Annotated in this window: 96 protein-coding genes and 2 pseudogenes; 48 read left to right on the top strand and 50 right to left on the bottom strand. The window is 68.3% G+C overall.

Features of this window, described 5'->3' with window-relative positions; all coding sequences use genetic code 11:
* Nucleotides 1–185: 185 nt before the first annotated feature.
* The 5 genes from H0X95_RS24860 to H0X95_RS24880 all read left to right on the top strand — a co-directional run bounded on the left by H0X95_RS24860 (nt 186) and on the right by H0X95_RS24880 (nt 5,889).
* Nucleotides 186–2,030, top strand: coding sequence for an EAL domain-containing protein (locus tag H0X95_RS24860; protein ID WP_059721721.1), 1,845 nt, complete (start codon nt 186–188; stop codon nt 2,028–2,030).
* Between the two features lie 326 nt (nt 2,031–2,356).
* A complete protein-coding gene (locus tag H0X95_RS24865) occupies nt 2,357–3,376 on the top strand; it encodes a LacI family DNA-binding transcriptional regulator (protein ID WP_006482178.1) in 1,020 nt (339 codons plus the stop codon).
* Entirely contained in the window at nt 3,373–4,653 is a 1,281-nt protein-coding gene (locus tag H0X95_RS24870; RefSeq protein ID WP_034201266.1) for an AGE family epimerase/isomerase, read from the top strand. Before H0X95_RS24865 ends, H0X95_RS24870 begins: the two co-directional genes overlap by 4 nt.
* Entirely contained in the window at nt 4,650–5,558 is a 909-nt protein-coding gene (locus H0X95_RS24875; protein WP_006495474.1) for a carbohydrate kinase family protein, read from the top strand. Before H0X95_RS24870 ends, H0X95_RS24875 begins: the two co-directional genes overlap by 4 nt.
* 109 nt (nt 5,559–5,667) lie before the next feature.
* Entirely contained in the window at nt 5,668–5,889 is a 222-nt protein-coding gene (locus H0X95_RS24880) for a hypothetical protein (RefSeq protein ID WP_006484657.1), read from the top strand.
* A 54-nt stretch (nt 5,890–5,943) separates the two neighbouring features.
* On the opposite strand, the gene H0X95_RS24885 is transcribed toward H0X95_RS24880, so the two are convergent.
* A complete protein-coding gene (locus tag H0X95_RS24885) occupies nt 5,944–6,138 on the bottom strand; it encodes a DUF2905 domain-containing protein (protein WP_006484654.1) in 195 nt (64 codons plus the stop codon).
* A 13-nt stretch (nt 6,139–6,151) separates the two neighbouring features.
* Nucleotides 6,152–7,342, bottom strand: coding sequence for a class I SAM-dependent methyltransferase (locus H0X95_RS24890; RefSeq protein WP_059721722.1), 1,191 nt, complete (start codon nt 7,340–7,342; stop codon nt 6,152–6,154).
* A 13-nt stretch (nt 7,343–7,355) separates the two neighbouring features.
* On the opposite strand from H0X95_RS24890, the gene H0X95_RS24895 reads away from it, so the two are divergent.
* The 9 genes from H0X95_RS24895 (at nt 7,356) to H0X95_RS24935 (ending at nt 14,531) form a co-directional block, all read left to right on the top strand.
* Nucleotides 7,356–8,099 carry an SDR family oxidoreductase gene (locus tag H0X95_RS24895; protein ID WP_034201264.1) on the top strand — a complete coding sequence of 248 codons (744 nt, stop codon included), beginning with the start codon at nt 7,356–7,358 and terminating at the stop codon, nt 8,097–8,099.
* Nucleotides 8,100–8,174: 75 nt separating this feature from the next.
* On the top strand, nt 8,175–8,579 hold the full coding sequence (locus H0X95_RS24900) for a dihydroneopterin aldolase (RefSeq protein WP_006488695.1): 405 nt from the start codon (nt 8,175–8,177) through the stop codon (nt 8,577–8,579).
* Nucleotides 8,576–9,556, top strand: coding sequence for a tRNA 2-thiocytidine(32) synthetase TtcA (ttcA, locus tag H0X95_RS24905; RefSeq protein WP_034178390.1), 981 nt, complete (start codon nt 8,576–8,578; stop codon nt 9,554–9,556). Before H0X95_RS24900 ends, ttcA begins: the two co-directional genes overlap by 4 nt.
* 135 nt (nt 9,557–9,691) lie before the next feature.
* Nucleotides 9,692–11,053, top strand: a complete 1,362-nt coding sequence (gene glmU / locus H0X95_RS24910) for a bifunctional UDP-N-acetylglucosamine diphosphorylase/glucosamine-1-phosphate N-acetyltransferase GlmU (protein WP_059721723.1) — start codon at nt 9,692–9,694, stop codon at nt 11,051–11,053.
* A 53-nt stretch (nt 11,054–11,106) separates the two neighbouring features.
* Nucleotides 11,107–12,924: a glutamine--fructose-6-phosphate transaminase (isomerizing) gene (glmS, locus tag H0X95_RS24915; protein WP_059721724.1), complete on the top strand. Its 1,818-nt coding sequence runs from the start codon at nt 11,107–11,109 to the stop codon at nt 12,922–12,924.
* A 130-nt stretch (nt 12,925–13,054) separates the two neighbouring features.
* Nucleotides 13,055–13,414, top strand: a complete 360-nt coding sequence (locus H0X95_RS24920) for a type II toxin-antitoxin system RelE/ParE family toxin (RefSeq protein ID WP_059721725.1) — start codon at nt 13,055–13,057, stop codon at nt 13,412–13,414.
* Nucleotides 13,407–13,727 (top strand): helix-turn-helix domain-containing protein, encoded by a 321-nt coding sequence (locus tag H0X95_RS24925; protein ID WP_006477596.1) that lies wholly within the window; start codon nt 13,407–13,409, stop codon nt 13,725–13,727. The genes H0X95_RS24920 and H0X95_RS24925 overlap by 8 nt, the downstream gene beginning before the upstream one ends.
* A 70-nt stretch (nt 13,728–13,797) precedes the next feature.
* Nucleotides 13,798–14,313, top strand: a complete 516-nt coding sequence (locus H0X95_RS24930; RefSeq protein ID WP_059721726.1) for a hypothetical protein — start codon at nt 13,798–13,800, stop codon at nt 14,311–14,313.
* The gene (locus tag H0X95_RS24935; protein WP_006477594.1) at nt 14,313–14,531 is read left to right on the top strand and encodes a hypothetical protein; all 219 of its coding nucleotides are present in this window, start codon (nt 14,313–14,315) and stop codon (nt 14,529–14,531) included. The genes H0X95_RS24930 and H0X95_RS24935 overlap by 1 nt, the downstream gene beginning before the upstream one ends.
* A gap of 125 nt (nt 14,532–14,656) precedes the next feature.
* Here the strand turns inward: H0X95_RS24935 and H0X95_RS24940 are convergent, their stop codons facing one another.
* Nucleotides 14,657–15,493: an FTR1 family iron permease gene (locus H0X95_RS24940; protein WP_006488051.1), complete on the bottom strand. Its 837-nt coding sequence runs from the start codon at nt 15,491–15,493 to the stop codon at nt 14,657–14,659.
* 12 nt (nt 15,494–15,505) lie between these two features.
* Nucleotides 15,506–15,838 (bottom strand): cupredoxin domain-containing protein, encoded by a 333-nt coding sequence (locus H0X95_RS24945; protein WP_006488047.1) that lies wholly within the window; start codon nt 15,836–15,838, stop codon nt 15,506–15,508.
* A 330-nt stretch (nt 15,839–16,168) separates the two neighbouring features.
* On the opposite strand from H0X95_RS24945, the gene H0X95_RS24950 reads away from it, so the two are divergent.
* Nucleotides 16,169–16,369, top strand: a complete 201-nt coding sequence (locus H0X95_RS24950; RefSeq protein WP_006477591.1) for a heavy-metal-associated domain-containing protein — start codon at nt 16,169–16,171, stop codon at nt 16,367–16,369.
* Nucleotides 16,370–16,429: 60 nt separating this feature from the next.
* Here H0X95_RS24950 and H0X95_RS24955 read toward each other — a convergent pair whose 3' ends face one another.
* Together H0X95_RS24955 and H0X95_RS24960 are read right to left on the bottom strand one after the other, a co-directional pair.
* Entirely contained in the window at nt 16,430–17,920 is a 1,491-nt protein-coding gene (locus tag H0X95_RS24955; protein WP_006488053.1) for an aldehyde dehydrogenase, read from the bottom strand.
* Between the two features lie 88 nt (nt 17,921–18,008).
* The gene (locus H0X95_RS24960) at nt 18,009–18,560 is read right to left on the bottom strand and encodes a cupin domain-containing protein (RefSeq protein WP_034178391.1); all 552 of its coding nucleotides are present in this window, start codon (nt 18,558–18,560) and stop codon (nt 18,009–18,011) included.
* Nucleotides 18,561–19,015: 455 nt separating this feature from the next.
* On the opposite strand from H0X95_RS24960, the gene H0X95_RS36030 reads away from it, so the two are divergent.
* From H0X95_RS36030 to H0X95_RS25010, 11 genes are all read left to right on the top strand, one after another.
* The gene (locus H0X95_RS36030) at nt 19,016–19,198 is read left to right on the top strand and encodes a hypothetical protein (protein ID WP_006488040.1); all 183 of its coding nucleotides are present in this window, start codon (nt 19,016–19,018) and stop codon (nt 19,196–19,198) included.
* Nucleotides 19,199–19,481: 283 nt separating this feature from the next.
* Nucleotides 19,482–20,267, top strand: coding sequence for a gamma-glutamyl-gamma-aminobutyrate hydrolase family protein (locus H0X95_RS24965; protein WP_196446256.1), 786 nt, complete (start codon nt 19,482–19,484; stop codon nt 20,265–20,267).
* A 28-nt stretch (nt 20,268–20,295) separates the two neighbouring features.
* The gene (locus H0X95_RS24970; protein ID WP_006485614.1) at nt 20,296–21,633 is read left to right on the top strand and encodes a glutamine synthetase family protein; all 1,338 of its coding nucleotides are present in this window, start codon (nt 20,296–20,298) and stop codon (nt 21,631–21,633) included.
* Between the two features lie 34 nt (nt 21,634–21,667).
* Nucleotides 21,668–23,110 carry an aspartate aminotransferase family protein gene (locus H0X95_RS24975; protein ID WP_196446257.1) on the top strand — a complete coding sequence of 481 codons (1,443 nt, stop codon included), beginning with the start codon at nt 21,668–21,670 and terminating at the stop codon, nt 23,108–23,110.
* A 63-nt stretch (nt 23,111–23,173) separates the two neighbouring features.
* Nucleotides 23,174–24,289, top strand: coding sequence for a polyamine ABC transporter substrate-binding protein (locus H0X95_RS24980; protein ID WP_006485616.1), 1,116 nt, complete (start codon nt 23,174–23,176; stop codon nt 24,287–24,289).
* A gap of 146 nt (nt 24,290–24,435) precedes the next feature.
* On the top strand, nt 24,436–25,590 hold the full coding sequence (locus tag H0X95_RS24985) for an ABC transporter ATP-binding protein (RefSeq protein ID WP_006485613.1): 1,155 nt from the start codon (nt 24,436–24,438) through the stop codon (nt 25,588–25,590).
* Between the two features lie 10 nt (nt 25,591–25,600).
* Nucleotides 25,601–26,587 (top strand): ABC transporter permease subunit, encoded by a 987-nt coding sequence (locus H0X95_RS24990; RefSeq protein ID WP_006485610.1) that lies wholly within the window; start codon nt 25,601–25,603, stop codon nt 26,585–26,587.
* A complete protein-coding gene (locus H0X95_RS24995) occupies nt 26,584–27,423 on the top strand; it encodes an ABC transporter permease subunit (RefSeq protein ID WP_006485612.1) in 840 nt (279 codons plus the stop codon). Before H0X95_RS24990 ends, H0X95_RS24995 begins: the two co-directional genes overlap by 4 nt.
* Before the next feature lie 115 nt (nt 27,424–27,538).
* A complete protein-coding gene (locus tag H0X95_RS25000; RefSeq protein WP_006495490.1) occupies nt 27,539–29,128 on the top strand; it encodes a DUF3138 family protein in 1,590 nt (529 codons plus the stop codon).
* 97 nt (nt 29,129–29,225) lie between these two features.
* Complete coding sequence (locus H0X95_RS25005) at nt 29,226–30,530, top strand: NAD(P)/FAD-dependent oxidoreductase (RefSeq protein WP_059720872.1); 1,305 nt, start codon at nt 29,226–29,228, stop codon at nt 30,528–30,530.
* A 25-nt stretch (nt 30,531–30,555) separates the two neighbouring features.
* Nucleotides 30,556–31,857 carry an NAD(P)/FAD-dependent oxidoreductase gene (locus H0X95_RS25010; protein ID WP_059720871.1) on the top strand — a complete coding sequence of 434 codons (1,302 nt, stop codon included), beginning with the start codon at nt 30,556–30,558 and terminating at the stop codon, nt 31,855–31,857.
* A gap of 92 nt (nt 31,858–31,949) precedes the next feature.
* Here the strand turns inward: H0X95_RS25010 and H0X95_RS25015 are convergent, their stop codons facing one another.
* From H0X95_RS25015 to H0X95_RS25045, 7 genes are all read right to left on the bottom strand, one after another.
* Nucleotides 31,950–32,624, bottom strand: a complete 675-nt coding sequence (locus tag H0X95_RS25015) for a DUF799 domain-containing protein (RefSeq protein ID WP_059720870.1) — start codon at nt 32,622–32,624, stop codon at nt 31,950–31,952.
* Between the two features lie 10 nt (nt 32,625–32,634).
* Nucleotides 32,635–33,066, bottom strand: coding sequence for a DUF4810 domain-containing protein (locus H0X95_RS25020; protein ID WP_034201258.1), 432 nt, complete (start codon nt 33,064–33,066; stop codon nt 32,635–32,637).
* Between the two features lie 57 nt (nt 33,067–33,123).
* Entirely contained in the window at nt 33,124–33,795 is a 672-nt protein-coding gene (locus H0X95_RS25025) for a CsgG/HfaB family protein (protein WP_185626066.1), read from the bottom strand.
* 532 nt (nt 33,796–34,327) lie between these two features.
* On the bottom strand, nt 34,328–35,683 hold the full coding sequence (gene gor / locus H0X95_RS25030) for a glutathione-disulfide reductase (RefSeq protein WP_059720869.1): 1,356 nt from the start codon (nt 35,681–35,683) through the stop codon (nt 34,328–34,330).
* A gap of 240 nt (nt 35,684–35,923) precedes the next feature.
* The gene (locus H0X95_RS25035; protein WP_011546403.1) at nt 35,924–36,148 is read right to left on the bottom strand and encodes a hypothetical protein; all 225 of its coding nucleotides are present in this window, start codon (nt 36,146–36,148) and stop codon (nt 35,924–35,926) included.
* 374 nt (nt 36,149–36,522) lie between these two features.
* Nucleotides 36,523–37,644: a porin gene (locus H0X95_RS25040; RefSeq protein WP_012492356.1), complete on the bottom strand. Its 1,122-nt coding sequence runs from the start codon at nt 37,642–37,644 to the stop codon at nt 36,523–36,525.
* 347 nt (nt 37,645–37,991) lie between these two features.
* Complete coding sequence (locus tag H0X95_RS25045; protein ID WP_006495495.1) at nt 37,992–38,738, bottom strand: YoaK family protein; 747 nt, start codon at nt 38,736–38,738, stop codon at nt 37,992–37,994.
* A 287-nt stretch (nt 38,739–39,025) separates the two neighbouring features.
* On the opposite strand from H0X95_RS25045, the gene H0X95_RS25050 reads away from it, so the two are divergent.
* Complete coding sequence (locus H0X95_RS25050; RefSeq protein WP_006483072.1) at nt 39,026–39,364, top strand: hypothetical protein; 339 nt, start codon at nt 39,026–39,028, stop codon at nt 39,362–39,364.
* A gap of 46 nt (nt 39,365–39,410) precedes the next feature.
* On the opposite strand, the gene H0X95_RS25055 is transcribed toward H0X95_RS25050, so the two are convergent.
* Both H0X95_RS25055 and H0X95_RS25060 read right to left on the bottom strand, forming a co-directional pair.
* The gene (locus H0X95_RS25055) at nt 39,411–39,938 is read right to left on the bottom strand and encodes a chromate transporter (protein WP_006477572.1); all 528 of its coding nucleotides are present in this window, start codon (nt 39,936–39,938) and stop codon (nt 39,411–39,413) included.
* A complete protein-coding gene (locus H0X95_RS25060; protein WP_060210659.1) occupies nt 39,935–40,594 on the bottom strand; it encodes a chromate transporter in 660 nt (219 codons plus the stop codon). The genes H0X95_RS25055 and H0X95_RS25060 overlap by 4 nt, the downstream gene beginning before the upstream one ends.
* Before the next feature lie 96 nt (nt 40,595–40,690).
* On the opposite strand from H0X95_RS25060, the gene H0X95_RS25065 reads away from it, so the two are divergent.
* Nucleotides 40,691–41,575, top strand: a complete 885-nt coding sequence (locus H0X95_RS25065) for a transcriptional regulator GcvA (RefSeq protein ID WP_006483074.1) — start codon at nt 40,691–40,693, stop codon at nt 41,573–41,575.
* A 63-nt stretch (nt 41,576–41,638) separates the two neighbouring features.
* Here H0X95_RS25065 and H0X95_RS25070 read toward each other — a convergent pair whose 3' ends face one another.
* The 13 genes from H0X95_RS25070 to flgB all read right to left on the bottom strand — a co-directional run bounded on the left by H0X95_RS25070 (nt 41,639) and on the right by flgB (nt 55,068).
* Nucleotides 41,639–42,946 carry a solute carrier family 23 protein gene (locus H0X95_RS25070; protein ID WP_034201255.1) on the bottom strand — a complete coding sequence of 436 codons (1,308 nt, stop codon included), beginning with the start codon at nt 42,944–42,946 and terminating at the stop codon, nt 41,639–41,641.
* A 278-nt stretch (nt 42,947–43,224) separates the two neighbouring features.
* On the bottom strand, nt 43,225–44,460 hold the full coding sequence (gene flgL / locus H0X95_RS25075; RefSeq protein WP_006495499.1) for a flagellar hook-associated protein FlgL: 1,236 nt from the start codon (nt 44,458–44,460) through the stop codon (nt 43,225–43,227).
* 17 nt (nt 44,461–44,477) lie between these two features.
* The gene (gene flgK, locus H0X95_RS25080; protein ID WP_059720867.1) at nt 44,478–46,409 is read right to left on the bottom strand and encodes a flagellar hook-associated protein FlgK; all 1,932 of its coding nucleotides are present in this window, start codon (nt 46,407–46,409) and stop codon (nt 44,478–44,480) included.
* A gap of 180 nt (nt 46,410–46,589) precedes the next feature.
* Nucleotides 46,590–47,345 carry a flagellar brake protein gene (locus H0X95_RS25085; protein ID WP_006477567.1) on the bottom strand — a complete coding sequence of 252 codons (756 nt, stop codon included), beginning with the start codon at nt 47,343–47,345 and terminating at the stop codon, nt 46,590–46,592.
* Between the two features lie 220 nt (nt 47,346–47,565).
* A complete protein-coding gene (gene flgJ / locus H0X95_RS25090) occupies nt 47,566–48,543 on the bottom strand; it encodes a flagellar assembly peptidoglycan hydrolase FlgJ (protein ID WP_059720866.1) in 978 nt (325 codons plus the stop codon).
* Nucleotides 48,544–49,728: a flagellar basal body P-ring protein FlgI gene (locus tag H0X95_RS25095; protein WP_034195648.1), complete on the bottom strand. Its 1,185-nt coding sequence runs from the start codon at nt 49,726–49,728 to the stop codon at nt 48,544–48,546.
* Nucleotides 49,729–49,733: 5 nt separating this feature from the next.
* Nucleotides 49,734–50,423: a flagellar basal body L-ring protein FlgH gene (gene flgH / locus H0X95_RS25100; protein ID WP_006495504.1), complete on the bottom strand. Its 690-nt coding sequence runs from the start codon at nt 50,421–50,423 to the stop codon at nt 49,734–49,736.
* 20 nt (nt 50,424–50,443) lie between these two features.
* Nucleotides 50,444–51,232, bottom strand: coding sequence for a flagellar basal-body rod protein FlgG (gene flgG / locus H0X95_RS25105; RefSeq protein ID WP_006485706.1), 789 nt, complete (start codon nt 51,230–51,232; stop codon nt 50,444–50,446).
* Between the two features lie 34 nt (nt 51,233–51,266).
* Entirely contained in the window at nt 51,267–52,025 is a 759-nt protein-coding gene (flgF, locus tag H0X95_RS25110; RefSeq protein WP_006485699.1) for a flagellar basal-body rod protein FlgF, read from the bottom strand.
* Between the two features lie 19 nt (nt 52,026–52,044).
* Nucleotides 52,045–53,286 (bottom strand): flagellar hook protein FlgE, encoded by a 1,242-nt coding sequence (gene flgE, locus H0X95_RS25115; protein ID WP_006485700.1) that lies wholly within the window; start codon nt 53,284–53,286, stop codon nt 52,045–52,047.
* A 27-nt stretch (nt 53,287–53,313) separates the two neighbouring features.
* On the bottom strand, nt 53,314–54,060 hold the full coding sequence (locus tag H0X95_RS25120; protein ID WP_006485702.1) for a flagellar hook assembly protein FlgD: 747 nt from the start codon (nt 54,058–54,060) through the stop codon (nt 53,314–53,316).
* A 55-nt stretch (nt 54,061–54,115) separates the two neighbouring features.
* Nucleotides 54,116–54,541 carry a flagellar basal body rod protein FlgC gene (gene flgC / locus H0X95_RS25125; RefSeq protein WP_006485701.1) on the bottom strand — a complete coding sequence of 142 codons (426 nt, stop codon included), beginning with the start codon at nt 54,539–54,541 and terminating at the stop codon, nt 54,116–54,118.
* A gap of 38 nt (nt 54,542–54,579) precedes the next feature.
* Nucleotides 54,580–55,068, bottom strand: a complete 489-nt coding sequence (gene flgB / locus H0X95_RS25130; protein WP_006485705.1) for a flagellar basal body rod protein FlgB — start codon at nt 55,066–55,068, stop codon at nt 54,580–54,582.
* A 204-nt stretch (nt 55,069–55,272) separates the two neighbouring features.
* Between flgB and flgA the strand changes: the two genes are divergently transcribed.
* The 3 genes from flgA (at nt 55,273) to H0X95_RS25145 (ending at nt 57,447) form a co-directional block, all read left to right on the top strand.
* Nucleotides 55,273–56,484, top strand: a complete 1,212-nt coding sequence (gene flgA, locus H0X95_RS25135; protein ID WP_062911474.1) for a flagellar basal body P-ring formation chaperone FlgA — start codon at nt 55,273–55,275, stop codon at nt 56,482–56,484.
* Between the two features lie 117 nt (nt 56,485–56,601).
* The gene (gene flgM / locus H0X95_RS25140) at nt 56,602–56,928 is read left to right on the top strand and encodes a flagellar biosynthesis anti-sigma factor FlgM (protein WP_006483180.1); all 327 of its coding nucleotides are present in this window, start codon (nt 56,602–56,604) and stop codon (nt 56,926–56,928) included.
* Nucleotides 56,929–57,006: 78 nt separating this feature from the next.
* Nucleotides 57,007–57,447: a flagella synthesis protein FlgN gene (locus tag H0X95_RS25145; protein WP_006495508.1), complete on the top strand. Its 441-nt coding sequence runs from the start codon at nt 57,007–57,009 to the stop codon at nt 57,445–57,447.
* Between the two features lie 49 nt (nt 57,448–57,496).
* Here H0X95_RS25145 and H0X95_RS25150 read toward each other — a convergent pair whose 3' ends face one another.
* Entirely contained in the window at nt 57,497–59,347 is a 1,851-nt protein-coding gene (locus tag H0X95_RS25150; RefSeq protein ID WP_006483179.1) for a M24 family metallopeptidase, read from the bottom strand.
* Nucleotides 59,348–59,703: 356 nt separating this feature from the next.
* On the opposite strand from H0X95_RS25150, the gene H0X95_RS25155 reads away from it, so the two are divergent.
* Entirely contained in the window at nt 59,704–60,483 is a 780-nt protein-coding gene (locus H0X95_RS25155; RefSeq protein WP_059720865.1) for a helix-turn-helix domain-containing protein, read from the top strand.
* Between the two features lie 51 nt (nt 60,484–60,534).
* On the opposite strand, the gene H0X95_RS25160 is transcribed toward H0X95_RS25155, so the two are convergent.
* The 4 genes from H0X95_RS25160 to H0X95_RS25175 all read right to left on the bottom strand — a co-directional run bounded on the left by H0X95_RS25160 (nt 60,535) and on the right by H0X95_RS25175 (nt 65,445).
* The gene (locus tag H0X95_RS25160) at nt 60,535–61,776 is read right to left on the bottom strand and encodes a multifunctional CCA addition/repair protein (protein ID WP_034201249.1); all 1,242 of its coding nucleotides are present in this window, start codon (nt 61,774–61,776) and stop codon (nt 60,535–60,537) included.
* A complete protein-coding gene (locus tag H0X95_RS25165; RefSeq protein ID WP_048986132.1) occupies nt 61,773–62,420 on the bottom strand; it encodes a glutathione S-transferase family protein in 648 nt (215 codons plus the stop codon). Before H0X95_RS25165 ends, H0X95_RS25160 begins: the two co-directional genes overlap by 4 nt.
* Nucleotides 62,421–62,482: 62 nt before the next feature.
* Nucleotides 62,483–63,442, bottom strand: coding sequence for a complex I NDUFA9 subunit family protein (locus tag H0X95_RS25170; RefSeq protein ID WP_006495513.1), 960 nt, complete (start codon nt 63,440–63,442; stop codon nt 62,483–62,485).
* A 50-nt stretch (nt 63,443–63,492) separates the two neighbouring features.
* Nucleotides 63,493–65,445, bottom strand: a complete 1,953-nt coding sequence (locus tag H0X95_RS25175) for a lytic transglycosylase domain-containing protein (RefSeq protein WP_006483177.1) — start codon at nt 65,443–65,445, stop codon at nt 63,493–63,495.
* 8 nt (nt 65,446–65,453) lie between these two features.
* On the opposite strand from H0X95_RS25175, the gene H0X95_RS25180 reads away from it, so the two are divergent.
* Complete coding sequence (locus tag H0X95_RS25180) at nt 65,454–66,062, top strand: 5-formyltetrahydrofolate cyclo-ligase (protein ID WP_059720864.1); 609 nt, start codon at nt 65,454–65,456, stop codon at nt 66,060–66,062.
* Between the two features lie 74 nt (nt 66,063–66,136).
* Here the strand turns inward: H0X95_RS25180 and H0X95_RS25185 are convergent, their stop codons facing one another.
* On the bottom strand, nt 66,137–66,649 hold the full coding sequence (locus H0X95_RS25185; protein ID WP_006483173.1) for a winged helix DNA-binding protein: 513 nt from the start codon (nt 66,647–66,649) through the stop codon (nt 66,137–66,139).
* 146 nt (nt 66,650–66,795) lie between these two features.
* Here H0X95_RS25185 and pxpB point away from each other — a divergent pair, with 146 nt between their 5' ends.
* From pxpB to pxpA, 3 genes are read left to right on the top strand one after another with little or no spacing between them, the layout of a single operon-like run.
* Entirely contained in the window at nt 66,796–67,452 is a 657-nt protein-coding gene (gene pxpB, locus H0X95_RS25190; protein WP_059720863.1) for a 5-oxoprolinase subunit PxpB, read from the top strand.
* The gene (locus tag H0X95_RS25195; protein WP_034201245.1) at nt 67,449–68,516 is read left to right on the top strand and encodes a biotin-dependent carboxyltransferase family protein; all 1,068 of its coding nucleotides are present in this window, start codon (nt 67,449–67,451) and stop codon (nt 68,514–68,516) included. Before pxpB ends, H0X95_RS25195 begins: the two co-directional genes overlap by 4 nt.
* A 56-nt stretch (nt 68,517–68,572) precedes the next feature.
* Nucleotides 68,573–69,337 (top strand): 5-oxoprolinase subunit PxpA, encoded by a 765-nt coding sequence (gene pxpA / locus H0X95_RS25200; protein WP_006483671.1) that lies wholly within the window; start codon nt 68,573–68,575, stop codon nt 69,335–69,337.
* Between the two features lie 558 nt (nt 69,338–69,895).
* On the opposite strand, the gene H0X95_RS25205 is transcribed toward pxpA, so the two are convergent.
* From H0X95_RS25205 to H0X95_RS25250, 10 genes are all read right to left on the bottom strand, one after another.
* Nucleotides 69,896–71,041, bottom strand: a complete 1,146-nt coding sequence (locus H0X95_RS25205; RefSeq protein WP_059720862.1) for a TraB/GumN family protein — start codon at nt 71,039–71,041, stop codon at nt 69,896–69,898.
* Entirely contained in the window at nt 71,034–72,047 is a 1,014-nt protein-coding gene (locus H0X95_RS25210) for a peptide ABC transporter ATP-binding protein (RefSeq protein WP_006489146.1), read from the bottom strand. Before H0X95_RS25210 ends, H0X95_RS25205 begins: the two co-directional genes overlap by 8 nt.
* Nucleotides 72,044–73,042 carry an ABC transporter ATP-binding protein gene (locus H0X95_RS25215; RefSeq protein ID WP_006489144.1) on the bottom strand — a complete coding sequence of 333 codons (999 nt, stop codon included), beginning with the start codon at nt 73,040–73,042 and terminating at the stop codon, nt 72,044–72,046. Before H0X95_RS25215 ends, H0X95_RS25210 begins: the two co-directional genes overlap by 4 nt.
* A gap of 2 nt (nt 73,043–73,044) precedes the next feature.
* Complete coding sequence (locus H0X95_RS25220) at nt 73,045–73,962, bottom strand: ABC transporter permease subunit (protein ID WP_034201242.1); 918 nt, start codon at nt 73,960–73,962, stop codon at nt 73,045–73,047.
* 4 nt (nt 73,963–73,966) lie between these two features.
* Nucleotides 73,967–74,977: an ABC transporter permease subunit gene (locus H0X95_RS25225; RefSeq protein WP_006495518.1), complete on the bottom strand. Its 1,011-nt coding sequence runs from the start codon at nt 74,975–74,977 to the stop codon at nt 73,967–73,969.
* 110 nt (nt 74,978–75,087) lie between these two features.
* A complete protein-coding gene (locus H0X95_RS25230) occupies nt 75,088–76,716 on the bottom strand; it encodes an ABC transporter substrate-binding protein (protein ID WP_006489145.1) in 1,629 nt (542 codons plus the stop codon).
* Between the two features lie 321 nt (nt 76,717–77,037).
* Nucleotides 77,038–78,345, bottom strand: coding sequence for an MFS transporter (locus H0X95_RS25235; protein WP_006489148.1), 1,308 nt, complete (start codon nt 78,343–78,345; stop codon nt 77,038–77,040).
* A gap of 191 nt (nt 78,346–78,536) precedes the next feature.
* Nucleotides 78,537–78,848, bottom strand: coding sequence for a high-potential iron-sulfur protein (locus H0X95_RS25240; protein WP_012492346.1), 312 nt, complete (start codon nt 78,846–78,848; stop codon nt 78,537–78,539).
* 159 nt (nt 78,849–79,007) lie between these two features.
* Nucleotides 79,008–80,117 carry an NAD(P)/FAD-dependent oxidoreductase gene (locus H0X95_RS25245; RefSeq protein ID WP_006489140.1) on the bottom strand — a complete coding sequence of 370 codons (1,110 nt, stop codon included), beginning with the start codon at nt 80,115–80,117 and terminating at the stop codon, nt 79,008–79,010.
* A gap of 176 nt (nt 80,118–80,293) precedes the next feature.
* Nucleotides 80,294–81,274, bottom strand: a complete 981-nt coding sequence (locus tag H0X95_RS25250) for an AAA family ATPase (protein ID WP_006495523.1) — start codon at nt 81,272–81,274, stop codon at nt 80,294–80,296.
* 249 nt (nt 81,275–81,523) lie between these two features.
* Here H0X95_RS25250 and H0X95_RS25255 point away from each other — a divergent pair, with 249 nt between their 5' ends.
* From H0X95_RS25255 to H0X95_RS25295, 9 genes and pseudogenes are all read left to right on the top strand, one after another.
* Nucleotides 81,524–82,252 (top strand): nitroreductase, encoded by a 729-nt coding sequence (locus H0X95_RS25255; protein WP_006495524.1) that lies wholly within the window; start codon nt 81,524–81,526, stop codon nt 82,250–82,252.
* Nucleotides 82,253–82,398: 146 nt separating this feature from the next.
* Complete coding sequence (locus tag H0X95_RS25260) at nt 82,399–82,887, top strand: hypothetical protein (RefSeq protein ID WP_006482033.1); 489 nt, start codon at nt 82,399–82,401, stop codon at nt 82,885–82,887.
* A gap of 5 nt (nt 82,888–82,892) precedes the next feature.
* Nucleotides 82,893–83,708, top strand: a complete 816-nt coding sequence (locus H0X95_RS25265; protein ID WP_006482036.1) for an endonuclease/exonuclease/phosphatase family protein — start codon at nt 82,893–82,895, stop codon at nt 83,706–83,708.
* Nucleotides 83,709–83,719: 11 nt separating this feature from the next.
* Nucleotides 83,720–83,953: pseudogene (locus tag H0X95_RS25270) on the top strand (endonuclease/exonuclease/phosphatase family protein); the annotation flags it as partial.
* A 308-nt stretch (nt 83,954–84,261) separates the two neighbouring features.
* The gene (locus H0X95_RS25275) at nt 84,262–85,032 is read left to right on the top strand and encodes a ferredoxin--NADP reductase (RefSeq protein WP_006482027.1); all 771 of its coding nucleotides are present in this window, start codon (nt 84,262–84,264) and stop codon (nt 85,030–85,032) included.
* A gap of 415 nt (nt 85,033–85,447) precedes the next feature.
* The gene (gene rqpS / locus H0X95_RS25280) at nt 85,448–86,263 is read left to right on the top strand and encodes a quorum system sensor histidine kinase RqpS (RefSeq protein ID WP_058901892.1); all 816 of its coding nucleotides are present in this window, start codon (nt 85,448–85,450) and stop codon (nt 86,261–86,263) included.
* Between the two features lie 7 nt (nt 86,264–86,270).
* Entirely contained in the window at nt 86,271–86,927 is a 657-nt protein-coding gene (gene rqpR, locus H0X95_RS25285) for a response regulator transcription factor RqpR (RefSeq protein WP_006477530.1), read from the top strand.
* A gap of 216 nt (nt 86,928–87,143) precedes the next feature.
* Nucleotides 87,144–88,550: an amino acid permease gene (locus H0X95_RS25290; RefSeq protein WP_006492936.1), complete on the top strand. Its 1,407-nt coding sequence runs from the start codon at nt 87,144–87,146 to the stop codon at nt 88,548–88,550.
* Between the two features lie 252 nt (nt 88,551–88,802).
* Nucleotides 88,803–89,828 carry an XdhC family protein gene (locus tag H0X95_RS25295; protein ID WP_006482029.1) on the top strand — a complete coding sequence of 342 codons (1,026 nt, stop codon included), beginning with the start codon at nt 88,803–88,805 and terminating at the stop codon, nt 89,826–89,828.
* A 57-nt stretch (nt 89,829–89,885) separates the two neighbouring features.
* Here H0X95_RS25295 and H0X95_RS25300 read toward each other — a convergent pair whose 3' ends face one another.
* The 6 genes from H0X95_RS25300 to fliE form a co-directional block, all read right to left on the bottom strand.
* A complete protein-coding gene (locus H0X95_RS25300) occupies nt 89,886–90,620 on the bottom strand; it encodes a PepSY-associated TM helix domain-containing protein (RefSeq protein WP_059720860.1) in 735 nt (244 codons plus the stop codon).
* 269 nt (nt 90,621–90,889) lie between these two features.
* On the bottom strand, nt 90,890–91,207 hold the full coding sequence (locus H0X95_RS25305; RefSeq protein WP_058901893.1) for an EscU/YscU/HrcU family type III secretion system export apparatus switch protein: 318 nt from the start codon (nt 91,205–91,207) through the stop codon (nt 90,890–90,892).
* Nucleotides 91,204–92,556 carry a flagellar hook-length control protein FliK gene (fliK, locus tag H0X95_RS25310; RefSeq protein ID WP_059720859.1) on the bottom strand — a complete coding sequence of 451 codons (1,353 nt, stop codon included), beginning with the start codon at nt 92,554–92,556 and terminating at the stop codon, nt 91,204–91,206. Before fliK ends, H0X95_RS25305 begins: the two co-directional genes overlap by 4 nt.
* 133 nt (nt 92,557–92,689) lie before the next feature.
* Nucleotides 92,690–93,022, bottom strand: a complete 333-nt coding sequence (locus H0X95_RS25315) for a flagellar protein FliT (protein ID WP_006486993.1) — start codon at nt 93,020–93,022, stop codon at nt 92,690–92,692.
* Nucleotides 93,019–93,453 carry a flagellar export chaperone FliS gene (fliS, locus tag H0X95_RS25320; RefSeq protein WP_006486995.1) on the bottom strand — a complete coding sequence of 145 codons (435 nt, stop codon included), beginning with the start codon at nt 93,451–93,453 and terminating at the stop codon, nt 93,019–93,021. The genes H0X95_RS25315 and fliS overlap by 4 nt, the downstream gene beginning before the upstream one ends.
* 211 nt (nt 93,454–93,664) lie before the next feature.
* Nucleotides 93,665–94,009 carry a flagellar hook-basal body complex protein FliE gene (gene fliE, locus H0X95_RS25325; RefSeq protein ID WP_006486991.1) on the bottom strand — a complete coding sequence of 115 codons (345 nt, stop codon included), beginning with the start codon at nt 94,007–94,009 and terminating at the stop codon, nt 93,665–93,667.
* Between the two features lie 248 nt (nt 94,010–94,257).
* On the opposite strand from fliE, the gene fliF reads away from it, so the two are divergent.
* The 3 genes and pseudogenes from fliF to H0X95_RS25340 all read left to right on the top strand — a co-directional run.
* Nucleotides 94,258–96,021 (top strand): flagellar basal-body MS-ring/collar protein FliF, encoded by a 1,764-nt coding sequence (fliF, locus tag H0X95_RS25330; RefSeq protein ID WP_006495531.1) that lies wholly within the window; start codon nt 94,258–94,260, stop codon nt 96,019–96,021.
* A complete protein-coding gene (gene fliG / locus H0X95_RS25335; protein WP_006484813.1) occupies nt 96,011–97,006 on the top strand; it encodes a flagellar motor switch protein FliG in 996 nt (331 codons plus the stop codon). Before fliF ends, fliG begins: the two co-directional genes overlap by 11 nt.
* Nucleotides 96,999–97,072, top strand: a pseudogene (locus H0X95_RS25340) (flagellar assembly protein FliH); the annotation flags it as partial. The gene fliG and the pseudogene H0X95_RS25340, both read left to right, overlap by 8 nt.

Below are 97,072 nucleotides of genomic sequence, written 5' to 3' on the forward strand. Positions count from 1 at the left end.
TTCCGCCTTCCGCCTTCCGCCTTCCGCCTTCCGCCCCTTCCGCCCCTTCCGCCCCTTCCAGCCACACCCAACGCGCTCGCGGCGCGATGCACCAACAACGCCCATCGCGTCACGAAATCTTCATTCAATTCTCCGCGAGCGGTGCCGTTAAGTCGGGCGTCCCGTCGATTCGGCTGCCCTCGCCCATGCCCGCGCTTCCCTCCGATTCCGCTGTCGCCCGCACCACGCGCCTGATCGCGGATCGCGCGCTCGCCGCCGTGTTCCAGCCGATCGTCGACCTCGGGTCGGGGACGGTCGTCGGTTACGAGGGGCTGATCCGCGGCCCGCGCGGCACCGACCTCGAACCACCCGCCGCGCTGTTCGCGCAGGCCGCGCGCGAAGGCGAAACCATCGCGCTCGAACGGGCCGCCGCGCTCACCTGCCTCGACGCGTTCGCGGCGCTCGGCTGCGACGGCAAGCTGTTCCTCAATTTCAGCGCGGGCACGATCCTCACGCTCGCCAGCGAACGCGAGCGCACCCGCCAGTTTCTCGGCCGTGCGCGCGTCGGCGCCGAGCGCATCGTGATCGAGCTCACCGAGCAGAACGCGATTCCCGACGTCGCGCACATCGGGCCGGCGGTCGCGTCGCTGCGCGACGCCGGCATCCAGTTCGCGCTCGACGACTACGGCACCGCGAACGCGAGCATGAACCTGTGGCTGCGCCTGCATCCGGACGTCGTGAAGATCGACCGTTTCTTCATCCACGACATCGCGCGCGACCCGCTCAAGTTCGAAGCGGTGAAGGCGATGCAGCACTTCGCGCAGGCGAGCGGCGCGCAGCTGATCGCGGAAGGCATCGAGAACGAATGCGACCTGATCGTCGTGCGCGACATGGGCATCTGCTGCGTGCAGGGCTTCCTGCTCGGCCGGCCGAACGCGCAGCCGTCGCGGGTGGTCGCGCCGGCCGCGCGCGACGCGATCCGCGCGCCGCACATCGCGGTGTTTCCCGGCGTGACGCGCGCGGTGCGGCCGGCCGGCACGATCGCCGGGAAGATGCTCGTACCCGCCCCGGCGCTGCCGCGCGACGCGACCAGCAACGACGTGCTCGAGCTGTTCAACCGGATGCCCGACCTGCACGCGGTCGCGCTCGTCGAGCGCGGGCGGCCCGTCGCGCTCGTGAATCGCCGCGGCTTCATCGACCGTTTCGCGCTGCCGTATCACCGCGAGGTGTTCGGCAAGAAACCGTGCCTGCAGTTCGCGAACGATGCGCCGCTGATGATCGACGTCGCGACGACCTTCGAGCAGCTCGCGCTGCTGCTCGCGAGCCACGACCAGCGCTATCTCGCGGACGGCTTCGTGATCACCGACCACGACCGCTATGTCGGGCTCGGCACCGGCGAGAGCCTCGTGCGCGCGGTGACCGAGATGCGCATCGAGGCCGCGCGCTACGCGAATCCGCTGACGTTCCTGCCCGGCAACATCCCGATCAGCGCGCACATCGACCGCCTGCTCCAGCGCGACGCCGGCTTTCATGCGTGCTACGTCGACCTGAACCAGTTCAAGCCGTTCAACGACCAGTACGGCTACTGGCAGGGCGACGAAGTGCTGAAATTCGCCGCGACGGTGCTGGCCGGCGTGTGCGACCCGCAGCGCGACTTTCTCGGCCACGTCGGCGGCGACGATTTCCTCGTGCTGTTCCAGCGCGACGACTGGCGCGAGCGCGCCGCCGACGCGATCGCGCGCTTCAACGACGGCGCGCAGCTCTTCTACACGCAGGCCGACCGGCAGGCGGGCGGGCTGCGCGGCGAGGATCGCCACGGCAACCCGGCGTTCTTCGGCTTCGTGACGATGGCGATCGGCGCGGTCGGCGTGCCGGCCGGCGCGCACGGCGCCAAACGCTACGGCAGCGACGAGATCGCGTCGGTCGCGGCGCTCGCGAAGCGGCGGGCGAAGCAGCAGCCGGACGGGCTCGCGGTCGTCGATCTCGATGCCGGCCGCGCCGCGCTGCGCCATCGCGGCGAACCGCCGGCCGTGGCGGTGGCGGCAGGCTGAACCGCGCGCTGCCGCGGACGCACGGAACAGCTAGACGCCTGCGCACCGTGCGAGGAAACCGATGCCGGTGCGACGCAAGGTTCGGCGGTTGCGCCGCCGGCCCGCGCTCCTTCCGCTGTTTCCCGCGGCACCGTCGATGCCGCCCGATACCCGCACACGCACCTTGCCTTTTTCGCGTTTTGTTTAGTATTTTTAGTAACGGCGTTTTCGCAGATTAGCGCTTAAAAACCCGTTATTTTCGGGTATTCCCCGGTTATCCGGCCCGAATTCGGCGATGCGTTTTACTATACAATCGCTTTCACCCTAAACAAACCGGACCCCGAACGATGGGTACGACCATTCGCGATGTGGCGCGGGCGGCAGAGGTCTCGATCGGCACCGTCTCCCGCGCGCTGAAAAACCAGCCGGGCCTGTCCGAAGCGACGCGTGCGCGCATCGTCGAGATCGCGCAGCAGCTCGGCTACGATCCCGCGCAGTTGCGGCCGCGCATCCGCCGGCTCACCTTCCTGCTGCACCGCCAGCACAACCGCTTTCCGGCCAGCCCGTTCTTCTCGCACGTGCTGCACGGCGTCGAGGACGCCTGCCGCGAGCGCGGCATCGTGCCGACGCTGCTCACGGTCGGCCCGAACGACGACGTGCTGCGCCAGATGCGTCCGCACGCGCCCGACGCGATCGCGGTCGCCGGCTTCATCGAGCCCGAGACGATCGAGGCGCTCGCCGCCACCGGCCGGCCGCTCGTGCTGATCGACCTGTGGGCGCCCGGGTTGCGCTCGGTCAACATCGACAACGCGACGGGCGCGGCGCTCGCGATGCGCCACCTGCTCGCCACCGGCCGCTCGCGGATCGCCTTCATCGGCGGCTCGCCCGCGCACTACAGCATCGCGCAGCGCGCGATCGGCTACCGGCGCGCGTTCTTCGAAGCCGGGCGGCTGTTCGATCCCGCCTACGAAGTGACGATCGACGCGGGGCTCGACCCGGACACGGGCGCCGCGCGCGCGATGGAGCAACTGCTCGACGCGCCGGGCCCGCGCCCCGAAGCCGTGTTCGCGTACAACGACGCGGCCGCGCTGGCCGCGCAGCGCGTGTGCACCGCGCGCGGCCTGCGGATTCCGGACGACATCGCGATCGTCGGCTTCGACAACATCCCGGCCGCCGCGCACGCGAGCCCGCCGCTCACGACGCTCGCGGTCGACAAGGAAGCGCTCGGCCGCCGCGGCGTCGAGCTGCTGCTCGCCGAAGCGCCCGAGCGCACCGAGATTTCCCTGCCCGTCGAGCTGATCGTGCGGGCCAGCAGCCAGCCCGCCGGCTCCCCGGCACTCGATACCGTAACGGCCACCGAATCATGAACATGCCTCCGGTCCAACCCTGCACGGCCGCGCCGGCCGCCCACACGCAAGCCGCACCGTTCGTCGCGAGCTTTCGCGATCCGTCGTTCCTGCTGTCGCACATCGAAGACACGCTGCGCTTCTACGCGACCCACGCCTTCGACCCGACGGGCGGCTTCTACCATTACTTCCGCGACGACGGCAGCATCTACAACCGCACGTCGCGCCACCTCGTCAGCAGTTGCCGGTTCGTCTTCAACTACGCGATGGCGTACCGCCATTTCGGTGATCCGCGTCACCTCGACTACGCGCGCCACGGGCTGCGCTTCCTGCGCGACGCGCACTGGGACGACACGCTGCAGGGCTACGACTGGGAACTCGACTGGCGCGACGGCGCGAAGCGCGCGACGCTCGACGGCACGCGCCACTGCTACGGGCTCGCGTTCGTGCTGCTCGCGGCCGCGCACGCGACGATGGCCGGCATCGATGAAGCACGCCCGCTGATCGCCGCCACCTACGAACTCGCCGAGCACCGCTTCTGGGATGCGGCCGCGGGCCTGTATGCGGACGACGCGACGGCGAACTGGAACGTGTCGTCGTATCGCGGCCAGAACGCGAACATGCACATGACGGAAGCGCTGCTCGCCGCGTACGAGGCGACCGGCCACCTCACGTACCTCGATCGCGCGGAAAAGCTCGCCACCCACATCACGCAGCGCCAGGCCGCGCTGTCGGGCGGCCTCGTGTGGGAGCACTACCATGCGGACTGGTCGATCGACTGGGACTACAACAAGGAAGACAGCTCGAACATCTTCCGTCCGTGGGGCTTCCAGCCCGGACACCAGACCGAATGGGCGAAGCTGCTGCTGATCCTCGAGCGGCACCGCCCGCTCGACTGGCTCGCGCCGCGCGCGGCCGAGCTGTTCGACGCGGCGCTCACGCACGCGTGGGACGCCGATCACGGCGGCCTGTACTACGGCTTCGGCCCCGACTTCACGATCTGCGACCACAACAAGTATTTCTGGGTGCAGGCGGAAACCTTCGCGGCGGCCGCGATGCTCGGCGCGCGCACCGGCAGCGAGCGCTTCTGGGACTGGTACGACGAGATCTGGCGCTACAGCTGGGCGCATTTCGTCGATCACCGCTACGGCGCGTGGTATCGAATCCTCACCTGCGACAACCGCAAGTACAGCGACGAGAAAAGCCCGGCCGGCAAGACCGACTATCACACGATGGGCGCCTGCTACGACGTGCTCGCGACCCTCGCGCGCGCGCAACGCAGCGAGCCGACGCAATGAGCGGCGGCACGTTTCCGGCTTTCGTGTCGGCGGGCGACATCCTGACCGACATGGTGCGCGCGGGCGATGCGCAGTGGACGTCGGTGCCGGGCGGCGCCGGCTGGAACGTCGCGCGCGCGGTCGCGCGGCTCGGCGTGCCGAGCGCGCTCGCCGGCGCGATCGGCGAAGACTGCTTCTCCGACGTGCTGTGGCACACGAGCGAAGCGGCCGGGCTCGACCTGCGCTTCCTGCAGCGCGTCGCGCGGCCGCCGCTGCTCGCGATCGTCCACGAGACGCGCCCGCCCGCGTACTTCTTCATCGGCGAAGCGAGCGCCGACCTCGCATTCGATCCCGCCCGGCTGCCGGCCGGCTGGACCGAGCACGTGAAGTGGGCGCATTTCGGCTGCATCAGCCTCGTGCGCGAACCGCTCGCGGGCACGCTGGCCGCGCTCGCGGCCGACCTGCACGCGCGCGGCGTGAAGATCAGCTTCGATCCGAACTGCCGGAACCTGATGACGGCCGCGTACCGGCCGACGCTCGAGAAGATGGCCGCCCTCGCCGACCTGATCAAGGTGTCCGACGAGGACCTGCGGCACCTGTTCGGCGGCGACGGCCCCGACGCGATCGCGGCGGTGCGCGCGCTGAATCCGCGTGCGGCCGTGCTCGTCACGCGCGGCGCGCAGGCGGCGACGCTCTACGCGGACGGCGACGTGCACGAAGCCAGCCCGCCGCGCGTCGAGGTGGCCGACACGGTCGGCGCGGGCGACGCGTCGATCGGCGGGCTGCTGTTCAGCCTGATGGCCGCGCCGCAGCGCGGCTGGCGCGAGCATCTCGCGTTCGCACTGGCGGCCGGCGCCGCCGCGTGCCGGCACACGGGCGCGCACGCGCCGACGCTCGACGAGGTCGTCGCGCTGCTCGAAGGTTGAAGGGACGTTGAAGGAACGGTGACCGGTCGCTGATCGGTCACCGATAAACCGCACTCACCATGCTGCGCCGCAGTGCTACGATGAAGCGTCCTATTGCGGGAGAGGCACGATGGACACGAACACGTTCACCAAAGGCATCTATACGGCCAAGGCGCATACGCACCGCGCGGACAACGGCGAGTTTCAGGGCTACGTGATCCTCGCGCGGGACGACGGCGACGAGACGGAGAACATGCGCTACGACGTTCACACGACGAGTTCGAGCGAGGAAGAAGCGTTCGAGGAAGCGAAGGCGCTCGCGCACCGGATTCTCGGCGAAATCGAACTGTAAGGCGCGAGCCGTCATGCGCGCGCCGCGGCCCGGCCGCGACGCGCCGCCTGCGGCTCAGAGCAGCCGCGCCACCATCGATACCAGCATCGTCAGCACCAGCGTCGACATGAACGGGAACGGGTAGCGCCGCCCGCCGAGCGTCAGCGTGACGTCGCCCGGCATCCGGCCGATGCCGAGCTTGCCGAGCCACGGCCAGCAGCGCGTCAGGATCATCACCGCGACAAACGACGCCATCAGCCAGCGCAACATGAGGGATGCCTCGTCAGAGCGCGTGCGAGCGGTCGCCGCGCGCGAACGCGCCGAGCGTGCCGTCGATCCCGCGCGAAAACGCGATCACCTTGAACAACTCGCCCATCTCGGCTTCCGAGATCAGCTTCTGCACCGCGTTCGCGGCCGGCAGGAAGGCGTGGATGTCGGACGGATCGATCGCGGCCAGCGCGTCGGTGATGCCCGCGTTCAACAGGAAGCGCGCCTGAGACGTATAGCCGAGCAGCTCGGCGCCGGTGGCGATCGCGGCCTCGTAGATGCCGGTGAATTCGACGTGCGCGGTGATGTCCTGCAGGCCCGGGTACACGAACGGGTCGTCGTGCGCGTGATGGCGGTAGTGGCACATCAGCGTGCCGCGGTCGCGCTGCGGGTGGTAGTACTCGTGCGCGGGGAAACCGTAGTCGACCAGCAGCGCCGCGCCGCGGCCGAGCATCGTGCAGACGGTGCGCGTGAACGCGAGCGCCGCCTCGTGCGTTTCGGTCACGTAGCCGTCGCCGACGTCGAGCGCCGCGAGCACCGCCGGCAGGCCGGCCGCGCCGACCGGCCGGTCGTCGAACACGAACGCGTGCCGCGCGTCGAGCGCGACGCCGCGCTCGCGCCATGCGCCATCCGCCTTCGCGAACAGCCGCACCGGCATCGCATCGAGCACCTCGTTGCCGACCACGACGCCGTCGAACTGCTCGGGCAGCGCGTCGAGCCAGCGCACCTTGGCGGCCAGCGCCGGCACCGCGGCTTCGATCGTGTCGCGCTGCCGTTCGCGCAGCTCGCCGGACAGGTCGACGATCAGGTATTCGTCGAGCTCGACGCCCGGCGCGTCGAGCGCCGCGAGCAGCCCGGCCGCGAGCTTGCCCGTGCCGGCGCCGAATTCCATCACGCGGCGCGTGCCGCTCGCCGCGAGCGCCTCGGCCACCGGTTGCGCGAGCGTCTGCGCGAACAGCGGCGACAGTTCCGGTGCGGTGACGAAGTCGCTGCCGTCGTCGGCGCGGCGCCCGAACTTGCGCGCGCCGCCGCTGTAGTAACCGAGGCCCGGCGCATACAGCGCGCGCTCCATGAAACGGTCGAACGGCAGCCAGCCGCCGGCCGCCGCGATCTCGTCGCGCAGTTGCGCGGCAAGGGTTTCGGACTGCGCGAGCGCGTCAGGGCCGGGAGCAGGTAAACTAGCGGGTTCGTGAGCTTTCGGGTTCATCCCGGCATTGTAAATGACCGTTTCAGCCGATACGTCGACCCCACGCGTGGTGCTCGTCACGGGCGCCCTGGGCAGCGCGGCCGACGCCGCGTCGATCGGCCGTGCGCTCGCAACGGGCTTCGCCCGCCGCGGCTGGGACGTCGCGCTGCAGCGCAGCCACGGCGCGCCGCGCGCGGCCGCCGACGCGCTCGTCGCCGAAGTCGCGGCGCTCGGCCGCCGCGCGGCCGTGCTCGACGCAGATCTGGCCCTGGAGGCCAATGCCGCGGCCCTCGTCGCCGCGTGCGGCGAAGCGCTCGGCCGGCCCGCATGCGCGGTGTTCGTCAGCGCCAGCGCAGGCGCCGACGACGCGCACACGGTGGACGGCGCGTCGCTCGCCGCCGCGCTCGCGCGCAATGTGACCGCGCCGCTCGCGCTGGCCCGCGCACTCGCCGATGCGACGCCCGACGCCGCGCGCGAGCACGAAGCGCTGCGCGCGTGCGCGATCCACGTACTGGATCAGGCGCTGTTCCACCCCGCACCGGCGCAGCTGTCGCACGCGCTGATGCAGGCCGCGTTGAACCGCGCGACGTCGGCGCTCGCGCTGGCGCTCGCACCGAAGGTGCGGGTCGCGGCGCTCGTGCGCGGCCACGCGCCGCACGCGGACGACATCGCGGCGGCCGCGTGCTATCTCGCGAGCGCGCCCGGCGTCACGGGCGCGACGCTGACCGTCGACGGCGGCGAGCACCTGGTGCCGCCGGCCGCCGGCCCGAATGAATGAACCGCGCGGGCGCGGCCTGACCGCCGCCGCCCGCGCCGCTTTGCGTGCGCGCACGCCAATTTGACTGGGACGACCATGTTTTCCGCTCTCCTGCACCCCCGCCTCGCGGATTGCCGCAGGCTCTACCTGCGCGACTACGAGGTGCACATCAACATCGGGGCCTTCGAACACGAGAAGCGCGGCGAGCAGCGCGTCGTCATCAACGTCGACCTGTTCGTGCCGCTCGCGCTGTCCACCCCGGTCGACGACCGGCTGCACGAAGTCGTCGACTACGATCTGATGAAGCAGAGCGTCGCGCAATGCGTGGCGCGCGGCCACATCCACCTGCAGGAGACGCTGTGCGATTCGATCGCCGCGCACCTGCTGGCGCACGATGCCGTGCGCGCGGTACGCGTCCGTACCGAGAAACCGGACGCCTATCCGGACTGCGACGCCGTCGGCGTCGAAGTCTTTCGCATCAAGGACGAGGAGCGCGCATGAACGCCCCCCACATGAACGACACGGCGGCCGACGCCACGACCGCCGAAACCGGCCGCCCCGCGCTGACGCGCCGCGAGCAGAAGGAAGCGTACGAGAACAACAAGCTGTTCAAGCGGATCGTGCGCCAGGTCGGCCAGGCGATCGGCGACTACAACATGATCGAGCAGGGCGACAAGGTGATGGTGTGCCTGTCGGGCGGCAAGGACAGCTACGCGATGCTCGACGTGCTGCTGCGCCTGCGCGAACGCGCGCCGATCGACTTCGACATCGTCGCGGTGAACCTCGACCAGAAGCAGCCGGGCTTCCCCGAGCACGTGCTGCCCGAATACCTGAAGCAGGTCGGCGTGCCGTTCCACATCGAGAACCAGGACACCTACAGCATCGTCAAGCGGCTCGTCCCCGAAGGCAAGACGACCTGCTCGCTGTGCTCGCGGCTGCGCCGCGGGATCCTGTACCGCGTGGCCGGCGAGCTCGGCGCGACCAAGATCGCGCTCGGCCATCACCGCGACGACATCGTGCAGACGCTGCTGCTGAACATGTTCTACGGCGGCAAGCTGAAGGGAATGCCGCCGAAGCTGCAGTCGGACGACGGCAAGAACATCGTGATCCGCCCGCTCGCGTACGTGAAGGAAACCGATCTCGAGAAATACGCGGAGCTGCGCGAATTCCCGATCATCCCGTGCAACCTGTGCGGCAGCCAGCCGAACCTGAAGCGCGCGGAAATGAAGGCGCTGATCCGCGACTGGGACAAGCGCTTCCCGGGCCGCGTCGACAACATGTTCAACGCGCTCGCGAAGGTCGTGCCGTCGCACCTGATGGACACGACGCTGTACCCGTTCCAGTCGCTGCGCGCGACGGGCGAAGCCGACCCGCAGGGCGACATCGCGTTCGACGAGGAACCGTGCGCATCGGGCGACGACACCGCGACGCCGGGCGCGTCCAAACCGATCTCGATCGTCCAGTTCGACGACCTGTAAGCAGGGCCGGAACACCCGCCGGAACCGGGCGCCGGCCGCCCTTTCCGGCGTCGCGCGCCCGCCGCGGCAGGCCCGGAACGGCGGGGGCCGCATGCTAAAATGGACGGCTTCGAACTCCTCTGACAAGCTGGCGCCATGAATATCGTGATTTTGGCGGCAGGCACCGGCAAGCGCATGCGTTCCGCGCTGCCGAAAGTGCTTCACCCCCTGGCCGGCAGGCCGCTCCTCTCCCACGTCATCGACACCGCGCGCGCACTGCAGCCGTCCCGGCTCGTCGTCGTCGTCGGCCACGGCGCCGAGCAGGTCCAGGCCGCGGTCGCCGCGCCCGACGTCCAGTTCGCGGTACAGGCCGAGCAGCTCGGCACCGGCCATGCGGTCCGCCAGGCGCTGCCGCTGCTCGATCCCGCGCAACCGACGCTCGTGCTGTACGGCGACGTGCCGCTCACGCGCGCGTCGACGCTGCAGCGTCTCGTCGATGCCGCGCGCGAGGGCCGCTACGGGATCCTGACCGTCACGCTCGACGACCCGACCGGCTACGGCCGCATCGTGCGCGACGCGTCCGGCTTCGTCACGCGCATCGTCGAGCAGAAGGATGCGTCGCCGGAAGAGCTGAAGATCGCCGAGATCAACACCGGCATCATCGTCACGCCGACGGCGCAGCTGTCGATGTGGCTCGGCGCGCTGAAGAACGAAAACGCGCAGGGCGAGTACTACCTGACCGACGTCGTCGAACTCGCGATCGAGGCCGGCTTCGAGGTCGTCACGTCGCAGCCCGACGAGGAATGGGAAACGCTCGGCGTGAACAGCAAGGCGCAACTCGCGGAGCTCGAACGCATTCACCAGCGCAACGTGGCGGACGCGCTGCTCGTCGACGGCGTCACGCTCGCCGATCCGGCGCGCATCGACGTGCGCGGCACGCTGCGCTGCGGGCGCGACGTGTCGATCGACGTGAACTGCGTGTTCGAAGGCAACGTGACGCTCGCCGACAACGTGACGATCGGCGCGAACTGCGTGATCCGCAATGCGTCGGTCGGCGCCGGCACGCGCATCGACGCGTTCACGCACATCGACGGCGCCGCGCTCGGCGCGAACACCGTGATCGGCCCGTACGCGCGGCTGCGCCCCGGCGCGCAGCTCGCGGACGAAGCGCACGTCGGCAACTTCGTCGAGGTGAAGAACGCGGTGATCGGTCACGGTTCGAAAGCGAACCACCTCACGTACATCGGCGACGCCGACATCGGCGCGCGCGTGAACATCGGCGCGGGCACGATCACCTGCAACTACGACGGCGCGAACAAGTTCCGCACCGTGATCGAGGACGACGTGTTCGTCGGCTCCGACACGCAGCTGGTTGCCCCCGTGCGGGTCGGCCGCGGCGTGACGATCGCCGCCGGCACGACGATCTGGAAGGACGTGGCCGAAGGCGTCCTCGCGTTGAACGAGAAGACGCAGACCGCGAAGAGCGGCTACGTCCGGCCGGTCAAGAAGAAGAGCTGAACCTTTTGCGGGCGCCCCGCGGCGCCCGCGTCGACTTACAGGATTGACCATTCATGTGCGGCATTGTCGGCGCAGTTGCGCAACGTAATATCGTTCCGGTGCTGATCGAAGGTCTGCGGCGCCTCGAATACCGCGGCTACGACTCGTGCGGCGTCGCCGTGCTCGAGCCGGGCGCCCCGAAGCGCGCGCGCAGCGTCGCACGCGTCGCCGATCTCGACACGCAGGTGCGCGAGACGCACCTCGAAGGCACGACGGGAGTCGCGCACACGCGCTGGGCCACGCACGGCGCGCCCGTCACGCACAACGCGCACCCGATCTTCTCGTCGAACGCGCTCGCGCTCGTGCACAACGGCATCATCGAGAACTTCGAGCCGCTGCGCGAAACGCTGCGCGCGAAGGGCTACGAATTCGTGTCGCAGACCGACACCGAAGTGATCGCGCATCTCGTGCACAGCCTGTATCGCGGCAACCTGTTCGACGCGGTGCGCGAAGCCGTGCAGCAACTGCACGGTGCCTACGCGATCGCCGTGATCCACAAGGACCAGCCGCACACCGTCGTCGGCGCGCGCCAGGGTTCGCCGCTCGTCGTCGGTCACGGCGACGGCGAGAACTTCCTCGCATCCGATGCGCTCGCGCTCGCCGGCAGCACCGACCGCTTCACGTTCCTCGAGGAAGGCGACGTGTGCGAGCTGTCGCTCGACGGCGTGACGATCGTCGACCGTCACGGCGCCACCGTGCAGCGCGAAATCCGCGTCGTCAGCGCGTACGGCGGCGCGGTCGAGCTTGGACCCTATCGCCACTTCATGCAGAAGGAAATCTTCGAGCAGCCGCGCGCGATCGGCGACACCGTGCCGCAGACGGACGCCTTCGACGCGACGCTGTTCGGCGATGCGGCCCCCGCCGCGTTCGCGGAGATCGACAGCCTGCTGATCCTCGCGTGCGGCACGAGCTACTACTCGGGCCTCACCGCGAAATACTGGCTCGAATCGATCGCGAAGATCCCGACCCAGGTCGAGATCGCCAGCGAATACCGCTACCGCGAGTCGGTGCCGAACCCGCGCCAGCTCGTGCTCGTGATCTCGCAGTCGGGCGAGACGGCCGATACGCTCGCGGCGCTCAAGCATGCGCAGTCGCTCGGCCACACGCATACGCTCGCAGTGTGCAACGTCGCGACGAGCGCGATGGTGCGCCTGACCGAAATGCAGTTCCTCACGCACGCGGGCACCGAGATCGGCGTCGCGTCGACGAAGGCGTTCACGACGCAGCTCGTCGCGCTGTTCGTGCTGGCCGCGACGCTCGGCAAGCTGCGCGGGCACGTCGACGCCGCGCAGGAAGCGCAATTCCTGAAGGAGCTGCGCCACCTGCCGGCCGCGCTGAACAGCGTGCTCGTGCTCGAGCCGCAGATCATCGCGTGGTCGGAGGAATTCGCACGCAAGGAAAACGCGCTGTTCCTCGGCCGCGGGCTGCACTACCCGATCGCGCTCGAAGGCGCGCTGAAGCTGAAGGAAATCTCGTACATCCACGCCGAGGCCTATCCGGCCGGTGAACTGAAGCATGGGCCGCTCGCGCTCGTCACGGAAGCGATGCCGGTCGTCACGGTCGCGCCGAACGACACGCTGCTCGAGAAGCTGAAGTCGAACATGCAGGAAGTGCGCGCGCGCGGCGGCGAGCTGTACGTGTTCGCCGATGCCGATACGCAGATCGTCAACGACGACGGCCTGCACGTGATCCGGATGCCGGAGCACTACGGTCAGCTGTCGCCGATCCTGCACGTCGTGCCGCTGCAACTGCTCGCGTATCACACCGCGTGTGCACGCGGCACCGACGTCGACAAGCCGCGCAACCTCGCGAAATCGGTGACGGTGGAGTAAGGCCGGACGTCGGGATGGCCCCTCGCCGGGCCGTCCCGACCGTATGCGGATGCGAGGTCGGCCATTCGGCCAGGTCGAAATATGTACCACGTAGTGGCATATAATCCTGTGCTAACTCGACCGGCTCGACATGTCTGCCTCCGTACGACGCGTGTTCAAGACGAAGTGGTTTCACACGGCAGCCGGGAAAGCGGGAATCGCCGATGACGAGCTCTGCCGCGCGGTGCGGGATCTGGCCCGCGGCCAGGGCGTCGATCTCGGCGGCAACGTGTGGAAGAAGCGCCTCGGCGGCAATCGGCAGCGCGGGATCGTGCTGGGCAAGGTCGGGCACACGTGGGTGTTCCTGTTCGCGAAATGCGACCGCGAGAACATCGACGCACGCGAACTGCGCGCCTTCAGAAAGCTCGCCGCGGATGTCGGCCGACACACCGACAGCGACATCGCGACGCTGGTTACCCTGAAAGAGTGGGTGGAGATGTGCAATGGCTAAGAGTCGATTCAAGAGCGACGCAACGGAGGCGATCCACAGCGCCGCGTCCGGCCTTTATCGTGCGCAACTGATCGACAAGAAGACGATGCGGGAATACGACGATCTCTGCATCGAAGCCGCCCCGCAGTTCGATCCGGAAGCGATCGCCCGCATTCGCAAGTCCGTCAACGTCAGCCAGAGCGTGTTCGCGCTCTACCTGAACACGACGACCTCGACGATCCGCCAATGGGAACAGGGCGACAAGCGGCCCAGCGGCATCGCCGCGCGCATGCTCCAGATCGTCGAGAAACACGGGCTCGAGGTGTTCTCCTGAGCCGGCTTCCCCGAGTGCAGAGGCACGGCCCCGGCCGGATGCGCGCCGCAACGAATATGACGGAGAGACAATGGTAAGACTGTTTGGATGCGGATTGCTGGCGCTGACGTTCGCGTCGACGGGCTGGGCCGCCGAGCACTATGTCGAGGTCTGGAACCCGCCCGAGGCGCGGCAGCCTGCTGCCCGTACGCCGGACGCCCGTACGCCGGACGCCCGTACGCCGGATGCCCGTATGCCGGATGCCCGTATGCCGGCCGCCCACACAAGCGCCGACGCACGCACCGGCAAGAGCGCGGAGAAGCACGCGAGCGCCGCCACGCCGAAAGCCGCGGCGAAACCGCACAAGCGCCGCGTCGCGCAGGCCGTGAAGGCCGACCCGCACCGCCCGGCCGCCGCCGCGACCGACACGCCGGCCGCGCCGCGCCCGGTTGCGCAGCCGGCACCCGGGCGTCTCACGGTGATGCAGCCCGCCGCACCGGATGCGACGCACGCGCCCACCTTCTCCAACATCCCGCGTCAATACACGCCGGACGGCAACGTGCTGCAGGTCGGCACGCACGGCCGCGCGGCGGAGGTGACTCGATAATGGAAGCGCAGACCTACCACGGCTACCAGATCTGGGGCCACGCGATCCTGCAGCAGGACGAGATCATGCAGCCCGAGCGCTTCGCGGCAAGCGGCACGATCACGCAGAACAATCGGCTCGTCGAGGCGTCGGGCGTGCTCGGCGTGTTCGACACCGAAGACGACGCGCGCGATGCCGGGCTCGAATGGGCGCGCGCGTGGATCGACAACCACAGCTGACGCACGCAACGCGCGCATCCGCGGCCGCCGTCAGCAAGGCCGCGCAGGTGCATCGCGCACCGCACATGAACAAGGGGCGTCCATGACGCCCCTTGTTTCATTCGAACCGGGAAACCCGGAAACACTCACGCCGCGGCGCGCGGCGGCCTCACCGTCTCCTGCGGCCGGCCGACGAACCGTGCCAGCACGAGGATCGCCACCAGCGTCGCGACGTACGCGGCGATCTGGATCCCCGCCGGGCGCGCGGTATAGCCGATCAGCGTATGCAGCGCCTTGCCGACGATGCTCGTTTCCTTGAGCAGCCACGACGTGTCCCAGACCGCATCGCCCCACGACGGCACGAGCCCGGCCGCCAGCAGGAAGCCGACGCACTGGCTCGCCATGCCCGCGGCGAGCAGCACGATCAGCCCGTTGGTGACGGAGAACAGGCGCTTCAACGGAATCTGCAGCAGGCCTGCGTACATCGCATAGCCGAGCCCCGCACCGCCGAGCACGCCGAGCAGCCCGCCGGCGATCATCTGCGGCGTCTGGCCCGGATCGCCCGCGGCGATCCCGTACAGGAACAGCACGGCCTCGGAGCCCTCGCGCAGCACCGCGACGCCGACCACGATCGCGAGCCCCGTCAGCGGCCGGCTGCCGGCCGCGACCGCGCGGCCGACCTCGCCCATGTGCAGCGCCATTTCGCGACCGTGCCGGCTCATCCAGATGCAGTGCCACGCGAGCATCAGCGTCGCGACGAACATCACGCCCGCGTTGAAGACTTCCTGGCCCATGCCGGACGCCCATTGCGAGATCACGTCGGCGAACGCCGCGATCAGGCCGGCGCCGACCACGCCGCCGACCAGCCCGCCGCCCACCCACCAGCCGCGCCGCGGCACGCCCTTCGTGGCAGCCATCACGATCGAGACCACCAGCGCGGCCTCGAGCACTTCACGAAAGACTATCAGGGCAGTAGACAGCATGTCGGTATCGGCTTACTTGACGGTCAGGTGCGTCTTCGACTGCGCTTCGTGATACTCGTCGTGGAACTCGTAGGTCCCGGCCTTCAGCGGCCCGACCAGGATCTCGACCGACTTGCCGGCCGGCACGACCTTCTCCGCCTTGAAGTCGTCGCTCTCGAATTCCGCCGGCGTCGCGTCGAGGTTCTTCACGACGAATTTCACTTTCTTGCCGGCGGGGATCGTCACGCCATCGGGCGAAAACTTGTGGTCCTTCAGCGTCAGGTTGACGACGTCGTCGGCCGCGAAGGCGGACGTGGCCGAGGCGCCCAGCAGGGCCAGTGCGAAACCGATAGCGAAACGGGTCATGTGCGTAATGAACGGAAATATCGAAGGGAATCGATACTAAGATCGATTCGCATTTTCACCTCGGAGTACCCTTACTCCGAACATGGAGATCGTACGCGATCGACGTGACACGCCCGTTGCCGCGCAAGGCTCCGCGAGATTTCGTCGACAATGGATGGCCGTCAATCGGGAAAAATTCGGACTGACGCGCGCACACGAATCGCGATTCGTCAGACTTCAGCATTACAAATGGCTGATGCCGTACACCTCGTTGCGTGCGGCGCTTGACCTTCCCACCATGGCAAGCTTCATGCTGCACGTATTCGTCAACCATCCATCCGGGAGAACACGATGGAATTCGAAGTCCAGGACATGACCTGCGGCGGCTGCGCCAACGCAATCACGCGCGCGGTGACGGCCGCCGACCCCGCCGCAAAGCTCGACATCGACGTCGCGGCGAAGATCGTCAAGGTCGACTCGGCGCAAGGCGCCGAGCGCGTGCAGTCGATCATCGAAGCCGCCGGCTTCCATCCCGCGCTGCGGACCGCGTAACGCGCACCGAAGGCTGCGGGCGCGTCGCCGGACGGCGACACGCTCGCGCCCGGCCGCGCGTCAGCGCAGCCGGATCAGCGTCGACTTCAGTTCGGTGTACTTTTCGAGCGCGTGCAGCGACTTGTCGCGGCCGTTGCCCGACTGCTTGTAGCCGCCGAACGGGAAGTTCATGTCGCCGCCCTCGTCATAGCAGTTCACCCACACGGTGCCTGCCCGCAGCCGGCGCGACACGTCGTGCGCGGTCGTCAGGTTCGACGTCCACACGGCCGCGGCCAGCCCGTATTCGGTGTCGTTCGCGATCCGCACGGCCTCGTCGACGTCGTCGAACACGATCACCGACAGCACGGGCCCGAAGATTTCCTCGCGCGCGATCTTCGCGTCGGGCTTCACCTCGAACACCGTCGGCTCGACATAGAAGCCGCCCGTTTCCGCGTTCACGCGCGCACCGCCCGTGACGAGCCTGCCCTCGCCGCGCCCCGCTTCGATATAGCCGAGCACGCGTTCGAGCTGGATGCCGTCGACGATCGCGCCCATCGACACCGACGGATCGAGCGGATTGCCGGGCACGTATGCGCGGGCGGCCGCGACGAGCTTCTCGATGAACGCGTCCTTGATGTCGCGATGCACGAGCAGCCGCGAGCCGGCCGTGCACATCTCGCCCATGTTGTAGAAGATCGCGCCGGCCGCCGTCTGCGCCGCGCGGTCGAGATCGGGACAGTCGGGCAGCACGATGTTCGGTGACTTGCCGCCGAGCTCGAGCCACGCGCGCTTCAGGTTCGACTGCGCCGCATACTGCATGATCAGCTTGCCGACCGCCGTCGAGCCCGTGAACGCGATGCAGTCGACGTCGCGATGCAACGCGAGCAGCTTGCCCGGTTCGCCCGCGCCCGGCACGACGTTGAATACGCCGGCCGGGATGCCGGCTTCGAACGCGAGCTGCGCGACGCGGATCGCGGTCAGCGGCGACTTCTCCGACGGTTTCAGCACGACGCTGTTGCCGGCCGCGAGCGCGGGGCCGAATTTCCATGCGGCCATCAGGATCGGGAAGTTCCACGGCACGACGGCGGCCACCACGCCGACCGGCTCGCGCGTGACGAGACCGACGAGATGATGATCGGCCGGCGCGACCTCGCCGCCGACCTTGTCGATCGCCTCGGCGAACCATTCGACGCAGTACGCGGCGCCCGGCACGTCGACCGTCGTCGTGTCGCCGATCGGCTTGCCCGCGTCGAGCGTCTCGAGCAGCGACAGTTCGTCGAGATGCTCGCGCATCAGCGCGGCCCAGCGCAGCAGCACGGCCTTGCGCGCGCGCGGGTTCAGGCCGGCCCATACGCCTGCGTCGAATGCGCGGCGGGCTGCCGCGACGGCCGCGTTCACGTCCGCTTCGCCGCAATCGGCGACCTTCGCCAGCACGCGGCCGTCGATCGGGCTCACGCAGTCGAACGTCCTGCCGCCATGTGCGTCGCGCGACGCGCCATCGATGAATGCGCGCCCTTCGATCTCGAGCGACGCCGCCTTGTGTTGCCAGTCAGCCAAAGTCAACTTGTTCATCAGGATGCCTCAATGTTGTGGCATTCGCGATGCGGCGCGCCGCGCGCGAGGCATGCGGCCGGCCTGCAGCGAATGCGGTGACGCGCGGTCAGAAGGTCGCCGGCGAATTGGCCGACACGACCTCGCAGATCAGTTCCGCGCTGGGATTGCGAAAACGATGCGGCAAACGGCTTTCGAAGTAGTAGCCGTCTCCGGGGTCGAGCAGCCACGTCGCGCCGTCGACGGTCAACTCGAGCCGGCCCGACACGACGACGCCGCCCTCGTGTCCCGCGTGCACCAGCATCTCGGGCCCCGTGTCGGCCAGCGGCTGGTAGGTCTCGCGCAGGATGCACATGTTGCGATCCTTCACGTTCGCGCCGACGAGCTGAAACGCGAGCGACTCGTTGCCGAGGTTCGGCATCTCGTCGCGGCGCGACACGACCGCGCGCGATTCGACGAGCTCGAACGTGAAGAACTCCGCGAGACTCATCGGGATGCATTCGAGCAGTTTCTTCAGCGAGCCGACCGACGGGCTCACGCGGCCCTGTTCGATCAGCGAGATCGTGCCGTTGGTGACGCCGGCGCGTTTCGCGAGTTCGCGCTGCGACAGGCCATGCTTGTTGCGCACGAAACGCAGGCGCTCGGCGACTTCGGTGGACATCGATTCGGTTTCGGACACGATAAGTGCGATGACAAAGTGAAACGACGCATGGGACAGCCGTTGAATATTCTAATCACTTTATGCCGCACATCAGCGGGGAAAACCCTGAAAGCCGTTCGAAATAATGAACGGCATGCCGATTATTCCTTTTGCGAATCTTTTGTTCGCACTGCTCGGGAAAGCCCTGATGCAGGACCATTAAAAAACATTTGACGCCGTTATTGGCTCGTATATGCTGGCTCTCAGGTCGGCGTCATCAGGCTTTCATAGGCATCGAAAAGCGTTATCGCAACGCAACAATTGATGCCCGTCAATGTAAATGACGCAGGACCGGCGCCTCGATTATTTTAAACGCCCCGTGCGTCGAAACGATCAGGTGTTCAATACTTTCAACAAACCAGTCGAGTGTAATCGTGAGAGTCCGTGGCCCTCTGGTGAGGTGGGATCGAGGCGATGTGCGAAGTTTGCGCAGCGCCGTTCCCGCTTCCGACGGCAGTTGCGGCTGGCATAGTCCTCGCCTGCTTCACCTGTCGATCTACACCATCCTGTCCCGTCGTTCCGTTCGGCGTCACAACGCCGTTTCCGCACGCGCATTCGTCGCCGTCGATACCGACGAAGTGGCGTCGCTGCTGCCGTAGCGCCTCTCCTTTCTTCACGTCGTCCGTTTCATGTGCCGATTCGCCAACCGCATCTTCCGTGCGGTGACGGAACGCGTTCGCGCATACGTTGCCGCGTCGCGTATCGCGAGGAAACGAACGACGGCCTGATCGTCGCGCGCAGCGCGGATCGCCACGCCATCCCGTTGCGCCCATTCACCAGCGGCCGTGCGCCTCGCGCCCGGCTGCGGGGTCGTGTCGCGCCTGCGTTTTGCCGCATCCGGCTCGATGCACGTCACGTCCCTACGGATTACTGATTGACGTCATGGAAAGGAAACCTCTCGTCGGCATCACCGCCGACCTCACCCAGACCGGCGCCCACGCGTCGCATACGGTCGGCGACAAATACGTCGCCGCGATCGTCGACGGCGCGCAGGCGCTCGCGATGGTGCTGCCCGCCCTCGGCGAGCGCCAGTCGACCGCCGACGTGCTCGACGCGGTCGACGGGCTGCTGTTTACCGGCAGCTACTCGAACGTCGAGCCGCATCTGTATGGCGGCGAACCGAGCGCACCGGGCACGAAGCACGACCCGGCGCGCGACGCGACGACGCTGCCGCTGCTGCGCGCGGCCATCGTCGCGGGCGTGCCCGTGCTCGCCGTGTGCCGCGGCTTCCAGGAGCTGAACGTCGTGTGCGGCGGCACGCTGCATCAGCGCGTGCACGACGTGCCCGGCTTCGCCGACCACCGCGAGGACGACGACGCGCCGATGGATACGCAATACGGCCCTGCGCACGTCGTGCGCCTGACGCCCGGCGGCCAGCTGCATGCGCTCGCCGGCGGCCTCGACGAAGTGCAGGTGAACTCGCTGCACAAGCAGGGCGTCGCGCAACTCGGCTCCGGCCTCGCGGTCGAGGCCGTCGCGCCGGATGGCCTGATCGAGGCCGTGAGCGTCGTCGACGCACCGGCGTTCGCGCTCGCCGTGCAGTGGCATCCGGAATGGCGACATGCGCAGGACCCGCTGTCGAGCGCGATCTTCCGCGCGTTCGGCGACGCGTGCCGCGCGCGCCGCGCCGCCCGCACGCGCGCCACGGCCGCCGCCGCGCTCGCCTGAGCGCGCCCACCAGACAACGAGAACAGACATGCAAGACATCGAAGACTTTCTGAAGCAGCACCGGATCACCGAGATCGAAGCGATCATTCCCGACATGGCCGGCATCGCGCGCGGCAAGATCACGCCGCGCAACAAGTTCACGTCCGGCGAATCGATGCGCCTGCCGCAAGCCGTGATGGTGCAGACCGTCACCGGCGAATATCCGGAAGACGGCTCGCTGACCGGCGTGACCGACCCCGACATGGTGTGCGTGCCCGACACATCGACGATCCGCCTGATTCCGTGGGCCGTCGACCCGACCGCGCAGGTGATCCACGACTGCGTGCACTTCGACGGCTCGCCGGTCGAGATCTCGCCGCGCTACGTGCTGCGCCGCGTGCTCGACCTGTACAAGGCGAAGGGCTGGAAGCCGGTCGTCGCGCCGGAACTCGAGTTCTACCTGGTCGACATGAACAAGGACCCCGACCTGCCGCTGCGTCCGCCGGTCGGCCGCACGGGCCGCCCCGAAACGGGCCGCCAGTCGTACTCGATCGAGGCCGTCAACGAGTTCGATCCGCTGTTCGAGGACATCTACGAGTACTGCGAATCGCAGAACCTCGACATCGACACGCTGATCCACGAAGTCGGCGCCGCGCAGATGGAGATCAACTTCATGCACGGCGACGCGCTGTCGCTGGCCGACCAGGTGTTCCTGTTCAAGCGCACGGTGCGCGAGGCCGCGCTGCGCCACAACATGTACGCGACGTTCATGGCCAAGCCGATGGAAGACGAACCGGGTTCGGCGATGCACGTGCACCAGAGCATCGTCGACGAGGAAACGGGCCAGAACCTGTTCACGTCGCAGGAAACCGGCGGCGCGACGTCGATGTTCTACAACTATCTCGCGGGGCTGCAGAAGTACACGCCGGCGCTGATGCCGATCTTCGCGCCGTACATCAACTCGTACCGCCGCCTGTCGCGCTTCATGGCCGCGCCGATCAACGTGCAGTGGGGCTACGACAACCGCACGGTGGGTTTCCGCATTCCGCATTCGGGCCCGGCCGCGCGTCGTATCGAAAACCGCATCCCGGGCGTCGACTGCAACCCGTACCTCGCGCTCGCCGCGACGCTCGCGGCCGGCTATCTCGGCATGACGCAGCGCCTGGAGCCGACCGAGCCGCTGGTGAGCGACGGCTACAGCCTGCCGTACCAGTTGCCGCGCAACCTCGAGGAAGGGCTGACGCTGATGGCCGCGTGCGAGCCGCTCGGCGAGATCCTCGGGCACAAGTTCCTGAAGGCGTATTTCGCGCTGAAGGAAACCGAATACGAAGCGTTCTTCCGCGTGATCAGCTCGTGGGAACGCCGCCATCTGCTGCTGCACGTGTAAGCGTGCCAACCGCATACGGAATCACGGAGGAAACATGACTTACCGCAACGAATCTGCCTGGATCCAGCCGGCCGCACCGACCGCCACGGCCGCCGCGCCGCGCGCGACGCAGGCACGCTCGACCGCCGAATACCGCGCGCTCGACGCCGCGCACCACATCCATCCGTTCTCGGACATGGGCTCGCTCAATCGTGCCGGCAGCCGCGTGATCGTGAAGGCCGACGGCGTCTACCTGTGGGACTCGGACGGCAACAAGGTGATCGACGGGATGGCCGGCCTGTGGTGCGTGAACGTCGGTTACGGGCGCAAGGAACTCGCCGACGCCGCGTATCGCCAGATCCAGGAACTGCCGTTCTACAACACGTTCTTCAAGACCACGCATCCGCCGGTGATCGAGCTTTCCGCGATGCTCGCGGAAGTGACGCCGGCCGGCTTCAACCACTTCTTCTATTGCAACAGCGGCTCGGAAGGCAACGACACCGTGCTGCGACTCGTGCACCAGTACTGGCGCGTGCAGGGCAAGCCGCAGAAGAAATACGTGATCTCGCGCAAGAACGGCTATCACGGCTCGACGATCGCGGGCGGCACGCTCGGCGGGATGGGCTACATGCACGAGCAGATGCCGTCGAAGGTGGAGCACATCGTGCACATCGACCAGCCGTACTTCTTCGGCGAAGCGCAAGCCGGCGAGACGCCCGAAGCATTCGGCCTCGCGCGCGCGCAGCAGCTCGAAGCGAAGATTCTCGAACTCGGCGCGGAGAACGTCGCGGCCTTCATCGGCGAGCCGTTCCAGGGCGCGGGCGGCGTGATCTTCCCGCCGTCGACGTACTGGCCGGAAATCCAGCGGATCTGCCGCAAGTACGACATCCTGCTGGTCGCCGACGAAGTAATCGGCGGTTTCGGCCGTACCGGCGAATGGTTCGCGCACCAGCACTTCGGCTTCGAGCCGGATCTGATCACGATGGCCAAGGGCCTCACGTCGGGTTACGTGCCGATGGGTGCGGTGGGCATTCACGAGCGCGTCGCGCGTCCGATCATCGACAACGGCGAATTCAATCACGGCCTCACGTATTCGGGTCACCCGGTGGCAGCCGCCGTCGCGGTCGCGAACCTGAAGCTGCTGCGCGACGAGGGCATCGTCGAGCGCGTGAAGACCGATACCGGCCCGTACTTCCAGGCGCTGATGCGCGAAACCTTCGCGCGTCATCCGATCGTCGGCGAAGTGCATGGCCACGGGATGGTCGCGAGCCTGCAACTGGCCGAAGCGCCGGCCGAACGCCGCCGCTTCGCGAACGGCGGCGACGTCGGCACGATCTGCCGCGACTTCTGCTTCAACGGCAACCTGATCATGCGCGCGACCGGCGACCGGATGCTGCTGTCGCCGCCGCTCGTGATCTCGCGCCAGGAAATCGATGAACTCGTGTCGAAGGCGAAGAAGGCCGTCGATGCCACCGCCCAGCAACTGGGTATTTCGTAACGGTTTTTGCCTACAGGCGTGCGGCGGGCGCCGCACGCCGCCATCATCCAGGGGAATTCCACCATGCGTGCCTGCATTCTTCGCCAAGCCTGTTCCGTCGCCGCCCTCGCCGCCGCGGCCGCGCTCACGTCGGTCGCCAGCCCGTCGGCGCATGCCGACGAACTGAACGTCTACAACTGGTCCGACTACATCGCGCCGGACACGATCCCGAACTTCCAGAAACAGACGGGTATCCACGTCAAGTACGACAACTACGACAGCGACGACACGCTGCAGGCGAAGCTGCTGGCCGGCAGCTCGGGCTACGACATCGTCGTGCCGACGTCGAACTACATGGCCAAGCAGATCCAGGCCGGCGTGTACCAGAAGCTCGACAAGTCGAAGATTCCGAACCTCGCGAACCTCGACCCGCTGCTGATGAAGATGATCGCCGACGCCGATCCGGGCAACCAGTACGGCGTGCCGTGGGCCTACGGCACGGACGGCATCGGCTACAACGTGCAGGCGGTGAAGAAGGCGCTCGGCGACAAGGCGCCGGTCGACAGCTGGGCGCTGGTGTTCGACCCGGCCAACATGGAGAAGCTGAAGGGCTGCGGCGTGTCGTTCCTCGACCAGGCCGTCGACGTGTTCGCCGCCACGCTGCAATACATGGGCAAGGACCCGAACAGCAAGAACCCCGGCGACTACCAGGCTGCCTTCGAAGTCCTGAAGAAAGTCCGCCCGTACATCACCCAGTTCAACTCGTCCGGCTACATCAACGATCTCGCGAACAACGACGTGTGCGTCGCGCTCGGCTGGTCGGGCGACATCGGCATCGCGCACCGCCGCTCGTCGGAAGCGAAGCGCTCGTACGACATCAAGTTCGCGAACCCGAAGGAAGGCGGCCTGCTGTGGTTCGACGTGATGGTGATCCCGAAGGATGCGCCGCACCCGGAAGCCGCGATGAAGTGGATCAACTACGTGTCCGATCCGAAGGTCAACGCGGCGATCACCAACACGGTGTTCTACCCGACCGCGAACAAGGCCGCGCACCCGTTCGTCACGCCGGCCGTCGCGCAGGACCCGACCGTCTACCCGCCCGAGGACGTGCTGAAGAAGATGGTGCTGATGAAGCCGATGCCGGCCGACATCCTGCGCCTCGAGAACCGTCTGTGGGCCCAGTTGAAGACGGGCCACTGACCGCCTGAGATCCGCGGACGTCCGTCCGCTCGCGCGCCCCGCGCGCGCTGTTCCATCCGGCACGAGCCGTCGTCCGCGAGTCGCGTTGCGCGCCTCGCGCGGGGACGCTCACGCCTGCAATCCGTGAAGAACGAATGGTGACTCCCATGCAATCGATACCCTCTTCCGCTGCTGCACGACAGACCCAACCGGCCACGGCGCCCCGCACGCAAAACGACGCGTTCGTGCGCATCGAAAACGTCGTGAAGAAATTCGGCGACAGCACGGCCGTCGACAACGTGAACCTGACGATCGCGAAGAACGAGCTGTTCGCGCTGCTCGGCAGCTCGGGCTGCGGCAAGTCCACGCTGCTGCGCATGCTCGCCGGGCTGGAAACGGCGACCTCCGGCAAGATCTTCGTCGACGGCGAGGACCTCGCGTCGCTGCCGCCGTACCGCCGCCCGGTCAACATGATGTTCCAGTCGTATGCGCTGTTTCCGCACATGACGGTCGAATCGAACGTCGCATTCGGCCTGAAGCAGGAAGGCACGCCGAAGCACGAGATCAAGGAGCGCGTGGCCGACGCGCTCGCGCTCGTGCAGATGAGCAAGTACGCGAAGCGCAAGCCGCATCAGCTGTCCGGCGGCCAGCAGCAGCGCGTCGCGCTCGCCCGCTCGCTGGTGAAGCGCCCGAAGCTGCTGCTGCTCGACGAGCCGATGTCCGCGCTCGACAAGAAGATCCGCCAGAAGACCCAGCTCGAACTGGTCAACATCATCGAGAAGGTCGACGTGACCTGCGTGATGGTCACGCACGATCAGGAAGAAGCGATGACGATGGCGAGCCGCCTCGCGGTGATGAGCGAAGGCAAGATCGTGCAGATCGGCTCGCCCGGCGAAGTCTACGAATACCCGAACAGCCGCTTCTCGGCCGAATTCATCGGCTCGACCAACCTGTTCGAGGGGCGCGTCGTCGAGGACGAGCCCGATCACATCTTCGTCGAAAGCGACGATCTCGAAACGCGCATGTACGTGAGCCACGGCGTGACCGGCCCGCTCGGGATGCCGGTCGGCATCTCGGTGCGCCCGGAGCGCGTGCACGTGTCGCGCGAGAAGCCGGGCTCGAAGCACAACTGGGCGCGCGGCGTCGTCACCGACATCGCGTACATGGGCAGCTATTCGCTGTACCACGTGCGTTTGCCGAGCGGCAAGACGGTGGTGTCGAACCTGTCGAGCTCGCACCTGATGAACGACGGCGCGCCCGCGTGGAACGACGACGTGTTCGTGTCGTGGTCGCCGGCCAGCGGCGTCGTGCTGACGCAGTGAGGACGCCACGATGAGAACCTCCGCTTCCACGCCTTCCGCGCCGGTGCCGACCGGCGCTACCGCTGTCACCCAGGCTCATCAACGCCGCAGCCGCTTCTCCGTGCTGTCGCGCTTCCTGCCGTCGGGCCGCAACGTCGCGATCGGCGTGCCGTTCCTGTGGCTCGCCGTGTTCTTCGCGCTGCCGTTCGTGCTGGTGCTGAAGATCAGCTTCGCCGACCAGGTGATGGGCATCCCGCCGTACACGTCGCTCGTCGAGATCAAGGACGGCGTCGTGCACTTCGCGCTGCAGCTGTCGCACTACGCGTTCCTGCTGCAGGACGACCTGTACATCGCGACCTACCTCAGCTCGCTGAAGATGGCCGCCGTGTCGACGGTGCTGTGCCTGCTGATCGGTTACCCGATGGCGTACTACATCGCGCGCTCGGAGCCGAACCGTCGCAACGTGCTGATGATGGCCGTGATGCTGCCGTTCTGGACGTCGTTCCTGATCCGCGTGTACGCATGGATCGGCATCCTGAAGGACGACGGCCTGCTGAACCACACGCTGATCGCGCTCGGCATCATCCACACGCCGCTGCGGCTCTATCACAGCGACGCGGGCGTCTACATCGGGATGGTCTATTCGTACCTGCCGTTCATGGTGATGCCGCTGTACGCGCACCTCGTGAAGATGGACCTGACGCTGCTCGAAGCCGCGTACGACCTCGGCGCGAAACCGTGGGTCGCGTTCACGCGCATCACGCTGCCGCTGTCGAAGAACGGGATCATCGCCGGCAGCCTGCTCGTGTTCATCCCGGCGGTGGGCGAGTACGTGATTCCGGAGCTGCTCGGCGGCGCCGACACGCTGATGATCGGCCGCGTGATGTGGGATGAATTCTTCAACAACATGGACTGGCCGATGGCGTCCGCGGTGACGGTCGCGATGGTGATGCTGCTGCTCGTGCCGATGGCGCTGTTCCAGTACTACCAGGTCAAGGAACTGGGAGACGCGAAATGATCAAGCCGAGCAAACCGCTGTCGACGGGCGTTCTCGCCTTCGGCTTCCTGTTCCTCTACATCCCGATCATCAGCCTGATCGTGTACTCGTTCAACGAATCGAAGCTCGTGACGGTGTGGTCGGGCTTCTCGCTGAAGTGGTACGCGGCGCTACTCGACGACGACGAGCTGCTGACCGCCGCGTGGCTGTCGCTGAAGATCGGCCTGCTGACGGCCACCGCGTCGGTCGTGATCGGCACGTGGGCCGGCTTCGTGCTCGCGCGCTTCGGCCGCTTCAAGGGCTTCACGCTGTACACCGGGATGATCAACGCACCGCTGGTGATTCCGGAGGTGATCCAGGGGATTTCGCTGCTGTTGCTGTTCGTCGCGCTCGAGCAGATGTTCGGCTGGCCGAAGGGGCGCGGGATGGTGACGATCTGGATCGGCCACGTGATGTTGTGCGTGTCGTACGTGGCGATCATCGTGCAGTCGCGCGTGAAGGAGATGAACAAGTCGCTCGAGGAGGCCGCGCTCGACCTGGGCGCGACGCCGCTGAAGGTGTTCTTCGTGGTGACGCTGCCGCTGATCTCGCAGGCGCTGCTGTCGGGTTGGCTGCTGTCGTTCACGCTGTCGATCGACGATCTGGTGCTGTCGGCGTTCCTGTCCGGGCCGGGGTCGACGACGCTGCCGCTGGTGGTGTTCTCGCGCGTGCGGCTGGGGCTGAACCCGGAGATGAACGCGCTGGCGACGCTGTTCATCACGGCCGTGACGATCGGCGTGATCGTCGTGAACCGGATGATGATCGCGCGCGAACGACGCCGGATGGCCGACCTGAAGGCCGCGTTCGCGGTGGCCTGACCGCCGGCCTCCTGCTTCGACGATAACAAGCACTGCAGACAAGCAAGACGCGCTGCCCCAGGGGGGCGCGCGATTCGATCCCGATTTGACAGGCGCACGACTAGGAGAATCCGCAATGAAGAAGAAACTGATCTGCCTGCTGGTGGCCGGCGCGTTGCCGGGCATCGCGCTGGCCGGTTCGACATCCGCCGAAATCAAGGCGCTGCAGGCGCAGGTCGCCGCGCTGCAGAAACAGATGAAGGCCATGCAGGCGCAGCTCGCCGCGAAGCCGGGCGGCGCAGGGGGGGGCGCGACGTCCGGCGCGAGCGGCGGCATGGCCGGCGGCGGCAACGCCGTCGCGGTCGCCGCCGACCCGGGCTCGCCGGATTACGGCAAGGCACGCGCGACGCTGACCAACGACGAGGTCAGCGAGATGAAGCAGCAGATCGCGAACCAGCAGCTGAAGGTCGATTCGTTGACCGACGCGGCCAACACCGGCCCGCTCGCCGGCCTGTCGGTCACCGGCTACATCGATCCGACCTACATCTACAACCGCGCGGCCGGCACGTCGTCGTTCCTGTTCGCGAACCACGAGAACGCGTACAACTACTTCAACAGCACGTTCGGCGATCTCTACCTCGACATCAAGAAGACTTTCGGCGTCGGCCCGATGGCACCATCGGCCGAGATCACGTTGATGCCGAACCGCGGCAACGGCATCACGCTGCTGCAGAACTCGCGCGGCTCGATCACCGACAACCTGCTGAACACGGCGGTGATCAACGTGCCGATCACCGCGGAAACGACGCTGGTCGCCGGCCTGATCCCGAGCTTCGGCGGCTACGAAGTGCAGCAGTCGAACCAGATGCTCACGCTCACGCACAACCTGCTGTACGATTTCTCCGATCCGGGCAGCTACGTCGGTGTCGGCGCGAACTACACGAAGGGCGCCTGGGCGTGGAAGTTCTTCCTCGGCAACGAGCAGTACCGCACCTACGGTTCGGTCACGCAGACGGGCACCAATGCGCTCGGCGACCCGATCACCACCAGCAACAAGGTGCCGACCTTCACCGCGCGCGCGGACTACACGTGGTCGAGCGCGCTCGATCTCGGCGGCTCGTTCAACATCGGCCGCCAGACGCTGTCGAGCGCGATCGACGCGGACGGTGTCGTCCACTACGGCCCGGGCGGCGCGGCGCCGAGCGGCTACGGTTCGTTCTTCTTCGGCGAACTCGACGCGACCTACACGCTCGCCGACGTGCAGTACAACGCCGAAGTCGACTACGGCCGGCAGCAGCATGCGGCGTTCAACGGCGGGCTCGCGCAGTGGTACGGGCTGTCGCTGCTCGCGCACCGCAAGTTCAACGCGCCGGTGGTCGGCCGCATGGGCGTGACGCTGCGCTACGACCTGCTCGCGAACTCGAAGAACGGCGGCGGCGGCGGCGGCATCGCGCTGAACGGCAACGGGATGGACCCGAGCAACGGTTTCGGCGTCGACGCGGACTGTCTCGCGCAGTCGAAGGCCGGCGGCGGCCTGGGCTTCGAGTGCAAGGGCGCGGTGCGCCAGGACGTCGCGCTCGACCTGCTGTTCTATCCGACCCAGCAGATCACCGTGAAGGTCGAATACCGGCACGACTGGGCGAACAACAAGGTGTTCCTGCGCAACGACGGGTCGTACGGCAAGTCCAACGACCTGCTCGCGACGCAGTTCATCTATTCGTTCTGATGCAGCACGCGCGGGGCGACGTGCCGCACGCACGGCGTCCCGCGCCGTTTTCCGGGTGGCTGCGCGCCGTTGCAGCCTTGTCGAGGGAGTCGGTTTCATGACGCAGTCTTTCACCCGCCGCGCCGATGCGCTCGCGCGCGACTCGTACTACGAAGCCACGGCCACGCGGCCCGTGGCGGACGATCCGATGCTCGACGCGGCGATCGACGTCGACGTCTGCGTGATCGGCGCCGGCTTCGCCGGCCTGTCGACGGCGCTCGACTGCCGCGCGCGCGGGCTGTCGGTCGCCGTGATCGATGCGCAGCGGCCCGGCTGGGGCGCGTCGGGCCGCAACGGCGGCCAGGCGATCACCGGTTTCGCGAAAGACGAGGTGATCGAGCAGCAGCTCGGCCCCGACGGCGCGCGCGCCGCGTGGTCGCTGTCGCTCGACGGCGTCGCGCTGATCGCCGAGCGCATCGCGCGCTACGGGATCGACTGCGACTTCACGCGCGGCTACCTGACGGTCGCGACGAAGCCGCGCCGCATCGACGACCTGCGTGCGTGGATGAACGCCGCGACGTCGCGCTGGGGCCATCCGTCGCTCGCCTGGCTCGATACCGGCGAGATCCACGCGCGCATCGCATCGACGCGCTATCTGGCCGGCGTGCACGATCCGCTGTCGGGCCATCTGCATCCGCTCAAGTACTGCCTCGGCCTTGCCGATGCCGCACGCCGCGAAGGCGTCGCGCTGTACGCGCACACGCCGGCGCTCGACGTCGTGCGCGGCGCCCGGCCCGTCGTGCGCACGCCGTCGGGCGAAGTGCGCTGCCGCTTCGTCGTGTCGTGCTGCAACGCCGGGCCCGGCGGCGTGCTGCCGGCCGCGACCGCCGCGCGCATCGCGCCGATCGCGTCGTACATCATCGCGACCGAGCCGCTCGGCCGGGCGCGCGCCGATGCACTGATCGCCCGGCGCGAAGCCGTGTGCGACAACAACTTCTTCCTCGACTATTTCCGGCTGTCGGCCGACCACCGGATGCTGTTCGGCGGCCGGGCGAATTCGGCCGGCGCATCGCCCGCGGCGCTCGCCGAAGCGATCCGGCAACGCATGGTCGGCGTGTTCCCGCAGCTCGGCGACGTGCGCGTCGACCACGCGTGGGGCGGCTTCGTCGACGTCACGCGCAACCGCGCGCCGGATTTCGGCGCGATCGATCCGAACTTCTTCTACGTCCAGGGCTTCAGCGGCCACGGCGTCGCGCTCACCGGCATCGCCGGACGCGCGGTCGCCGGCGCGATCGCGGGCGACACGCACGCGTTCGACCTGTTCGCCCGCCTGCGTCACCGGCGCTTTCCCGGCGGCGATGCATGGCGGCAACCCGCGCTCGAACTCGGGATGCTGTACCACCGCGTACGCGAGCTGTTCTGAGCCCTTTCACTCCGCTTTCCTGATCATGCAGACATTCGCCAACCAGCCGCACGTCGCGTCGTACTACGCGGCGACCGCCAACGATACGACCCGCCACGCGCCGCTCGCCGGCACGATCGACGCCGACGTGTGCGTGATCGGCGCGGGCCTCACGGGCCTGTCCGCCGCGCTCAATCTCGCCGAGCGCGGCCATTCGGTGACCGTGCTCGAAGCGTCGCGGGTCGGATGGGCGGCGAGCGGCCGCAACGGCGGCCAGTTGATCGGCGGCTTCGCGTGCGACATCGACACGTTCGCGCAGTTCATGCCGGAAGGCGACGTGAAGCGCATCTGGGACATGGGGCTCGAGACGCTGTCGCTCGTGAAGTCGCGCATCGCGCGGCACGACATCGACTGCGCGCTGGTGCCCGGCTATCTGACCGCGGCCAACACCGAGCGCGACGCGGATGCGCTGAAACGCTGGCGCGACGAAGCCGCGAAGCGCTTCGGCTACGACCGCTTCCACTTCGTCGAAGCCGACGAACTCGGCGACTACGTGCAGTCGGCCCGCTATTGCGGCGGCCTGTACGACCCCGATAGCGGCCATCTTCATCCGCTCAACTACACGCTCGGCCTCGCGCGGGCGGCCACCGACGCGGGCGTGCGCATCCACGAGGACAGCTGCGTGACACGCGTGCGCGACGTGTCCGGCGGCCACGTCGTCGAGACGGGCGGCGGCAACGTGCGTGCGCGCTTCGTCGTGCTCGCCTGCAATACCTACGTCGGCACGCTCGCGCCCGCGCTGTCGAGGAAGATCATGCCGGTCGGCACCTACGTGATCGCGACCGAGCCGCTCGGCGAAGCGCGCGCCGCCGCGCTGATGCCTGCCCGCGCGGCGATCTGCGACAGCCGCTTCGTGCTCGACTACTTCCGGCCGGCGCCCGACACGCGGCTCGTGTGGGGCGGCAAGGTCAGCTATTCGACGCGCGCGCCGCGCGATCTCGCGGCGGCGATGCGCGCCGACATGCTGAAGACGTTCCCGCAGCTCGCGGACGTGAAGGTCGACTATGCGTGGGGCGGTTTCGTCGACATCACGATGAACCGCGCGCCGCACTTCGGCCGCATCACGCCGACCACGTATTTCGCGCAGGGGTTTTCGGGGCACGGCGTGAACACGACCGCGCTCGCGGGCAGGCTGATCGCCGAGGCGATCGACGGACAGGCGAGCCGCTTCGACCTGTTCGACAAGATCCGGCATCGCGACTTCCCCGGCGGCGCGGCGCTGCGCACGCCGGCGCTGGTGCTCGCGATGAGCTGGTATCGGCTGCTGGATGCGTTCGGCGTGCATTGAGCGCGCGCAGCGTCACCGCGCAAAAGCAGAACGGCCGCTCGTTCGAGCGGCCGTTCGGTCCGGCGGCAGGATTCGGGAGAAGCCGCCGCGCGTCAGTCGGTACCGTACTTCGGCGAGCGCGGCCCGTACAGCAGCCCGTTCGGCGGGCCCGCCGACAACAGCCGCGTGCTCGTCAGCCCGGCCACGTCATGCGCTTCGTCGGTCAGCGAATGCGCGACCTGCTTGACGGCTGCCTGCACGAGCGCCCCGACGATCCCGAACGCATTGACGCTCATGTTGTTGCCGACTTCCTTGCCGGTCGCGCGGCCCTCGCCCTGCCACAGCACGTCGCCGCTCTTCAGGTCGACGAGCTTCGCCGACGCGGCAACGGTCGTCGTGCTGTCGACCAGCTGGTAGACGGAGCCGTACTGCGTGACCTTCGAATACAGCACGGCGTCCACGCCGAAGATCTCGCGCAGCTTCGCCGGCGACGTAGCCTGGATGTCGGTCGCATTCGTCAGGCCGTTCTGCTTGAACGTCTCGTCCATCACCGCGACGGGCACCACGTAGTAGCCCGACTCGGCGAGCGGCAGCGTCATTTGCGACAGCACGCCGTAAGTCGCGCCGACGTCGGTGGTTTCATTGACCGGCGGCAGCACGAGGATCGAGCGCGGCTGGCTCTTCTTGAACGCCGTGTAGTCGGGACGTTGCACCGGCTGCGCGCACGCGCTCAGCAGCGCGGCGATCGACAGCGCGAACAGCAGCTTGAATGAAAGTGTCTTGAACATGGCGGGCGTGTCACTGTTTGGCAGGATTCGAATCGGCATTCTTCCGATCGGCAACGGTCTGGCCGGCGGCCGCCGGATTCGCGGCTTTCGACGCACCGGCCTTCTTCTTCATCAGGAAATCCATATACGACGCGGATTCCGGGAACAGCTGCTTCTCGGCCTGCAGTTCCTGCTCGGCCTGCTGCTCGTTGCCGACGCTCGCATACAGCATCCCGAGATGCGCATGGAAACCCGGCGGCGGCGTATGGCCCTTCGCGCGGATCTCCTGCAGCGCTTTTTCGAGCGCATCGATCTGCTGCTGCGGCGCTTGCTGCCCCTTGAAGTATTCGTACACCTGCGGCTGATAGCCGGTCCACTGATACAGCGGCGGCGTGGTCGGCGCCGCGCAGCCCGCGAGCAGCAAGGCGGCCGCCGTCGCCGGCAGCCAGATTCCCCGTTTCATGGTCTTGTCTCTTCTGGTTGGTGAAATGATTCGTGCGCGCCGTATCGCGCGCGGCACTTACTGCGCGGCCTTCAGCACGCCGGCGTCGACCTGGTCGACGAGATGGTTCACGGCTTCCTGGATCGCGAGGTCCAGCACCTTGCCGTTGAGCGTCGAGTCGTAGCCGGCGGTGCCGCCGAAGCCGATCACCTCGCGGTTCGACAGGCTGAATTCGCCCGCGCCCTGGCTCGATGCGACGACTTCCGACGTCGTCGTGTCGACGATGTTCAGGTTGACCTTCGCGTACGCGACCTGCGTCTTGCCGCGACCGAGAATGCCGAACAGCTGATGATCGCCGACGTCCTTGCGGCCGAACTCGGTCACGTCGCCGGTCACCACGTAGTTCGCGCCCTTCACGGCCTGCGCCTTCTTCATGAAGCCCGCTTCCTGCCTGATCTCGTCGAGATTCTCGCGATCGAGCACGTTGAAGCGGCGGCTCTGCTGCAGGCGCGTGACGAGGATCGTCTTCGCCTGTCCGCCGAGGCGGTCGATGCCGTCGGAGAAGATGCCGCGCATGTAGCTCGAGCGGTTGTCGAACTTGCCGACGGCGATCGCGACGGGCTTGCCCGCGTACGGCTTCTGCGCGCTGCTGACGGCCGGCACGTCGAGCGTGCGCGACGATTCGGTCGCGCAGCCGGACAGCGCCGCAACGACCGCGGCCGCCACGAGGACGGTGCGTCGTGTCTGAATGTTCACTGCTGGTCTCCTTGCTGGAAAAGATGGCACTGCGCGGGGCACACGCACGCGTTCATCGCCGATTCGGCGATCGCTGCAAGTCATGGAGGAGCGCGCGCAACGGATGCGTCACGGCGAAAAGCGGATCGACAATGCGATACGCGCCTGCATCGCGCGCACGGATGATTCCGTTATTCTGATTACTACGCTGTTGATCGCGCATGGTCGGCCCCGTATATGATTTTTCGCGATCATATCAAGCCTGTTTATCAAGACGGCTTATCTTGATAATAATTGACGATTTTCACGCTTATTTTTATTCGGCGACCCATTCGCGCGCAAAGCCCTGCAGGCAAGGGCTCGCGCGACATGCGCGCGATACTCGCCGGTCTTCCGTGTCGATATCGGCGGATTAACGGTCGATCCGCCGATATCGACACGCGTTAATTCATACCGTCGATCCGAACAATCGATATCTCTAAAATACGCCGTTCGGCATTCCGGCCGCACACGCGCGTGCAGCGATGCACACGCGCGTGCCATTCTGCTAATCGGCCACCTTCTGCCGCATCGTCACGAACTCCTCGGCCGCGGTCGGATGAATGCCGATCGTGTCGTCGAACTGCGCCTTCGTCGCGCCCGCGCGAATCGCGATCGCGATGCCCTGGATGATCTCGCCCGCATCGCGGCCGACCATGTGCGCGCCGACCACGCGCTGGCTGTCGCGCGCGACGACGAGCTTCATCAGCGTGCGCTCGTCGCGGCCCGACAGCGTGTGGCGCAACGCCTTGAACGACGTGCGGTAGATGTCGACGTCGCCGTGCGCGTGCCGCGCATCGGCTTCGGTCAGGCCGACCGTCGCGACCTCCGGCTGGCTGAACACGGCCGACGGCACGTACGCGTGATCGACCGCCACGCGCGACCCGCCGAACAGCGTGCGCGCGAGCAGCGCGCCGTCGCGCGTCGCGACCGGCGTGAGCTGCGGCCGCGACGTGACGTCGCCGATCGCGTGGATCGACGGCACCGACGTCGCCGAATACGCATCGACGGCAATCGCGCCGCGTGCATCGAGCAGGATGCCCGCCTGCTCGAGCCCGATTCCGTCGACGTTCGGCACGCGCCCCGTCGCATAAAGCACCTGATCGTACGGCCCGTGCCGCGCGTCGCCGACGCGCACGAACAGCGCGCCGTCGTCCGCGCGTTCGATCGATTCGATCACCGCGCGCGCATGAATCGTGACGCCCTGCTTCGTCATCTCGTCGGTCAGGAACTGGCGCACGTCGTCGTCGAAGCCGCGCAGGATTTTTTCGCCGCGATAGAACACGTCGACGTGGCTGCCGAAACCGTTGAAGATGCCCGCGAACTCGACCGCGATATAGCCGCCGCCGACCACCGCGATGCGTTTGGGCAGCGCCGCGAGCGACAGCGCCTCGCGCGACGTGATCGCGTGCTCGATGCCGGGCCGCGGCGGCAGCGACGGCCGCGAGCCGGTCGCGATCGCGAGGTGGCGCGCGCGGATCGTGCGCGTGCCGATCGCGACCGTGTGCGCATCGACGAGCGTCGCGCGGCCGGTGTGCATGTCGACGCCCGATTGCCGCAGCAGGTTGATGTAGATGTCGCTCAGCCGGTTGATCTCGCGATCCTTCGCGGCGATCAGCGCGGACCAGTCGAGCGTGCCGGCGCCGAAGGTCCAGCCGAAGCCCTTCGCGTCGTCGACCTCGTGCGGATAGTGCGACGCATAGACCAGCAGTTTCTTCGGGATGCAGCCGCGCAGCACGCAGGTGCCGCCGATCTGCTCTTCTTCCGCTATGCCGACGCGTGCGCCGTAGGACGCCGCCATGCGTGCGAGCCTCACGCCGCCCGAGCCGGCGCCGATGACGAACAGGTCGTAGTCGAAATCCATCGCATTCCCTCATCGCAGTTCGGATGGAGGGACGATAGCAAGATTCGGGGATTCGTGCGGCGCGTGGTGCGTGCCGCGCGCCCCATAAAAAACGGCGAGAGACGAGGCCTCTCGCCGGTCAAACCGGCTGGCGGTTGTGCCATGCGTCACCGATCGACCGCATGCCCGACCTGCCGATTGCGCGGCACCGGCCGGCCCTGGCGCGCGAAGGGCGCGCCCGCGGCCGACCGGCCGCCATGCTCATGCCTGCGACGTGTCGCTGCCGTCCGTCGCCTGCGTGTCGTCCGCCTGCTGCGGCTGCTCGTCCTTCTTCTCGAGCATGCCTTCGATCGCCTCGGCGCCCTTGAAACCCGCGACGGCCGCGGCCGCCTTGGTCAAGAGTCCCGCATCCGGATCCAGCTTTTCCGCGCCTTCGACGGCGGCGACTGCGCCGGCGATTTCACCCACGACGTTCAGGATACCCATCGTCATCCCCTTTCTAGAAAATCGTGAGCGCATCGTCCCACGAAAGAAACCGGCGGACCGTGTTTGTCATCGCCGGATACACAAGTTACGCATCAGGCCGGCCGCGCTCGCGGAGCGTCACCGGAACGACGCACGCGCACGCCTGACGGCATGCCACGAGCGATGCACGCAGCGTAGCGGAAAGCCTGCGCGCGCACTGTAAAAGTATGTTCTGGATTGCCGACGGATCGCTTACGGCGCGGGACTTCCGCAATGGAGCGCCCGCCGATTAGTCGTGCGCGCGTATGAAGGTCGCGTGACGAAAAAAAAGAGGCTCCTCGCGGAGCCTCTTCGATGTGCGCCGGACGAAGCCGGCGCATGCGTTCCGACGTTCGTCAGAAGATATTGCGCAGGCCGATCGCGATGCCCGTCTGGTTGCTGCGGCCGGGCAGCTCGACGTTCGCCGCGCCGGTCGTCTTGTTGAAGTCGACGGTGCCGTAGATTTCGGTGCGCTTGCTCAGCGCGTACTCGGCGATGCCGACGACCGCGTAGCGGTTGCCGCTCGCGAGCGTGCCGTTCGTGGTCATCGCATTGCGCATGTGGTCGTAGTAGAACGCGCCCGTCAGCGTCAGCGGCGCGCTGACCTGCCAGCTCACACCCGCGAACGGACCGTCGTCGATGCGGCCCGTGCCCTTCGCGACCGGAATCGTCTGCTGCGCGAGCAGGCTGTCGACGAAGCCCGTGTCGTCCTTCGAACGCAGGTAGCCCGCGTAGATCTTCGCCTTGCTGAACGCGTACACGATGTTCGCGTGGTAGATCGTCTGCTTGCGCGCCGAGTTGTCGCTGTTCTGCTGCGCGCCGGCCGCGATGCTGAGCGGACCCATCACGTACGACAGCGACACGCCCCACGCATTGCCCTTGCCGAGCGAACCCGGAATCTGGCCCGAGAAGCCGCCGGCGCCGGTCGATTCGTAGTTGGTGCCGGTCGAGTACATCGCCTTCGCCGTCAGGCCCTCGAACTTGCCCGTGTACTTGATCTGGTTGTCCGCATACAGGCCGCCGCCGAGGGCGACCGGCAGCCACGCGTTTTCGAGGTAGTTGCCGACGGTGAGCGGATCGTACGTATCCGACAGCAGGTCGAACAGCGGCGTCTTCTGCCGGCCGAGGGTCACCGTGCCGTACGGGCTCTGCAGGCCGACGTACGCCGCGCGGTTGAACAGGCGGCCGCTGTCGGCGAATGCGCCGTTCTGCAGGTTCACGCCGCTCTCGAGGTTGAACACGGCCTTCAGGCCGCCGCCGAGGTCTTCCGTGCCGTAGATGCCGAAGCGGCTGTTGGTGATCGCGCCGTTGCTCATCGACAGCAGGCCGTCGTTCTTGGCGTTGGCGTTGGTCAGGTAACGGATGCTGGCGTCGGCGACGCCCCAGAGCGTGACCGAGCTTTGTGCGGCCGCGTACTGGCTGGCAAATGCGAGCGCGGCGCCCCCTGCGATGGCTGCGAGTCGGGTGGTCTGCTTCATGAGCTTTCCTTTTTGTAGGTGTCTCCATTCATGGCCGGCCGCGTGCGCAGCCGGGTGGCGATCGCACGCGTTCATGGCGCGCACGATGTGGGCTGAATCATATGACGAGTGCGAACGCTGAAAGAAATTGAAATACGCGGTAATCGCGCGATTGTCGTCCGGGAACAACGTTTCCCGCGCCGGGCATGGCTCGCGCGGCGGCAGGGCGCGGAGCGACGGCGCCGGCGAGCGCACACGGCGCCGCAAGGTCCGGCGAGGGTGCGGCGCGGTAGCGCGGATCGGGCGAAACAGTCGGGGCGATCGTTGCGATCGGCTACCTCGGGCTGCGCGCTGCGGGCTGAGTGCCGTCAGGCGGTTTGCGCCGCGCCGTCGCTGCCGCTGCCCGCGTCGCCGCTGCCGCCCTCGCCGCCCGCACCGCCGTTCCCCGCGCGACGCCTGGCCCGTCGCACGATCTCCGCGAACGCGCCGACGAGCAGCAGCACGGCGCCCCACAGCGCGACGTCCGGCACCAGCCGCGTCACGAGGCCGCCGACCACCGCGCCCGCCAGGAAGCAGAAACTGATCGTCGCGAGCAGCGCCGAGTCGTGCAGCGCGCCCACGTCGTAGCGTGGAATCAGCCCGACGAACAGTTTCTGCGCGGCACGCCGCAGGTTGCCGGTCGTCATCACCGACGTGTACGACAGTGCCTCGAGATGGGTGAACGACAGCGTCTGCAGCGTCGCGACGAACGAGATGCCCGGAATCAGCCATGCGCTCGACGCGCCGACGAGGCCGCTCGCGGCGACGCCGAGAAACGCGATCTCGACGATCAGGCTCACGAACGCCGTATGCCGCATCCAGCCGCGCTGCGCGGCGAGGCCCAGCAGGTGCGCGACGAACACCGCGAGCACGAAGCCGCCGAGCGGCGGCACGTGGTGCAGCGCGGCGGCCCATTCGCCGGCCGACAGGTTGATGCCGAGCAGCGCGACGTTGCCGGTCATCGTGTTCGCGAACACGTGGCCGTGGCCGACGTACGTGTACGCGTCGAGATAGCCGCCGGACAGCGTCAGCAACGCGGCGACAGTGAGATTGCGGCTGGCGCCGTCGAGATCCATCGATCCTCCGTGGTGCGCGCCGCCCGGCCGCGCGCGGCGGGCGGTGCGCAGGTCAGTCGTGCCGGCACGCGCGGGGCGCCGCCGGCACTGCGCGGCCAGGCTTCGCCACCTGCCGCGCGCCAATATAATGTCCGTCGTCGGGGGACGGCCGAGCGCCGCACATCGCAGCCGGCCGGCACAGGTCCAACGCGCGGGTTTCACCGCCGCAAGACCGGCCGAGTATACCGGCCGGCCGCCACCGGCCGCGGCCAAGCGCGCCGCCCCGCCGTTCTTCACCGGGCCTTCGAATGACACTCGCGAAGTTCTTCCTGCGCTACACGGTCATCCCGTTCGCGGCGATCGTGCTGGTGGCCGTCTGGGCGTTCAACCGCGAATCGGACGAGATCGATGCGCGCCAGTACGCGGCGCTGGTGGCCGCCTATCCGTCGTTCACGCCGACGCTCAAGCACGAGGTGGCGGACGCGTTGCGCGGCGGCCGGCTCGCGAAGGCCGACTACGGCGCGATCATGCGCGATGCGCTCGACGCGGGGTTCGTGGTCGACTGGCCGGCCCCGACGGACGACGTCGGCGGCGAGCGCGGCCGGCTGCTGGGCCTCGTGAACGGCGACCTGCCGGCATCGCGGTAACCTGCAACCGCCGCCGCCGGCAACGGCGGGCGGCACGACGGGCCGCTCATTGCCCGATGCCCGTGAGCCCGATCAGCGCGCCGCCCGCGAGCAGCCACAGCGGGTGGATGCGCGTGCGCCACGCCAGCACCGCGCACGCGGCCGTGATGCCCCACTGGATCGCGGTGCGGTTCGACGCCTCGGAAATCAGCACCGCGCTCGCCGCGACGAGCCCCGCCGTCACCGGCATCATTCCCTGCTGCACGTAGCGGCGCCACGGCCGGTCGCGAAAACGCTCCCACGCATGCAGCGCGAGCACGGTGACGATCGACGACGGCCCGAATTTCGCGAGCGACGCGACGAGCAGCCCGGCCCAGCCGGCCACGTGCCAGCCGACCAGCGACACGATCATCATGTTCGGCCCCGGCGCCGCCTGGGCCAGCGCGAACAGCGCGGTGAACTCGTGCGCGCTCATCCAGTGATGCACGTCGACGACCTGCCGCTGCATCTCCGGCAGGATCGTGTTGCCGCCACCGAACGCGAGCAGCGACAACTGGCTGAAGATCGTCGCGATGGCGATCAGCGTATCGCTCATGGCCGGCGCTCCTGTTGCGTGTCGGACGTACCGTGCGCGCGATGCGCGGCAGCCGGCGCCGGCCGCGGCGTGCCCGCGTCGCGGCGGCGCGACGCGAGCCATACGCTGACGGGCGTCAGCACGAGCATCGTGGTCAGCAGCGGAACGCGCAGCACCGCGATCGCGACGAACGCGAACACGGCGATCGCAGCCGCCGCGCGCGGCGCCCGAAGCAGCGGCTTCGCGACCTTGATCGCCATCGCGACGAGCAGGCCGGCCGCCGCCGCCGCGAGCCCCGCGAACAGGTGCTGCACGTGCGGATCGTTCTGCGTCTTCGCGTACAGCACGCCGAGCGCGACGACGACCAGCGTCGGGCCGGCGATCAGCCCGAGAATGCCGGCGAATGCGCCGGCGACGCCGCGAAAGCGCATGCCGACGGCGACCGACAGGTTGATCACGTTGCCGCCCGGCAGGAACTGGCACAGGCCGAGCAGATCGGTGAATTCGTCGGCGGAGAGCCATTTGCGCTCGTCGACGATGGTGCGCCGCGCGAACGGCAACGCGCCGCCGAACGACATCAGGCCGAGCGACAGGAAACCGGTGAACAGCTCGGCGAGGCCGACGCTGCGGGGCGGCGCGCCGGACGGCGGGGGGGCGGGCGGCGAAGCGGATTGCATGGGGCTCCTCATCAAACGGTGAAGCGAGGTTACCGCCGTTCAGGATGCCGGCAAAACGATTTTATCGGCGCGCCCTTGTGATCTAGAATCACAAGCATGGCACGCGATCTCCCGCCCTTTTCCGCGCTTCGGGCCTTTGAAGCCGCGGCACGACATGAAAGCTTCAGCGCCGCCGGCGACGAGCTGCATGTGACTCACGGTGCCATCAGCCGGCAGATCGCCGGGTTCGAGGCGTGGCTCGGCAAGCCGGTGTTCCACCGCTACGGCAAGCGCGTGAAGCTCACCGACGAAGGCCGCCGCTACCTGGACACCGTGCGCGCGGCGTTCGACAGCATCGCGCTCGCCACCGAGCAGTTGCGCCACACCGGCGCGGCACGCGTGCTGCGCATCAACGCGCTGCCGACCTTCGCGATGAAATGGCTGCTGCCGCGCCTGTCGCGGTTCCAGCGCGACGTGCCGAACGTCGAGCTGAAGCTGTCGACGTCGAACGCGCCGCTCGACACGCTGAACGGCTTCGACGTCGCGATCCGCCGCGGCCCCGGCCACTGGCCGAACTGCACGAGCGGCCACTTCCTCGACGAAAGCGTGATTCCGGTGTGCAGCCCGGCGCTGCTCAAGCGCGCGCCGATCACGCGCGCGGACGATCTCGCGCGGCACGTGCTGCTGCATTCGGATACGCGGCCGGAAGGCTGGCGCGACTGGTTCGCGGCGGCCGGCGTCGCGATGAAGGGCCGCAAGCGGCAGTCGTTCGACCACTTCTACCTGGCGCTGCAGGCGGCCGTCGACGGGCTCGGCGTCGCGCTCGGCCCGTTGCCGCTGATCGACGACGAGCTCGCGAGCGGGCGCCTGGTGATGCCGCTCGACGGGCCGCGCATCGCGACGCGCAGCTACTGGTGGATCGCGCCGGGCGCGCCGGCCGACGATCCGCTCGTCGCGCAGTTCTGCGGGTGGCTGCAGGGACAGTCGAATACCGGCGCATAACGCGCACGCGCCGCCGGGATCGACAGGACGGCGGCGGGCGGCATGGCACCGCCCGCGCCCGAATCAGACCACCGGGCCCGGTTCCTTTTCCTTGCGCAGGATCGCGTACAGGATGATCGCGCCGAACGTCGCGGTGCCGATCCCGCCGAGCCCGAAGCCGCCGATCTTCAGCGAGAAGTCGCCGGCGCCGAGCACGAGCGTGACGGCCGCGACGATCAGGTTGCGGTTGTCGGAGAAGTCGACCTTGTTGACGACCCAGATCCGCGCGCCCGTCACCGCGATCAGCCCGAACACCACGATCGACACGCCGCCGAGCACGGGGCCCGGGATCGTCTGGATCACCGCGCCGAACTTCGGCGAGAAGCCGAGGCCGATCGCGATCAGCGCGGCGAGCGCGAACACCAGCGTCGAATAGATCCGCGTGACGGCCATCACGCCGATGTTCTCCGCGTAGGTGGTGACGCCCGTGCCGCCGACGCTGCCCGACACGATCGTCGCGAGCCCGTCGCCGATGAACGCCCGACCGACGTAGCGGTCGAGGTTGGTGCCCGTCATCGCGCTGACGGCCTTGATGTGGCCGAGGTTCTCCGCGACCAGGATCACCGCGATCGGCGCGAGCATCAGCATCGCGTGCGGATCGAACACCGGCGCGCGGAAGCTCGGCACGCCGAACCACGCCGCATGCGCGACGATCGCGAAATCGATCGGCTTGCCGAGGCCCATCCCGTTGGTCGCGATCGCGTAGATCACGTACGCGATCACGAGCCCGACCAGGATCAGCAGGCGCTGCATCATTCCGCGCGCGAACACCGCGACGCCGCCGACGCACAGCACCGTGACGAGCGCCATCACCGATTCGAAGGTGGAGCCCGACACGCCCTTGACCGCGATCGGCGCGAGGTTCAGCCCGATCACCGCGACCACCGCGCCGGTCACGACGGGCGGCATCAGCGTCTCGATCCAGCGCGTGCCGATCGCCTGCACCAGCGCGCCGAGCGCGACGTACACGACGCCGCACGCGACGATCCCGCCGAGCGCGACCGGAATGTTCGGGTTCGGGCCGCTGCCGCCGTAGCCCGTCACCGCGATCACGAGACCGATGAACGCGAAGCTCGAGCCGAGATAGCTCGGCACGCGGCCGCCGACCAGCACGAAGAACAGCAGCGTGCCGATGCCCGACATGAAGATGCACAGGTTCGGGTCGAAGCCCATCAGCAGCGGCGCGAGCACGGTCGAGCCGAACATCGCGACGACGTGCTGCACGCCCATCGCGACCATCTGCGGCCACGCGAGGCGCTCGTCGGGACCGACCACGCGCGAGCTCGCGCCGGTCGGCTGGACCCGCCAGCGCGGGAAATAGGAATCGGACATGGGGAAAGCGCTCCTGTCGGTCGTCGGTCGCCGGCTGCCAGGGATGCGCCGGTCTGGAATCTGGCGCGAGTTTACGGAGCGGAAATGGGGCTGGCAAGCGAACCGGTACGCGGCGTCGGCGGGCGGAACAGCGAGGTGCGGGGCGGCAGGCCGCGCGCGAGAACCGGTGCGCGACCGCGCGGGCCGGCGACGTGCCCGCCCGCGCACGATGCGCGTGCGGCGGCGAGCGCCGGCCGTGAAGTAAGCGTGCGCTCACATCGCGGCCGGCACGTCATGCATCAGGGGTTGATGTACTGGAACAGCGACAGGTTCTGCAACTGCGCGTAAGCCTTCTGCGAGCCCGTCAGCGCGTTCTGCATCTGCAGGAACTGGCTGATCGTCGCGACCATGTTGGTGCTCGTGAGGTCGGCCAGGTTGCTGCTGACCTGCAGCGTGTTGGTCTGGTTCACGGCCTGCATCGCCTTGATTTCCTGCTCGCGGCCGCCGACCGACGCCTGTACCGTGAGCACGTTCGTCATCATGTTGTTCAGCTTCGTCGTGCCGGTGGTCATCGCGTTCGCGAGCGCGGTCGCGGCGGTCGTGTTGCTGCTGATCGGCACCTTCAGCGCGGCGATCATCGTGTCGAGCGCCGCGAACACGTCGGTGCCGGCCTGCGGCGCGGGCGTGACCGTGAACGTGTCGCCCGGCGCCGGCTTGCCCGACACGGGCACCGACAGGCCGTTGCCGAGCGCGATCCCGGCGCCGTCCGAATACGGTTGCGCGGGGGTCGTGGTCGGCGGCACGACGGTGTTGTCGGTCACCGTGTAGGTCGGCGCGGCGGCCGTGCCGCCGAACGCGATCGTGAACTGGTGCGCGTTGGACGCGGCCGACGGGCTCGTGATCGTCACGCCGCCGATCGTGCCGGTGCCGGTGTTACCGGTGCCGGCGAGCGGCACCGGCTGGCTGCCGAGCATCGGCACCGACAGGAACACGTTCGCGCCGTTGTCGCCCTGCGCGATCGAGCGCGTGTCGGCGATCTGCACCTCGCGCGAGCCGGTGTCGCCGCTGTAGGTCACGCCGCCGCCCGGCGCGTTCGAGAACGGCGCGGTGGCCGTCTTGAAGCCGGCGAACAGGTAGTTGCCCGCGCCGTCCGTCGAGTTCGCGAGCGTCAGCAGCTGGTCGCGATAGCCCTGCAGCTGCGTCGACAGTGCCGAACGATCGCTGTCCGACAGCGAGCCGTCGCCGGCCTGGATCACGACCGTGTGGATGCTGTTCAGCAGGTTGTTGACGCTGATGAGCGTCTGGTCTTCCTTCTGCAGCGACGACAGCGCGGCGTTCTGGTTCGCCGCGTACTGCGACAGCGTCGCCGACGTCATCGACAACTGCACGGCCTGCGCCGCGCCGAGCGGGTTGTCGGCCGGCGTCGCGAGGCTCACGCCGCTCGAGATCTGCTGGTACAGCTGCGAGAGCTGCGCCTGCTGGTCGCTCATCTGGGCGACGTTCATCTGGTAGAACTGCGCAGTGGAAATCCGCATCGCTTCGAACCCCGAAATCAGTTGAACAGGCCCAGCACGGTCTGGAACAGCGTCGACGCGGTCTGGATCACCTTCGCGTTCGCCTGGTAGAGCTGCTGGTACTGCATCAGGTTGGCCGCTTCCTCGTTCTGGTTCACGCCCGACACCGACTGCTGCGCCTGCGTGATCTGGCCGACCAGCGCGGTCTGCGCGGCGCTCGACGACTTCAGCTGGCTCGCCGTGTTGCCGATGCCGTTCACGTAGTTCGCGTACGCGCCCGTCAGCGTGGTCGAGCCGTTGCCGAACGCCTTCGAGTTGACGAGCTTCGACAGCGCGAGCGCGTTGCTGCCGTCGTTCGTGCCGCCCGTGTTCGGCGCGACCTTGAACGTGTCGCCGGCCGCCGGCGTGCCCGACACCGTCACCGTGACACCCGCCGTCAGCGTGATCGGCGAGCCCGACTGGTACGGCTGCGCGGCGCTGGTCGTCGGCGGCACGGCCGTGTTGTCGGTGACCGTGTAGGTCGGCGCGGCCGCGGTGCCGCCCATCGTGATCGTGTAGTTGTGCGCGTTGGCCGCGGCCGTCGCGCTCGTGACGGACAGCCCGCCGATCGTGCCGTTGCCGGTGTTGCTCGTCGTGGCCGACGGCACGTACGGCGCGGCCGCCGCGATCGCGGAGCCGTTCGACGTCGCGAGGCCGAAGCCGTTCAGCGCGCCGCGCGTCGGCTGCACGGTGAACTTGTCGCCGGCGCTCATCGAGCCGGACGAGAACGAGAAGTTCAGCCCGCCGATCGAGGCCGGCATCGACGTCGACGTCCCCACCACCGTGCCGGTCGCACGGTCGGTCAGCGTGTAATTCGTGCCGTCGTACGCGAGCGTGTAATCGCTGGTGGTCGGCTGCGCGGCGTTCGCGAACGACACGGACAGCGTCGCGTTGCCGGTATTGCCCTGGTTCGCGTAGGTGATCGGCGCGCCGGTCGAAAACAGGTTGCCGCCGATCTTGCCCGACAGGTCGATGCCGAGCGCGTTCTGCGCGTTGACCTGCGCGGCGAAGCTGGTCGCGATCGCGCCGAGCTGGGCCTGGGCCGGGTCGAGCGTCTGGCTGCGGAACGCGAGCAGGCCGCCGAGCGTGCCGCCCGACAGCGACGCGTCGGACAGGAACTGGTTCGGCCCCTGCGGGTTCGCGCCGGCGATGCCCTGCGACACGACGGTCAGCTCGCTCGGATCGGACGGCGACGTGACGGTCGCGAGCTGGTAGCTCTTGTCCGCGACGACGAGCGGCGTGCCGCCCGACATGAACACGCTGTAGCCGTCGCTGTTGCGCACGACCTGCACGCCCGCGAGATTCGACAGGTTCGACACCGCGAGGTCGCGCTGGTCCATCAGTTGGTTCGGCGGCTGGCCCTGGCTGCTCGCCGCGGCGATCTGCTGGTTCAGTTGCGCGATCTGCGCGGTGTACGCATTGATCTGCGTGACGGTGCTCGTGAGCTGCGTGTTCACGCTCTGGCGCAGCGCGTCGTACTGCTGGCCGGCCGCGGTGATCTGGTTCGCGAGCGTCTGCGCATTGCTCATCGCGGTCTGCCGCACCGACGAATCGGACGCGCTGTTCGCGACGTTCTGCATCCCGGTGAAGTAGCTCGTGATCGCGGTCGAGATGCCGGCCGTCGGGCTGCCGATGTAGTTGTTCAGCTGCGTGACGAGCGAGTACCACGTCGAGAGCGCGCCGCCCTGCGTCTGCGCGCCGTTCAGCTGGTCGCTCAGGTACTGGCTGTACTGCCGCTGCACGGTGACGGTGTTCACGCCCTGGGGCATGTAGCCGCTGCTGGTGTACTGCCCGCTTGCCTCCGCATAGACGGGGCGTTCGACCGAATAGCCCGGCGTCGCGGCGTTGCTGATGTTCTGGCCGGTCGTCGTGAGGCCCCAGAGCGCGGCATTCAGGCCGCTGACGCCGAGGTTCATGAGTGTGTTGGACATGCGCGATCCTGATGAGCCGGCCGCACTGCGGCCGCCGGGTTGCGTGACTCCCGGTATAACGGCCGCGGATCGAAAAAATTGAGGAAAAAATGCACGTGCGACGCACGGGCGTGCGTCGCCGGTCGAAGCGGCCGGCGGGGGCGCCGGCGTTGCCGCGCGGGCGGCCCCGCCAGGTGCGCGTCAGGCCCGCGCGAGCGAGCGGCGCTTCATTTCGAGCTGCGTGATCAGCCGCTGCAGCGTGTTCTCCGCACTGCCCGGCAGCGACATGTAGCGAAAGCCGAGCTGGTAGCGCCGCGACCCGTTCGGCATCTGGGTCGAACGCTGCGACACCAGTTGCAGGTCGAGCGACAGCTTGCCGTGGCCGGTCAGCTCGAGTTCGACGTCCGGCAGCAGCGTGCCGACCTCGAGCGCCTCGACGCGCTCGTCGGCCGTGCGCAGCCCCACGCCGCCGAGCGACAGGTTGTGCACCTCGAACAGGAAGCTTTCGCCGTCCGGCAGCTTGCCGCGGCACAGGAACGGATCGACGATCGGCGCGTCGACGCGGAAATATTCGCGGCGCTGGATGCAGACCAGCACGTCGGGGAAATCGGCGACGAACGCGGGCAGCCCCTCGTAGCGCGTCTCGCGCGGCGTGCCCGTGGTGAATTCGACGCGCACGCCCTCCGGCGAGGCCGCGAACGTGCAGTGCGACGCGCCGAGGATGCCGGCGTTCTGCTCGGACAGCGCGCCCCAGTCGAACGTGAACGTCCGCGCGCCGACGTCGACCTCGAGCAGGCGCGTGACGAGCTGGCCGCCCGGATACTGGACGGTCAGGAAATCGCCGCGATTCACCAGGTTGCGCAGCTGCACGCCGATTTCCAGCGGATTGCGGCGGGCATAGTCGGGCCCGGAGTGGCCTGCATCCAGGCTGGGGTCCGTCGACGTTTCGATATTCATGGCTAGCCGGTCTTTCTTGTCATGGGCGCCCGGGGCAACCGGTGCGCAATAAAACCGGGCCAGAACGGGGGCCCGGTCGCAGGTCTCTCACACTTAGCGGCAGTGCTGACCGAAAGTTTAGATCGAAACGGCGATTTTTTTCGCGCAAACGTTGAAACCGCGCGCGGCGGGGTGCCGGGCGCGGTCCGAAGGGGGGACAAATCGGTGGCGGGCGGGCCCGTCAGCCGATCTGCTGCATGATCGAGATCAGCTTCTTCGCGTAATTCGGGTCGGTTGCGTAGCCGGCCTTCTGCATGCCGTGCGCGAAGCCCTCGACGCTGCGGCTCGCGCTCAGCACGCCCGCATAGCGCGGATTGTTCTTCAGCAGGTTCGCGTAGTCGGTCATCGCGTGCTCGTACGAGTCGTACGCGCGGAATTTCGCGACCACGCGGCGCGGCGTGCCGTTCACGTATTCGGTGGTCAGCGCCGACACGGTGCGCCCGGTCCAGCCCTTGTTCGCCTTGATGCCGAACACGTTGTAGCTGGTCGAGCCGTCCGCCGCGCGGATCTCGCGCTTGCCCCAGCCGGATTCGAGCGCGGCCTGGCCGACGATGAACCGCGCCGGGATGCCGGTCGTCGCACTGGCCGCCTGCGCGGGGCCCGCGAGCCGGTCGACGAACGCGTCCGCGTCCTGCACGCCGCTCGCGCCCTTCAGCGGCGGCGTCAGCGCGCTGCCGGCCGAGTAGCCGCGCGCGCCGGCGAGCGCGCCGTTGTTCGCCGCGTTCGCATAGGCCTTCGCCATCGCGTTCATCGCGGCGAGGCTGCCTTCGTCGCCGGCCGTGCCGAGGCCGCCGATGCCGCCCGCGCCGACGTCGGCCGCCGTGTCGCTGCCCGCGCCGACGCCCGCGTTGCGCAGCAACTGCTTCATCAGCGCGTCGGCGACGCCGATCCCGCGCGTCGACATCTGCTGCGCGAGCTGCTGGTCGAGCATCGACGTGTACATCTTCGACGTATGCGAATCGAACAGCCCGCCGTCCGGCGACGCGTCGCGCATGCTCTTGAGCATCATCTGCGTGAACATCGCGTCGAACTGGCCGGCCACCGCCTTCGCGCCGGCCTGCGGCGACTGCTTCGCCTGCGCGCGCAGCGCATCGAAACCCTGCACGTCGAGCGCGAAGCGCTGCGTCAGGTCGTTTGCGTTCGGAAGGTTCGCCGCCATTTAGATGATCTCCAGATCCGCACGCAGCGCGCCGGCCGCCTTCATCGCCTGCAGGATCGACATCAGGTCCGCGGGCGTCGCGCCGAGCGTGTTCAGCGCCTTCACGACGTCGGCGAGATTCGCGCCGGCCGTCACCATCTTCAATGCACCGTTGTCCTGCTTCAGCTGGATCTGCGACTGCTGCGCGACCACCGTCTGCCCGTTCGAGAACGGCCCCGGCTGCGACACCACCGGCTGCGTGTTGACGACCACCGACAGGTTGCCGTGCGCGACCGCGCAGCTCTGCAGCGTGACCATCTGGTTCATCACGATCGAGCCGGTGCGCGCGTTCAGGATCACCTTCGCCGCGGCCTTGTCCGGGCTCACGTCGAGGTTCTGCAGCCGCGCCATGAACGCGACCTGCTGCGCGGAATCGGCCGGCGCCGCGAGCTGGATCGTGCGGCCGTCGAGCGCCGTCGCGGTGCCCGGGCCGAAGCTCGAGTTGACCGCGGACACGATGCGCTGCGCGGTGCCGTAGTCCATGTCGTTCAGTTGCAGCTGCAGCACGCCGTTCATCTGCGCGATCGCGTTCGGCACCGCGCGCTCGACGATCGCGCCGCCGACGATCCGGCCGGCCGCGAGCTGGTTCACCTGCACGCGGCTGCCGTTCGCGCTGGCGCCCGCGCCGCCGACCGCCATGTTGCCCTGCGCGAGCGCGTACACCTGCCCGTCCGCGCCCTTCAGCGGCGTGAGCAGCAGCGTGCCGCCGCGCAGGCTCTTCGCGTTGCCGAGCGACGATACGGTCACGTCGAGCGCCTCGCCGGGCCGGGCGAACGGCGGCAGCGTGGCCGTCACCATCACGGCCGCGACGTTCTTCAGCTGCATGTTGTTCAGCGACGACGGGCCGCCGTTGGCCGAACCGTTGTTGATCGAGATGCCGAGGTTCGCGAGCATGTTCGCGAGCGTCTGCGTCGTGAACGGCGTCTGCATCGTCTGGTCGCCCGTGCCGTCGAGGCCGACGACGAGGCCATAGCCGATCAGCGGGTTGTCGCGCACGCCCTGGATCTGCGCGAGATCCTTCAGGCGTTCCGCGTGCGCGGGCGCGGCACCGAGCACGCAGGCGGCCGCCACGGCCGCGAACGCGACGGCGAGCCGCGCGGCCGCATGCGCGCGGGCCGACAGGCGGTGGAACAGGGTCGTCTGCATCGTCATCACCACGGCGCGATGTTGAGGAAGAAGCGCTGCAGCCAGCCCATCGTCTCGGCTTCGTTGATGTAGCCCTTCGACGAGTATTCGATCTTCGCGTCGGCGACCTGCGTCGAGTAGACGGAGTTCGCGCCCGAGATCGTGTTCGGGTTGACGACCCCCGAGAAACGCACGAATTCGTTGCCCTGGTTGATCAGCATCTGCTTCTCGCCGCTGACCACGAGGTTGCCGTTCGGCAGCACGTTGGTGACGGTCACCGTGATCGTGCCGTTGAACGTGTTCGCCGCGCTCGCGCCGCCGGTCGCCGCGAACTTGTTCGCACCGGTCGCCGACAGGTTCGCCTTCGCGAACAGCCCGCCGAGGAAGCCGGCGGTCGGCACGTTGAAGTCGGTGTTGCCCTGCCGGTTGGTGTTCGCGCCGGACGACTTGGTCGCGTTGATGTTCTCCGCGATCATGATCGTCAGGATGTCGCCGATGTTGCGCGGCCGCTGATCCTCGAACAGCGGCCGCCCCGCGAAGCCGGGGTTGTAGATCGAGCCGGGCGCCTGCATCGACATCGGCATCGGCGGCTGCGCCGTCATCGGCTGCTGGATGATCGGATCGCGCGGGATCTGCGCGCAACCGGCGAGCGCCGCCACCGCGACCGCGCACGCGGCGCGGACGGTGGCTGACGAGGGGAGGCGAACCTGCTTCATGGCGACGGCGGGACTTCCGGTTAGCTCTTCATCTGCGTGACGGTCTGCAGCATCTGGTCGGACGTCGTCACGGCCTTGCTGTTGATCTCGTAGGCACGCTGCGTCTGGATCATGTTGACGAGTTCCTGCACGACGTTCACGTTCGACGCCTCGACGTAGCCCTGGTTGAGCACGCCCGCGCCGTTCAGCCCCGGCTGCGACACGTTCGGCGCGCCCGACGACGTCGTTTCCGCGAACAGGTTCTCGCCCTTCGCCTCGAGGCCGGCCGGGTTGATGAAGGTCGCGATCTGCAGCGAACCGATCTGGACCGCGTTGCTCGAGCCCGGCTGCGTGACCGACACGACGCCGTCCTTGCCGATCGTCAGCGACTGCGCGTTCTGCGGCACGGTGATCGCCGGCAGCACCTGGTAGCCGCTCGACGTGACGAGCTGGCCCTGCGCGTTGGTCTGGAACGAGCCGTCGCGCGTGTACGCGTTGGTGCCGTCCGGCATCAGCACCTGGAAGAAGCCCGCGCCGTTGATCGCGACGTCCTTCGAGTTGCCGGTCTGCGTGAGGCCGCCCTGCGTGTACAGGCGCTCGGTCGCGACCTGCTGCACGCCGGTGCCGAGCTGCAGGCCCGACGGCAGCTCGGTCTGCTGCGTCGAGTTCGCGCCGGGCTGGCGGATGGTCTGGTACAGCAGATCCTCGAACACCGCGCGCGACGCCTTGAAGCCGTTCGTGCTGGTGTTCGCGAGGTTGTTCGAAATCACGTCCATCTGCGCCTGCTGCGCATTCATGCCGGTGGCGGCGATGTAGAGCGAACGATTCACTTGTCTGGTCTCCTGCTTAGGCTGGCGCGGGCGCTCAGCTGAAATTGAGCAACTGGTTCGCCGTCTGCTCGTTCTGGTCGGCCGTCTGGATCAGCTTCGACTGCAGCTGGAACGCCCGCGCGTTGTCGATCATCGCGACCATCGCGGTCACCGGGTTCACGTTGCTGCCTTCGAGAGAATTCGGCGTGACGACCACGTTCGGGTCGACGTCGGCCGGATTGCCGTCGGCGGTGCGGAACAGCCCGTCGTTGCCGCGCGTGAGCGTGGCCGGATCGGGATTGACGAGCTTCATCTGGTCGACGATCGCGACGGCCGTCGGCGGGTCGCCCGGCATCAGCGCGGACACCGTGCCGTCCTTGCCGATCGTCACTTCCGCGTTCGGCGGCACCGAGATCGGGCCGCCGTTGCCGATCACCGGCAGGTTGCTCGCGTTGACGAGCTGGCCGTTCTCGTCGACATGCAGGTTGCCGGCGCGCGTGTACGCCTCGCTGCCGTCGGCCGTCTGCACCGACAGCCAGCCCGGGCCCTGCACGGCGACGTCGAGCGGATTACCGGTGCGCGTGATCGGACCCGGCGCGTAGTCGGCGCCGGGCGTCGACGACAGCACGTAGGTGCGCGTCGTCGTCGGATCGATCTTGCTGCCGTCGCCGAAATTCATCGGCACCGCGCGATACGTCGCGAGTTGCGCGCGAAAGCCCGTCGTCGATGCGTTCGCGAGGTTGTTCGCGACCACCGCCTGCTGGTCGAGCGACTGCGACGCGCCCGTCATCGCCGTATAGATCAGTCGGTCCATGGCTGCCGGTTATCCGCGCTTACAGGTTGATGAGCGTCTGGTCGACGGTCTGCTGCGTCTTGATCGTCTGCGCGTTCGCCTGGTAGTTGCGCTGCGCGGTGATCAGGTTGACGAGCTGCGACGTGAGGTCGACGTTCGAGTTCTCGAGCGCGCTGCCCTGCAGCGTGCCGTGGTTCGTGCTGCCTGGCGCGGAGACCTGCGGCACGCCCGACGCGGCGGATTCCGCATACTGGTTGCCGCCGAGGTTCACCAGCCCGTTCGGGTTGTTGAAGTTCGCGAGCGCGATCAGGCCGAGCACGGCGGTCTGGCCGTTCGAGTAGTTGCCGGTCAGCTTGCCGTCGGCGCCGATCGAGTAGGTCGTCAGCGTGCCGCTCGCGTAGCCGTCCTGCGCGAGGTTGTTCACGCCGTCCTTGCCGCCGTACTGCGTCGTGCCGGTCAGGTCGAGCGTGAGCTTCTGCGGCGTCGCCGAGCCGTCGGTGTTCGGCACGGTGAACTGGAACTGGCCGAGCGACGCGGTCGGCGTGGCCGGCGTGCCGGTCGTCGTGCTCTGGATCGCGCCCGACGTATCGAACGTGATCGTGCCGAGATCGGTCGTCGCGCCGCCCTGCACGCCCGCGTACGCTTCCCACGTGCCGGCCGCCGACTTCACGAAGTACATGTTGACCGCCTGCGAGCCGCCGAGCGAGTCGTACACCTGGATCGACGTCGTGTAGTTGTACGTCGTGTTGTCGGTCGCGCTGAACGGCGTCTTGGTCGGCACCGTGTCCTGCGAGTTCAGGTTGAACTGGCCGGTGATCTTGGTCGTCGCGGTCGGCGCGATGTTGGTGGTCGGCGCCTGCAGCGGCACGGTCTGCGCGGTATTGATCACGCCGCCCGCGTTGGCCGCGTAGCCCATCAGGTTACGGCCCTGCGAGTCGACGATGAAGCCGTTCTTGTCGCGCTGGAACGTGCCGTCGCGCGAGTACGTCGTCACGCCGTTGTTCGACATCTGGAAGAAGCCGTTGCCGTTGATCGCGACGTCGAGCGACGAGTTCGTCGTATTGATCGTGCCCTGGCCGAACTGCTGCTGCACCGAGTTCAGCGACGTGCCGATGCCGATCTGCGTGTTGACCGACGTCGCGACCGAGTTCGCGTACATGTCGGCGAATTGCGCGGTGCTCGACTTGAAGCCGACCGTGTTCGCGTTCGCGATGTTGTTGCCGATCACGTCGAGCGCGTTCGATGCGCCGGCGAGGCCGCTCAGACCCTGTTGATAACCCATTTCGGTCTCCGTTACGAGAAAGCTCGATCAGTTGGTAGTGGTGTCGCCGGACGTGGACGACTTGGTGTTCGGGAAGATCGACGCAACCTGGGTGAGCCCCACCGTCGTGCCGTTCGACAGCACGAGCCCCGCGGTGCCGTCCGCCTGCTTGACCACGCTCTGCACCGTCGCGGCCGCGAGCGTCGTGGCCGCCTGCGGCGTGCCGGCGCTGTTGGTGTACGACGCGCTGACCGTGTACGTGCCGTCCGGCAGCGCGTTGCCGGCCGCGTCGGTCGGCGTCCAGTTGAACGGCACGGTGCCGGCCGACTGCGCGCCCGCGTTGATCGTGTTCACGACGGCGCCCGCCGAGTTCTTCACGGTGATCGTCAGGTTCGACACCGAATTCGCGAGCGACACGCCGAACGGCGACGCCGCGCCGCCCTTTACCGCGACGCTGTTGCCCGGCGCGAGCACGTTGGTGCCGATCAGCAGCGCGGCCTGCGTCTGCTGGCCGGCCGCGAGCTGCGTCGACAGCGACGTGAGCGACGTGTTCAACTGCGCGATGCCGCTCACCGTGTTGATCTGCGCGAGCTGCGACGTCATCTGCGAGCTGTCGACCGGGCTGGTCGGATCCTGGTTCTGCAACTGCGTGACGAGCAGCTTCAGGAACGTCGCCTGCAGGTCGCTCGCCGACGTGCCGTTGGTCGACGACACGTTGTTGGTGTTCATCGTGTCGGTCGGCAGCGTCGACACGTTGGTGCCGTTGCTGCCGATCGTCGTGTTGGAGGAAGTCATCCTGGGTGGCCTTCTGTCGGAACTGTCGGGTCGGTAAGGTCGGGCCGCGCGCGGCTTACGAGCCGATCGTCAGCGTCTTGAGCATCAGCGTCTTCGCGGTGTTCAGCGTCTCGACGTTGGCCTGGTACGAGCGCGACGCCGAGATCATGTTCACCATCTCCTGCACCGGATCGACGTTCGGCATCTGCACGTAGCCGTTCGCGTCGGCGGCCGGGTTCGCCGGGTCGTAGGTCGATTTCATCGGCGACGGGTCGTCCATCACCTTGGTCACCCGCACGCCGCCCACGCCCTGGCCGGACGCGGTGCGCGCGCCGCCCATCGGGTCGGTCGCGAACACGACCTGCTTGGCCTTGTACGGCTTGCCGTCGGGGCCGGTCGCGCTGTCGGCGTTCGCGAGGTTCGACGCGGTGACGTTCAGGCGCTGCGATTGCGCGGACAGCGCCGAACCGGCGACGCCGAAGATGTTCATCAACGAAGGCATGGAAGCTCCTTGTGCTGGGCGAGGTTCGGAAGCGGCGCTTACGAGTTGGTCGTGATCGCGGCGATCATCGCCTTGATCTGCTGGGTCATCACGGTCATCCCGGTCTCGTAGTGCAGCGCGTTGTTCGCGAACTGCACGCGCTCGACGTCGAGATCGACCGTGTTGCCGTCGAGCGACGGCTGCAGCGGCATCCGGTATTGCGCACGGCCGTAGTCGTCCGCCGGGCCGCCGGTCGGGATCAGCTTCGCGGTGCCGGCCATGTGCCCGGGCGCCGTCGACACCATCGACATGCCGCTCGTCACGCCGGCCGGCTGCGTCATCGGCAGTTGCGCGGCGTTGCTCGGCGCCAGGCCGCCGCTCGTCTGCTTCAGCGAGCGCGCGAGCGTCGACGCGAAATCGACGTCGCGGGCCTGATAGCCGGGCGTGTCGGCGTTCGCGATGTTCGACGACAGCAGTTCCTGCCGATAGGCGCGCACGTCGAGCGCCTGTCGGCCGAACGCGAATTCCGCATCGAGTTTGTCCAGCATGTGTGCGTCTCTCCGTATGAAGCGCTGCACGCCCCTCGCGCCGGATGGCGACGCGAGAGGCTTTTTTCCATGACAGCGATGGTAGGCGCGGGACGCAACCGGCAATCGGGCGAATAACGCGGCAAAGGCCCCCTCTATTCATCGTTTGCGCGACGCCCCCGCTCCCTAGAATGCGAAGCGGATCAACGGATCGGAGGCATGGCGATGACTGGCGGCGCACTTCGCGACAGGAACGGGCGGCTCGCGCACGTCCGGCGTGCGTTCGCGCTCGCCGCGGCGCTGTGGATCGCCGCGCCTGCCGCCCACGCCGACGACGGGATGATCGTGATTCCCGGGCGCGGCGAAACGGCAGAAACCGCGCTCGCGCATGCCAATGCGGCGAGCGGCGGGCAGTTCGGCGGGAATGCGGGCGCCGCTTCGGTTCCGGGTGCGCAGCGCGCGGCCGGCGGGGCGAGCGCCTCGACCGGCGCCGGCTACGCGGCGCAACCGGCCGGCCAGATGGTCGTGACGAGCGTCCCGCCGCCGGCCGCTGCGGCGGCCCCCGTCTACGCAGCCGCCCGCCCGCACGCCGGTTACGGTGCGCCGTCGCGCGCAGTCGATCCTTCCGCGATCGCGACGGTCGTCGCCGGCACGGCCGAGCCTGCATCGAATCCCGCGCGGCCGGCGCCGCAAACGGCCGCCGCCGCCCGCCTCGCGGCAGCCCGTGCGGCATCCGCGGCGGCGCCGCGCACGGCGACCGCTTCTGGCAATCCGGCCCCGGCCGCCCCTGCCGCCCGGCCCGCGACGGCGCCCGGCCAGCAAGATCCCGAAACGATCCGGCGCGCGGCGCTCGCGTTCCTGCAGCAGCAGATCGCCGGCCTGCCCGGCAAGACCACCGCGACCGTCACGACCGCCTTTCCGCGCGGGCTCGCCGCGTGCACGACGCTCGAACCGTTTTTGCCGACCGGCGCGCGCCTGTGGGGCCGCACGACGGTCGGCGTGCGCTGCGCGGGCGAGCGGCCGTGGACCGTCTACCTGCAGGCGAAGGTCGCCGTGCAGGCCACCTATTACGTCGCCGCGCGCCAGATCGCGCCCGGCGAGCCGCTCTCCGCGGCCGACCTGGTCGCGCGCGACGGCGACCTGACGGTGCTGCCGCTGGCGGTGATCACCGATCCGGCGCAGGCGATCGGCGCAACCGCGCTTGCGCGCATCTCGGCCGGGCTGCCGCTGCGGCAGGACATGCTGAAGAGCGCGGCGTCGGTGTCGGCCGGCCAGACGGTGCGGGTCGTCGCGGCCGGCCCCGGCTTCACGATTTCGGCCGAAGGCAGCGTGCTCGCGAATGCGGCGCCCGGCCAGTCGGTGCGGGTACGGATGGCGGCCGGGCAGATCGTCACGGCGATCGTCAAGGACGCCGGCACCGTGGAAATTCCGCTGTAGGGACGGATCTGCCGCAAGAATGTAAAGAATTGTTTATTCGGAGCATTTCGGGCTCGCGATGCTAAAGTTCGGGCCGACCCGGCCGTTATCTGGGTCAAACCGTACAGGAAACCCATCGTGAAGATCGATTCCACTCCGAAACCGAGCCCCCTCGCGCCGACCGGCAACGGCGCGGCCCGTGCGCCGTCCGGCACGGCCCAGTCGTCCGCGCAGGCAGGCGACGCCGGATCGACCGGCGGCGACACGACCGTGAACCTGTCGGGTCTGTCCGGCCAGCTGCGTTCGGTATCCGCGTCGGGCGACGCCGATATCGACACGGGCCTGGTCCAGTCGATCAAGGACGCGCTGAACAACGGCACGCTGACGATCGACGCGAACAAGATCGCCGACGGCGTATTGAACACCGCCCGCGAGCTGCTCCAGCGGCAGCGCCCGGGCAGCTAACTCCCGGCCTCGTGGCCGGGTCACCCGGTTTGCCGGCGTGCGCAGCACTGCACGCGCCGGCGTGACGAGCATGACGCGATGAGAGAAGAGCTGCTGGCCACGGTCAACGACGAACACGCGACGGTCGAAGCGTTCGCGTCCCTGCTCGTCTACGAGGAAAAGGCGCTGACGACGGCCGAGCCGCTCGAGATGCTGCCCGGGATCGTCGAGAAGAAAAGCGCATTGATCGACCGGCTCGCGCAGCTCGAACGCACGCGCGACACGCAGCTTTGCGCGCTCGGCTTTCCCGCCGGCAAGAAAGGCATGGACCAGGCGGCCGAGCGCGATGCGCGCCTCGCCAGCCGCTGGCAACTGCTGCAACAGGCCGCCGAACGCGCGCGCCAGGCCAACGCGAACAACGGAATGCTGATCCGGATCCGGATGGACTACAACGAGCGCGCGCTCGCGGTGCTGCGCTCGGCGCCCGCGCCGGCCGGCGTGTACGGCCCCGACGGGCGCGTGTCGGCGCTCACGCGCTGACGTCGCGCCGCGCGGCCGCCCGGCGGCCGCGCTCCCGCCTCTCCCTTCGTTACAACAGCGGACACGCGGTGACCTGCGTGCCGCGCGCCACGCACAGCCGCTCGTAGTCGCGCAGGTACGCGCGCTCGGCGTCGTCCAGCAGGTCGAGATCGATCAGGTCCCAGTCGTAGCCGACCGTCACGATGTTCTCGAACGTCACGGTGTCCGGCTGCGCGTCGTCCGCCCGCACGATCACGATGTTCTCGATCCGCACGCCGCCCTTGCCCGGCAGGTAGATGCCCGGCTCGACCGAAATCACCGCATTCGGCACCAGCCCGTAGGTCGCGCCCGGCGCGAACCGCACGCCGCCCTCGTGCACGTGAATCCCGACGCCGTGCCCGGTGCCGTGGCCGAAATCGTGGCCATGGTCGCGGCACACCTGCCGCACCAGCGCATCGACGTCGCCGCCCGTGGCGGTGGCCGGAAAGCGCGTGACGAGCCCCTTGATGCAGGCCTTCAGCGCGACCGTGTAGATCTCGCGCTGCCACGGCTGCGCGACCGTGTCCGGCCGCGTACGACGCAGCACGACGCGTGTGCAGTCCGTCGCGAAGCCCGCTTCGTAGTACGCGCCGCTGTCGAGCAGCACGAGTTCGCCTTCGGTCAGCTCGACGTCGGCGCTCGCCGCCGTGTAGTGCGCGAAGGCGCTGTTCGCGCCGTTCGCCGCGATCGACGGAAACGTCAGCGCGACCGCCGAACGGGCGCCGTACGCGTCGTTGATCGTGCGCGCGAGGTCGTACTCGGTGTGGCGCACGCCCGGCTCGCCGTTCTTCGCCCAGCGCATCGTCTCCGCGATCGCCGCGGAGCTGCGCGCGAACGCGTCGCGGAAGCGGTCGAGCACGGCCGGCGTCTTGCTCGCCCGCAGCGCCTCGACCGGGTTGAAATCGGCATGCCGCGCGTGCGGCCACACCCGGTTCACCGCGTCGACGAGCGCGCAGTTCACCGATTCGAAGCCGTAGCACACGTGCTCGACCGCGAACCGTGCGAGGAAGCGCTCGAGCGCCGCCACGTCGCGCCGGATCACCTGCAGCGCCGGATACGAATCGAGCGCGACCTCGCAGCGGTCGCAGCCTTCCGGCAAGAACAGCACCACCTGCTCGCCGATCGCGAACAGGAAGCCGAGGTGCGACGACACGTTCGGGATGTGATAGCCGCGGCTGTTCAGCAGATACGCGAGATCGTCCGACGCGCAGGTGAAGAACGCGGTCTTGCCGTCGGCCGCGCCGGTATGCGCGGCGAGCCGCCGGTTCAGCGCGTCGAGGTTCTGCGCGACGCTCAGGCCCGTCATCGCTGCGGGGAGCTCGAAGATCGGCCGTTCGACGTTCCAGCCCGGCAGCGCGATCGCGCGGTCGATCTCGCGATCGGCGAGGCTCGTCCAGTCGAGCGACGCGGCCTGCGTCTGCTCGAACAGCCGGTTGCGCTGCCCGACGCTGATCCGCCGCGCGTCGTAGCCGACCCGCGCGAGCCGGCTCGCGTGCGCGAGCAGCCAGTCGGCCATCGCCTGCCAGATCGTCACGTTCATGCCGAGCTTCTCGACGCGCACGCGCGCCGGATCGCACTGCTGGTCGGCCTGGAAGTGATAACGGCCATCGACGAACAGCACGAACGGCGGCAGATCGAGCGCCTGCGCGGTCGCCGCGCTCAGGAAGATCCCGCAGCCGGCCGAGCCGTCGAAGCCGGACACCGCGTAGCGCGGGTTGTTGCTGCGCGGCAGGTATTCGGTCACGTATTCGTCCTGCGACGTGATCACCACCGCGTCGAGTCGCGCGGCATCGAGCAGGCGCGACAGGCCGGCCTGCGTGTCGGCGACGGACGCGTCGTACGGGGGAAGGCCGGAGAAGCTGTATTTCAGTCGATCGATCATCGGATGCCCGTTATTCGTTGTTGTCGGCGGCCGGCGGCGTGGCGCGGCACGTCGTTGCGGCGCAGGTCACGCGCGGCACGACGCGCGGCCGGACTGCGCCGCCGGCCGGGAGGCAGGCCTTCGGTAAAATTTTTGTCTCACTTAACTTTGTTTGATGCGCGACAGAATCTAGAGCACGTCGAAATCGAGGTCAAGCCAAGATTTTCGTAGGACTAAAATCGGCGTGCCGCATGCGGATCCCCGCACAACGCCGATTCGCCCCCGCGACGCTGCGCGGTACAATGCGCCGGCCTCGCCGCCCCGGGCAGCCGCACGGCCCCTGCCCGCGCCCCGACTCGTTGCCACGAAAGAGATTCATGGATTCAGACCTCATGCGTATCGGCCAGCGCATTCGCCGCCTGCGCCGGGAAGCGAAGAAGACGCTGCTGGAAGTGGCGACCGAAGCGAACCTGTCGGTCGGGTTCCTGTCGCAGGTCGAGCGCCATCTGACGGGCATCTCGCTGTCGTCGCTCGTCAACGTCGCGAAGGCGCTGGGCGTGCCGCTCGGCACGCTGATCGAGCAGCCGCGCCAGGCGCAGCCCGATTCGCACGAGGGCAGCCGCAAGCCGTACGCGCTCGACGCCGCGTCGCAGTGGTACGAGCGGCTGTCCACCACGTTCGACGGCAGCCAGATCAACGCGCTGAAGGTGCAGATGATGGAGGGCTACCGGTCGGAATGGGTCGCGCACGGCGGCGACGAATTCGTGTACGTGCTGGCGGGCCGCATCTGCTACACGGTCGGCAAGAAGAATTACCCGCTGACGCCCGGCGACTCGCTGCACTTCGACGCGCGCAAGCGGCATCGCGTGGCCAATGTCGGCGACGGGCCGGCCGAGCTGATCACCGTCAGCACGCTGCCGCTGTTCGACGACAGTGGTGCGGAATCCGTGTCCGCGACGACGGAAATCAGGCAGTCGAAGCCCGGCGAGCCGCGCGTGAGCCGGCGCGCGCCGGCGTCCAAACGGGATGACCGCGACGCCGCCGCGGCACGGCCGTCCAGGGCCGGGTCAGCCGAAAAGAAGGGAGCGGCGAAGCCGCGCGCCGCCGCCGGCAAACGCCCGGCGGCCGCGACTCCGGCACGTAAGAAGAAACCGTAACGGCTGGCCGGCGTGCAGGCCGCGCGCTGTTCCGCGCCTGCTACCTGCCGGCTACTCGCCGATCGCGAGCGCCTGCGCGACGGCCTGGATCCGCGCGCGATGCACGGCTTCCTTGATCTTCTCCGTGTCGCTGCCGATGCCGCGTGCGATCGCGCCGGCATCGACGCTGCGCGCGGCCGCGAGCGCGACGCGCAACCGCTCGGCCTGCGGATACGGCTGCGCATCGAGTCCGAGCCGGCCGCGCGCATCCGATTCGCAGGCCTGCAGCAGTTCGGCGAAGCGCGCCGGCTTGCGCAGCGCGTCGCTGCGCTCGAACAGCCGCACCAGCGCGGCCGCGCCCATTTCCATCACGCGATGCAGGTTGCCGTGCTCGCGCGCGACCACCAGCGCGAGATCGCGGCATTCGTTCGGCACCCGCAGCCGCTCGCACAACGGCTTGAGCAGCTCGACGCTGCGGCTTTCGTGGCCGACGTGGCGCGGCAGCACGTCCGCGGGCGTCGTGCCCTTGCCGAGATCGTGCGTGAGCGCCGCGAAGCGCACCGCCAGCGAATAGCCCTGCTTCGCCGCGTAGTCGACCACCATCATCACGTGCACGCCGGTATCGACTTCCGGGTGGTAATCGGCGCGCTGCGGCACGCCCCACAGCGCATCGACCTCGGGCAGGATGCGCGCGAGCGCGCCGCACTCGCGCAGCACCGCGAACATCCGCGACGGCTTCGCCTCCATCAGCCCGCGCGCGATTTCCTGCCACACGCGTTCGGGGACGAGCGCGTCGACCTCGCCCGCGTCGACCATCCGCCGCATCAGCGCGAGCGTTTCGTCCGCGACCGTGAAATCCGCGAACCGCGCGGCAAAGCGCGCGATCCGCAGGATCCGCACCGGATCCTCGACGAACGCGTCGCTCACGTGCCGGAACACACGCGCGCGCAGGTCGGCCTGCCCGTCGAACGGATCGATCACCGGGCCGACCAGCGTGCCTTCCGGGCTCACCTCGCGCGCCATCGCGTTGATCGTCAGGTCGCGCCGCGCGAGATCCTCGTCGAGCGTGACGTCCGGCGCGTAGTGGAACTGGAAGCCGTGATAGCCGGCTGCGGTCTTGCGCTCGGTGCGCGCCAGCGCGTACTCCTCCTGCGTCTGCGGATGCAGGAACACCGGGAAATCCTTGCCGACCGGCCGGAAGCCCTGCGCGGTCATCTGCTCGGGCGTCGCGCCGACCACCACGTAGTCGCGGTCCTGCACCGGCACGCCGAGCAATTCGTCGCGGATCGCGCCGCCTACTGCGTAGATGTTCATGGCTGCGGCTCGTATTCGGCGATCACGTTGGTTTCACGGCGTGCAGCGTCGATCCACTGCTGCACGGCCGGCAGCGCGGTCACCCGCGCCGCATAGCCGGCCGCCTCCGGCGACAAGGCCGGCGCATACGTATTGAAGCGCATCACGACGGGCGCATACATCGCGTCGGCGATCCCGAATTCGCCGAACAGGAACGGCCCGCCCGACGCCTCGATGCATTCGCTCCACAGCGCGTCGATGCGCGCGACGTCGGCAAGCGCCTCGGGTGTCGCGCCGCGCCCCGGCATCGACGCGCGGATGCTCATGCCCATCTGCGTGCGCAGCGCCATGAAGCCCGAATGCATCTCGGCGGACACGCAGCGCGCATGCGCGCGCGCGAGCGGGTCGGCCGGCCACATCGGGAATTGCGGATAGCGCTCGGCGAGCGTCTCGGCGATCGCGAGCGAATCCCAGATCGCGAAGCCGTGATCGTCGACGAGGCACGGCACCTTGCCGGTCGGCGAATAGTCGCGGATGCGCGCGGCCGTGTCGTCGCGGCGCAGCTCGACCACGATCTCGTCGAACGGGATGCCGAAATGCGCGAGCAGCAGCCAAGGCCGCATCGACCACGACGAGTAGTTCTTGTCTCCAATGACGAGCTTCATGACGGGGTTCCGGAAAATGCGAAAAAGGAAAAGAAGCGCCGGCCGGCGGCGCCCCGCGGGTATTAGCGACGCGAGCGGAACCAGTCGAACCGCGAGCGCCTGGCCGCGTCGCCGAGATACGCGGGCGCAATGCTTTCGAGACTCGCGGGCGAGAGCCCGAGTTCCGGCGCGAGCGGCCCCGACAGCACGTTCGGCACCGACATCGTCGCGAGATTGTCGCGCGTGAGCACCGGTTCGCCCGGCAGGCATTCGAACACGCTCGCCTGCAGCCGCGCAAGCGCGTCGGGCAGCCGCACGATGCGTGCCTGCCGGCCGACCAGCGTGCCGCAATAGCGCACCAGTTGCTCGAGCGTGTAGACCGTCGGGCCGCCGAGTTCGTAGGTCTTGCCGTGCGCGCCCGCGAGATCGAGCGTGTTGACGAACGCGCGCACCACGTCGCCGACGAATACCGGCTGGAAGCGCGCGTCGGGCATCGCGAGCGGCAGCACGGGCACCGTGCGCTGCAGGTTCGCGAACGTGTTGAGGAATGCGTCGCCGGGGCCGAACACGACCGACGGACGGAAGATCGTCAGCGCGAGCGAATCGGTGGCCGCGACCGCATGCAGCGCGGCTTCGCCGTCGCCCTTCGAGCGCTGGTACATGCTCGCGCCGTGCGGATCGGCGCCGAGCGCACTCATGTGCAGCAGGCGCCGCACGCCGACCTCGGTGCAGGCTGTCGCGAGCGCGGCCGGCAGTGCGACGTGCGCGCGCGCGAAACCCGGCCCGTACGGCGTGCCGCGGCCGCCGTGCAGCACGCCGATCAGGTTGATCGCCGCGTGCGCGCCGGCGACGAAGCGCGCGAGCGTGCGCGTATCGAGCGCGTCGAGTTCGACGATGTCGACCGGCAGCATCTGCAGGTGGCGCGCGTGCTCGCGCCGCCGCGTACCGATCCGCACCTGCTTGCCGGCATCGATCAGCGCATTGACGAGCCGGCTGCCGATGAAGCCGGTGCCGCCCAGCAGCGCAACGGTCTGGCGATCCATGTTCGGGTCCTAAAAAGAACACTGCCGCGTCTCGCGCGGCAGTTCGTGTATCAGGGCGAGATCATGCCTAGACGTTTCTTCAACGACTGCGGTTTGCCCTCGAAGAGCGCCGCGTAGTAGACGGTGTTCGACAGCACGTTCTTCACGTAGTCGCGCGTCTCGTTGAACGGAATCGTCTCCGCGAAGATCGCGCCTTCGACCGGCTGCGTCAACACCTGACGCCACTGGCGCGGCCGGCCCGGGCCCGCGTTGTAGCCGGCGGTGGCGAGCACCGGCGAGCTGTCGAAGTTGTTGTAGATGTCCGCCAGATACCAGGTACCGAGCTGGATGTTGGTATCGATGTCGTGCATCTGCGCCCGCGAGATCGTGCCCATGCCGAGCTTCTTCGCGACCATCTGGGCCGTCGCCGGCATCAGCTGCATCAGGCCGCCCGCGCCGACCGACGAACGCGCGCTGATGATGAAGCGCGATTCCTGGCGGATCAGCCCGTACGCCCACTCGACGTCGAGGCCCGTCGACTGCGCATAGCGCTCGACGGTCGTGCGGTACGGCGACGGATAGCGCAGCGTGAAGTCGTGCTCGGCCTTCGTGCGGTCGGCGGTGTTGACCGTGCGGTCGAGCAGCTCGACGCGCTTGCCGTATTCGGCGGCCGCGAGCAGCTGGCGATCGGTCATCCCGCGCAGCGGCCAGTTCCATTCGCGATTGCCTTCGAGGCGCAGGTTCAGCGCATAGAAGCGCTGCGCGAGCGCGAAGCCCGGGATCTTGCCCATCGCGTCGATCTCGGCATCGCTCACCTTCGTGCGCGGCGGGATCGTCGTGCGCTGGCCGAGCTCTTCGCCGGCCAACTGCCCGTAGAAGTTGAACTGGCCGGCGACCTGCTCGAATTCCTGGTTCGCCTGCAGCGTGTCGCCGCTCTGCTTGAGCGCGCGCGCATGCCAGTAGATCCACGCCGGATCGTTGCGCAGCGACGGCGGCATCTGCTCGATCGACCAGCGCACCATCGGCCAGTTGCCGGCGAGCAGCGCGGCGCGCGTGCGCCATTCATAGCCCGGGTTCGACAGCGGCGCGTTCGCCGATTTCGCATACCAGACCGATGCCATCGGCGAGCGCTTGATCGCGCCCTGGTAGCCGATCGCGCCCCACGCGATCGCCTGTTCCTGCTTGGTGAGCGAAGGCGCGACCGTCGTCAGCATCCCGGCGGCGGCGTCCGGATCGTTGCGCGCCATGCGGCCGAGCGCGATCAGCGCGAGCTGATGCGACGCGGCGTCGGGCCCGACGCCGCGCGCGAGATACAGCGGCGGCGCGCTCGTCGCCTGGTCGAAGCCGACCGGGCGCGGACCGAGCGCGTCGACGATCTTGCCGCCGAGCGTCGTGTAGTTCTGCTCGTACGCGAGGCGCGCCTGCTGCCACACGTCGTCGCTCGTGAACTGCTGGTTGACGGTGAGCGCGGTGATCAGGTCGACGCATGCATCGCCGTAGTTCTTCGGCTCGACGAGCAGCGCGCGCGCCGCATCGGCGACGTTCTCGTTGCGCGCCGCGCGCGATTCGAGCGCATAGCACTTGACCTGCGTGTCGTCGTCGAGCACGAAACGCTTGTACTGGTCGTCGAAATTGCGCCAGTCGTGGCGCGCGCCGAGCACGAGCAGGTAGTCGTTGCGCAGGCGATCGGCGATCGCCTGGCCGTCGTAGCGCTGCAGGAACGACTGCACGGGCGCGTCCGGCGCATCGACGCGCGCGCGGCCGGTCGAATCGAACAGCTGCGGCTTGATCTGGAAATACTCGACGTAGGACGGCACCGGATAGTTCGGGATCATCGACGCGAGCTGGGCGGCCTTCGCGGCGTCGTTGCGGCGTGCGGCTTCGCGAAGCTGCACGAAGATCTGGTCATCCCCGGGGAGCGTGTCGTCGTTCGGTGCGGCACATGCGGCCGTGCCCGCGACGAGCGCGGCAGCGGAAAGCGCCAGCGCGACCGCGCGATATACTCGGAAAAGGCTGTTCGACATCGTTTTGAATGGAGCACGAAGTGAGCGAAAGCATAGCACGCAACCCTGTGCCGAACCCGAAGGTTGCGCTGCGCAAAACGCTGTCCGGCGCCCGTCGCGACGCCGCGTCGCAACCTGCCGCGAACGCCGCGCTCGACGCGCGGCTGCGCATGCTGCTCGACCGTCTCACGCCGCGCACGGTCGGGTTCTACTGGCCGCTGCCGGGCGAATTCGATGCGCGCGATGCGGTGCTCGCATGGTGCGCGGCAGGGGCCGGCCGCTGCGCCGCGCTGCCGGTGATCGGCGAGCGTCACACGCCGCTCGCGTTCCACGCATGGGACGCGCACACGCCGATGCGCGAAGGTCATCACCGGATTCCCGAACCGGCGTCGGGAATCGTCGTCGTGCCCGATCTTTTGCTGATTCCCTGTGTGGGATTCGATCCGCAGCGCTACCGGCTCGGCTACGGCGGCGGCTACTACGACCGCACGCTCGCCGCGTGGCCGGGCGACACGCTGCCCGTGACGGTCGGCATCGCGTACGAAGCGTGCCGCGTCGATGCGCTGCCGGCCGAGGCGCACGATCTCGCGCTGCGCTGGATCGTCACCGACGGCGCGCTTTATCCGGCCGCCGGATAATGCCGCGCGCGGCGCCGCGCTCGTCGCCGCCTGCCCGTGAGCGCGTCGCCGCGCCCGACCGTTGCCGCAATCGTTTACAGCGATGCCGCCGCGCGCGCGGCCGTGTCGTACAGGCCCGAGGCGTGGCGCAGCAACTGCGCCGCGTCGCCGATCTGCTCGTTGGTGAGGCCGCTGTCCTTCAGCGTCTCGATCAGGCAATGCTCGCGGACCTCGCGGTACTTCAGGCACAGGTCGCGGCCCGCGTCGGTCGCGAAGAAGAACACTTCCTTGCCGTTCTTCTCGCTCTTCACATAGCCGCGGGCGATCAGTTTTTTCAGCGCATAGGTCGCGACGTGCGTATCCTCGATATTGAGCACGAAGCAGATGTCGGCGAGCTTCTTCTTGCGTTCGCGATGGCTGACGTGATGCAGCAGCGAGACCTCGACCGCCGTCATGTCCTTCGCGCCGGCCGCCGACATGCAGCGCACCATCCAGCGGTTGAACGCGTTCCCGGCCATGATGAGCCCGTATTCGAGCTCCGACAGCTCCGCGCTCGAATCGGAAACGAGGTGTTCGGATGACACGATCTTGGTCGCAGGACGCTTCATGGACAGGCGCAAGCCGGATGACAGGATGTGCCCGAGTGTACGCCAGAAGCCCCGGCCGGCGAGCTAGGCGAAAACGCTTATTGAGAAGTTGTCGATATTTTATTGACAATGTGCGCTAACATTGCCGTCCGAACCGTGCCAGTCCGATGACGCCACCCCGCATTTATCCGCTCGGCGATGCCGGCCTCGTCTGCGAGGTGCCGCCGCCCGCCACGCTCGATTGCCAGCGCCGCGTCTGGGCCGTGGCCGAGGCCGCGCGCGCGTGGCCCGACGTGATCGACGTCGTTCCCGGCATGAACAACCTGACCATCGTGTTCGACGCGCTCGCCGCGACGGCCGAGTCGCTCACGCCCGCGCTGCGCGACGCGTGGGAGACGGCCGACGTCGAGCACGCGGACGGCCGCGAGGTCGAGATCCCGGTCGAGTACGGCGGTGCCGCCGGTCCCGACCTGGCTGCCGTCGCCGCCCACACGGGCCTGTCGGCCGACGAGGTCGTCGCGCGCCACGCGGCCGGCGCCTACGTCGTGTTCTTCGTCGGGTTCCAGCCCGGTTTCGCGTATCTCGGCGGCCTCGACGCGTCGCTGCACACGCCGCGCCGCGCGGCGCCGCGTCTCGAGGTGCCGGCCGGCTCGGTCGGCATCGGCGGTGCGCAGACGGGCATCTACCCGGCCACGTCGCCCGGCGGCTGGCAACTGATCGGCCGCACCTCGCAGGTGCTGTTCGATCCGGCGCGACCCCAGCCGACGCTGCTGCTGCCCGGCGACCGCGTGCGCTTCACCATTGCCGGAGTCGACGCACGATGACCCAGAACCACGCACCGGGCACCATCGAGGTCGTGCGGGCCGGCCCGCTGTCGACCGTGCAGGATCTCGGCCGCCGCGGCACGCGCCATCTCGGCGTCGCGCAGGGCGGCGCGCTCGACGGCCTCGCGCTCGAAGTCGGCAACCGGCTCGTCGGCAACCGCCCCGACGCGGCGGCCGTCGAAATCACGATCGGCCCCGCCACGTTCCGCTTCACGCGCGCCACGCGCATCGCGATCACCGGCACCGAGTTCGGTGCGACGCTCGACGGCAAGCCCGTTCATTCGTGGTGGAGCCTGCCGGTCGCCGCCGGGCAGACGCTCGTGCTGCCGGCCGCGAAACGCGGCATGCGCGGCTACCTGTGCATCGCGGGCGGCATCGACGTGCTGCCGATGCTCGGCTCGCGCAGCACCGATCTCGCGTCGCGCTTCGGCGGCCTCGGCGGCCGCACGCTGCGCGACGGCGACCGGCTCCCGGTCGGCGTGCCGCCGGCCGGCGCCGGCTGCCTCGCGGCCGATGCGCCCGAATTCGGCGTGAAGGCGCCGGCATGGTGCGCGTTCGTGCGCGTCGACGAGCCGCCGCGCCGTCACCGCCCCGCGCATGCACCATGGGCGATGCCCGTGCGCGTGCTGCCGGGCCCCGACTACGCGTCGTTCGCGGCCGATTCGCAGCAGGCGTTCTGGGACGAGGAATGGCTCGTCACCGCGAACAGCAACCGGATGGGCTATCGGCTCGCCGGCGCCGAGCTCGTGCGCGCGCGCCCGGTCGAGCTGCTGTCGCATGCGGTGCTGCCCGGCACGATCCAGGTGCCGCCGAACGGCCAGCCGATCGTGCTGATGCACGATGCGCAGACCACCGGCGGCTATCCGAAGATCGGCACGGTGATCCGCGCCGACCTGTGGAAGCTCGCGCAGGCGCGGCTCAACCTGCCGATCCGCTTCGTGCGCACGACGCCCGACGCCGCGCGCGCCGCCCTCATCGCGGAACGGGCGTACCTGCGGCAGATCGACGTCGCGATCGAGATGCGCGAGGAAGCGCGCCGCCGCGCCCAATCGCGCGCGGCGTGACAATGGCGGAAGCAGCAACGAAAGACGCGCCACGCAACCAGTGGACGAGGAACATCATGGAAATCGATCTGAATGCCGATCTCGGCGAAGGATGCGGATCGGACGAGGCGCTGCTCGACCTCGTCACGTCGGCGAACATCGCATGCGGCTGGCATGCAGGCGGCGCGAACGCGATGCGCGACTGCGTGCGCTGGGCCGTGCAGAAAGGCGTGTCGATCGGCGCACACCCGAGCTTTCACGATCCGGAGAATTTCGGCCGCAAGGAAATGCAGCTGCCGGCCGGCGACATCTATGCGGGCGTGCTGTACCAGCTCGGCGCGCTGTCGGCGATCGCGCAGGCCGAGGGCGGCCGCATCGCGCACGTGAAACCGCACGGCGCGCTGTACAACCAGGCCGCGCGCGATCCGCTGATCGCCGACGCGGTGGTGTCGGCGATCCACGACTTCGATCCGTCGCTCGCGGTATTCGGGCTCGCGAACAGCGTGTTCATCGCGGCCGCGCGGCAGGCGGGGCTCGCGGCGGTGGAGGAGGTGTTCGCCGATCGCGGCTACCGCGCGGACGGCTCGCTGGTGCCGCGCAGCCTGCCCGGCGCGCTGATCGACGATGAAGACGCGGTGCTCGCGCGCACGCTCGACATGGTGCGCAACCGGCAGGTGCGCGCGCTGAGCGGCGAATGGGTGCCGCTGAATGCGCAGACCGTCTGCCTGCATGGCGACGGGCCGCATGCGCTGGCGTTCGCGAAGCGGATCCGCGCGGCGCTCGAAGCCGCCGGCGTCGACGTCGTCGCGCCCGGCGCGCTGCAGGCCGACGAAGGCGCGTAACGCCGCAGCGGGCGCCTTGCCCGCGCCCCGCACGTTTTCGTCGCACCAAAGAAAAAAGCGCCCTCGTGGCGCTTTTCCGTTGGTGCAATCGGTGCGGCTTCGCCGTCTGTCGATTCACCCCCCGAAACCGTCTTTCGACGGTGACCGGAAAAACATTCCGGATTAAAAAACGTCCGCCGCCGCCCGATCACTGCCTTCCCCGGTCAGACGACGGAACGTCGCTTATGTGCAAGTCGGCCTGCATGCATGTGTTGTTCGACGACGATTGGCCCCGCCGTGCATGCAGACTCTCCGCGGCCGGCACGCGCTTCACGTGCCGGCGACGCTCACCCCGCGCTTTATTTCTGCTACCCCGTAGAACTTATCTATTCTTTTCATTTTTTCAACTTGTGGGGTGAAGAATAGATATCGGCCGAACGGGATGTCAATCGTTTTAAACGCTATTTTCCGACGATTCAAGGGTTTTCCTTATCGACCGACACCGCCGTGCAGGCGCGGCGCGCGGCGCGCGCGACGTCGATCAAACAGGGGACGATCAGCGCATGCAGCCGGGCGCGATCAGTTCGCGTCGACCCGGTATCCTTGCTGGCGCAACAATTCGAGCACGCCGCGCGGGCCACCCAGATGCAGCGCGCCGATCGCGACGAACAGCGGCCGGTTCGGCGCGGCGATTGCCGTCATCCGTGCAACGAAGCGCCGGTTGCGCTCGTACACGATCTTGTTGTCGAGCGACGCCGACAACGCCTTCGAACGGGCGAGCCGTTCGCTCTTCGCGACCGCCCACGCGGAAATCGCATCGGCGTCGCCAATTCGCCACAGCCGGTGCAGCGCCTTGATGTCGTCGGCGTTCTGCGCGGGGGTCTGCACCATGTCCTGCGCGAGCATCTCGCGCTGCTCGGCCAGCGTCAGCCCGGTGAATGCGCGCATCTGTTCGGCGAGCGTCTCGAGCCCGATCACGCGGCCGCCTTTCTTCTTCAGGAACACGTTCTGCAGTTGCGCCTCGGTGCCGTATTCGGTCTGCAGGCCGGCGGACAGCGAATCGTAGGTCTCGACGACGAGCGCCGCGAGCCACGGCCGCATCTTGCGGATCTCGGCGAGCGCGGCCGGGTTGCCGCGCAGGCGCGCCGCGAGCCGCTGCCACAGCGGCTCCGGCAGCAGGCGCTGCAGGCACGGATAGCGGCACACGCCGTATTTCGACACGTCGTCCTGCGATTCGAGCAGATCGTCGGGCGACAGCTCGAGCGCAAGCGTCGGCGACGCGACGAGCGCCGCGAGGATGCGCGGCCGGAACGGCTGCGCGCTCGGGTAATCGGACGGATCGCCCGTATGCAGCGTGCCGAGCACGTAGAGCGTGACCTTGCCCTTGGTCGCGACGTAAAACGGCATGCGCGCCGGCCGCACGCGCACGGTGCCGCGCGACACCGTGCCGTCCGAGACGGCCGGCGCGTGGAAGCCCGGCAGGCTCATGCCGGGCGGCGGGACCTGCGACGGATGAATCGGCGAAGTCGCCGGCGCACGCCCTTCGGCGCGCGCCGGTTCGACGGAGACCACGACGCTGGCCGCCGCGCACGCGCCGGCCAGCGCCGCGCCCGTGACGGTACGCACGCTCCAGCGCCGCGCGTAGCGGTACGCGCGCATCACGCGCGCACTGCCGGTCCCCACACGGCGCACGCCGGACACGCGCGCCGCCAACGCTTCAGGCATTCGCCTCCCCTACCTCCTCGGCGCGATGGCAGGCCACGCGCCGGCCGTCCACTTCGCGCAATTGCGGCTCCTCGACGCGGCACCGCTCGACCGCGTACGGGCAGCGCTGGTGGAACGCGCAGCCCGACGGCGGATTGAGCGGCGACGGCAGTTCGCCCTGCAGCTTGATCTGCACGCGGCGGTCTTCCTCGAAGATCGCCGGCGTCGCCGACATCAGCGCCCGCGTGTACGGATGGCGCGGCCGTGCGTAGATCGTCGCCTTGTCGCCGAGTTCGGCGACGCTGCCGAAGTACATCACCATCACGTCGTCCGCGACGTGCTCGACCACCGACAGGTTGTGCGAGATGAACACGTAGCTCGTCTTGAACTGCTCCTGCAGATCCATGAACAGGTTCAGGATCTGGGCCTGGATCGACACGTCGAGCGCGGACACCGGCTCGTCGGCGACGACGATGCGCGGATCGAGGATCATCGCGCGCGCGATCGCGACGCGCTGGCGCTGGCCGCCCGAGAACATGTGCGGATAGCGCTTCGCGTGCTCGGGCCGCAGGCCGACCGTGCGCATGATCTGCGCGATGCGCGCGGCGCGCTCGGCGGCCGTCAGGTTCGCGTTGATCTCGAGCGGCTCGGCGAGCGTCTGCTCGACGGTCTTGCGCGGGTTCAGCGACGCGAACGGGTTCTGGAACACCATCTGCACGCGGCGGCGCAGGTCGGCGACCGTGTCGCGGCTCGCGCCGGCCACGTTCTTGCCGTCGATCGTCAGGCTGCCCGACGTGGGCGTTTCGATCATCGTGAGCTGGCGCGCGAGCGTCGACTTCCCGCAGCCCGATTCGCCGACGACGGCGAGCGTCTTGCCGCGCTTCAGCGAGAACGACACGCCGTTCAGCGCCTTCACCGTGCCCTGCCCGAACATCCCGCGCTTCACCGAGTAGTGCTTCGCGAGGCCGTCGGCCACCAGGACGTCCTCGTCGTGCGACGCGTGGCGCGTATCCTGGACTGCGTTCATCGTGCGCCTCCCGTCAGGTCGAGGTTGGAAACATTGAGCGGCTTGATGCAGCGCGCGCGCATCGCATCGTTGGCCGGCACCAGCGTGTCGAGCGCCGGCCGCGCCTTGCGGCAATCGTCGACCACGTACTTGCAGCGCGGCGCGAACAGGCAGCCGGACGGGCGATCATCGCGGCCCGGCACCATGCCGGGCAATGCGGCAAGGCGACGCGCCCCCTTATTGTGCTCGGGAATCGCCGCGAGCAGCGCTTCGGTGTACGGATGATGCGGCGCGCGGAAGATGTCGGGCACGCGATTGGTTTCGATGATCTCGCCCGCGTACATCACCGCGACGCGATGCGCGACCTCCGACACCACGGCCAGATCGTGCGAGATCAGCACGAGCGCCATCCCGCGCTCCTTCTGCAGCTTCACGAGCAGATCCATGATCTGCGCCTGGATCGTCACGTCGAGCGCGGTGGTCGGCTCGTCGGCGATCAGGAGCTTCGGGTTGCACGCGACGGCCATCGCGATCATCACGCGCTGGTTCATCCCGCCCGACATCTGGTGCGGGAACGACGCGATGCGGTTCTTCGCATCGGGAATGCCGACCTGGTCGAGCAGTTCGAGCGCGCGCCGGTGCAGCGCGTCGCCGCGCAGCCCTTCGTGCAGCTTCAGCACTTCCTTGATCTGGTAGCCGACCGTGTAGCTCGGGTTCAGGCTCGTCAGCGCGTCCTGGAACACCATCGCGATGTCCTTGCCGACGATCTTGCGGCGCGCCTTCGGCGACGCCTTCAAGAGATCCACGCCGTTGAACGTGACTTCGTCTGCCGTCACCTTGCCGGGCGCGTCGATCAGGCCCATCAGCGCCATCATCGTCACGCTCTTGCCCGAGCCCGATTCGCCGACGACGCCCACCACCTCGCCCGGTGCGACCGACAGGTTGATCCGGTCGACCGCGGGCAGGCCGTTGAAGTTCACCGCGAGATTGCGGATGGTCAGTAGGTTCTGGGTCATGGTCATGCCATCCGTTTCAGCTTGGGATCCAGCGCGTCACGCAGCCCGTCGCCGAGCAGGTTGATCGCGAGCACCGAAATCAGGATCGACAGGCCGGGCATCGTCACGATCCACCACGCGTTGTCGATGTAGTCGCGTGCGGAAGCGAGCATCGCGCCCCACTCGGCGGTCGGCGGTTGCACGCCGAGGCCGAGGAAGCCGAGCGCGGCCGCGTCGAGGATGGCCGACGAGAAGCCGAGCGTCGCCTGCACGATCAGCGGCGCCGTGCAGTTCGGCAGCACCTGCGAGAACATCAGGCGCAGCGTGCCGGCCCCGGCCACGCGCGACGCGGTCACGTATTCCTTCTGCAGCTCGCCGAGCGCCGACGCGCGCGTGAGACGCACGTAGGCCGGCAGCGCGACGATCGCGATCGCGAACATCGTGTTGGTGAGGCCCGGGCCGATGATCGCGACGACCGCGACCGCGAGCAGCAGCGACGGCAGCGCGAGCAGCACGTCCATGATGCGCATCACCGGCGTGTCGGCCCACTTCTGGAAGAACGCGGCGACGAGCCCGAGCACGATGCCGGGGATCAGCGCGAGCACGACCGACACGAAGCCGATCCAGAACGACATCCGCGCGCCGAACATCAGCCGCGAAAGGATGTCGCGGCCCGCTTCGTCGGTGCCGAGGATGAACTGCCAGTTGCCGCCGGCGAGCCACGCGGGCGGAATCTTCACGTAGTCGCGGTATTGCTCGACCGGGCTGTGCGGCGCGATCAGCGGCGCGAGCAGTGCGACTGCGATCAGCACGATCACGACGACGCCCGCGCCGACGGCGCCGCGGTTGCGCGAGAAGTTGGCCCAGAACTCGCGCAGCGCGAGCGCACGGCCGCCGGCCGGCGCGGATTCGGTCGGCAGGGTATTTTGCAGATTGCTCATGGGATTACCTCGTGTGGCGGATGCGCGGATTCAGCACGCCGTACAGCAGGTCGACGACCAGGTTCACGACGATCACGAGCGTCGCGATCAACAGGATGCCGCCCTGGACGACCGGATAGTCGCGGCGGCCGATCGCATCGATCAGCCACTTGCCGACACCGGGCCACGAAAAGAGCGTCTCGGTCAGCACCGCACCCGCAAGCAGCGTGCCGATCTGCAGGCCGATCACGGTGACGACCGGGATCAGCGCGTTGCGCAGCGCATGCACGACGACCACGCGCACGGGCGACAGCCCCTTCGCGCGGGCGGTGCGGATGTAGTCCTCGCGCAGCACTTCGAGCATCGACGAGCGCGTCATCCGCGCGATCACCGCGAGCGGAATCGTGCCGAGCACGATCGCGGGCAGGATCAGGTGGCTCACCGCCGACTTGAACGCGCCTTCGTCCGGCGCGAGCAGCGCGTCGATCAGCATGAAGCCGGTCGGGTGCGGGAAATCGTATTCGACCGCGATGCGCCCGGACACGGGCGTCCAGCCGAGATACGACGAAAACACCATGATGAGGATCAGCCCCCACCAGAAGATCGGCATCGAGTAGCCGGTGAGCGCGGTGCCCATCACGCCGTGGTCGACGACCGAGCCGCGCCGCAGCGCGGCGATCACGCCGGCCGGCAAACCGACCGCGAGCGCGAACACGAGCGCGCACAGCGACAGTTCGACGGTCGCCGGGAAGCGCGCGAAGAATTCGCCGCCGACGCTCGTGTTGGTGATGATCGACGTGCCGAGGTCGCCATGCAGCGCACGGCCGACGTAGTGGAGGTACTGCAGCGGCAGCGGCTGGTCGAGCCCGAGGCGCTTCATCGCCTCTGCGTGCATCGCGGGATCGACGCCGCGCTCGCCCATCATCACTTCGATGGGGTCGCCCGGTATCAGGTGAATCAGCGCAAACGCCAGGATGGTGATGCCGATGAAAGTCGGGATCACCATCCCCACGCGGCGCAACACGAATCTGAACATGATGCGTCTCGTATTTTCTTGTGGGAAATGTGCGACCGGCGACGGGAAGCTTTTGGCCTCCCGCCGCCGGATGAGTTAGCCGGTCTTCGCGACAGCTTATACGGGCCGTATTACTTCACGCCGACACCGTCGAAGCGAGCATAGCCGAGCGGCTCGATACGCATGTCGACCACGTTCTTGCGCACCGGCTGGTAGACCGTCGAGTTCGCGATCGGCGAGAACGGCAGCTGTTGCGCGAAGATCTGCTGGGCCTGCGTGTAGAGCTTCGTGCGCGCGTCCTGGCCCGTCGTCGTGCGGCCCTTCTGGACCAGCTCGTCGAACGGCTTGTAGCACCAGTGCGAGAAGTTGTTGCCCTTGATCGCTTCGCAGCCGAGCAGCGTGCCGAGCCAGTTGTCCGGATCGCCGTTGTCGCCCGTCCAGCCGATCAGCATCGTGTCCTGCTCACCCGCGTGCGCACGCTTGATGTACTCGCCCCACTCGTACGTGACGATCTTCGCCTTCACGCCGATCTTCGCCCAGTCGGCCTGGATCATCTCGGCCATCAGGCGGGCGTTCGGGTTGTACGCGCGCTGCACGGGCATCGCCCACAGCGTGATCTCGAACCCGTTCGGGAAGCCGGCCTTCGCGAGCAGCGCCTTCGCCTTCGCGGTGTCGTAGGCCGCCATCTTCAGGTTCTTGTCGTACGACCATTGGGTCGGCGGCATCGGCGCGCTCGCGGCCTGGCCGGCGCCCTGGTAGACGGACTCGAGGATCGCCTTCTTGTTGATCGCCATGTCGAGCGCCTGACGCACTTCGAGCTTGTCGACCGGCTTGTGCTCGACGTTGTACGCGAGGTAGCCGAGGTTGAAGCCGGCCTGCGACGGCATGTCGACGTTCGAATCGGCCTTCAGCGTCGCGATGTCGGCCGGGCGCGGATAGCTCATCACCTGGCATTCGTTGCGCTTGATCTTCTGCACGCGCACGCCCGGATCCGGCGTGATCGAGAAGATCAGCTTCGACAGCTTCACTTCGCCCTTCTTCCAGTAATCAGGATTGCCATCGAAGCGGATCGTCGCGTCCTTCGTGTAGCTGCGGAAGATGAACGGCCCCGTGCCGACCGGCTTCTGGTTGATGTCGGCGGCACGGCCGGCCTTCATCAGCTGGTCGCCGTATTCGGCCGACAGGATCGACGCGAATTCCATCGCCATGTTCTGGATGAACGGCGCGTTCGGCTCGGCCAGCGTGAACTTCACGGTGTACGGATCGACCTTCTCGACCTTCGTGATCAGCTTGTCGAGACCCATGTCGGTGAAGTACGGGAACGACACCGGGTACGCCTTGCGGAACGCATTGTTCGGATCGAGCATGCGCTGGAACGAGAACACGACGTCGTCCGCATTGAATTCACGCGTCGGCTTGAAGAAGTCGGTCGTATGGAACTTCACACCGTGGCGCAGGTGGAACGTGTACACCTTGCCGTCGGACGACACGTCCCACTTCTCGGCGAGGCCGGGCTCGACCTTCGTGCCGCCGCGCTCGAATTCGACGAGGCGGTTGTAGACGGTGAACGTGGCGGCGGTGAAGTCGACGCCGGTCGTAAATTGCGCGGAATCGAAACCCGCCGGGCTGCCTTCTGAGCAGTAGACGAGCGTTTTGTTCGGGATCTGTGCGAATGCAGAACCCGCGACGCCGAGCGATGCCGCTGCCACGCCTGCCATGGCGGTAACACGCAGGGTGTGCAACAGACGGTTGTATTCCATGTTTCCTCCAGGTCTCCAGATCGGAACCGGTCCCGCCAGGGAGCCGGCGTACGCGGATATTACTTGAGCTAACGATGCTGCAACAAGCTGGAGAAAAAACTCTTCTATACGCCCGCCGGGTTTTTGCCGATTTTTAGTGTGGGTAAAAAATGCAACCACGCGCGCGAGCGACAATTCCGTCCATTTCGCGGCATGTTTCGTTCGACGACTAAACAATTCGGGTGCGAACGCGAAGGGGCGACACACCGTTTCCCCGCGTTCTGCATCACATCATTGCGTTTGGCGAAACGATTCGATGACCGCCCTCAAATCGTCATGTCGTCACGCCGGCGCATCGAGGTCGGCGCTGCGCGCGGGCACGAACGCGACCGCGACGATCGACAGCGCGAGGCCCGCCATCACGTAGTAGGTCGGCGCGAGCGGCGTGCCGGTGACCTTGATCAGCCACGTGACGATGAACTGGCCGAAGCCGCCGAACAGCATCACCGCGACGTTGTACGCGATCGACAGCCCGGTCGAGCGCACGTTGGCCGGGAACAGCTCGGCGATCATCGCGCCGAACGGCCCGTAGTAGCCTGCCAGCGTCACCGACAGCACGGCCTGCACCGCGATCAGCCGCCCGATGCTCGGCGCCGCGTCGAGCCATGCGAACAGCGGGTACATCAGCGCGAGCGTCAGCACGAGCGACCACAGCGACAGCCCCTTGCGGCCGATGCGGTCCGACCACGCGCCCGCGATCGGCGACAGCACCATCAGCAGCAGGTTGCCGATGATCACCGCGTAGAACGATTCCGCATACGGCAGCTTCAGCTGCTTCACCGCGAAGGTCGGCAGGTAGCTGATCAGCACGTAGATCGTCACGGTGAGCGCGATCACCGAGCCGAGCCCGCACAGCACCTCGCGCGGGTGGCGCGTGAACACTTCGCCGAGCGTCGCGCGGCGCGCGTTCTGCTGCGCATGCAGGAACGCTTCGGAATCGGCGAGATGGCGGCGGATGTAGAAGCCGATCGGGCCGATCAGCAGCCCGAGGACGAACGGCACGCGCCAGCCCCAGCTGCGCAGCGCGTCGTGCGACAGCCCGCGCGTGACGGCCGCGCCGACGAGCGCGCCGATCAGCAGCGCGGCCGCCTGGCTCGCCATCTGCCAGCTGCCGTAGAAACCGCGTTTCGAGAACGGCGCCGCTTCGATCAGCAGCGCGGTCGAGCTGCCGAATTCGCCGCCCGCCGAGAAGCCCTGCAGCAGGCGGCCGAGCACGATCAGGATCGGCCCGCCGATGCCGATCGCCGCATAGGGCGGCGCGATCGCGAGCAGGAAGATGCCGGCCGTCATCAGCAGGATCACGAGCGACAGCGCGGCCTTGCGGCCCGCGCGGTCCGCGTACAGCCCGAACACGATGCCGCCGATCGGGCGCATGAAGAACGCGACGCCGAACGTCGCGGTGGTCAGCAGCAGCGACGAGTATTCGCTGGAGGTGGGGAAGAACAGTTCGGCGATCACGACCGTCATGAAGCCGAACACCGTGAAGTCGTACCACTCGAGTGCATTGCCGATCACGGCGGCCGCCACCGCGCGCCGGTTCAGCGCACGCTCGGGCCGGATCGTTTTCGTTGAATTCGCAATCGTCGCCATGCGTGCCTCGTCCTCGTGAATTCGCCGTGTCGGGCGGCGCGGCGCGCGGGCATGCCGCGCCGCGCAGGTGTGCAGCGAGTGTAGAAAGCGCCGGAACCGTTTTCAAGCAATAAAAAACGCTCGCCATCGAACGACAGCGAGCGTTTTGCGGTTTTCGCCACAATGCGGCATCGCACGATGCCGCACCGGCCTCAACCCATCTTCGAGAATGCGCTGCACCAGCCCTTCGCCGCGACCTGCTTGCCGGGGAAGGCGCCGCACGGGCCCGACGTCGAGCCCTTCTTGCCCTGGTACAGCATGCAGGCCGCGCAATCCTGGCCCGCTGCGTATTTCGGATACTTCGTCTTGTCGACCTTGGTGGCATCGGCCTTGTAGCCGAGCGCCGCCGCGGTCGGATCGGTTTCCGACAGCATCGGCGCATCGGCCAGCGCTTCACGCGACAGTGCCAGCGCGGACACGGCACCAATACTCGTAATCAGGAAACTCCGACGGGTTGCTTTCATAGGGGGACTCGCTCCAACGTTATTGGTTTGAAAGCCGTTCTGGCGACGGCCGTTCGACAGAATAACGCCCAAGCGAATAAATGTGCGCGCCGAAATGCCGGAGATAAGGGATTTCACACGGGTTTCGCGCGGCCGGCCCGCACGGACGCGGGCCGTGCATCACGCGCGCGACACCATGTCGCCCACCCGCTGCGCGAGCGCGAGCGACGCGGTGAGCCCCGGCGACTCGATGCCGAACAGGTTCACGAGTCCGCGCACGCCGTGCTGCGCGGCCCCCTGCACGATGAAGTCGGCCGGCGGCTCGCCGGGCCCCGCGAGCTTCGGCCGGATACCCGCGTACGCCGGCTGCAGTGCATCGTCGGGCAAGCCCGGCCAGAACGCGCGGATCGACGTGTAGAACGCGCCCGCGCGCGCCGGATCGACTTCGTAGCGCAGCGAATCGCACCACTCGACGTCCGGGCCGAAGCGCGCCTGCCCGCCAAGATCGAGCGTCAGGTGCACGCCGAGCCCCGCGCGATCGGGCATCGGATAGATCAGGTGCGAGAACGGCGCACGGCCCGACAGGCTGAAATAATTGCCGCGCGCGAAATAAAGCGGCGGCACCCAGCGCGGATCGAGGCCGCGCGTGCGGCGCGCGAGCGCCTGTGCGCCGAGCCCCGCGCTGTTGATCACGCAGGTGGCGTCGATCTCGGCCGGCGCGCCGCCGCCGGTGCGCACGATGAAGCGGCCGCCACGCAGCACGTCGATCGACTCGACCGGAGCGTGCAGCGCGCACACGGCGCCGTCGCGCTCCGCGTCGCCGAGCAGCGCGAGCATCAGCTGGTGGCTGTCGACGATGCCGGTCGACGGCGAGAACAGCGCCTCCACGCATTCGAGCGCGGGCTCAAGCGTCTGCGCCTCGGCGCGCGTGAGCGGCAGCAGGTCGAGCACGCCGTTTTCGGCGGCGCGCGCGGCGATCGCCTTCAACTGCTTCACCTGCGCGGCGCTCGTCGCGACGAGCAGCTTGCCGGTACGCCGGTGCGGCACATGATGGGTCTCGCAGAATTCGTACAGCAGGTCGCGCCCGTGCACGCACGACATCGCCTTCAGCGACCCGCGCGGATAGTAAAGCCCCGCGTGAATCACCTCGCTGTTGCGCGAACTCGTGCCCGTACCGATCGCGTCGGTCGCCTCCAGCACGATCGTTTCACGCCCGCGCGCGGCCAGTTCGCGCGCAATCGCCAGACCGACGACACCCGCGCCGATCACGACACAATCCGTCTGCTCCATGGCTTTTCGCGCTGCTCGCGCGTCGAAGGGAGAGAGAAGAATTGTACGTCCCGGTTCGCCCGCTTGCCGAACGCCGACGTATCGCGTCGCGGCGATGCGGACGGTGGCGCAGACAACGATGCGGCCACGAATGCGACGAATGCCACGCGCGCCGCGGCCGGGCGCGCGTGGCCGCGTCAGAAGCCGATCGGCCGGCGCTTCGCCGCGCCTTCGTCGGCGCGGATGTCGGCCGGCCCGATCGCGTCGCGACCGTCGAGCCGCGCGGCGCCGAACGCGTGCAGCAGCGCTCGGCGCATCGTGCGCGGCGGCGTCGCGGCCAGCACGTCGAGCGCATCGTCGCCGAGCGTCTCGGGGAAGCGCCGCCCCCACGCATGCGACGTGCGGATCTCGTCGTAGATCGTCTGCGCGATCCGGCGTGCGCCGGCTGCATCGGGCGGCGCAATCTCGTACACGTTCATCCGGTTGAGCAGCGGCTCCGGAATCGCCTGCGCGTCGTTCGCGGTCGCGATCCAGATCACGTTGCCCGCGTCGATCGGCACTTCCGCGAATTCGTCGACGAACGCGCGCGCGGTGTCGTGCTCGAGCAACGCATACAGCGCGCCGAGCGGATCGTATTGCGCATCGCTGCCGGCCTTGTCGATCTCGTCGACCGCGATCACCGGGTTCGCATAGCTGCCGTTCACGAGCGCGTCGAACACCTTGCCGGGCTTCGCGTTCTTCCATTGCGACGACGCGCCCGACAGGATCCAGCCGGCCGTCAGCGAACTCATCGGCACGTAGTGGTACGCGGTGCCGAGCAGTTGCGCGAGCGCCTTCGCGAAATGCGTCTTGCCGATCCCGGGCGGCCCGAGCAGCAGGATCGGCATCAGTTCGAGCCGGTCGTCCGTTTCGAGACACAGCGCGATCTGCTTGCGCACGTCGTCGAGCGGCTCGCCGAAATTCGGCAACGCCTCGCCGAGCGCGTCGAACGACGGCATCCGGTTCGGCTTCACGCAAAAGCGCAGATTCCCCGTCTTGAGCATCTTCTCGTAGGTCGAGCGCAGTGCGTCGCTTGCGCTCTCGTTCAGGTCGCCCAGCGCCGTCTCGACCTGCTCGAGGTCGTACACCGTGCTGAAGGACGCCACCGCCAGTTCCTGTTTCACCATCGCCGTCGTCATACCAACCTCGCTGCCTTGCCGTCACACACTCATCAGACCCTTACGATTTCAGTGTAGCGATCCCGCATCGCCGTGCAAGCAAGCAGCCGGGGGAGTCTGCTGCTAACAGCGCGCCCGCGCTGCACGGTCGTGCGCCGCGGCGTATGATCGACAGTTCACGACGCTCGCGCCGGGCGCGCCGCTGGCGTTCGCGCGCCGCGCACACGCTGCTCCCGCACCGCGCCAGACGCCTCGCCCGAAGAGTTGCCGATGTCCGTCCCCACTGCTTCCCCGCGCGTCGACGCCGACGCGATCCGTTCCGTCGATACCGTCGACGCCGCGCTCAAGTCGCGCCGCGCGATCCGCGCGTTCCTGCCGACGCCCGTGCCGCGCGACACGCTCGAGGCGATCCTCGAAGCCGCGAGCCGCGCGCCGTCGGGCACCAACATCCAGCCGTGGCGCGTGTACGTCGCGACGGGCGCCACGCGCGACGCGCTCGCCGCCGCGCTCACCGCGGCCTACGACGATCCCGCGCGCGACGAGAAATACGTCGCCGAATACGACTACTACCCGCGCGAATGGGTGTCGCCGTATATCGACCGGCGCCGCAAGGTCGGCTGGGACCTGTACGGCCTGTTGAACATCGGCCGCGACGAGAAGGCGCGCATGCATGCGCAACACGCGCGCAATTTCCGTTTCTTCGATGCGCCGGTCGCGCTGTTCTTCACGCTCGACCGCGTGATGACGTTGGGGGCCTGGCTCGACTGCGGGATGTTCCTGCAAGGCGTGATGACGGCCGCGCGCGCCCGCGGCCTCGACACCTGCCCGCAGGCCGCGTTCGTGCCGTTTCACCGGATCGTCGCCGAACATCTCGACATTCCGGCCAACGAGCAGCTCGTCTGCGGCATGTCGCTCGGCCATGCGGACCCCGACGCGATCGAGAACCGCCTCGTCACCGAGCGCGCGAGCGTCGCCGAGTTCGCGCGCTTTTTCGCTTGAAAACGCATGACGCGTCCTTACCTGTCGAGCAGGACCGCATCGTGCTGCGAACCCGTCGCGGCGCGTCCCGTCACATCGCGACCGAAATCGATCGGGCGTAAGATGTGCGTCCGTTCCCCGCTATCCCGCGTTTCCGGAGACGTTTCATGCTGAAACACGGCCTGGCCGTCCTGCTTGCGAGCGTCGTGCTCGCCGCCCATGCGCAGAGCCCCGCGCCGGCCGTCGTCGCATGGGAAATCCAGGTGGTGCGCGACGGTCAGACGATCGACACGTTCCAGCAAAACACCACCGTGGGCCAGTCCCGCACCGATACCCATCGCTATCCGTCATCCGTGCCGGTGGGCTGCGGCAATGCCGCGCGCGTCGTGCCGACCGAGCGCTCGCGCTCGGTGACGGTCGCCCCGCTCGCCGTCGACGCCAACGCGAACACCGTGTCGCTCGGGCTCGACGTGCAGGAAACGCTCGACGACGAAAACGCGACGCGCGGCGATCCGTGCGTGCCCGCGTCGCCGCGGCAGATCGTCGCGAGCCACCCCGGTCTGTCGGTCGGCGGCGAGGCGTGGACCGACTGGACGCTCGTCGAGCAGCATCCGCATCTCGTGTACCGCGTGCGCGCGCACGTCGCGAAGGACTGAGCGTCATGTCCGCCGACGCTCTCTCCCTGCCGTTCGCCGAACCGCACGCCGCGCCCGACGAAATCACCGCCGTCAGCTGGAACCTGCACAAGGGCCGCTCGCCGCTCGGCTTCACCGCGTGGAACGCGATGCGCGACTGGATGCAGTCGACCCACGCCGACGTGTATTTCCTGCAGGAAGCGATGGCGCGCCGCATGCCGCGCCCGATGCTCGCACCGGGCTTCGGCGCGCCGATGGACGACACGGTCGACGACGTGTGGCATTGCCAGGCCACCGAGATCGCGCAGGCGCTCGACTGGCAGATCGCGCTCGGGCCGAACGTGTTCAAGCCGTCGTGGCGGCACGGCAACGCGATCCTGTCGCCGCATCCGCTCGATCTCGGCGGCCGCTGGGACATCTCCGCGCACCGCTTCGAGCGGCGCGGGCTGCTCGTCGCCCGTGCGACGCTTGCGGGCGCCCGCCCGGTCACGCTGCTGTGCGCGCACCTGGCGCTCACGCGCGCCGCGCGGCTGCGCCAGATGCACTGGATCGCGCACTGGATCGTGCGCAACGCGGGCGACGATCCGCTCGTGCTCGCCGGCGATTTCAACGACTGGCGCAACGATTCGGTCGCGCTGTTCGGCGAGATCGGGCTGTCCGAGGTCGCGACGCTGCTCGGCGAATCGGGCCGCACGTTCCCCGCGTTCTCGCCGGCGCTCGCGCTCGACAAGATGTTCGTGCGCGGGCTGACGCCGCTCGAATGGCGTGCGCCGTCCGGCGAAGCCGCGTGGCTGTCGGACCACCTGCCGTACATCGCGCGCCTGCGCCTCGATCCGCAGTAGCGCCCGCGGTCAACGACTGGCGCAACGATTCGGTCGCGCTGTTCGGCGAGATCGGGCTGTCCGAGGTCGCGACGCTGCTCGGCGAATCGGGCCGCACGTTCCCCGCGTTCTCGCCGGCGCTCGCGCTCGACAAGATGTTCGTGCGCGGGCTGACGCCGCTCGAATGGCGTGCGCCGTCCGGCGAAGCCGCGTGGCTGTCGGACCACCTGCCGTACATCGCGCGCCTGCGCCTCGATCCGCAGTAGCGCCCGCGGTCCCGCGGCGCCCCCGGTCACGGCGCTGCCGGAGCACGCCGCACTCGCCGCGACACGCGCAGCCGATCATGGAAAGCATATTGAAAGGATCTGTTGCGCCAAATCCGCGCAGCCGCGGGGGTCAAGCCCGCGATCCGCGTCAACAGGGTAAAATAACGAGTTCCTCAAACGTCTGTCATCGAGAAGGCGCGTGTCCGACGCGCCGGCCGGCCGATCCGCGATCGGGCCGTCGCACTCGGTTTTTTGCCCGTTTTTGGGCCCGTTACACGCGTTCGCCACGCGCGTCCGTTTTCAAAGCCATGAGCAAATACGACACCGCCACCGTCCAATCCGTCCATCACTGGACCGACACGCTTTTCAGCTTCACCTGCACCCGTGAGGCGAGCCTGCGCTTCAACAACGGCGAATTCACGATGGTCGGCCTCGAAGTCGACGGCAAGCCGCTCGCGCGCGCCTATTCGATCGTCAGCCCGAACTACGAGGAGCATCTCGAGTTCTTCAGCATCAAGGTGCAGAACGGCCCGCTGACGTCGCGCCTGCAGCACCTGAAGGTGGGCGACACGGTGCTGATCGGCAAGAAGCCGACGGGCACGCTGGTCGCCGACAACCTGCTGCCGGGCAAGACGCTGTGGATGCTGTCGACGGGCACGGGCCTCGCGCCGTTCATGTCGATCATCCGCGATCCGGACATCTACGACCGCTTCGACAAGGTGATCCTGACCCACACGTGCCGCCTGAAGGGCGAGCTCGCGTACATGGACTACATCAAGCACGACCTGCCGGGCCACGAGTACCTGGGCGACATCATCAAGGAAAAGCTCGTCTACTACCCGACCGTCACGCGCGAAGCGTTCGACAACGAGGGCCGGATCACCGACCTGATCGCGACGGGCAAGCTGTTCACGGATCTCGGCGTGCCGGCCTTCTCGCCGGAAAACGACCGCGTGATGCTGTGCGGCAGCACCGCGATGCTGAAGGACACGACCGACCTGCTGAAGCAGGCCGGCCTCGTCGAAGGCAAGAACAGCGCGCCGGGTCACTACGTGATCGAGCGCGCATTCGTGGACTGATCGATCCCCGAATTTGTGCCGCATCAAGAACCGGAGCGAAAGCTCCGGTTTTTTTTCGTCCGGACTTGGCGAATTCGTAACAAACTGGGACCATTCCATCTCAAATAGTTACATTTGGATACGTCATCGCCCGGTGTTCGGGTGTCAGTGTTTTTCCTACAACAGGTTCATTCCGATTATTCACATTTACCCTTAAATGTCCGCCCGACATGACCTTTTCAGAAATTTTGAGATATTATTCGCCGCGCGTGGTTGCCGTTCGGATGAGAGTGGAAGGGTCGGATGCAAGTGTTACAAGACGTAACTTTTGTTACCTCGGCATGGAGCGATTCTCTGGCGGCGACCGTCATCGAAACGGCAGCCGGTGCACGCAACCAGCCGGTGTCTGAACCGCTTTCTGACAGCAGGGAGAGTCATGGATACGTCGCTTAACGCGCCCTCGGGCGCCCACGCCCCGTTCCCGTCGCGGCAGCGCATGCCCGGCTGCGCCGCGACTTCGCCCCTGGCCGACGTCGCATCGAAACGCGACGCGTCCGCCGCACGGATCGCGGCACTTTCCGCCCAGTTGCTCGCCGCCGACGAAGCGGCCCGCCGCCATCTGGCCGGCGAGCTGCACGACGGGCTCGGCGCCGAATTGACCGCTGCCCGCTTCGCGCTCGCAAACGTTCAAACGTGGCTGCCGGCCGATGCGCCGGAAGGCTGCCTGCGCGCGCTGGCGCTGGCGCAGCAGGCGCTCGACGCCGCGACCGACGCGAATCGCCGGCTGATCGACGAGCGCGACACGCCGGCGCTCGACGCAGGCGTGGTCGGCGCGCTGTCGTCGTGGATCGACACCCATGCGGCGCGCACCGGCCTGCGCACGAGCTTCGTGTGCGCGGCCGACGCGCGCCTTACGCAAATCGCCGGCGCCGGCGCGCTCGCGGTGTTCCGCGTCGCGCAGGAAGCGCTGTCGAACGTCGCGAAACACGCCCGCGCGACGTCGATCGACGTGCGGATCGTCACCGACGGCACGCACCTGTCGCTGAGTGTCACCGACGATGGGACCGGTTTCGCGCGCAATCGCCGCAGCGGCTACGGCCTCGCCGGCATGCGCGCGCGCTGCGAGGCGTTCGGCGGCAGCTTCGAGACGGCCACGCCGGCAACCGGTCGCGGCACGCGCGTCACCGCGCGCTTCGCGTGGGATTCGCTGCTCGCGGTGCCCGTCGCGGCACGCCGCACGTCGCTTTCGTGAGGTCGCGATGAGCCTGAACATCCTGCTCGTGGACGATCACGCGATCGTCCGGCAAGGGATCCGCCAGTTGCTGATCGACCGCGGCGTCGCGCGCGACGTGACCGAGGCCGAGAACGGCGGCGACGCGATGGCGGCCGTCGACAAGCAGGAATTCGACGTGATCCTGCTCGACATCTCGCTGCCCGACACGAACGGCATCGAGGTGCTCAAGCGCCTCAAGCGCAAGCTGACGCGCACGCCGGTGCTGATGTTCTCGATGTACCGCGAGGACCAGTACGCGGTGCGCGCGCTGAAGGCCGGCGCGGCCGGCTACCTGTCGAAGACGGTCAACGCCGCGCAGATGATCGGCGCGATCCAGCAGGTCGCGGCCGGGCGCAAGTACGTGAGCCCCGCGATGGCCGAGGCGCTCGCCGAATACGTGTCGTTCGAGAACGAACCGCTGCCGCACGAGAAGCTGTCCGATCGCGAATATCAGACGCTCTGCATGCTCGCGTCCGGCAAGCGGCTCACCGATATCGCGAACACGCTGTCGCTGTCGGTGAAGACGGTGAGCGTGTACCGGTCGCGGCTGCTCGAGAAGATGCGGCTGTCCAACAACGCGGAACTCACGTTCTACGTGATGAGCAACCGGCTCGTCGACATGGCGCCCACGGCCGGCGCCTGAGCCCCCCCGGCCCATTCGAATTCGTCCGATCCCGCGACGCGGCGCACGCCGCGCCGCGCCCAACCGCGCCCGCTCCGGGCGCAAGCGCTTGTTTTATCGGACGATTCCACGGCGCACCGCGGCGCCGCAGCGGGGCTTGCACGCCAAATCAGCTAAAATTATGGGTTTTCACTCAGTCAACGCGCCGTGCCTGCGCGCGCTGGCGATTCATCCGCAATGTCTCTCTTCCGCAAGAAAAACGTCGATCGCATGATCGCCGGCGCGCAAGCCGCCGGGCTCAAGAAAGCGCTCGGCGCGATCGACCTCACCTTCCTCGGCATCGGCGCGATCATCGGCACCGGCATCTTCGTGCTGACCGGCACCGGCGCCGTCCAGGCCGGCCCCGCGCTGATGCTGTCGTTCGTGATCGCCGCGATCGCGTGCGGCCTCGCCGCGCTGTCGTACGCGGAGTTCGCGTCGACGATCCCCGTCGCCGGCTCGATCTACACGTATTCGTACGCGACGCTCGGCGAGCTGGTCGCGTGGATCATCGGCTGGGACCTGATGCTCGAGTACGGCCTCGCGTCGTCGGCCGTGTCGGTCGGCTGGTCGGGCTACCTGCAGTCGCTGTTGCAGGGCTTCGGGCTGTCGCTGCCGACCGTGCTGACGGCCGCGCCCGGCGCGGTGCCGGGCGTCACCACGTGGTTCAACCTGCCCGCGTTCCTCGTGATGATCGTGATCACGACGCTGCTGTCGATCGGCATCCGCGAATCGACCCGCATCAACAACATCATGGTGTTCATCAAGGTGTCGGTCGTGCTGCTGGTGATCGCGGTCGGCCTGTTCCACGTGACGCCCGCGAACTGGAAGCCGTTCATGCCGCACGGCTGGAACGGCGTGTTCGGCGCGGCCGCCGTGATGTTCTTCGCGTTCATCGGCTTCGACGCGGTGTCGTCGGCGGCCGAGGAAGTGAAGAACCCGAAGCGCGATTTGCCGATCGGCATCATCGCGTCGCTCGCGGTGTGCGCGGTGCTGTACGTGACGGTCGCCGCGGTCGCGACCGGCATCGTGCCGTCGGCCCAGTACGCGAACATCTCGCACCCGATCTCGTACGCGCTGCAGGTCGCCGGCGAGAAGTGGGTCGCGGGCTTCATCGATCTCGGCGCGGTGCTCGGCATGCTCACCGTGATCCTCGTGATGAGCTACGGCCAGACGCGCGTGATCTTCGCGATGTCGCGCGACGGGCTGCTGCCGGCCGCGCTGTCGCGCGTGCATCCGCGCTATGCGACGCCGTTCCTGACCACCTGGCTGGTCGGCCTGTTCTTCGGGCTGATCGCCGCGCTCGTGCCGCTCAACGTGCTCGCCGAGCTGATCAACATCGGCACGCTCGCGGCATTCTCGATGGTGTCGATCGCCGTGCTCGTGCTGCGCCGCACCCACCCCGAACTGCCGCGCGCGTTCCGCTGCCCGGGCGTGCCGGTGGTGCCGATCCTCGCGGTCGCATCGTGCCTGTTCCTGATGCTGAACCTGCAGCCCGTCACGTGGGCCGCGTTCGGCATCTGGCTCGTGATCGGCCTCGTGATCTACGCACTGTACTCGCGACACCACTCGAAGCTCGCGCACGGCCACCCCGACGCGCACTGAGCGCCGTCATCGCGCGCCGCCGCGGCGCGCGATGACGAACCCCACGCGGAACCGCCCCGGCTCCGCACGCCCCCTCTCCCGAACCCTCGGCCGCCGCGCGATCAGTGTCCGATCGTCGCGATCTCTTGCCCGATCGTCCGGATTTGCCCGCCCCCGCCGCCGCGCCGCCTGCACGCGCGCGCCGGGCGGTTCATAATCCGGCCATCGAATGACGGCGCCGCCCGGCGGGCCGTCCGGCAACAGGAAAAAACGATGGAAAGCGTCGATCTCGATGTACTGAAATCCAGCGCGCGCTGGCTCGAAGAAGGGCGCCGCGTGCTGCTCGTGACGGTCGTGAAGACGTGGGGCTCGTCGCCGCGCCCCGAAGGCGCGATGCTCGCCGTGCGCGAGGACGGCCTGGTGGTCGGCTCCGTGTCCGGCGGATGCATCGAGGACGACCTGATCGCCCGCGTGCATGCGAGCGGCATCGCGGCCGATGCGCGCCCGGAAGCGCTCAAGTACGGCGTGACCGCCGAGGAAGCGCACCGCTTCGGGCTGCCTTGCGGCGGCACGATCCAGCTGGTGCTCGAACCGCTCACGCGCGACAGCGGGATCGCCGCACTGTGCGCGGAAGTCGAGGCCGGCCGCCTCGTCACGCGCACGATGACGCTCGCGACCGGCCGCGCGTCGCTGTCGCCCGCGCAGGCGACCGACGGGCTCGCGTTCGACGGCGAACGCCTCGTGACGATCCACGGGCCGCGCTACCGGATGCTCGTGATCGGCGCCGGCCAGTTGTCGCGCTATCTGTGCCAGATCGCGGTCGGGCTCGACTACCAGGTGACGGTCTGCGATCCGCGCGACGAATACACGGATGCGTGGGACGTGCCGGGCACGCGCGTCGTGCACACGATGCCCGACGATACGGTGCTCGACATGAAGCTCGATGCGCGTTCGGCGGTGATCGCGCTCACGCACGACCCGAAGCTCGACGATCTCGCGCTGATGGAGGCGCTGAAGACCCCCGCGTTCTACGTGGGCGCGCTCGGCTCGCGGCGCAACAACGCGGCGCGGCGCGAGCGCCTGCGCGAATTCGATCTGAACGAAGTGGAACTGGCCCGGCTGCACGGGCCGGCCGGCATCTACATCGGCAGCCGGACGCCGCCGGAAATCGCGATCTCGATCCTCGCCGAGATCACCGCCGCGAAGAACAACGTGTCGCTGCCGACGATCCTGCAGGTCGAAGGCGCGAAGGCCGCGCGCGAAATCGCGGCGAACAGCGGCGCGGCCTGCGGCCTCTGACCCGCGGCGGCGGCGGGCGATCACGCCCGCCGGCCGCTACCCCGGCGCGACCCGCGCTCAGGTCAGGCCGGCGGCCAGCGCCGCGGCAACCGAACCGACCACCAGCACGACGCCGACCGTGCGGCGCTTGTTCAGCTCGGTCCACAGCAGCACGCCGGTCAGCGACAGCAGGATCAGCGAGCCCGCGATCGTATCCATCAGCAGCACCCAGCCGAGATTCATCCCGACACCGCGATGCAGGTTGTTCAGCGTCGTCAGGAACGTGTTGCCGGTGCGCTTCACCGACACGTAGCCGTTGCCGACCCAATACTCGGCCTGCAGGTTCTGGTGCGGCCCGAACACGCCGAATTGCCAGTGCTCGGGCTGCATCACGCGCTTGTCGCCCCATGCGACGGCCTGCGCGGGCTCCTTGCGCATGCGGCCCGGCTTGCCGTCGAACTGCAGCTCCTGCTGCAGCCACTTCGTCATCGCGGCGGGCGTCTTCGGCACCGGATCGGGCAGCGCGATCTGCATCTCCTCGACCTGCGGCTCACCGGTCGAAATTTTCAGCGGCGGCGCGCGATGGTTCAGCAGCATGCCGGTCACGCCGAACAGCAGCCCGAGCACCGCGCCCCACAGCCCGACCCAGCCGTGCACCTTGCGCAGCCACTTGATGAAGGTCGCACGGCGCGAGCGCTGGCGGCGCGCGGCCAGTTCGTCGTCGCTCAGCGGGCGGCCCGCCGGGTGCAGCACGGTGACGCCGGCGCGCGGCATGCCCGTCTTGGGCGGGTCGATCGTTTCGGGCGCGTTCACGCGAAAGTATCCATTCGTTCAAAACGACGGGCGGCGCGCAGGGAGTGCGCGCCGCCCGGGCAGCATGAAAATGAGAATGGATATCATTACATAAATCGACCGCCGGCTCAATCCATACGCATACGAAGCGACAAGGCCGGGGTGCGCGAGAACGAGAAGGAAAGGCGTGCGTTGCCTTGCGATGACGATCGATCGATGGCAGATACCGACAGAATGATCCCGCAAGCATCGGACAGCATTTCGTAATAATCCGCCCGTCGGCGGGCCTTTCAGCGCAACGGCGGCAGCGGGAAACGCGGCGCGGCGTCGTCCGGCGCGGGTTCGGCGCGATCGAGCGCGTACAGCCACGCGAGCAGGTCAGCGACCGCCTGGTAAAGCTGCGGCGGAATCCGGTCGTCGAGATCAACCTGCATCAGCAGCGACACCATCTCCGGCGCCGTATGCACGTACAGCCCCGCATCGTGCGCGCGCGCGACGATCATCTCGGCGAGCACGCCGTAGCCCTTCGCGACCACGCGCGGCGCCGCATCGCCGCCTTTCGGGTCGTAGACGAGCGCGGCCGCACGCTTGCGGGACGTCGTGCTCATGGCAGCGCCTCGTCATCGTCGCCCGGCACCCGCACGTCGGCGCCGCCGGCCGCGCCGCGCGCATACGCGGCGGCGGCGGCCTGCGCGGCGAACAGGTCGAAGCCGTCCGGCCCGTCGTCGACCGCACGGATCGACAGCCCGCCCACCTTGAGCCCCGAGCCTTCGAGCCGCTGCCGCAGCGCGGCTTCGTTACGCGTGAGACGGTCGGCGCCCGTCTGGTTCGCGCGCAGCCGCGCGACGAGTTGCGCGCCGTTCAGCACCAGCTCGGCATCGACCGTGCCGAGCGACGGCAGCGTCAGCGTCAGGCGCGTGCGCCACGCGATGCCGTCGCCCGCGTCGTCGTCCCCGCCGCCGCGCGGCGCACGGTGGCCGGGCTCGTCGGGTTCGATCGTCCAGTCGAGCCGCGCGCCGGGCCACGCCTCGCCGGTCCAGCGAAACTGGTCGGTCGCGAGCGCGTCGAGCTGTTGCCGAACGAGCGGCACGGCGGCCGGATGCACGGTCGCGAGCGGCGGCTGCGGATCGGGCGACGCGGCAGCCAGCTCGGCACGCGCGGGCGTCCAGCGCGCATCGGCGTGCGCAGCCAGCGGATCGGCCGGGTCGGACGGCAGCGACGCGCCCTGCCGGGCCGCCGCAAGTGCGGGCTGCGCGGGCTCGCGCGCGGGTGCGCCGCCCTGCGCCGGCGGTTGCGCGCTTGCCCGCGCGGCGGCCGACAGCGGCGGGCGCTGCGCGAGCAGTTCATCGAGCACGTCGGGCGATGCGTGCGGGACGGCTTCCGGGTCGACCGGCGCGAGCGCGGTCGCGAGGCGTGCCTGCGGCTCCCGCATCAGCGCCGCGAGCGGACGCTGGCCGGCCAGCCACTGTGCGAGATGGGATTCGTAGAACAGGCCGCTTTCGCTCACGGCCTGCGCGAGCGCCGCACGCAGCGCCGCGACCGGCGGCGGCGCGAGCGCATCGCGCGCGGCCGCGACGGACGACGCTTGAGCCGAAGCCGGCGTGGCAGGCGCGGCGGGACCGGACACCGCCGGCGCACGCGCCGGCACGGGCGTATCGCTGAGCAGCACGGCGGGATCGGCCAGCAGCGGCAGCCGGCCGACGATCGCCGGTGTCGCATCGCCGCCCGAGCGCGAGATCGCGTCGAGCACGCGCCCGACCTCGGACAGCGCGGTCTGCGTGGAAGCCGGCGGCGCGGCGGGCGGGCTGCCGGCCGGCGGCGCGGACGATGCGCCGGCGCCCGGCGTGCCGACCTGCGCGGTGGCGCCGCCGCCGGCGGGCGCCGAAACGGTGCCGGTCAGCAGGCTGTCGAGGCGGCTCGCCAGCAGCGCGGCCGCAACGGAGTCGATACCGGTCATGATCGGAGCCTGCTTATATCAGCCACATCGTTGCGAATCCGGGTTCGGCACGCCGGTGCCGCCCGCGGGAACAGCGCGCGCCGCGTGCGGCACCGGGCCCGGACGCTTCGCGCCCGTCTCCCGGAACCCGGCCCTACCCGCGCGCGCGGTAGAGATCGGTCAATACCTGGGTCGAGCGCCGCGCCTCGAACAGCGCGGACAGCCGCGCGACGTCCGGGCTCGCGAGATCGCGGATCGCGGCGTCGTCGGCCAGGATGCGGCGGATCAGGTCGAGCTTGCGGCCGAGATCCGATTCGTCGAGCGCGACGCCCGGATCGGCCTCCTTCAACCCGTCGACAAGCTGCATGAATTCGGCCTGCAACCCCGGCAACGCGCTCCAGTCGGCGCCGCGCGCGGCGCACAGCATCCGGCCCGACACTGCGGCGAGCGCCTCGTAACGCGCGAAGTATTCGGCCTTGTGATTCATCGTGATGCTTCCGCTACCTGTTGCGCGGCCATCCGCGCGACTTCCGGGGCGATGCCCGTCCATGCTTCCTCGAGCGTCGCGAGCAAGCCGTCGACCTCGACCAGCATCGCGTCGCTCGCCTGCGCGTTCGCTTCCAGCAGGCGCCGGCCGATATACGCGTACAGCGCATTGAGCCGGTCGGCGATCTCGCCGCCCGCGTCGCGGTTCAGCGACGCCTGCAGGCCGCTCTCGACGATCCGGATCGCCTTGCCGATCGCCTCGCCGCGCCCGGCCACGTTGTCCTGCTGCAGATGCATGCGCGCCAGCGCGATCGCCTGCCGCGCGCCCTGGTACAGCATCGCGATCAGCCGGTGCGGGGAGGCGCCCATCACCCCGGTCTCGACGCCGACACGCGCGTACGCACTGGCTCCAGCGTGTCCTGGGGAAAACATGCGCTTCTCCTTGTTATTGCCTGCTATACGGGAGCCGCCGCCGTGCGTTGCACGGCGCGGCCTTCACCGGAGTTATCGGAAGGGATTTGAAAAGCTTTAGGTGCGCGGGGGGCCGCCGCCGGGCCTGCGATGCCGGCTCGCCGGACTCGTTCGGCAGGCCCTGAACCGTCCGCGGATGACCCCGGATGGCCGTCGCCGGATGGCCGTCCCCTCACACCGACATCTGCATGATGTCGTTGTAAGCGCTCACTAGCTTGTTGCGGACCTGGAGCCCGAACTGGAAGCCGATATTGGCTTTCTGCATGTCGACCATCACGTCGTTCAGCGAGATGTTCGGCGCGCCGACCTCGAACGCCTTCGCCTCGCCGAGCGCGTGCTGCTGGTCGCCGCTGATCTTGTCGAGCGATGCCTTCATCGCGCTCGCGAACGTGCCGGCCGTCGCCGCGCCCGAGCCGGCCAGCGCCGCCGTCGGGCTCGCGACGCCGCCGGACGCCTGCGCGGCCATCGACTGCATCTGTTGCAACACCGAACCGATTCCGCTGACGTTCGCAGTCATGCTGTCCCCAGACATAGAGAAGAGACCCGGACGCACCGGGCGACCCGCCGGCGCCGCACCACGCGCACCATGCCGGATCGCGAAAAAGGATAGCAGCGCGGCGCGCGTCAAAGCCGCGAAAGTACGGGGGAAACCCCGCTCTTTTCGGTCGATCGGAGTGCGCCCCCGGTCACGATAATCGCATCGTGTCATTGTCCGCCCGCTCGTCCGAGCGAGCTCAGTCGTCCCGCTCCGGAGAAACTCGACGCATGGATTCGCAGGCCAACTCGCTGATCAACCCAGACGCCCGCGCGGGCCTCAGCCCGGCGCCCGGCGCCGCCGCGGCCGCCGCGTTGCCGGGCGCGGGTGGCGCAGGCGCGGACTTCGGGCTGGGCGGCTTCGCGGAACGCATTCCCGGCATCTCGCGGATGAAGGGCAACCCGAAGCTGCCGTTCGTGATCGCCGTCGCGTTCGCGATCGCCGCGATCACCGCGCTCGTGCTGTGGAGCCGCGCGCCCGACTACCGCGTGCTGTACAGCAACCTGTCGGACCGCGACGGCGGCGCGATCATCGCCGCGCTCCAGCAGGCAAACGTTCCCTACAAGTTCGCCGATGCCGGCGGCGCGATCCTCGTGCCGTCGAACCAGGTGCACGAGACGCGCCTGAAGCTCGCCGCGATGGGGCTGCCGAAGGGCGGCTCGGTCGGCTTCGAGCTGATGGACAACCAGAAATTCGGCATCAGCCAGTTCGCCGAGCAGATCAACTACCAGCGTGCGCTCGAAGGCGAGCTGCAGCGCACCATCGAATCGATCAACGCCGTGCGCGGCGCGCGCGTGCATCTCGCGATCCCGAAGCCGTCGGTGTTCGTGCGCGACAAGGAAGCGCCGAGCGCGTCGGTGTTCGTCGACCTCTACCCGGGCCGCGTGCTCGACGAGGGCCAGGTGCAGGCGATCACGCGGATGGTGTCGTCCGGCGTGCCCGACATGCCGGCCAAGAACGTGACGATCGTCGACCAGGACGGCAACCTGCTGACCCAGACCGCGTCCGCTTCCGGCCTCGACGCGAGCCAGCTCAAGTATGTGCAGCAGGTCGAGCACAACACGCAGAAGCGCATCGACGCGATCCTCGCGCCGATCTTCGGCGCCGGCAACGCGCGCTCGCAGGTCAGCGCCGATCTCGATTTCTCGAAGATCGAGCAGACGTCGGAAAGCTACGGCCCGAACGGCACGCCGCAGCAAGCCGCGATCCGCAGCCAGCAGACCAGCAGCGCGACCGAGCTCGCGCAGGGCGGCGCGTCGGGCGTGCCGGGCGCGCTGTCGAACACGCCGCCGCAGCCGGCCTCCGCGCCGATCGTCGCCGGCAACGGCCAGAACGCGCCGCAGACCACGCCGGTCAGCGACCGCAAGGACCAGACGACCAACTACGAGCTCGACAAGACGATCCGCCATACCGAACAGCCGATGGGCAGCGTGAAGCGGCTGTCGGTCGCGGTCGTCGTCAACTACCAGCCGGTCGCCGACGCGAAGGGCCACGTGACGATGCAGCCGCTGCCGCCCGCGAAGCTCGCGCAGGTCGAGCAGCTCGTGAAGGACGCGATGGGCTACGACGAGAAGCGCGGCGACTCGGTGAACGTCGTGAACAGCGCGTTCTCGACCGTGAGCGACCCGTACGCCGACCTGCCGTGGTGGCGCCAGCCCGACATGATCGCGATGGCGAAGGAAGCCGCGAAGTGGCTCGGCATCGCGGCGGCCGCGGCGGCGCTGTACTTCATGTTCGTGCGCCCGGCGATGCGCCGCGCATTCCCGCCGCCCGAGCCGGCCGCGCCGGCGCTCGCGGCGCCGGAAGACGCGGTCGCGCTCGACGGCCTGCCAGCGCCGGACAAGGCGGCGGAGGAACCGGACCCGCTGCTGCTCGGCTTCGAAAACGAGAAGAACCGCTACGAACGCAACCTCGACTACGCGCGCACGATCGCCCGCCAGGATCCGAAGATCGTCGCCACCGTCGTGAAGAACTGGGTGTCCGATGAACGCTGAAGGCTTGACCAAGAGCGCGCTGCTGCTGATGTCGATCGGCGAGGAAGAGGCCGCGCAGGTATTCAAGTTCCTCGCGCCGCGCGAGGTCCAGAAGATCGGCGCCGCGATGGCCGCGCTGAAGAACGTCACGCGCGAGCAGGTCGAGGACGTGCTGCAGGACTTCGTGAAGGAAGCCGAGCAGCACACCGCGCTGTCGCTCGATTCGAGCGAGTACATCCGCTCGGTGCTGACGAAGGCGCTCGGCGAGGACAAGGCCGGCGTGCTGATCGACCGCATCCTGCAGGGCAGCGACACGAGCGGCATCGAGGGCCTGAAGTGGATGGATTCGGGCGCGGTGGCCGAGCTGATCAAGAACGAGCATCCGCAGATCATCGCGACGATCCTCGTGCACCTCGACCGCGACCAGGCCTCGGAGATCGCGTCGTGCTTCACCGAACGGCTGCGTAACGACGTGCTGCTGCGGATCGCGACGCTCGACGGCATCCAGCCGGCCGCGCTGCGCGAACTCGACGACGTGCTGACGGGCCTGCTGTCCGGCAGCGACAACCTGAAGCGCAGCCCGATGGGCGGCATCCGCACCGCGGCCGAGATCCTGAACTTCATGACGAGCGTGCACGAGGAAGGCGTGCTCGAAAGCGTGCGCCAGTACGACGCCGATCTCGCGCAGAAGATCATCGACCAGATGTTCGTGTTCGAGAACCTGCTCGACCTCGAGGATCGCGCGATCCAGATGGTGCTCAAGGAAGTCGAGTCGGAAACGCTGATCGTCGCGCTGAAGGGCGCGCCGCCCGCGTTGCGCCAGAAGTTCCTCGCGAACATGTCGCAGCGCGCGGCCGAACTGCTCGCCGAGGATCTCGACGCGCGCGGCCCGGTGCGTGTGTCCGAAGTCGAGACGCAGCAGCGCCGCATCCTGCAGATCGTGCGCAACCTCGCCGAGAGCGGCCAGATCGCGATCGGCGGCAAGGCGGAAGACGCGTATGTCTGATTCGGCGAGCGATCGCGTGGGCACCCTCACCGCGTACCAGCGGTGGGAGATGGCGTCGTTCGACCC

The organism is Burkholderia sp. 9779_493 (assembly GCF_015712215.1).
In the GTDB taxonomy this organism is placed as follows: domain Bacteria; phylum Pseudomonadota; class Gammaproteobacteria; order Burkholderiales; family Burkholderiaceae; genus Burkholderia; species Burkholderia cenocepacia.

Bases quoted from the DNA above. Each gene is read 5' to 3' on its own strand.
- H0X95_RS24860 (WP_059721721.1), top strand. From the start codon at position 186: ATGCCCGCGCTTCCCTCCGATTCCGCTGTCGCCCGCACCACGCGCCTG.
- H0X95_RS24865 (WP_006482178.1), top strand. From the start codon at position 2,357: ATGGGTACGACCATTCGCGATGTGGCGCGGGCGGCAGAGGTCTCGATC.
- H0X95_RS24870 (WP_034201266.1), top strand. From the start codon at position 3,373: ATGAACATGCCTCCGGTCCAACCCTGCACGGCCGCGCCGGCCGCCCAC.
- H0X95_RS24875 (WP_006495474.1), top strand. From the start codon at position 4,650: ATGAGCGGCGGCACGTTTCCGGCTTTCGTGTCGGCGGGCGACATCCTG.
- H0X95_RS24880 (WP_006484657.1), top strand. From the start codon at position 5,668: ATGGACACGAACACGTTCACCAAAGGCATCTATACGGCCAAGGCGCAT.
- H0X95_RS24885 (WP_006484654.1), bottom strand. From the start codon at position 6,138: ATGTTGCGCTGGCTGATGGCGTCGTTTGTCGCGGTGATGATCCTGACG.
- H0X95_RS24890 (WP_059721722.1), bottom strand. From the start codon at position 7,342: ATGAACCCGAAAGCTCACGAACCCGCTAGTTTACCTGCTCCCGGCCCT.
- H0X95_RS24895 (WP_034201264.1), top strand. From the start codon at position 7,356: ATGACCGTTTCAGCCGATACGTCGACCCCACGCGTGGTGCTCGTCACG.
- H0X95_RS24900 (WP_006488695.1), top strand. From the start codon at position 8,175: ATGTTTTCCGCTCTCCTGCACCCCCGCCTCGCGGATTGCCGCAGGCTC.
- ttcA (WP_034178390.1), top strand. From the start codon at position 8,576: ATGAACGCCCCCCACATGAACGACACGGCGGCCGACGCCACGACCGCC.
- glmU (WP_059721723.1), top strand. From the start codon at position 9,692: ATGAATATCGTGATTTTGGCGGCAGGCACCGGCAAGCGCATGCGTTCC.
- glmS (WP_059721724.1), top strand. From the start codon at position 11,107: ATGTGCGGCATTGTCGGCGCAGTTGCGCAACGTAATATCGTTCCGGTG.
- H0X95_RS24920 (WP_059721725.1), top strand. From the start codon at position 13,055: ATGTCTGCCTCCGTACGACGCGTGTTCAAGACGAAGTGGTTTCACACG.
- H0X95_RS24925 (WP_006477596.1), top strand. From the start codon at position 13,407: ATGGCTAAGAGTCGATTCAAGAGCGACGCAACGGAGGCGATCCACAGC.
- H0X95_RS24930 (WP_059721726.1), top strand. From the start codon at position 13,798: ATGGTAAGACTGTTTGGATGCGGATTGCTGGCGCTGACGTTCGCGTCG.
- H0X95_RS24935 (WP_006477594.1), top strand. From the start codon at position 14,313: ATGGAAGCGCAGACCTACCACGGCTACCAGATCTGGGGCCACGCGATC.
- H0X95_RS24940 (WP_006488051.1), bottom strand. From the start codon at position 15,493: ATGCTGTCTACTGCCCTGATAGTCTTTCGTGAAGTGCTCGAGGCCGCG.
- H0X95_RS24945 (WP_006488047.1), bottom strand. From the start codon at position 15,838: ATGACCCGTTTCGCTATCGGTTTCGCACTGGCCCTGCTGGGCGCCTCG.
- H0X95_RS24950 (WP_006477591.1), top strand. From the start codon at position 16,169: ATGGAATTCGAAGTCCAGGACATGACCTGCGGCGGCTGCGCCAACGCA.
- H0X95_RS24955 (WP_006488053.1), bottom strand. From the start codon at position 17,920: ATGAACAAGTTGACTTTGGCTGACTGGCAACACAAGGCGGCGTCGCTC.
- H0X95_RS24960 (WP_034178391.1), bottom strand. From the start codon at position 18,560: ATGTCCACCGAAGTCGCCGAGCGCCTGCGTTTCGTGCGCAACAAGCAT.
- H0X95_RS24965 (WP_196446256.1), top strand. From the start codon at position 19,482: ATGGAAAGGAAACCTCTCGTCGGCATCACCGCCGACCTCACCCAGACC.
- H0X95_RS24970 (WP_006485614.1), top strand. From the start codon at position 20,296: ATGCAAGACATCGAAGACTTTCTGAAGCAGCACCGGATCACCGAGATC.
- H0X95_RS24975 (WP_196446257.1), top strand. From the start codon at position 21,668: ATGACTTACCGCAACGAATCTGCCTGGATCCAGCCGGCCGCACCGACC.
- H0X95_RS24980 (WP_006485616.1), top strand. From the start codon at position 23,174: ATGCGTGCCTGCATTCTTCGCCAAGCCTGTTCCGTCGCCGCCCTCGCC.
- H0X95_RS24985 (WP_006485613.1), top strand. From the start codon at position 24,436: ATGCAATCGATACCCTCTTCCGCTGCTGCACGACAGACCCAACCGGCC.
- H0X95_RS24990 (WP_006485610.1), top strand. From the start codon at position 25,601: ATGAGAACCTCCGCTTCCACGCCTTCCGCGCCGGTGCCGACCGGCGCT.
- H0X95_RS24995 (WP_006485612.1), top strand. From the start codon at position 26,584: ATGATCAAGCCGAGCAAACCGCTGTCGACGGGCGTTCTCGCCTTCGGC.
- H0X95_RS25000 (WP_006495490.1), top strand. From the start codon at position 27,539: ATGAAGAAGAAACTGATCTGCCTGCTGGTGGCCGGCGCGTTGCCGGGC.
- H0X95_RS25005 (WP_059720872.1), top strand. From the start codon at position 29,226: ATGACGCAGTCTTTCACCCGCCGCGCCGATGCGCTCGCGCGCGACTCG.
- H0X95_RS25010 (WP_059720871.1), top strand. From the start codon at position 30,556: ATGCAGACATTCGCCAACCAGCCGCACGTCGCGTCGTACTACGCGGCG.
- H0X95_RS25015 (WP_059720870.1), bottom strand. From the start codon at position 32,624: ATGTTCAAGACACTTTCATTCAAGCTGCTGTTCGCGCTGTCGATCGCC.
- H0X95_RS25020 (WP_034201258.1), bottom strand. From the start codon at position 33,066: ATGAAACGGGGAATCTGGCTGCCGGCGACGGCGGCCGCCTTGCTGCTC.
- gor (WP_059720869.1), bottom strand. From the start codon at position 35,683: ATGGATTTCGACTACGACCTGTTCGTCATCGGCGCCGGCTCGGGCGGC.
- H0X95_RS25035 (WP_011546403.1), bottom strand. From the start codon at position 36,148: ATGGGTATCCTGAACGTCGTGGGTGAAATCGCCGGCGCAGTCGCCGCC.
- H0X95_RS25040 (WP_012492356.1), bottom strand. From the start codon at position 37,644: ATGAAGCAGACCACCCGACTCGCAGCCATCGCAGGGGGCGCCGCGCTC.
- H0X95_RS25045 (WP_006495495.1), bottom strand. From the start codon at position 38,738: ATGGATCTCGACGGCGCCAGCCGCAATCTCACTGTCGCCGCGTTGCTG.
- H0X95_RS25050 (WP_006483072.1), top strand. From the start codon at position 39,026: ATGACACTCGCGAAGTTCTTCCTGCGCTACACGGTCATCCCGTTCGCG.
- H0X95_RS25055 (WP_006477572.1), bottom strand. From the start codon at position 39,938: ATGAGCGATACGCTGATCGCCATCGCGACGATCTTCAGCCAGTTGTCG.
- H0X95_RS25060 (WP_060210659.1), bottom strand. From the start codon at position 40,594: ATGCAATCCGCTTCGCCGCCCGCCCCCCCGCCGTCCGGCGCGCCGCCC.
- H0X95_RS25065 (WP_006483074.1), top strand. From the start codon at position 40,691: ATGGCACGCGATCTCCCGCCCTTTTCCGCGCTTCGGGCCTTTGAAGCC.
- H0X95_RS25070 (WP_034201255.1), bottom strand. From the start codon at position 42,946: ATGTCCGATTCCTATTTCCCGCGCTGGCGGGTCCAGCCGACCGGCGCG.
- flgL (WP_006495499.1), bottom strand. From the start codon at position 44,460: ATGCGGATTTCCACTGCGCAGTTCTACCAGATGAACGTCGCCCAGATG.
- flgK (WP_059720867.1), bottom strand. From the start codon at position 46,409: ATGTCCAACACACTCATGAACCTCGGCGTCAGCGGCCTGAATGCCGCG.
- H0X95_RS25085 (WP_006477567.1), bottom strand. From the start codon at position 47,345: ATGAATATCGAAACGTCGACGGACCCCAGCCTGGATGCAGGCCACTCC.
- flgJ (WP_059720866.1), bottom strand. From the start codon at position 48,543: ATGGCGGCGAACCTTCCGAACGCAAACGACCTGACGCAGCGCTTCGCG.
- H0X95_RS25095 (WP_034195648.1), bottom strand. From the start codon at position 49,728: ATGCAGACGACCCTGTTCCACCGCCTGTCGGCCCGCGCGCATGCGGCC.
- flgH (WP_006495504.1), bottom strand. From the start codon at position 50,423: ATGAAGCAGGTTCGCCTCCCCTCGTCAGCCACCGTCCGCGCCGCGTGC.
- flgF (WP_006485699.1), bottom strand. From the start codon at position 52,025: ATGGACCGACTGATCTATACGGCGATGACGGGCGCGTCGCAGTCGCTC.
- flgE (WP_006485700.1), bottom strand. From the start codon at position 53,286: ATGGGTTATCAACAGGGTCTGAGCGGCCTCGCCGGCGCATCGAACGCG.
- H0X95_RS25120 (WP_006485702.1), bottom strand. From the start codon at position 54,060: ATGACTTCCTCCAACACGACGATCGGCAGCAACGGCACCAACGTGTCG.
- flgC (WP_006485701.1), bottom strand. From the start codon at position 54,541: ATGCCTTCGTTGATGAACATCTTCGGCGTCGCCGGTTCGGCGCTGTCC.
- flgB (WP_006485705.1), bottom strand. From the start codon at position 55,068: ATGCTGGACAAACTCGATGCGGAATTCGCGTTCGGCCGACAGGCGCTC.
- flgA (WP_062911474.1), top strand. From the start codon at position 55,273: ATGACTGGCGGCGCACTTCGCGACAGGAACGGGCGGCTCGCGCACGTC.
- H0X95_RS25145 (WP_006495508.1), top strand. From the start codon at position 57,007: ATGAGAGAAGAGCTGCTGGCCACGGTCAACGACGAACACGCGACGGTC.
- H0X95_RS25150 (WP_006483179.1), bottom strand. From the start codon at position 59,347: ATGATCGATCGACTGAAATACAGCTTCTCCGGCCTTCCCCCGTACGAC.
- H0X95_RS25155 (WP_059720865.1), top strand. From the start codon at position 59,704: ATGGATTCAGACCTCATGCGTATCGGCCAGCGCATTCGCCGCCTGCGC.
- H0X95_RS25160 (WP_034201249.1), bottom strand. From the start codon at position 61,776: ATGAACATCTACGCAGTAGGCGGCGCGATCCGCGACGAATTGCTCGGC.
- H0X95_RS25165 (WP_048986132.1), bottom strand. From the start codon at position 62,420: ATGAAGCTCGTCATTGGAGACAAGAACTACTCGTCGTGGTCGATGCGG.
- H0X95_RS25170 (WP_006495513.1), bottom strand. From the start codon at position 63,442: ATGGATCGCCAGACCGTTGCGCTGCTGGGCGGCACCGGCTTCATCGGC.
- H0X95_RS25175 (WP_006483177.1), bottom strand. From the start codon at position 65,445: ATGTCGAACAGCCTTTTCCGAGTATATCGCGCGGTCGCGCTGGCGCTT.
- H0X95_RS25180 (WP_059720864.1), top strand. From the start codon at position 65,454: ATGGAGCACGAAGTGAGCGAAAGCATAGCACGCAACCCTGTGCCGAAC.
- H0X95_RS25185 (WP_006483173.1), bottom strand. From the start codon at position 66,649: ATGAAGCGTCCTGCGACCAAGATCGTGTCATCCGAACACCTCGTTTCC.
- pxpB (WP_059720863.1), top strand. From the start codon at position 66,796: ATGACGCCACCCCGCATTTATCCGCTCGGCGATGCCGGCCTCGTCTGC.
- H0X95_RS25195 (WP_034201245.1), top strand. From the start codon at position 67,449: ATGACCCAGAACCACGCACCGGGCACCATCGAGGTCGTGCGGGCCGGC.
- pxpA (WP_006483671.1), top strand. From the start codon at position 68,573: ATGGAAATCGATCTGAATGCCGATCTCGGCGAAGGATGCGGATCGGAC.
- H0X95_RS25205 (WP_059720862.1), bottom strand. From the start codon at position 71,041: ATGCCTGAAGCGTTGGCGGCGCGCGTGTCCGGCGTGCGCCGTGTGGGG.
- H0X95_RS25210 (WP_006489146.1), bottom strand. From the start codon at position 72,047: ATGAACGCAGTCCAGGATACGCGCCACGCGTCGCACGACGAGGACGTC.
- H0X95_RS25215 (WP_006489144.1), bottom strand. From the start codon at position 73,042: ATGACCCAGAACCTACTGACCATCCGCAATCTCGCGGTGAACTTCAAC.
- H0X95_RS25220 (WP_034201242.1), bottom strand. From the start codon at position 73,962: ATGAGCAATCTGCAAAATACCCTGCCGACCGAATCCGCGCCGGCCGGC.
- H0X95_RS25225 (WP_006495518.1), bottom strand. From the start codon at position 74,977: ATGTTCAGATTCGTGTTGCGCCGCGTGGGGATGGTGATCCCGACTTTC.
- H0X95_RS25230 (WP_006489145.1), bottom strand. From the start codon at position 76,716: ATGGAATACAACCGTCTGTTGCACACCCTGCGTGTTACCGCCATGGCA.
- H0X95_RS25235 (WP_006489148.1), bottom strand. From the start codon at position 78,345: ATGGCGACGATTGCGAATTCAACGAAAACGATCCGGCCCGAGCGTGCG.
- H0X95_RS25240 (WP_012492346.1), bottom strand. From the start codon at position 78,848: ATGAAAGCAACCCGTCGGAGTTTCCTGATTACGAGTATTGGTGCCGTG.
- H0X95_RS25245 (WP_006489140.1), bottom strand. From the start codon at position 80,117: ATGGAGCAGACGGATTGTGTCGTGATCGGCGCGGGTGTCGTCGGTCTG.
- H0X95_RS25250 (WP_006495523.1), bottom strand. From the start codon at position 81,274: ATGACGACGGCGATGGTGAAACAGGAACTGGCGGTGGCGTCCTTCAGC.
- H0X95_RS25255 (WP_006495524.1), top strand. From the start codon at position 81,524: ATGTCCGTCCCCACTGCTTCCCCGCGCGTCGACGCCGACGCGATCCGT.
- H0X95_RS25260 (WP_006482033.1), top strand. From the start codon at position 82,399: ATGCTGAAACACGGCCTGGCCGTCCTGCTTGCGAGCGTCGTGCTCGCC.
- H0X95_RS25265 (WP_006482036.1), top strand. From the start codon at position 82,893: ATGTCCGCCGACGCTCTCTCCCTGCCGTTCGCCGAACCGCACGCCGCG.
- H0X95_RS25275 (WP_006482027.1), top strand. From the start codon at position 84,262: ATGAGCAAATACGACACCGCCACCGTCCAATCCGTCCATCACTGGACC.
- rqpS (WP_058901892.1), top strand. From the start codon at position 85,448: ATGGATACGTCGCTTAACGCGCCCTCGGGCGCCCACGCCCCGTTCCCG.
- rqpR (WP_006477530.1), top strand. From the start codon at position 86,271: ATGAGCCTGAACATCCTGCTCGTGGACGATCACGCGATCGTCCGGCAA.
- H0X95_RS25290 (WP_006492936.1), top strand. From the start codon at position 87,144: ATGTCTCTCTTCCGCAAGAAAAACGTCGATCGCATGATCGCCGGCGCG.
- H0X95_RS25295 (WP_006482029.1), top strand. From the start codon at position 88,803: ATGGAAAGCGTCGATCTCGATGTACTGAAATCCAGCGCGCGCTGGCTC.
- H0X95_RS25305 (WP_058901893.1), bottom strand. From the start codon at position 91,207: ATGAGCACGACGTCCCGCAAGCGTGCGGCCGCGCTCGTCTACGACCCG.
- fliK (WP_059720859.1), bottom strand. From the start codon at position 92,556: ATGACCGGTATCGACTCCGTTGCGGCCGCGCTGCTGGCGAGCCGCCTC.
- H0X95_RS25315 (WP_006486993.1), bottom strand. From the start codon at position 93,022: ATGAATCACAAGGCCGAATACTTCGCGCGTTACGAGGCGCTCGCCGCA.
- fliS (WP_006486995.1), bottom strand. From the start codon at position 93,453: ATGTTTTCCCCAGGACACGCTGGAGCCAGTGCGTACGCGCGTGTCGGC.
- fliE (WP_006486991.1), bottom strand. From the start codon at position 94,009: ATGACTGCGAACGTCAGCGGAATCGGTTCGGTGTTGCAACAGATGCAG.
- fliF (WP_006495531.1), top strand. From the start codon at position 94,258: ATGGATTCGCAGGCCAACTCGCTGATCAACCCAGACGCCCGCGCGGGC.
- fliG (WP_006484813.1), top strand. From the start codon at position 96,011: ATGAACGCTGAAGGCTTGACCAAGAGCGCGCTGCTGCTGATGTCGATC.